Raw genomic sequence first — 113,666 nt, 5'->3', positions numbered from 1 at the left:
CCGTGCAGTTCCCGCACCGGCCGTCGCGCAGCGACCCCTACACCACTCGCACGGTGGAACCCTGGGGCGTCATCACGCACCGGGGCCGCTGGTATCTGGTGGGACACGACCGCGACCGCGACGCCACACGCACGTTCCGGCTCTCTCGCATCGGCGCCGAGGTGACCACGGTCGGACCGCCCGGCGCGGTCAAGCGACCACAGGGCGTCGACCTACGCGAAGTCGTCGAACGCGCAGTGGGCGAGTGGCCATCGGGCGGCCAGGCGCGGGTGTGGATCGCCGACGGCAAGGGCACCGCGTTGCGTCGACAGGCCGCATCGGCGACTCCGCAGACACACAACGGCCGCGCGGGCGAGGTCATCACCATCGACATCGGAATGTTCGACCGGCTGGCCCGCGAGGTCGCCAGCTACGGTCCCGACGCGGTGGCACTCGAGCCCGACTCGTTGCGTGACGACGTGGTGGCCCGGTTGACGGCGCAGGCAGGCCAACAGTGACTTGCGAGCGAGTAGCGAAGGCGGATCGCGCATGACGGCCGTATCGACGCGCCTGGTCCGGCTGCTCAACATGGTGCCGTACTTCCAGGCCAACCCGAAGATCACCTACGCAGAGGCGGCCTCCGATCTCGGCGTCAGCGTCAAGCAGTTGCGCGAAGACCTGAACCAGCTGTGGATGTGTGGGCTGCCGGGATACGGACCCGGGGACCTGATCGACTTCGAGTTCTCCGGCGACACAATCGAAGTGACGTTCACCGCCGGTATCGACCACCCGCTGCGCCTGACGTCGCCGGAGGCGACGGGCGTGCTGGTGGCCCTGCGCGCGCTGGCCGAGGTGCCCGGCATGGTGGACCCGGAGGCGGCGCGCAGCGCGATCGCGAAGATCGAGTCCGCCGCGGGCACGGTAGGCCAGGACGGTGCCGCGGTCGACGAGCCCGCGCCGATCGAGAGCGAGGCGGCCGCGGCGGTGCGGGAGGCGGTGCGCGACGGACACGCCTTGTCCATCGAGTACTACTCGGCGTCGCACGACGTGCTGACCAGCCGCATCGTCGACCCGATCCGTGTGGTGCTGGTCGGCGACCACAGCTACCTGGAGGCGTGGTGCCGCACCGCCGAGGGGGTGCGGCTGTTCCGTTTCGACCGCATCGTCGACGCGCAGGTGCTCAACGAGCCCTCGTCGCCGCCACCGCCGGCGGTGCAGGCCGAACCGGACACCTCGCTGTTCGACGCGGACCCCTCTCTGCCGTCGGCACTTCTGCTGATCGATCGGTCGGCGGCGTGGATGTTCGACTACTACCCGCTGCGGGTCAGCCGGGAACTGCCCGACGGCGCCGGTTGGGAGGCCGCGATGACCTACGCCTCCGACGACTGGATGGCCCGCTTCGTGCTCGGTTTCGGGTCGGCGGTGCGGGTGCTCGAGCCCGCTCATCTTGCCGAGAGGGTGCGGGAATCGGCGCACGCCGCGCTGCGCGCCTACGGCGCGGCGGCCGAGTGACGGTAGACTGGCCGCGACGTCTGGAGGTGACCTAAATGGGCGGTCTACAACCCTGGCACTGGGTGATCGTTATCGCCGTATTCGTGCTGCTCTTCGGTGCCAAGAAGCTCCCGGACGCGGCACGCTCGCTCGGCAAGTCGATGCGGATCTTCAAATCGGAGATCAAGGAGATGCAGGCCGATTCCAAGTCGGACACGCCGCCGGCCACTCCGATCGCCTCGGAGCGCGTTGACAACGCTGCGGGTCCCGAGACCGAGCAGCCATCGGACAAACGTCCGGCCTGAACGCCGAGAATCGATTGACCGCGGCCACGCTGCCGCGTCAGTAGGCATGCCGTGCAGACCCCAGGACTCTTCAAGAAGCTCGATCCTCGCCGACGGCGCTCGCGGGTCAACCCCGATGGCACGATGTCGCTGGTCGAGCACCTGCATGAGCTGCGCACCCGGCTGCTGATCTCGGCGGCCGCCGTCGTCCTCACCACGATCCTGGGCTTCCTCTGGTACAGCAACGGCGTGTTCGGGCTGCCCAGCCTCGGGGACTGGCTGCGCGGCCCGTACTGCGATCTGCCCGCCTCGTCGCGGGCGACGATCGCGCCCGACGACGAATGCCGTCTGCTCGCCACCGCACCCTTCGACCAGTTCATGCTGCGCCTGAAGGTCGCGCTGACCGCGGGCATCGTGCTGGCCTGCCCGGTGTGGCTGTATCAGATGTGGGCGTTCATCACGCCCGGGCTGTACAAGAAGGAGCGCCGGTTCGCGGTCGCGTTCGTCACCGTCGGCGCCACGCTGTTCGTGGCGGGCGCGGTGCTTGCCTACGTGGTGTTGGCCACCGCGCTGGGCTTTTTGCTGACCGTCGGCAGCGACGTGCAGATCACCGCGCTGTCCGGCGATCAGTACTTCGGCTTCTTGATCAACCTGCTGCTGGTGTTCGGTTTCAGCTTCGAGTTCCCGCTGCTGATCGTGATGCTCAACGCCGTTGGAGTGCTGACCTATGAGCGGCTCAAGGCGTGGCGCCGCGGGCTGATCTTCGCGCTGTTCGTGTTCGCCGCGCTGTTCACCCCGGGATCGGATCCGTTCTCGATGCTGGCACTGGCGCTCGCCCTGACCGTGCTGCTCGAGTTCGCGATTCAGATCGCGCGGCTGCACGACCGACGCAAGGCGCGTCGGGCCGCGCTCGAAGACATCTCCGACGACACGGCCGCGCCAATCGAACCCGCCGAACCCATCGAAGCGTCCAGCACTGTGCCGACGTCCGCACGACTTGTGGTCGATGACGACGCCACCTAGTGAATTGGGCTGCGAGCTGGCCCGTTTCACCGAACAGTTGACGTTTGCGCTCGACGACTTTCAACGCCGATCCTGCGAGGCACTGGAGAACGGGCACGGTGTGCTGGTGTGCGCACCCACCGGCGCGGGCAAGACGGTGGTGGGGGAGTTCGCCGTGCACCTCGCGCTGGCGGCGGGCGGAAAGTGCTTCTACACGACGCCGATCAAGGCGCTGAGCAACCAGAAGCACAACGACCTGGTGCTGCGCTACGGTCCGGAGAAGATCGGACTGCTCACCGGTGATCAGTCGGTCAACGGTGACGCCGATGTGGTGGTCATGACGACCGAGGTTCTTCGCAACATGCTCTATGCGAATTCCTCGACGCTGCAGGGTCTTTCGTATGTCGTGATGGATGAGGTTCACTTCCTGGCCGACCGCATGCGCGGCGCGGTGTGGGAAGAGGTCATCCTGCACCTGCCCGACGAGGTGCGGCTGGTGAGCCTGTCGGCGACGGTCAGCAACGCCGAGGAGTTCGGCGGCTGGATCCAGACCGTGCGCGGGGACACCGCGGTCATCGTCGACGAACACCGTCCGGTTCCGCTGTGGCAGCACGTCCTGGTCGGCAAGCGGCTGTTCGACCTGTTCGACTACCGCGCCACCCGGGCGGCCCGCGGCACCACGAAACCCAACCGGGAGCTACTCGTCGACCCGGAGTTGTTGCGGCACATCGCACATCGGCGCGAAGCGGATCGGCTGTCCGACTGGCAGCCGCGCGGTCGGGGCCGCAACCGGGGCAGGCCGACCATGTACCGGCCCCCGTCGCGACCCGAGGTGATCGCCACGCTGGACCGCGAAGAGTTGCTGCCCGCAATCACCTTCATCTTCTCGCGCGCGGGATGCGACGCCGCGGTCAAGCAGTGCCTGCGGTCGTCGCTGCGACTGACCACCGACGAGGAACGCGCCCGCATCGCCGAGGTCGTCGACCGGCGCTGCGGGGATCTGCCCGAGTCCGACCTGATCGTCCTCGACTATCACGAGTGGCGCGAAGGCCTGCTGCGCGGGCTGGCCGCCCACCACGCCGGCATGTTGCCGGTGTTCCGCCACACCGTGGAGGAGCTGTTCTCCGCCGGGCTCGTGAAGGCGGTATTCGCCACCGAGACACTGGCTTTGGGAATCAACATGCCCGCACGCACGGTGGTGCTGGAGCGGCTGGTGAAGTTCAACGGCGAACAACACGTGCCGTTGACCCCCGGTGAGTACACGCAGCTGACCGGGCGGGCGGGCCGCCGCGGCATTGACGTCGAGGGCCACGCCGTGGTGCTGTGGACCCCGGATGTCGAACCGGCAGAGGTCGCCGGGTTGGCGTCCACCCGAACGTTCCCCCTGCGCAGTTCGTTTGCGCCGTCGTACAACATGACCATCAACCTCGTCCGGCAGATGGGCCCGGCCCAGGCGCACAAACTGCTGGAGAGTTCGTTCGCGCAGTACCAGGCCGATCGCTCGGTGGTGGGGTTGCGCCGCGGTATCGAGCGCGGTGAGCGGATGCTCACCGAGATCAGCGCCGAACTGGGCGACGACGCGATCCTCGACTACGTCCGGCTGCGGATGCAGATCTCCGAACGCGAACGCGCGCAGTCGCGAGCCTCGCGACTGCAGCGCCGCAGGGCCGCCAACGAGGCGCTGGCCTCGCTGCGCCGCGGCGACATCATCACGATCACGCACGGTCGCCGCGGAGGTTTGGCCGTCGTGCTCGAACCGGCCCGCGACGACGAGGACCCGCGCCCGCTGGTGTTGACCGAACACCGCTGGGCGGGGCGGATCTCGTCGGCCGACTACGCGGGAACGTCTGCCCCGTTGGGCACCATGCGGTTGCCCAAACGCGTCGAGCACCGCAACCCGCGAGCCCGGCGCGACCTCGCCTCGGCGCTCAACTCGGCGGCCGAACGCCTCGACGTGCCGTCGAGAAAAGGCAAGCGCAGCGGGAGCGCCGCGGCCGAACGCGCCATCGACCCAGAATTGGTCGCGCTGCGCGAGCAATTGCGCGCGCAGCCGGTTCACCACCGTCCCGACCGGGAGGAGAAGGCGCGGCTGGCCGAGCGGTACCTGCGCATCGAACGCGACAACGAACAGATCCGGCAGAAGGTGGCCGCGGCGACCAACTCGCTGGCGCGCACGTTCGACCGGATCGTGGTGCTGCTGACCGAGCGCGGATTCATCAGCGGCGCCGCGGACGACCCCAAAGTGACCGACGACGGCCGCCTGCTGGCCCGCATTTACAGCGAAAGCGACCTGCTGGTGGCCGAGGCGCTGCGCACCGGCATCTGGGAGGGACTCGACGCCGCCGAGCTGGCGGGCGTCGTGTCCGCGGTGCTCTACGAAGCGCGCGGCGACACGCCGGGCGCTCGCGAGGGCTTCGACATCCCGACCGGCAGACTGCGCCGCGCCCTCAACCAGACGCAGCGGCTGTGGACCGAGTTGCGCGCCGACGAACAGCGCCACCGCATCACCGGCAGCCGCGAACCCGACGACGGGTTCGTCGCCGCGATTTTCCGGTGGGCCACCACCGGCGACCTGACCAGCGCCCTGGCCGCCTCGGATGCCACGGGCAGCGGATCACCGCTGTCGGCGGGTGATTTCGTCCGGTGGTGCCGACAGGTCCTCGACCTACTCGACCAGGTGCGCAACGCCGCACCCAGCGCCGCGTTGCGGAGCGCCGCAAAACGCGCGATAAACGACGTTCGACGCGGCGTCGTCGCTGTTGATGCGGGGTAATGTGTCGGGGGCAAGACGCCGAGGTATCCGCGGCTCGGCCGCGGGTGAACAAGGAGTGATATGAGCGGACCGCAGGGATCTGATCCGACGCAGTCGTGGCCAGGCCAGCAGCCGGAACAGCCTTCGGACCAGCCGTCCAGCGATCCATCGGCCAACCAGCCGTGGCAGCCCCAGGGCGGCGACGCGACCCAGGCGGCGCCCAGCTGGCAGCCGCCTGCCTACGACCCGTCGCAGGCCCAGCAGCAGTACCCGCAGTACCAGCAGCCGGCGTACCAGCCGCCGCAGCAGTACCCGGGTGGCGAACAGTACGGACAGCCGCCCAGCGAGTACACCCCGCAGGCGTATCAACAGCCGGGGCAGTACGGCCAGCCGCACTACGGGCAGCCATACGCGCAGCCCGGTCAGCCGGGCTACCAGCAGCAACCCGGCCAATACGGTGACCAGACCGGCCAGTACGGACAGCAACCGGGCCAGTACGGCCAGCAGCCGGGTCAGTTCGGCCAGTACCCGCAGTACGGCCAACCGGGTTCGGAGGAGGGTTCGAAGCGCTCGCTGGCCGTGATCGGCGGCGTGATCGGCCTGCTGGCGGCGGTCATCGTCGCGGTCGTGCTGGTGCTGGGCTTCTGGAAGCCGGGTTTCTTCGTCACCACCAAGCTCGACATCGACGCCGCGCAGTCCGGGGTTCAGCAGATTCTCACCGACGAGGCCAACGGATACGGCGCCACCAACGTCAAGGACGTCAAGTGCAATGACGGCCAGAATCCGACCGTCGAGAAGGGCGGCACCTTCAACTGCGAGGTCAGCATCGACGGCACCAAGCGCCAGGTGACGGTGACCTTCCAGGACGACGAGGGCACCTACGAGGTCGGCAGGCCCAAGTAACCCTGGTCGTCGCTAGCCGTCGAGCCCGTCGAGGGCCTTCTGCAGCCGCCCGATCGATGACGTGACGCCGTAGGTTTCGGCGAGTGTGACGACCTTGCGGGGATGCTCGGCGGCCAGGGGCATCGTGTCGCTCGGGGTCGACCAGTCCAGGTCGGCGTCGGTGGCCACCTTGACCACCGGGGCCGCCGCCTCGATGTAGTCGGCGGCCTTGAGCAGCTTGGTTCGGTACGCCTTGCTCATCTTCGACTTCGGGTCGTTGGCCGCGGCGAGGATGTTCTCCAGCGAGCCGTGCTGTGCCAGCAGCGTTGCGGCGGTCTTCTCCCCGATACCGGGCACGCCGGGCAGGCCGTCGCTCGGATCGCCGCGCAGCAGAGCCAGTTCGGCGTACGCCGGGCCCGCCCGATCCACCGGAATCCCGTACGTCTCGGCCACTTCCTTCGGACCCCATTTGGTGGCCTTGGCCAGGCCGCGGCCCAGGTAGAGCACCCGCACGGAGACCGGTTCGTCGCGCACCAACTGCAGCAGGTCGCGATCGCCGCTGACCACCACGACGGGATCGCGCTTCTCACGCGCGGCCAGCGTGCCCAGCACGTCGTCGGCCTCGCACTCCGCAGCGCCCGCGGTCGGGATGCCGAATGCTTCGAGGATCTCGAAGATCATGTCGACCTGCGGGGTGAGCTCGTCGGGCACCTCCTCGACGTCGGGCTCGCCCTCGGGGTTCTCCTCGAGCACGCGGTGCGCCTTGTAGGACGGAATGAGGTCGACGCGCCACTGCGGTCGCCAGTCGTCGTCGCGGCACACCACCAGCCGGCCGGGGCGCTCCCGGGTGATCACCGTGGCCATCGCGTCCAGGAAGCCACGCAGCGCGTTCACGGGGCGGCCGTCGGGCGCGGTGATCGAGTTGGGCACCCCGAAGTAGGAGCGAAACCACATGCTGGCGCCGTCGAGCAGGACGAGGGGAGCGGCCACGGTCACTGACAGTAGCGCGACCGACGAGCGCGGTCGCCACCCATCCGGGCGCGGATTAGCCTGAATCCCATGACGGCCAACCGATTCAGCACCGATGTCTACGCATCCCGGCTGCGTGCCGCCGCGTCGACCGCCGCCGATGCCGGTCTCGCGGGCCTGGTCATCACGCCGGGCTACGACCTGCGCTATCTGGTCGGTTCACGCGCGCAGACCTTTGAGCGGCTCACCGCGCTGGTGCTGCCGGCCGACGGCGAGGCGACCATCGTGGTGCCGCGGCTGGAATTGGCGGCGCTCAAGGAGTCGGCGGTGCCTGAACTCGGCTTGACGGTGCGCGACTGGGTCGACGGTGACGACCCGTATGCACTCGTGGGCGAGGCGCTCGGAGGGGCGCCGTTGAAGAGCGCCGTGACCGATTCCATGCCCGCCCTGCACCTGCTTCCTCTCGCCGAGGTCCTCGGGGCGGTGCCGGTGCTGGCCACCGACGTGCTGCGTCGGCTGCGGATGATCAAGGATCCGGCCGAGATCGACGCGCTGCGCAACGCGGGGGCGGCCATCGACCGGGTGCACGCCAGGGTGCCCGACTTCCTGGTGCCCGGCCGCACTGAAGCCGACGTCGCCGCCGATATCGCCGAAGCCATTGTCGCCGAGGGACATTCGGAGGTCGCATTCATCATCGTCGGTTCAGGGCCGCACGGTGCCGACCCGCACCACGAGTGTTCAGACCGCGAACTGCGCGCCGGTGACATCGTGGTCGTCGACATCGGCGGACCGTACGAGCCCGGCTACAACTCCGATTCCACCCGGACCTACAGCATCGGCGAACCGGATGCCGACATCGCTCGTCGCTACGCGGTGCTGCAACGCGCCCAGCGCGCCGCGGTCGATGCGGTCCGGCCCGGCGTCACCGCCGAACATGTCGACGCCGCCGCCCGCGACGTGCTGGCCGCCGAGGGCCTGGCCGACGCGTTCGTGCACCGCACCGGCCACGGCATCGGACTGTCGGTGCACGAGGAGCCCTACATCGTCGCCGGCAACACGCTGACCCTCGAGGAGGGCATGGCGTTCTCCGTCGAGCCGGGCATCTACTTTCCCGGCGAGTGGGGCGCGCGCATCGAGGACATCGTGATCGTCACCGCCGACGGCGCCGAACCGGTGAACAACCGGCCGCACGAGTTGGTGGTCGTGCCCGTCGGCTGAGCCGCGGTTTAGTCGGCGACCCGGTCCAGCAGGTCCGAGGAGCCCAGCACCCGCTCGACACGGACCTCGATCACGACGCGTTTCGGGTTGACCCGCGGCGTGCGGTAGCGCTGTGCGTAGCGCAATTCGGCGTCGCGGACGGCGTCGGGATCGGTGTTGACCTTGGCCTTGCCCTCGAGCGACAGCCACCGCGCACCGTCGACCTGGCTCAGCACCGCGACGCCTTGGCGCTCGGCGTTCACGGCCTTCTGGGACCCGCCGCTGGTGATGACGCGGGCGATGTGGGTGGTCGGATCGAAGGTGAAACCGACGGCGACGACATGCGGCGAGTTGTCCGAACGCAGGGTCGTCAGCATGGCGAGATGACGCTCGGACAAGAACGCGAGCGCGTCGGTGGTGAGCCGGGTGGTCGCCCGGCGGCTGGACTGGGCCATCGGGCTTCACCGTAGCGCAGGACATAATCGCAGCCATGACAGACACGGCTGACTCTCGTCCGCCCTTGGTCGTGGTCTTCGGCGGGCGCAGCGAGATCGGCCTCGAGGTGGCCACGCGTCTGGCGCCCGGAGCGGTGGTGCTGCTGGCGGCGCGCCGCTCCAACGAGCTGGCCACGGAGGTGTCCGCTGTCCGCGCTGCCGGCGCCGTCGCCGTGCAGGTGCGCGAGTTCGACGCCGACGACCTGGGCTCCCACGGACCGCTCGTCGACTCCATCGTCGCCGACCACGGCCCGGTCGACACCGCGGTGCTCGCCTTCGGCATCCTCGGCGATCAGGCCCTGGCGGAGAAGGACCCCGCGCACGCTGCGGCGATCGTGCACACCGACTTCGTCGCCCAGGTCAGCCTGTTGACCGTGCTGGCCGCCACGATGCGCGGCGCGGGCGCCGGGGCCATTGTCGCGTTCACGTCGGTGGCCGGCGTCCGGGTGCGACGCGCCAACTACGTCTACGGGTCCGCGAAGGCGGGGCTGGACGGGTTCTGCAGTGGGCTCGCCGACGCCCTGCACGGCTCGGGGGTGCACCTGCTCGTGGTTCGGCCGGGGTTCGTGATCGGGCGGATGACCGAGGGCATGGCACCGGCGCCGCTGTCCAGCACGCCCGGGCAGGTCGCCGACGCCACCGTGCGTGCGCTGCGGAAGGGCCGCGCCAGGGTGTGGGTGCCCGCGCCACTGGCCGTGCTGGCGGCGGCGTTCCGGATGACGCCGCGGTTCGTGTGGCGGAGGTTACCGCGGTGATCATCGTCGTCGGCATCGGCGCCGACGGAATGCCAGGACTGTCATCGGTCGCAAAGGCCGAACTCGCAAGAGCCACCGTAATTTACGGCTCGCGGCGTCAACTGGAGCTACTCGACGACACCGTCACCGCGCCGCGGCGGGAGTGGCCGTCACCGATGCTGCCCGCCCTGCGCACGCTGCTCGACGCGGCCGAGGGCGACGTGCACGTGGTGGCCAGCGGCGACCCGCTGCTGCATGGCGTCGGCAACTCGCTGATCCGGCTGTACGGCGCGCACCGGGTGACGGTGCTGCCGCACGTGTCGTCGGTGACCCTGGCCTGCTCGCGGGTGGGCTGGGCGGTGCAGGACACCGAGGTCATCAGCCTGGTGTCGGCTGACCCGCACATCGCGGTGCGCCGCGGCGGGCAGGCGGTCGTGATGTCGCGCGACCGTTCCACTCCCGCGGCGTTGGCGCGCCTGCTGACCGACACCGGCCGCGGCGATTCCGAGGTCACCGTGCTCGAGCAACTGGGCGGGCCCGCCGAGCGGCGCCGGACCGCCACAGCACGGGAATGGGCGGCGCGGCCTCCCGGTGACGTCGACGACCTCAACGTGGTCGCGGTGCGCTACCTGCCCGACGAACGGCGGCTCGGGGTGCTGCCCGACGACATGTTCGCCAACGACGGGCAGATCACCAAACAACCGGTGCGCGCGGTGACGCTGGCCGCCCTGGCACCGCGGCCCGGCGAACTGCTCTGGGACGTCGGAGCCGGATCGGGCAGCATCGCGATCGAATGGTGTCGCAGCGGGCCGGGTTGCCGCGCGGTGGCATTCGAACGCGACGAGCAACGCCGCAAACGAATCACCGATAACACCCTGGCGTTCGGTGCGCGTGTCGAGGTGCATGGCGATGCGCCCGGTTCCTTCGACTCCGTACCGGCGCCCGACGCCGTCTTAATCGGCGGCGGCATCACCCAACCCGGCCTGTTGGAGGCGTGCTTCGAGCGGTTACGGTCCGGCGGCAGGCTCGTCGCCAACGCCGTCACGGTTGAATCCGAATCTCTTGTTGCTCAGTGGTATTCACGTCACGGCGGGGAGCTACGGCGCTTCGAATACCACCGCGGCGAGCCGCTCGGCGGCTTCACCGGCTGGCGCCCGGCCATGCCGATCACCCAGTGGTCGGTGACCAAACGATGACCGTCTACTTCATCGGCGCCGGCCCCGGTGCTGCCGACCTGATCACCGTTCGGGGACAGCGACTGCTGCAGCGCTGCCCGGTCTGCCTCTATGCCGGTTCGATCATGCCCGAGGATCTGCTCGCGCTGTGTCCGCCGAACGCGCGCGTCGTCGACACCGGGCCGTTGACACTCGACCAGATCATCACCGAACTCGCCGACGCCCACGCCGCGAATCTCGATGTGGCGCGGCTGCACTCCGGCGATCCCTCGATCTACAGTGCGCTGGCCGAACAGTGCCGCCGCCTCGACGAACTCGACATCGACTACGAAATCGTGCCCGGTGTACCGGCATTCGCCGCGGCTGCGGCCGCACTGGGCCGCGAGCTCACGGTTCCCGGTGTCGCGCAGACGGTCACACTGACCCGGGTGGCCACCCTGTCGACCGCGATGCCGCCGGGGGAGGACCTGCAGACATTGTCGGCGCCGGGCGCCACACTGGTGTTGCACCTGGCGGCCGCGCAGATCGACACGATCGCAGCGGACCTTCGGGCCGGTGGTTACCGGCCCGAAACCCCATGCGCGGTGGTCGCGTTCGCGTCGTGGCCACAGCAGCAGGTGGTGCGCTGCAGGCTCGAGAATCTCGCGGAGCAGACGAAGGCGGCCGGGATCACCCGCACCGCGGTCATCGTCGTCGGCGACGTGCTAGCGGCCGAGGGGTTCGCCGACAGTTACCTGTACTCGTCAGGGCGAGTACGGCGGGGACGACACTGATGCGAATCCTGTTGTTGGGCGGCACATCGGAGGCGCGTGCGCTCGCCGCGCGGCTGCACCCCGACGTCGAGGTGATCAGCTCCCTCGCCGGACGGGTGCCCGACCCCGCGCTGCCGGTCGGCGAAGTGCGCATCGGCGGGTTCGGTGGCGTCGAGGGCCTGCGGCAGTGGCTGCGCGGCGAACAGGTCGACGCCGTCGTGGACGCCACCCACCCGTACGCGGCAACGATGACCGCCCACGCCGCCGCCGTCTGCGCCGAACTCCGGCTGCCGCACCTGGTGCTGGCGCGACCCGCCTGGCCGGCCGGCGACGCGATCGTGGTCGGTGACGATCGCGAAGCCGCGAAGGTCGTTGCTGCCGAAGGGTTTCAGCGGGTCTTTCTGACCACCGGGCGATCCGGCGCCGCGGCGTTCCGGAAAGTCGACGCGTGGTTCCTTATCCGCGCCGTCACCCCACCCGATGTCGGGGACCTGCCGTCGCGGCATCAGGTCCTGCTGTCGCGCGGGCCGTATCGCTACGACGACGAGTTGGCGCTGCTGCGTGAGCACCGCATCGACGCGCTGGTCACCAAGAACAGCGGCGGGTCGATGACGCGGCCCAAGCTGGACGCCGCCGCCGCGCTCGGGGTCGCGGTGGTGATGGTGGACCGGCCGCCGCTGCCCGCGGGGGCGACCAGCGTCGCCACGGTGGACGAGGCGGTCGAATGGGTCACGGCGATTCGGAAGGCGCCGAGGAGCGACTGACCGCAAGGCTCTTGCGCGGTTGTGCTCACTGCCTCGCAGCAGCGTGGGCACCGATCATCAGGGCTGCCAGGTCGTCGGGTTCGAGGAACGACGGTGGAGGGGGTGGCCCCCAGGCGTAGAGCCCCCGCAGGCCGTGAAGCACCTCTGGGCTCCACAGTTCGTCTTCCGGAACGGTATCCATGTCGGAGTAGTACTCCGAGAAGTTGCCCGCCGGGTCCTTGAGATACCAGAAGAAGTTCGCGCCCGCATAGTGGCGACCGAGACCCCAAATGTGGCGCTCGGGATGGCCCTCCAGCATCATCTGAGCGCCGCGGCCGACCTCGTCGATGTCGTCTACCTGCCAGCTGGTGTGATGCATGAAGTTGACCGGCGCAGCCATGACCAAGAGGTTGTGGTGTTCAACGGAGCAGCGTAGAAAGGCGGCGCTTTCTCCTATGTAGTCGCTGACCTTGAAGCCCAACCCGTCGACGAAGAACCGCATCGTCGTCTCCAGATCGACCGAACCGATCACCGCGTGGCCGAGCTTACTCGGCTGGACTCGCCCACGCCGAGCGGTGAAAGGTGCGCGGCCCCAACGGTCGATGCGTCCCGGGCCGTTGTACGCAGTAGCGGCGACGGCTGGTTCGACGACGATCCGGGGCCGGATCTCGACGGCGACCCGAGTACCGGTAACAGGTTCGAACGCCGAGCACGAGGTGGGTGAGCGCTGGACCTCGGCGCCGAAGGCGGCGATCCCCGTGGCGATGCGTGCGATGTCGTCTTCGTCATCGGCCGCAACCGTCAGCTCGACCAGTCGGCGCCTAAGCGTATGCACGATTTCGAGTTGGTCACCGCCGTTGCGGGTGGCGAACACGCCGCCTCCGCGGTAGGTGAGGCCGAACTCGGTGTAATAGGCGACGGTTTCGTCGACGTGAGGTACGCCGATAGTGGCTTTGGCCAAGCCGTGTAATGCCATGGTGCTCCTTAGAAGTCTGTCGAGTCTGCGTCGAACGCCGACGTTTCCCGATGCCCTCGTTCCAGCGAATCTGAAGACTTCTACGACGCAGCGCTCGAGAAGGTTCACAGGGGATTCCGCGGCGCCACGGTCGAGCAAGCTGGGAGCAGCAGCCGCCCCGATCCTCCGTGGTGTGCAGGCACCGACTTCTTACTTCACCGGTCGGCCTACCGATACGACGCGATGAGCTCCAAGGTCTCCAGTTCGCGGATGGCCCGGCATCCGCGGCTCAACATCGCCAGCATCATCTCATCGCCGCGCTCGGTTGACGTCGCGAACGCCGTACCGAGTGCCACGAGCAGCGGCGCCTGCACGACGCCGAGACGGTAGTCGTTCCAGCAGGTGGCGAGATCGTAATCACCGACGCCGTAACCGATCAGCGCACGGTGGTAGCGCTCGACGAGGTCACGCTCGATCTGCGCGCGCACCGTCGGTTCGAGGCTGGTCGCGGTGAAGTACGCGAGGTCGCGTGTGGGTAGCCCGATGCCGATGGTCTGCCAGTCGACCACCGTGATGCGGGTGTGGTCGGGATCGAACAACATGTTGTCGAGCCGGTAGTCGCCGTGCATGAGCGCGTAGCGGTCCGGTTCGGCCTTCAGCCAGTCGGTAACCGAAGCCATTGCTGCGGAGAGTGTTTCCTGGTCCTCGGCGCTGATCGAGGACCCGAGGCGGTCGATGACGATGTCGGCGGCCATCTTGCAGACGTCACCCATGCCCTTGGCGGCTTCGTCATCACCGGGTTTCGGCATCACGATTCCGGCCAGCTGCATCCACCGGTCGTCGCGCCAACTCGGGCCGTGTAAGCCCGCGAGCGCCTCGACGGCGAGCCGTGCCTCTACAACGCTGCACCCGGCGATCTGGTCACCCTGCACGGCCGGGGCCATGTCGGCAAGGACCAGGACGAAATCCGTTCCGTCGGGCGAGATGTCGCTGTGGAAGCAACCGGGGATCGGGATGGCCACCTGATCGGCGATCAGCGAGTAGAACTCGACCTCGGAGCGGTAACCGAGCGCCACCCGCTCGCGCACCGCATCGTCTTGGGCGGACAGCTTGATCGCGAATGTCGCGGGCAGGTCGGTGTCGCCGGCGTACGTCACCGCCGCCCGGTAGGTGGCGCCGGTCTGTCCGGTGCCGATCGCGAGCACGTCGACGGCGTCGATGTCCACGCCGAGCGCCGAGGCGAGCCAACGGGGCGTCACATCGGCAGGGCCGCGGGGGATGGTGACGACGGTGCCCTCGTCGGTCGACGGGGTCTGCTGCCCCACGGCGCCTCCCTCAGTGGTTGCGGGTGTGAGCCGAAACCGTATCGGTAAGGGCGACAGTCGTCAACGAACCCCGGCGCCCCCGTCAGCGCCGGGTCAGGCGCAGCTTCCAGGCCTCCGGCCCGCGCTCGAGGTAGTCCACCGAGATCCGGCCGGCTGTGCGGTCGTGCAGCTGGCGCAGCAGCGGCACCGGGTCGTGGGGAGCCACGAGCACCAACGCACCCCCGACCGGAACCGCGTCGAACGCGCCGAACACCGTGGCGTGCCGAATCGAGTGCGGCACCTCGCGCACGTCGAGCACGGGCTCCTCGGCGTCGGCTCCGCAACCGCAGCTGTGGCCGCCCTCGGCATGGTGATGACCGCCGATCAGTTCGTGCATTCCGTCGAGGGAGTCTGCGAGCGAGATTTCCGGGTCGGAGGCGACGATCGGCAGGATCCGGTCGTTCTCGTCGACGAGGTGGGCCTCGAACACGACCCGCAGCGCGTGCCCGGCCGCCGCGGCACGCAGGGGAGACTGTTCGGTGCGGACCTGGTCCACCAGACCGCCGATGACTCGGTGCGCGGCGATCATCGACTCGATCAGCGGCCGGGCCCGGTCGGTGTGGGCGGCGGCCGGATACAGCCGGGCCTCCTCGGCTGCGGCGTGCGGTAGCAACTCGTCGGTCAGGAATTCGGTGGCCGCGGCGCGCGCCGCTTCGAAACCGGCGCCGCGTTCGGCCGCCGTCAACATCGCCTCGGTCAGAGCCTTGAGGTGTCCGGCCAGCTCAGCGTGGTGAGTCTTCACCGTCTCGGCCGCCTCCGCGTCCGCGGGTGTGGTAGCGACGATCAGTTCGTTGACAGTCATGACGGGTCCCTTTCGGCTGTGCTGGTCCTACAGCTAGCAATTTACTACAATAATTTCCGTGGTAAATAGTGCGCCGCCTTTCGGGCCTTCTCCGGTGCCGTCCGCGACCGGTCCCGTGCCGTTGTCGGGACAGCGGTTGAGGGTGCTCGAGCACGTGCGGGCGCACGCTCCGGTACGGACTGTCGACGCGGCCGCCGAACTGGGGCTGCATCAGAACACGGTGCGCGAGCACCTGGATGCGCTCGTCGACGTCGGCCTCGTCGAGCGCGCCACCGAACCCGCCGCCGGACGTGGCCGGCCGGCGGCGCTGTACCGGCCCTCGGCGGGTGACCCCGCGTTGCGGGTCCGCGACTACGCCAGCCTCGCCACTGCGCTGGCCGGGCACATCGCCCGGACCAGCACCGAGCCCGAGCGCGACGCCCGGGCCGCCGGTGTCGAGTGGGGCCGCGAGGTGGCCGAAGAGATCGGCCGCACCACCAATGATCCGCGCCAGGCGGTCCTCGACGCGCTGGACCGGTTGGGCTTCGCTCCCGATGACGAGGGCGCCGAGCGTGGGGTGGCCCTGCGGCGCTGTCCGCTGCTCGACGCGGCCCGTCGCTACCCGAGCGTGGTCTGCCAGGTCCACCTCGGCATCGTCGAGGGGTTGCTGCACAGCGTCGATGCGCCCACCGGGCCGGGCCTGGACCTGATCCCGTTCGCCGAACCCGGCGCCTGTCGGTTGTTCCTACCCGATCCGGTGGTGAAAAACCCATGACTGAGAATCGGATTCCGCTCCGGGCGGTGTTGCTGATACCGGGAGGCTTCGCGCTGTTGGCCGGATTGGATGCCGCGCTGCTGCGTCTCGGGCTACCCGCCCCGGTGGAGACGGTCCGGCTGGCCGAGGTGCACGGCATCGTGCTCGTGCTCGGGTTCGTCGGCACCGTGATCGCGCTGGAACGCGCTGTCGCATCGGGTCGGCGGTGGTGCTATCTGGCCCCGGCGTTGTCCGGACTGGGGGCGATTCTTCTCGTCAGCCCTGCCCCGCGACCCCTCGCCGACACCGCCCTTCTGGCGGGCGCCGCGCTACTGGTCGCGGTGTATGTGCCGCTGTGGCAGCGCAGTTGGGATGCGGCGGTGCTGGTTCAAGCCGCCGGTGCGGTGTTGGCGACCGGAGCGGCGCTGCTGTGGGCGGCCGGGTTTCCCGCGTCGGACCTGCTCGGCTGGCTGGCCGGTTTCCTCATCCTGACCATCGCGGGGGAGCGCATGGAACTGGCGCGGGTGGCGCTGTCGGATACCCGCGCCGAGATGCTGCTCGGCGCGGCAACGGTCACACTCGTCATCGGGGCGGTGACGCAGTTGGTCTGGCCGACAGTCGGTTTCGCACTTCTCGGTGCGGCGGTCCTCGGGGTCGCATGCTGGCTGTTTCGATTCGACGTCGCCAGGCGAACCATCCACACGACAGGCCTCACACGGTATATGGCGGTGTGCTTGTTGGCCGGCTACGCGTGGCTATTGGTTCCCGGCATGGCGTGGTTTGTCGTCGGCGCGGTGAGCTCGGGCGGCGGATACGACGCGATCGTGCACGCGGTGATGCTCGGATTCGTGCTGTCGATGATCATGGCCCACGCACCGGTCATCTTGCCCGCGGTGCTGCGACGCCCGTTGCCGTACACCCCGGCGATGTACGGGCCGGTCATGCTGCTGCACGCATCGCTGTTGTTGCGCATAGTCATCGGTGACGTGCGCGGCGTCGAGTGGGCGGTGCAGGCAGGGGGCGTGCTCAACATCGTGGCGGTGCTCGCGTTCATCGGCGTCGCGGTCCGCGCGTCCACGCGGCAGACGATCGGGGCGCCGGTATGAACCGCTCCCAGTGGCATCTGCGGGTCGGGTCGATGGTATTCGCCTGGCTTGCAGCACTTGTCGTGATTGCACTGGTCCACAGGTCGGTGCCGATATCGACTTGGCTGCTGATCCACCTGCTCGGTCTGGGGGCGGCAGGCAACGCGATCCTCATCTGGAGCCGGCACTTCACCGATGCGCTTCTACGCCGTCCACAAGACCCGTCGAGGTCCGGGCAGGCCTGGACTCTCGCGATTTTCAACGTCGGCGCGGTCGCGGTGGTCGCAGGGATGGCCGTCTCCTTCTGGCCGGTGGTGCTGGCCGGTGGTGTCGCGGTCGCCGCCGTCGCGTTGACTCATGCCGTCACATTGGTGCGGCAACTGCGCAGCGCGCTGCCCTCGCGCTTCGGCGACACCGTGCGCTATTACGTCGCTGCGGCAGCGCTGCTTTCGGTCGGGGCCGGGCTCGGCATCGCGATGGCCAACGCGGCGCTGCCGGGCGCCCTGCACGAGCGGTTCGTCGTGGCCCACGCCGCGGTCAACCTGTTCGGGTTCATCGGTCTCACGGTGCTGGGCACATTGGTGACCCTGTGGCCGACGATGCTGCGCACCCGGATGGCGGACGGCGTCGAGGTCGCCGCCCGGCGCGGTCTGCCCCTGCTGATCGGAGGTCTGGTGGTGGCGGTGTCGGCGGCGGTGGCCGGCTCGCCGACGATGACCGCCGCGGGCGCGCTGGCCTACCTCATTTCGGCCGGCTACGTGCTGTGGCCCCACCTCGACGAGGTCCGCCGCAAGCGGCCGGGCAACTTCGCCACGCTGTCGGTGCTGTGCGGGGTGGTGTGGCTGCTGGGCTCGCTGAGCTACACCGTGGTCGCCTTCGCCACCGCACCGACATGGTCCGCACTGCTGGACCGGGCCGATCCGCTCACCGCGGCGGTGCTCGCCGGGTTCCTGGTTCAGGTTCTGCTCGGTGCGCTGTCGTACCTGACCACCATCGTCGTCGGCGGGCGCGCCGCCTCCATCGCGGCGACATTCGAACTGGAGCGCGGCGCACCGTGGCGGCTGGCTGTCGCCAACGTCGCGCTGCTGCTGTGCGTGCTGCCGACCCCGAGCCTGCTGCGGGTGGCGGCGTCGGTGTTGGTGCTGACCGCCTACGCCGCGTTCCTGCCGCTGCTGGTGCGGGCGGTGTGGCGGGCACGCAAGCTCCGCGATACGCCCTCGACGCCGGGGCCGCCGCCGTCGGGGCCGCCGGTGCGCCAGCGGCTCGGCGTCGCGGCCGCCGGGCTGGCTGTCGTGGTGTTGACGGCCGCGGCCGCGGTGGCCGCCGACCCCGCCGCGGTCGGAATCGCCGACGAGCCGCAGGTATCGGTGACCGCCACCGGACAGACCACCGAGGTCGAGGTGCATGTCGAGGGGATGCGCTACGTGCCCGACACCATCGACGTGCCCGTGGGCAACCGGCTGGTGATCACCCTCGTCAACAGCGGTTCGGACCGTCACGATCTGGTCCTGGCCAACGGGGCCAGCACCGGGCGCCTCGCGGTCGGGGAAACCGCCGTCCTCGATGCCGGGGTGATCGGCGCCGATATGGACGGCTGGTGTTCGGTGGCCGGGCACCGGCAGATGGGCATGACCATGTCGGTGCGCGCGACGGGGGCCGAGGCACACGCCGGCCACCACGACCAGGTGAGTGCGGCGTCGATCGCCGGTGACGACGTCGCGCGCAGTCTCGCGGCGACACCCGGCCCCGATTTCGTGCCGCGTGACCCCGCCTTGGCCGCCGCGACGCCCGATCACCGCGTCACCTTGGCGGTGACCGAGACGACGCGGGAGGTGTCGCCGGGAATCACGCAGCGGCAGTGGACATTCGGCGGCACGGCGCCCGGGCCGACGCTGCGGGGCAAGGTCGGCGACGTCTTCGAGGTCACCCTCGTCAACGACGGCACGATCGGGCACTCGATCGACTTCCATGCCGGGGCGCTCGCCCCGGACGTGCCGATGCGCACCATCCAACCCGGCGAACGCCTGGTCTACCGGTTCACCGCGAGCCGTGCCGGTGTGTGGATGTATCACTGCTCGACGATGCCGATGTCGGTGCACATCGCCAACGGCATGTTCGGAGCGGTGGTCATCGACCCGCCGGACCTGGCCCCTGTCGACCGCGAATACCTTCTCGTGCAGTCGGAGTACTACCTCGGCCCGCAGGGCGGCGAGGTCGACGCAGCCAAGGTCGCCGCCGACAAACCCGACCTGGTGGTGTTCAACGGCTACGCCAACCAGTACGACCACGCGCCGCTGACCGCGCGGATCGGGGAGCGAGTGCGGATCTGGGTACTCGCGGCCGGGCCGAACCGGGGCAGTTCCTTTCACGTCGTCGGCGGCCAGTTCGACACCGTGTGGTCCGAGGGTGACTACCGGCTGCGGCCGGGCCCCGGCGGCGCGCAGGCCCTCGGATTGTCAGCGGCCCAAGGCGGTTTCGTCGAGCTGAGCTTCGATCAGCCCGGGCGTTATCCGTTCGTCACCCACGCGATGGTCGACGCCGAACGCGGCGCCCACGGGATCATCCAGGTCACCGCGCAACCCGGGTAGGCCCCCAGATTCACTCCGGATACCGGCGCGGGGTGAACACCCGGTCGCCGTCATCGGTGTACCACTGGGTCTGCGAGGAGCCGACGATCAGCAGGCACCGCATGTCGACGTCGCGGGGGTCTAAGTCCGCAAGGCGCACCACTTTCACCTCCTCGCGGGGGCCGGATACGTCGCGGCCGATTACCACCGGGGTGCCGGGATCGCGGTGCTCGAGCAGTAGGTCGCGCATCGCACCGACCTGCCAGGTGCGGGTCTTGGACGCCGGGTTGTAGATGGCCAGTACCAGGTCGGTCTCGGCGGCGGCGGTCAGTCGGGCTTCGATCACGTCCCACGGCTTGAGGCGGTCCGAAAGGGAGATCACCGCGTAGTCGTGGCCCAGCGGCGCGCCGACCCGGCTGGCGACGGCCTGCGCGGCCGTCATCGCCGGGATCACCCGCACCGAAACCCCTGGCCACTGCTTGGCCTCCTCGAGCACCGCGGTCGCCATCGCGAAAACCCCCGGGTCGCCGGAGGACACGACCGCGACCGTGCGGCCCTGCTCGGCCAACGTGCACGCGAGTCGGGCGCGGGCAGGCTCGTCGGTGTTGTCGCTGGGATGCTTGCGTTGCCCGGCGCGGTTGCCCACCCGGTCGAGGTAGGGGCCGTAGCCGATGAGGTCGGTGGCCGCGGCGAGTTCACGACGGCATTGCGGGGTCATCCAGTCGGTGCTGCCCGGACCCAGTCCGACCACCGCGACGCTTCCGGTCGGCGCCTCCCGATCGCGTCGGCCCGGCAGCATGGCCAGCGAGAAGTACGGCACGGTCTCGTCGTCGACCTCGCCGGCGCTCAACACCCGCTGCTGCGGCGTGCTGGCCCGTTCGACGTAGAACGCGTCGTCCAACCGACCCGTTGCCGAGAGTGCCTCGCGCACAGCCGGGTACGACCTACCGAGTTTGAGCATCACCGCCGCGTCGGTGTCGGCGAGCCTGCGTCGAAGCTCGTCGGCGGGCAGCGTGCCCGGCAGTATCGTCAACACCTCGTCGCCCTGGACGAGGGGAGTGGCCACCGCCGCCGACGCCGCGCTGACCGACGTCACCCCCGGCACGATGACCGCATCGAACCGTTCGGTGAGCCGGGTGTGCATGTGCATGTAGGAGCTGTAGAACAGCGGGTCGCCCTCGGCGAGCAGGGCCACGTTGCGACCGGCCTCCAGGTGGGCGGCGATGCGGTCGGCGGCCTCGCGGTAGAAGTCCTCCATCGCGCCTGCGTAGCCGCCGGGGTGGTCGGTGGTCTCGGTGGTGACCGGATAGACCAGGTGCTCCTCGATCTGACTGGGCCGCAGGTACGGTTCGGCGATACCGCGCGCGATGCTGTTGCCGTGTCGTGCGCTGTGGTACGCCACGACGTCGGCCTCGCCGATCACCCGTGCGGCCTTCACGGTCACCAGTTCGGGATCACCGGGGCCCAGCCCGACACCCCAGAGCGTGCCCCTCATTCCCGTTCCGTCGCAATCGCATTCACGGCCGCGGCGGCCATCGCGCTGCCGCCGCGACGGCCCGTCACCACCAGGTAGGACATCCCGCGGGGGCGGTCGATGAGTTCCTGTTTCGATTGCGCCGAGCCGACGAAGCCGACCGGGCCGCCGAGCACCGCCGCTGGAGTCGGGGCGCCCTCGTCGAGTAGCTCCAGCAGCCGGAACAACGCGGTCGGCGCGTTGCCGATCGCCAGAACCGCGCCGTCGAGCCCCTCGGCCCACAGATCGACTGCCGCCGCGGACCTGGTGGTGCCGAGGCGCGCGGCGAGGTCGGCGGCGCGCGGGTCGGCCACCAGCGAAACCACCTCGTTGTCGGCGGGCAGCCGTGACCTGGTGATCCCCGCGGCGACCATCGACGAGTCACACAACACCGGGGCGCCGGCGTTCAGCGCGGCGTGGGTCCTGGCGACGACGTCATCGCGGTACGCGACGTGGTCGGCGACGTCGACCTGACCACAGGTATGGATCAACCTCACGACAACCCGGGCGACATCCTCGGGAAACCGCGACAGATCCGCTTCGTCGCGGATCGTCGCGAACGACTGCCGGTAGATCTCCCCGGCGTCGCGGATGTAGTCGAGCACGCGATCACCCTACGGGTGAGCGTCGCGCGTCCGGTATCCGTCTCCGGTTGCCACCAGCACCTCACCGGTGGGTGGGCTGCCGCAGGCCCGGTCGCATCCGACGAAGTGGCGGTGGCCCGCGGCCGGTTGTGTCACCGCGGCGGCGGCGTCGGCGCGGACGTCGGCCAGCGAGTGCTCGCAACCGGGGCGCCCCGTGCAGGCGCTGACCGACAGCCAGGGCGAGTTCTCGTCGAACACCAGGCCCAACGGGGCGAGCACGCGTAACGCGACGTCGGCGACGTCCTCGGTGAGGTCGAACACCAGCACCGAGCGCCACGGCGTGATCACCATCGGCGCCTCGATTGCGGCCAGAAACTCGGCCGTTCGGGCGGGCAGCACGCCCAGAGGAACCGCCGCACCCAGCGCGATGCGGCCGTCGTGCTGTTCGAGCCAACCGACGGGCGGCCGGGTGACCGCCGGCCACGTCGTACCCGGTTCCACGGACGGCAGCAGCCCGCCCAGCAGGGCGCCGGTCTCACTGAGTTCCTTGACGCGCCAGGCATTTTCGCGCGTGGCAGCGAAGCGACGGGCCACGTCGAGCATCGTCGACACCGCCGTCTGCATCGGCACCCGGACACCGGTGTCGCGCCCGGCCAGCAGCAGCGCGGCGTCGGCGGCCGCGACGTGCACGCCGACGTCGGGGGCAAGACCGGAGATGTCGCCGCGCCCGTCGTCGATGCCGAACAGGAACCGGCCGGGCAGCGTGGCCAGTTCCGGGTCGGCCTGGATGGCGTCGTCGAGCTCGGTGACGATTCCGCGGATGTCGGCGGTCACTCCCACCCGCCCCGACAGCGGTGAGGCGACGATGTTGCGCACGCGCTCGTGCGTCGGCGAGGGCAGGAGCCCGGCCGCGGCCACGGCCTCGGCGACCGCCCCGGTGTGGGTGACGCCGCGGATCTGGAGGTTGCCCCTCGACGTGAGCTCCAGCGTGCCCGCGCCGCATTCGGTGGCCGCCCGTGCCAGCGCCTCCAACTGCGGAGCGGTGATCACCCCGCCCGGCAGCCGCATCCGCGCCAACGCGCCGTCCGCCGCCTGATGCACCTGCAGCGCACCGGGGCAGGCGTCCTGGTCGCGGGTCCTGGCCACGAGTTCACGGTAGTCCGTGGGTGGCCCCCGCAAACACAGGTAGTGCCTTACGCGTGCGTGGCCTACCGCGGGCTCCTAACTTCACAAACATCCAGGTCCGAGGTGGACCGGGCGAGCACGGTGGGAGAGTCGCCATGACCGAACTGACCAGAACGAGGCGTCCGTCGACGGAACATTCCTCGACACGTCCGGCGCCGACGGCCGAACCGACGCTGATCACCGAAGAGCAGGTGCGGTTCGGCACCGCGGCCGCCCGGTTTCCGTCACCGACGTACCGGCACTGGCCCTCGGCGCTGGATGCGGTGCGCGGGCTCTGGCACCACAGCGGCCGCCAACCTGCGCGTAACCACTATCCACAGCGCTTCGCCTACCTCGAGGAAGCGTTGCTGTCTCGGGAGTGCAACCGGCTCTGATCAGCTGGCCAGCGCCGGGGCCTGCCCGCCGGAGGCTTTCACCACAAGATGTTCGGTCTCGTAGTAGTCGGAGACGAATTCGTCGCGGTATGACCGCTGTTCGGCGGTGAGTGCCGCGCCCGGCTCATCATGCAGCGAGGCGTAGTCGTACTGGTTTGTGTGCACGGCCCACAGGTTCTCGGCCAGCGCACGCAACGGCGCGGGCAGACGGTCGTAGGCGGCCTCCGTGGATGCCCATGTCGTCGTGCCGCCGTACGGGGGCAGGGTGATGGCGCGCAGGATGGACGCTTTCGGGATCCGGTCGACGAACGTCACGTCGGTGCTGGCGCTGAGGTCGACGCCCTCGATCCGGGCGCCGATGTGTGCGCCGAGCTTGACCACCCGCAACGAAAGCGGCACGTGGTGACCTCCAGACGATGGATGAAACGTGGTGAACACCTTCGCCTCAGCACCGTGTGACGACGACCGTTCGACTCAGCGCGAATCGAACAGGGCTGGGTTTCGGCTCGATCAAGATCGGGTAGCTCACCGCCGTGAGGGCACTGTGGGACTACATATGGGCCCACCAGGCGCAATTGGCGTTCGACTCCTACCAGCACGTCAGCGCGGTCGTCCAAAGTGTGCTCATCGCGACGATCGCCGGCGTGGTGATCGGTGTGCTGACCTACCGCAACCCGGTCGCCGCCAACCTCGCCACCTCGACATCCAGCGTGATCATGACCGTCCCGGCGTTCGCGCTGCTCGGCCTGCTGATTCCGTTGTTCGGGCTCGGCGTGGTTCCCAGCATCACGGCGCTGGTGCTGTATTCACTGCTTCCGATCGTGCGCAACACGATCGTCGGGCTCACCGCGGTGGACCCCGCGCTGACCGACGCGGCGCGGGGCATCGGGATGAGCAGGCTCGACACCCTGGCCCGAGTGGAACTGCGGCTGGTGTGGCCGTCGATCCTGTCGGCCATGCGGATCAGCACTCAGATGTCGATGGGCGTGCTGGCGATCGCCGCATACGTCAAAGGACCGGGGCTGGGGAACCTGATCTTCACCGGGTTGGCGCGGGTGGGCAGCCCGACGGCCGTCCCGATGGCGCTCGCCGGCACGCTGCTCATCGTCATCCTCGCGCTCGCGCTGGATGCGGTGCTCGTCCTGATCGGCCGCCTCACCACGTCGAAAGGCATTCGATGACAGGGCAACTCATACCGGACGACATGGCCTCGAACGGCAGCACCGGGGTGCGCATCGTGCTCGACCACGTCTCCAAGGTCTATCCCGGCTCCGACCGCCCTGCGGTGGACGACGTGTCGCTCGAGATCCCCGCAGGCGAGATCGTCGTGTTCGTTGGCCCGTCGGGATGCGGGAAGACCACGATGATGCGGATGATCAACCGGTTGTCGGAGCCGACGTCGGGCACGATCATGATCGGCGACAAGGATGCGATGTCGATCCGCGCGACCGAACTTCGCCGCTCGATCGGCTACTCCATCCAGCAGGCCGGGCTGTTCCCGCATATGACGATTCGCCAGAACGTGGGTCTGGTGCCCGGGTTGCTGCGCTGGGACCGCAAATGCATCGCCGAGCGGGTCGACGAACTGCTCGACATGGTGGGGCTGGAGCCGAGCCAGTACGCCGACAGGTATCCACGCCAACTGTCCGGTGGGCAGCAGCAACGTGTGGGGGTCGCGCGCGCGTTGGCCGCCGACCCTCCGGTTTTGCTGATGGACGAACCCTTCGGCGCGGTCGACCCGATCACTCGCAGCACGCTGCAGGACGAACTGCTGCGGTTGCAGGGCGAACTACGCAAGACCATCGTTTTCGTCACCCATGACTTCGGTGAGGCGGTCAAGCTCGGCGACCGGATCACCGTACTGGGCAACCAGTCCAAGGTGCTGCAGTACGACACTCCGCAGAACATCCTGGCCAACCCCGCCGACGACACCGTGGCCGGCTTCGTCGGCTCCGGCGCCTCGTTGCGCCAGCTGGGGTTGACGCGGATCAAGGACGTCGAGCTGCGGCCGCATCCCTCGGTACGCCAGACGGATTTGATCGATGACGTGCGAAAGACGCTGGCGGGCAGCGAGTTTGACTGGGTCGTTGTGCTCGATGGCCGCGACCGGCCGGTCAGCTGGATCCGGGGCGCCAAGCTCGCGCACGCCACGACGTTGGCCGATGTCGTCGAACCGCTCGATGTCGTCAGCACACATTCCACGCTCGAGGACGCGCTCGAGGCAATCCTCGCCGACCAGCACGCGTCGGCGGTGGTGGTCGGTGCGGGCAGCCGGTACGAGGGTGTCGTCACCCTGGACACGCTGATCAACACGATCACCTGGCTGCGGGTGTCGGCGGAGGCCGACACGGACGGACAGCCATGACCGCGGTCGCGGATTCCGCTCAGTCGTCGGGTGCCAGTTCGGGTGAGCGCATACGACTGCTCATCCAGCCGGTCCTGGTGCTCATCATCGCTGCCGCCGTGATCTTCTGGGCGTTCAACCGCGACCTGACCGCCACCCAGCAGGAGAACATCAACCCCGGCAACATCGCCACACTGATCTGGCAGCACCTGTTGATCACCGTGGCGGTTACCGCGATCGTGCTCGCCATCGGCGTTCCGCTTGGGGTGCTGGTCACCCGCCCCGGGGCGAAACTGTTGCGCCCGTTGTTCATGGGCGTCGCCAACATCGGCCAGGCGGCGCCGGCCATCGGGCTGCTCGTGCTGCTGTTCCTCTGGTCGGGTAGGACCGGGTTCTGGATCGGCGTCCTTCCGATCGCGCTGTACTCACTGCTGCCCGTGCTGGCCAGCACCATCCTCGGCATCAATCAGGTGGACCGGTCGCTGGTGGATGCGGGACTGGGACAGGGCATGTCGCGACGTTCGGTGCTGACGCGGGTCGAGATGCCGCTGGCGATCCCGTACATCCTGGCCGGACTGCGCACGTCGTTGGTGCTCGCCGTGGGAACCGCGACACTGAGCTTCCTCGTCAACGCCGGCGGTCTGGGCATCCTGATCGACACCGGATACAAATTGCAGGACAACGTGACCCTGATCCTCGGCAGCGTGCTCGCGGTCTGCCTCGCCCTGCTGGTCGACTGGATGGGCGGATTGGCCGAGTTCTACCTCAATCCCAAGGGCCTTCGATGATCCGCTGCTCGATCGCCGCGCTGGCCTGCCTGCTGCTCGCCGGGTGCGGGCTGGGAGCGGGCAGCACCGTGCCGCTCAAGGTAGGCCCCGGCTCCATCCAGCCCGTCGCCGCACTCGAAGGAGTGCAAATCACGGTGGGCTCAAAGGAATACACCGAACAGGTGATCCTCGGATACATCCTGGAGTTCGCGTTGACCGCCGCCGGTGCCGACGTGCGTGACCTCACCGGCATCGTAGGCTCACGCAGCACCCGGGAAGCCCAGTTGTCGGGTCAGGTCGACGTCGCCTACGAGTTCACCGGCAACGCATGGATCAACTACCTGGGCCACGAGAAGCCGATTCCCGACAGCCGCAGACAGTTCGAGGCCGTCCGCGACGAGGACCTGGCCCGCAACGACATGGTGTGGTTGCCGCCCGCACCGATGGATGATACCTACGCGCTGGCGGCCAGCAGGGCAGTCGTCGAGCGGACCGGTGTGCGCACGCTTTCGCAGTACGCCGAGTTGGTCAAGCGCGATCCGGCGGCTGCGCGTACGTGCGTGGACACCGAGTTCCGGGCCCGCCAGGACGGCTTTCCCGGAATGGCGGCGGCCTATGGGTTCGATCCGGCGCGGGCGCAGACGCCGGTACTGCAGGTCGGGATCATCTATCAGGCCACAGCGGACGGCACGCAGTGCGACTTCGGCGAAGTGTTCACCACCGACGGCCGCATCTCCGCGCTCGACCTCGTGGTACTCGTCGACGACAAGCAGTTCTTCGCCCACTACAACCCGTCGGTGACCATGAAACGTGCCTTCTACGAAGCACATCCGCAGATCGCGGAGGTCACGGCGCCGGTGACGGCCGCTCTGACCAACGAGGCGATCATGGAGATGAACAAGCAGGTCGACGTGGAGGGCCGCGACCCGAGCCAGGTCGCGCGGGACTGGATGGTGGCCGAAGGTTTCGTCACCGTGCCGTAGCCCCGATTGCCACGACAACCACGCTGGTCAGGCGTACCCTTCCGGTAGCCGGAGGGGGTTCGATGGCAGAGAAACGCACAGTGCGTATCGCGATCGTCGGCGCAGGCATGTCGGGCATCTGCATGGCGGCCAGGCTGCAGGACGCGGGCATCGACACCTTCACGATCTTCGAGCAGGCCGACGAAGTCGGTGGCACCTGGCGCGACAACACCTATCCCGGACTCCACTGCGACGTGCCCTCGCGCTTCTACTCGTATTCGTTCCGGTCCAATCCCGAATGGACGCGGTTGCTGCCGCCGGGTGGCGAGGTGCAGTCCTACTTCATGCAGGTCGCCACCGAGCGCGACATTCGAACCCACATCAGATTCGGCACAGCGGTGACATCGGCGGAGTTCCGCGACGGCACGTGGTGGGTCAGCACCACCGGCGGCACAGAAGCGTTCGACATCGTCATCACCGCCACCGGAATCCTGCGCGTGCCACGCTATCCGAACATTCCCGGCCTGGACACTTTTGGGGGCCCGATGTTTCACTCATCGCGCTGGGACCACTCGGTGTCCTTGCAGGACAAGCGGATCGGGCTGATCGGGACGGGCTCGACCGGTGTCCAGATCACCGCTGAGCTCGGCGGGAACGTCCGCGGTCTGACGATCTTCCAACGCACCGCGCAATGGGTCTTCCCGTTCCCGAACCCGCGCTACTCACCGATCACCAAGGCAGCACTTCGACGCTTCCCGGCGATGAGCCGCCTCGGCTACCGCTTCTGGCAGGCCGTGTACGAGAACTTCTTCGCCAAGGCCATGGTTTCGCCGGGATTCCGTCGCCGACTGGTGTCGGCGATGTGCCGGTGGAATCTCAACCTCTCGGTGCGCGACCCAGAACTGCGGAGCAAACTGACACCGAACTACCAGGCGATGTGCAAGCGCATCATCGCGGCCGGCCACTACTACCAATCCGTTCAGAAGCCGGGCGTCGACGTCGTCGTCGATCCGATCGACCACGTCGAGCCCAAAGGTGTCGTCACTGCGGACGGGACACTGCACGAGGTGGATCTGCTCGTCGTCGCCACCGGCTTCGACGCCCACGCCTACGTGCGTCCGATGGAGATCATCGGCGAGCACGGAGTGTCACTCAACGAAGCCTGGGCAGACGGGCCGCAGGCCTACCGGTCGGTCGCGGTGCCGGGATTCCCGAACCTGTTCATGCTGATGGGCCCGCACTCTCCGATAGGACAACAGTCGTTGGTGATCATCGCCGAGAACCAGGCCGACTACGCGATGTGGTGGATCGAACGCATCCGCAACGGCGACATCGTCGCCGCGGCCCCGACGGACGTCGCCACCAAGGATTACAACGAGGAGATGAAAGCCGCTATGCCGCAGACGGTTTGGACCACCGGCTGCAACAGCTGGTATCTCGACAAGAATGGTCTACCGGAACTGTTCCCCTGGGAACCCGTTCGGCATCGCCGGCTGCTGGCTTCGCCGGTGCTGTCGGACTTCACCGTCCACACCGCTCAAAAGTGACGATCGTCACACTAGAGCCTCTAGTGATCCGTGCCACACAAGTTGGCCGCAAAAACCCGCTGACGTCGTAAGTTCCAGATTACTGCACGCGTGTGCAGTAAGCGTCAGGAAGGAACGACGATGTTCGAACTCATCGTGTTCGGTGCTCTTCTGGTCGTACTGATCGCCGCCCTCGGACTGCCGTATCCGCAGAGCACGTATGGCCGCTGGAACCGCCGCTAGACACCTCACCCTTTTTGCGCGAGCGTGCGAGTCTGCAGACGACACGCCGCGAAGATTCAGCACGTTCCGCACGCTCGCGCCCGCCGACGGGTGCGTGGAGTGCGCACATCACGCGGCGTGTCGTCGACAGACCCGCACGCTCGCGGAAAACGGGGGTGAGCGTGTGGGGTAGGAATGGGGGGTGCCGGAACCTGCTGTACTACTGCTGTCCACCTCTGACACCGACCTCATCACCGCCCGGTCCAGCGGCGCCAATTACCGGTGGGCCAACCCGTCCCGGCTGGTCGACGGTGAACTCGGCGAACTGCTGAGCGGCGTGGGCGTCGTGGTGGTGCGGATTCTCGGCGGCTACCGCGCCTGGCAGGACGGCATCGATGAGGTGGTGGCCAACGGCGTACCCACCGTCGTGGTCAGCGGCGAACAGTCGCCCGACGCGGAGTTGATGGGTCACTCGACCACGCCCGCGGGGGTCGCGCTGCAGGCACACGTCTATCTCGCTCAGGGCGGTGTGGCGAACCTGCGTCACCTGCACGCATTCCTGTGCGACACCCTGCTGATGACCGGCTTCGGGTTCTCACCGCCCGAGAGCACACCGCTGTGGGGCGTGGTGCCCCGCGACGGCGGCGGCGACGGACCCACGGTCGCCGTGCTCTATTACCGCGCGCAACATCTCGCCGGCAACACCGCCTACGTCGAGGCGCTGTGCGACGCGATCGAGGGCGCCGGTGGCCGTGCGCTGCCGGTGTTCTGCGCTTCGCTGCGCACCGCCGACGCGGACCTGCTCGAACTGCTCGGGTCGGCCGACGCGCTGATCACGACGGTGCTGGCGGCAGGTGGCGCCACCCCGTCGAGCGTGTCAGCCGGCGGCACGGATGACGCATGGAACGTCGCGCACCTCGCGGCGCTGGACGTTCCGATCCTGCAGGGGCTGTGCCTGACGAGCCCACGGGCGCAGTGGCAGAACAACGACGACGGGCTCTCACCGCTGGACGTCGCTACCCAGGTCGCCGTGCCGGAGTTCGACGGGCGCATCATCACGGTGCCGTTCTCGTTCAAGGAGATCGACGACGAGGGCCTCACCTCGTACGTGCCCGATCGTGAACGGTGCGCCCGGGTCGCCGGGCTGGCCGTCCGCCATGCGCGGTTGCGTGCAATCCCCGTGCAGGACAAGCGGATCGCGGTGGTGTTCTCCGCCTACCCGACCAAGCACGCCCGCATCGGCAACGCCGTCGGGCTCGACACGCCGGCCAGCGCGATCGCGCTGCTGCGCGCGATGCGCGAGCACGGCTACCGGATCGGCGACGGTGACGGCGATCTCGACACCATCATCGCCTCCGGTGACGGCGACGCACTCATCCACAATCTGATCGAACGCGGCGGCCAGGACCACGACTGGCTTACCGAAGGCCAAGTCGAGGGGAACCCGATCCGGGTGTCGGCCAAGGAGTATCGCGACTGGTTCGCCACGCTGCCTGCCGAGCTCACCGACGCGATCGTCGAGCACTGGGGTCCGCCGCCAGGAGAGATGTTCGTCGACCGCAGCGCCGACCCCGACGGTGAGATCGTCATCGCGGCACTGCAGGCGGGCAACGTCGTGCTGATGGTGCAGCCGCCGCGCGGTTTCGGTGAGAACCCGGTCGCGATCTATCACGATCCGGATCTGCCGCCGAGCCACCACTATCTGGCCGCGTATCGGTGGATCGAGTCGGTGTTCGGCGCCGATGCGGTGGTGCACCTCGGCAAGCACGGCAACCTGGAGTGGCTGCCGGGTAAGACGCTGGGCATGTCGGCGGCCTGTGGATCCGATGCCGCGCTGGGCAGCCTGCCGCTGATCTACCCGTTCCTGGTCAACGATCCCGGTGAGGGCACCCAGGCCAAGCGTCGCGCCCACGCCACGCTCGTCGACCATCTGATCCCACCCATGGCGCGCGCCGAAACCTACGGTGACATCGCGCGTCTGGAACAGCTGCTCGACGAGCACGCCAACGTGTCGGCGCTCGACCCCGGCAAGCTGCCCGCGATCCGTCAGCAGATCTGGACGCTGATGCGCGCCGCGAAGATGGACCACGATCTCGGTCTCGAGGAAAGACCCGAAGAGGACTCGTTCGACGACATGCTGCTGCACGTCGACGGCTGGCTCTGCGAGATCAAAGATGTCCAGATCCGCGACGGGTTGCACATCCTCGGCCAAACACCAAGCGGCGAAGACGAACTGGACCTGGTGCTCGCGGTGCTGCGGGCGCGCCAACTCTTCGGCGGCGAGCAGACGGTGCCGGGCCTTCGCCAAGCGCTCGGCCTCGCCGAGGACGGCAACGACGAACGCACCGCCGTCGACGCCGCCGAAGCACAAGCCCGGAAGCTGGTCGCTGCGCTGCAGGATTCGGGGTGGAACGCCGAGGTGGTCGACACGCTGACCGACAACGCCGACGTCGCCGCGGTGCTCCGGTTCGCCGCCACCGAAGTGGTGCCGCGGCTCGCGGGCACGGCCGAGGAGATCACCCAGATCCTTCGCGCACTCGACGGTCGCTTCATCGCCGCAGGCCCGTCGGGATCGCCGCTGCGGGGGCTGGTCAACGTGCTGCCCACCGGGCGGAACTTCTACTCGGTCGACCCCAAGGCGGTGCCGTCACGACTGGCCTGGGAAACCGGTGTGGCGATGGCCGATTCGCTGCTGGATCGGTACCGCCAGGACTACGGCGGCTGGCCGCGCTCGGTCGGCCTGTCGGTGTGGGGCACATCGGCGATGCGCACCTCCGGTGACGACATCGCGGAGGTGCTCGCCCTGCTGGGGGTGCGCCCCGTGTGGGACGAGGCGTCGCGGCGAGTCGTCGATCTCGAACCGATCGCGCTGGCCGATCTCGGACGGCCTCGTATCGACGTCACCGTGCGCATTTCCGGTTTCTTCCGGGACGCCTTCCCACACGTCGTCACGATGCTCGACGACGCCGTGGCGCTCGTCGCCGGCCTCGACGAACCGGCCGAGGACAACTACGTCCGCGCGCACGCCCAGGCCGACCTGACCGAGCATGGCGACGAGCGTCGCTCCACCACTAGGATTTTCGGCTCGAAGCCGGGCACATACGGTGCCGGGCTGCTGCAGCTGATCGACAGCCGCAACTGGCGCGACGACGCCGACCTCGCCGAGGTGTACACGGCGTGGGGCGGATTCGCCTACGGCCGCGGATTAGACGGAGCCGCCGCCAGTGATGATATGAGCCGGCAGTACCGCCGAATCGCGGTGGCGGCCAAGAACACCGACACCCGCGAACACGACATCGCCGACTCCGACGACTACTTCCAGTACCACGGCGGCATGATCGCCACCGTTCGTGCACTGACCGGTAAGGACCCCGCCGCCTACATCGGCGACAACACCCGCCCCGATGCCGTGCGAACCCGCACCCTGTCCGAAGAGACCACCCGGGTGTTCCGCGCCCGCGTGGTCAACCCGCGTTGGATCAACGCGATGCGCAGGCACGGTTACAAGGGTGCGTTCGAGATGGCCGCCACGGTCGACTACCTGTTCGGTTACGACGCCACGGCAGGCGTGATGGCCGACTGGATGTATGAGCGGCTGTCGGCGGAATACGTGCTCGACGACGAGAACCGCAAGTTCATGACCGAGTCCAATCCGTGGGCCCTGCACGGTATGGCCGAACGGTTGCTGGAGGCCGCCGACCGCGGAATGTGGGCGGCCCCGGAGCAGGCGACGCTCGACGGTTTGCGCAAGGTGCTGCTCGAGACCGAAGGCGACTTGGAGGGCTAGGTTGGGGAGGTGTCTGCCACCTTCGCCGATGTCGCCAAGTCCGAGTACATCCTGCTGACCACGTTCACCAAGGACGGCAGGCCCAAGCCGACACCGATCTGGGCGGTGCCCGAGGGTGACGGGCTGATCGCCATCACGCAGGAGTCCTCGTGGAAGGTCAAGCGGATCCGCAACACCCCGCGGGTGACCATCGCGCCGTGCGACATGCGCGGCAACCCCAAGGGGGAGGCGGTCGAAGCCGTCGCCGCGGTTCTCGACAAGTCCGCCAACGGCGCGACTTACGACGCGATCGGCAAGCGCTATGGTCTGCTGGGCAAGACGTTCAACGTTTTCTCCAAGCTGCGCGGGGGAATGAAGAACAACGTGACCATCGAGATCAAGCCGGGTTGACCGTGGCCGACACCTTCGACGACGTCGCCCGCTCGAAGTACATCCTGCTGACCACGTTCACCAAGGACGGCAGACCCAAGCCCACCCCGATCTGGGGTGCCCCCGAGGACGACAAACTGCTCGTCATCACCGATGACGGGTCGTGGAAGACCAAGCGCATCAACAACACCCCGCGGGTGACGATCCAGAAGTCCACGGCGCTGGGCAAGCCGAAGGGCGACCCGGTCGAAGCCGTCGCCCGGGTGCTGCCCAAACAGGAGACCCGCCGCGTCTTCGACAAGGTCACCCGGCGCTACTGGTGGCATGCGTGGTGGTGGATCCCGCAGGCGCTCATCCGCGGTGGCATCGACAAGATCCACATCGGCATCGAGATCAAGCCCGCGGTCAACCCCGCGGGGTAGCCGTCAGGTGCTCGCCGAAGAACGCGAACACCCGCGCCCAGGCGTCGCTGGCCGCCGCCTCGTTGTAGCCGAAACCGGTGATCCGCAACAGCGGCTGCCCCGGCAACTTGTTCGCGAAGCTGTGCCCGGCATCCGGATACGCCTTGATGTCGGCCGGAATCTGCTTGTCCGCAACCACTTTTCGTAACCGGTCCGCCGCTCCGATGCCGATCGGGTCGCGGCGACCGAAGCTGGCGACGATCGGGCACGCCCCGATCAACGTCTCGTCGAGTCGGCGGGGCAGCGGGGTGCCGTAGAACGGCGCGGACGCGCCGAACCCCTTCGGCGACATCACCAGCGCGAACTGCCCACCCATGCAGAACCCGGCGATGCCGACGGCGCCCGTGCACTCGGAAAGGCCCTGCACATGGTCGCGGGCGGCGAGGATGTCGTCGAGCGCGCGACCCCGCTTGCTGAGCAGTTCGCGAAACACCCGGGTGATGCATCTGGCCCGGCCACCGCGCGAGTACAGGTCGGGGGTGATGGCGATGTAGCCCGCCTCGGCGATGCGCGCCGATATCGCCGCGTTGTCCGGTCCGTAGCCGATCGCGTCGTGCACGACCACGATCGCCGGCCACGGGCCCTCGCCGGCCGGCGTCGAGAGCAGCGCGTCGATGGGACCGCCCGGCGTATCGATCTTGATCGTGGCCACACCGCCAATCTACGGAACCCTCGCGGCCGTCCGGACGTTTACCACGTATGGCGATGCGGCTGTTTGTCCTCTATGTGGTCATCGAAACCGCGGTCGTGGTGGCTCTGGTGTCGACGATCGGCATCGGCTGGACGCTACTGCTGCTGCTCACGACGTTCGTGCTGGGTTTCGCGCTGGCCGGATCGCAGATCAGGCGTCACGTCGGCAGGTTGCGCGCGGGCCTGACCCCGGCGACCCTGCACGGCACCGCCGCCGACAGCGTCCTGGTCGCGCTCGGCACGGTGCTCGTCGCGATCCCCGGGCTGGCCAGTTCGGTGGCGGGGGCGCTGCTCCTGCTGCCACCGACGCGGGCCGCGGGACGCCCGCTGCTGACCGCGCTCGCCGCCCGCCGGGCGCCGCTGATCACCGCGGGAATGGCCGGGTGGGGAGCGGCTACCAAGCGGAACGACTACATCGACGGTGAGGTCGTCGACGTGGTCGACGTCGAACCGCCCGCCGTGGAGCGCCCGCGTCCGCCCGCCGACGGGCTGTGAGAACCTCCCCTAGGTGACGACCCTTCTGCTCAACGGGCGGGTGCACAGCCCCGCCATGCCCGACGCCACGGCGCTGGCCGTGCGCGACGGTGTGATCGCATGGTTGGGCAGCGACGACGTCGGCCGTAGCCAGTTTCCCGACGCGCGGGTCATCGACCTCGACGGTGCCTTCGTCGCACCCGCCTTCGTCGACTGTCACATCCATCTCACCGCCACCGGGCTCACGTTCTCCGGGCTCGACCTGCGCCCCGCCGCCTCACTACAGCACTGCCTGCAATTGCTCGCAGACCACGCCCGCCGCCACCCCGAGGGCCCGATCTGGGCCCACGGCTGGGATGAATCGGCCTGGCCGCAGCACACCCCGCCCAGCGTCGACGACATCGACGCCGTCGTGGGGGACCGGCCGGTCTACCTCGCCAGGGTCGACGTGCACTCGGCCGCGGCCTCCACTGCGCTGCGCGCGCGGTGCCCGGGCCTGGCCAATGCGACCGGATACGACCCGCAGCGGCCGCTGACCAGCGACGCTCACCACCTGGTCCGCGCCGCCGCCCGGGCGGGTCTGACCGCCCGACAGCGTGCCGACGCGCGCACCGCCGCGCTCGACGCAGTGGCAGCGCACGGCATCGTCGCGGTGCACGAATGCGCGGGCCCCGACATCGGCGGCCTCGACGACTGGGACGAGATCCGCGTCCTCGACCACGGCGTCGAGGTCGTCGGCTACTGGGGCGAAGCGGTCGCCACGGCCGACGAGGCACGCGCACTGATCGACCGCACCGGCGCCCGCGGCCTGGCGGGTGACCTCTTCGTCGACGGGGCACTGGGCTCGCGCACCGCGTGGCTGCAGCAGCCCTACGCCGACGCGCCCGGCTGTGTCGGGAACACCTACCTCGACCCCGGCGCCATCGCGGCCCACCTGCAGGCGTGCACGGAGGCGGGCATCGCGGCCGGCTTCCACGTGATCGGCGACGCCGCCGTCACCGCGGTCGTCGACGCGTTCGAGTCCGTCGTCGCGTCCTCGGGCGCCCCCGCGGTCGCCCGGTGCGGGCACCGACTCGAACATCTGGAGATGGTCACCTCAGAACAGGCGCGCAAGCTCGGCGCCTGGGGCGTGCTCGCCAGCATGCAACCGAATTTCGATGCGCTCTGGGGCGGCGACACCGGCATGTACGCCCAGCGTCTCGGGGCGCAGCGAGCCAGATCGCTGAACCCGTTCGCGCTGTTAGCATCCCAAGGCGTGCCCCTCGCGTTCGGCTCGGACAGCCCGGTTACCGGGATCGACCCCTGGGCGACGCTGCGCGCGGCGGCGCGACACCATACGCCGGGCAGTGCACTCTCGGCGCGCGCGGCGTTCGCAGCACTCACCCGAGGTGCGTGGCGCGCCGCAGGTGTGCGAGACGGGTTGGCGGGCACCCTCGTTCCCGGTGCACCGGCGTCGTACGCGATCTGGGAGGCCGACGAATTCGAGGTGAGCGCGCCTGCCGACGCGGTGCAACGGTGGTCCACCGACCGGCGGTCGCGGGTACCGCCGCTGCCGCGACTCGGCGCCCCGTCACCTCGCTGTCGGCAGACGGTCCATCGAGGTGTCGTCATATATGGCTGAAACTCTCTCGAGGACAAGGCGATTCGGCCAGGGCCTGGTGGACCGGCTGCCGCAGCTGGGCGTGGCGATCGTCGCCGGGGTACTTCTGTGTCTGAGCTTTCCGCCCTTTGGATGGTGGTATCTGGGCTTCCTCGCGTTCGCACTGCTGGCGTGGGTGCTGACACGCGAGACCACCACGGTGCTCGGCGGATTCGGCTACGGGTTCCTGTTCGGGGCCGCGTTCTACCTGCCGCTGCTGCCGTGGGTCGGGGCGTTCGTCGGCCCCTTCCCGTGGATCGGACTGTCGCTCGCCGAGGCGGTGTTCCCTGCGCTGTTCGGCGCGGCCGCGGTGGTGGTTCGCCGGCTGCCGGGCTGGCCGTTGTGGTTCGCCGGGTTGTGGGCCGCGCAGGAGTGGCTCAAGTCGACGGTGCCGTTCGGCGGATTCCCCTGGGGCGTCGTCGCGTACGGCCAGACGGAGAGCCCGCTGCGCTCGATCGCCCAACTCGGAGGGGCGCCGCTGCTGTCTTTCGCGGTGGTGCTCGTCGGGTTCAGCTTGGCGGCAATGGTATTCGAGGTGATCCAGTGGTGGCGTCGCGACGACGCGCAGACCACACCACCGGCCGTGGTGGTGCCCGGCCTGTGTATCAGCGCCGTGCTGCTGGCCACCGCGCTGACGTGGCCGCACGTACGCCAGTCCGGCCTCGGCGCCGGTGACGAGCACTCGGTCACCGTCGCCGTCGTCCAAGGCAATGTGCCCCGGCTCGGATTGGATTTCAACGCCCAGCGTCGCGCCGTGCTCGACAACCACGTCCGCGAGACGTTGCGGCTGGCCGAGGACGTGAGGGCGGGCCGCGCGCCGCGGCCGATGTTCGTCGTCTGGCCCGAAAACTCCTCCGACATCGATCCACTGGCCAATCCCGACGCTCACGAGCTGATCTCGTCGGCCGCCGCGGCCATCGACGCACCGATCCTCGTCGGCGCGGTGGTCGAGGCTCCCGGCGCCACGGCCGAGGAGCCGACCACGACGAACTCGGTGATCGTGTGGAACCCGGAGAGCGGACCCGGCGAGCGCCACGACAAGCAGATCGTGCAGCCGTTCGGCGAGTACCTGCCGTGGCGCGGGTTCTTCCGCAACTTCTCCGAGTACGCCGACCGCGCCGGCTACTTCGTACCCGGTGACGGAACGGGCGTCGTGCACCCGGCCGGCGTGCCGGTCGGGGTGGCCACCTGCTGGGAGGTGATCTTCGACCGTGCGCCGCGCGAGTCGGTGCGCAATGGCGCGCAACTGCTGGTCGTGCCCTCCAACAACGCGACGTTCACCGAGTCGATGAGCGAACAGCAACTCGCTTTCGCCCGGCTGCGTGCTGTCGAACACGACCGCTACGTCGTCGTGGCGGGGACGACGGGGATCAGCGCGATCATCTCGCCGGACGGCCGTGAGCTGGCTCGCACCGCGTTCTACGAACCGGCCTACCTCGACTCCGCCGTACGGCTGAAATCCCAGCTCACGGCCGCGACACGGTTCGGACCGCTGGTGGAGGGGCTGCTTATCGCCCTCGGCGTAGGCAGCCTGATCGTCGCGATGCTGCACAATGAAGGCTTTGTGCGTCGCCGCGTCGGCGGCCGCACCACAGACAGAGGAGCCACATGACGACGGGCCGGGACCCGGGGGAGCGACCCAGCCAGCGCACGCTGGTCATCATCCCCACGTACAACGAGCGGGAGAACCTTCCGCTGATCGTCGAGCGCGTCCAGAAGGCGCAGCCCGACGTCCACATCCTGATCGTCGACGACGGCAGCCCCGACGGCACCGGCAGGCTCGCCGACGAACTCGCCCTCGCGGACGCCGACCGCATCCACGTCATGCACCGCAATGCCAAGGGGGGCCTGGGCGCGGCGTACCTGGCCGGGTTCGCCTGGGGGCTGAGCCGCGAGTACTCGGTGCTGGTCGAGATGGACGCCGACGGCAGTCACCCGCCCGAGCAGCTGTACCGGTTGCTCGACGCCATCGACGGAGGCGCCGACCTGGTCATCGGCTCGCGCTACGTGCCCGGAGGGGAGGTCCGCAACTGGCCCCGGCGGCGCCTGCTGCTGTCGCGTACCGCCAACGGTTACTCGCGCATCCTGCTCGGCGTCGACATCCACGACATCACCGCCGGCTACCGCGCCTACCGCCGCGAAGCGCTGGAGAAGATCGACCTGAGCGCGGTCGACTCGAAGGGTTACTGCTTCCAGATCGACCTGACCTGGCGCACGATCAACAACGGGTTCGTCGTCGTGGAGGTGCCGATCACCTTCACCGAACGCGAGTTCGGTCAGTCCAAGATGAGTGGATCCAACATCCGCGAGGCCCTGTTCAAGGTCGCGGAGTGGGGTCTGCGCGGCCGCATCGATCGCGGCCGTGGCGCCCGAGTCACGCGCTAACCCTCACCACCCGCGCTACCCCTCACATTCCGCGAGCGACCGCTCACATTCCGCGAGCGACCGCGTTTGCACCGCGACACGCCGTGCTTTCGTGGCACGGAGCGGTCGCTCGTCGAGGGCAGGGTCAGCCGCGGCGGCGGGCCTTGATGATGTCGAGGCGCTCCTTGAGCAGCTCTTCGAGCTCTTCGATCGACCGGCGCTCGAGCAGCATGTCCCAGTGCGTGCGCGGCGGCTTGGTCTTCTTCGGCTCGGGGGCGTCACCCTCGATCAGGGTGCCTTCCATGCCGTTGCGGCACAGCCAGGTGTGCGGGATCTCGGCGTCGTCGGCGAAGGGAACGTCGAACTCTTCACCGTTGTCGGTGCGGTACCGCGCGACCTGACGCGGCGCCAAGTCGTGGTTGCGGTCGGTCTCGTAGCTCACGGCTCCGAGGCGACTTCCCCTCAAGACGCGATCAGCCATCGTCAAACACTCCTCGATCAGCGCGTAATTGTCCGAATCATCAACGCCGCAGCATGCTGTGAAGTTCCCGACTCGACCCACCATGATACCGGGAAACCGATGACCGTCGGTTTACAGTCTGGCCTGTGACTTCCGGGATCAAAAGGCGCCTCCGCCCTGCGGCCTGCCGCTGGTGCGGTCGTGAGGTCGGCGACGCGGGGCTGGGCAGACGGCGACAGTACTGCAGGCAGTCGTGCCGCCAGCGCGCGTACGAGCAGCGCAGCGTGATCAAGGGCACGTCGCTGGCTCCCGACGCCGTCGTCCTCACCCCGGACGAGGCCGCCGAGCTGTCCGACCGCATCTACCAGGTCAGATGCGCGGCCGAGGACGTCGCCACCGCGGTCGAGGAAGGCGCCGACACCGTCGAACTGCGCCAACTGTGCGACGCGCTGATGACGGCGGCCAAGGCCGCCGACGGCTGGCGCTGACGCGCCCGGGCTTTCCGGTATTTCGCTGCGTCGTTGAACCAGAAGGGGTGCTGACTCGTCGTCTCGATGACCAGTCAGTTCCGCCCGATAGGACCACCATGACCAGGAAGAGATGGACCCGCGTTCTGTTCGTGGGTATCAGCGCGACGCTCGCGTTCGCCACCCTGACCGCATGCTCGGGCGGCTCGTCTTCGGAGTCGACGACCACGGCGCGGGCCCAGCCGTTTCCGCAGTCGGCGCGCTACGTCGCGGACATGAAATCGCCGGACGGCAAGCCGATGACCATCGGTATCTCCGTTGACGGCGGCGAGCTCGCCGCGTACGCCTGCAACGGCAGCGATGACGAAGCCTGGTTCTTCGGCAACCACGCCGACGGCAAGATCGATCTCACGTCGAGGTTCCGCGACACGCTGACCGCGCAGTTCGACGGCGCGGACGTCGAAGGAGACCTGACCATGAACGGGGTCACCTACGAATTCACCGCGGCACCGGTGTCCGGTGAGGCCGGCGTCTATACAGCCGACCTCGACGGCGTACGAGCGGCCTGGGTGGTCCGCGAGGACGGCTCGGCCGTCGGCGTGCAGCTCAACGGGTTCAGCGGCACGCTCGACCAAGCCGATATCCAACAGCTCAACGACGCCCAGTTCCGCGCCGAGGTCCGCAACAAACGCCAGCTGCAGCAGGCCCAGCAGATCACCCGCCTGTCGAACAGGGCGATGAGCTCCAGGATCAACGGCGCGGACGTGACCCCGACCCCCGTCACGGGTGCGTTCCGGTTGAGCTGACAACACGATTCCACGGCCCGTCGGTGTGCCCGATCACGCGGCGGTCTCGTGTATTTCGTTCACCCAGAATCAAAGCCTTCAGGCCCGGCTCTGCCGTCCGTAGCGTCAGACCACGTGACCGCCCCACCCGATCTCACCGCGCCCAACGCGCCGAGCACGGCCGTACCGGCCGCGAATCGCACTCGGCGCCAACACAAGTGGGCGGCTTTTCGGTTGGCGTCGCCGGCGGTCCTGCTGGTGCTGTGGCAGCTTCTCAGCGCGGTCGGCGTGATTTCCCAGGACGTGCTGCCCGCCCCGTCGCTGATCCTCGAGGCGGGCGTGGAGCTGGTCCGTAACGGCCAACTCGCCGACGCGCTGAGCGTTTCGGGAATCCGGGTGGTCGAGGGCCTGGTCCTCGGCGGCGTTCTCGGTGTCGCGGCCGGCACGGCCGTCGGCCTGTCGCGGTGGGTGGAGGCCGGTATTGATCCGCCCATGCAGATGGTCAGGGCGCTGCCCCATCTCGGCCTGATCCCGTTGTTCATCCTGTGGTTCGGCATCGGCGAACTGCCCAAGGTGCTGCTGGTCGCGTTGGGTGTCAGTTTTCCGCTGTACCTGAATACGTTCTCGGCTATCCGCCAGGTCGACCCGAAACTTTTCGAAACCGCTCAGGTGCTGGGCTTTTCATTCTGGCAACGGTTCTGGCGCATCATCGTGCCGAGCGCGGCGCCCCAGGTGCTCGTCGGGTTCCGGCAGTCGTTGGCGATCGCATGGCTGACGTTGATCGTCGCCGAGCAGATCAACGCCGACAGCGGGATCGGCTTCCTGATCAACAACGCGCGCGATTTCCTGCGCATCGACATCATCATCTTCGGCCTGATCGTGTACGCGTTGCTCGGTATCGGTACCGACGCGATCGTCCGCGGTCTCGAACGACGCGCATTGAGGTACCGCTCATGACATTGGCCACCGCACGGGAACTCCGCACCGCGGCCGAGCTGCGGCACGTCGACAAGTGGTACGGCGAGCACCACGTGCTCGTCGACGTGTCGATGAGGATCGGCAGCGGCGAGATCGTCGCGCTGATCGGCCGCAGCGGATCCGGTAAGTCGACCGTGCTGCGGGTGCTCGCCGGCCTGTCGACCGAACACAGCGGGCAGCGTGTCGTGTCTGGCCCGCCCGCACTGGCCTTTCAGGAGCCGCGGCTGTTTCCGTGGCGGGACGTGCGCACGAATGTCGAGTACGGGCTCACTCGCAGCGGGTTGCGCAAGGATCAGGCCCGGTTACGCGCCGAGCGGGCGCTTGCCGACGTCGGGCTCGCCGACCGTGCCGACGCATGGCCGCTGACGCTCTCCGGCGGTCAGGCACAGCGGGTTTCGCTCGCTCGTGCACTGGTGGCCGAACCCGATTTGCTACTGCTCGACGAGCCGTTCGGCGCGTTGGACGCGTTGACGCGGCTGAGCATGCGTGAACTGCTGCTCGACCTCTGGCGCGAGCACGGGTTCGGCGTGCTGTTGGTCACGCACGACGTCGACGAGGCCGTCGCGCTCGCCGATCGCGTGCTCGTGCTCGACGACGGCCGCGTCACCCACACGCTCGATATCGCCGACCCACGCACCTCGATCGGCGCGGAGAACCACCGTGCCGAACTGCTCGCCCAGCTCGGCGTACACAGCTGAAACCGTAAGCAACCGAAGGGATTCGTCATGTCCAGGGTCATCGCCGTACTCGCGCTCATCGGCCTGTTGGTGAGCGGATGCGTGTCACGGCAGGACAGCCCGAGCGCACAGGAGGCACCGGCCACCGTGGCGTTGTCCGACCTCGCCGGACTCACGCTCAACGTGGGCGACCAGAAGGGCGGCACCGAGGCGCTGCTGCGCGCATCGGGCGGCCTTGACGGCCTGCCGTACAAGATCAGCTTCTCCACGTTCACATCCGGTCCGCCCCAGATCGAGGCCGCCACCGCCGGAAAGATCGATTTCGCGATCACCGGCAACACACCGCCGATCTTCGGTGCCGCTTCCAACGCGAAGGTCAAGGTGGTGTCGGCATACGACGGCGGCGGATACGGGGATCAGATCCTGGTGCACGCCGACGCATCCATCCAACGCGTGGCGGATCTGCGGGCCAAGAGCATCGCGGTTGCCAAAGGCAGTTCGGCACATGGTCATACGCTGGTTCAACTCGACCGCGCCGGATTGAGCGTGGCCGACGTGAAACTGGTGTTCCTGCAACCCGCCGACGCGCTGTCGGCGTTCACCCAGCGTCGCGTCGACGTGTGGGCCGTATGGGATCCCTACACCGCGCAGGCCGAGACCGATCTCGCGGTGCGCAGCATCGCCACCGCGACCGGTGTCACCAACGGCGCAGGCTTCGGTGTTGCTTCCGACGCCGCACTGGCCGACCCGAAACGCAATACCGCACTGAGTGATCTGCTGCAGCGCTACGCCAACGCCGTCCGGTGGGCCGACGACAACCGCGAGCGGTGGGCGAAACGCTACGGCGAGGAAGTCGGTCTCGATCCCGCGGTCGCCGCACTCGCCCAGGGGCGCAGCCTGCGGTTGCCCACCGACCTGTCCGAAGAACTGATCGCGTCCGAGCAGGAGATGGCCGACCTGTTCGCCGAGTGCGAACAGATCGCGGCGGCACCGGATTTCGCGCGCTGGGTCGACCGCCGCTATACCGACGTGCTCAAACCTCTCTACCTCACTCGCGATTAGGAGCGACATGTCCACGGGAAGGTTCTTCTGGTTCCTGCCCACGAGCGGTGACGGCCGCTCCATCGTCGGTTCCTCGCACGCGTCGTCACAGCAGACCGTGCCCGCCAATTACCGTCCGCCGACGCGGCGCTACCTCGCCGAGGTGGCCCGCGCCGCCGACCGCCTGGGCTACGAAGGGGTGCTCACCCCGACCGGAACCTGGTGTGAGGACGCGTGGTTGAGCGCATCCGCCCTGTTGGCGGAGACCGAGCGGCTGAAGTTCCTCGTCGCGTTCCGGCCGGGGCTGACGCCGCCCACACTCGCCGCGCAGCAGGCCGCGACGCTGCAGCGGTTCTCCGAGGGGCGTGTGCTGCTCAACATCGTCAGTGGGGGTGACGATGTCGAACAGCGCCGGTTCGGGGATTGGCTCGACCACGACCAGCGCTACGCGCGGACGGGGGAGTTCCTCCACATCGTCGACGCCATCTGGCGTCAGGAATCGCTTGACTTCGAGGGCGATTACTACAAGGTCGCCGACGCCCGGGTGTCGGAGCCGCCGGATCCGCTGCCGCAGATCTACTTCGGCGGATCGTCACCGGCCGCGCTGCCGATCGCCGCGAAGTACGTCGACGTCTACCTAACGTGGGGCGAGCCCCCGCAGGACGCCGCCACGAAGATCGCGCGAGTCCGTGAACTCGCTGAACAACGCGGCCGCACCGTGCGGTTCGGCATCCGGCTGCACACCATCAGCCGCGACACCTCGGCGGCCGCCTGGGCGGTCGCGAACGACATGCTGTCAGGACTGCGCACCGACCAGATCGCCAAAGCCACTGCGCTGCACACTCGGTCGCAATCCGAAGGGCAGCGGCGGATGACCGCACTGCACGGCGGTCGGACCGACCAGCTCGAGATCTACCCGAACCTGTGGGCCGGTGTCGGCTTGGTGCGAGGCGGCGCGGGCACGGCGCTCGTCGGCAGCCATGAGGAGGTCGCCAATCTGATCTGTGAGTATTACTCACTCGGCTTCGACGAGTTCATCCTGTCGGGCTACCCGCACCTGGAAGAGGCCTACTGGTTCGCCGAAGGCGTGTTGCCGCTGCTGAAGCGCAAGGGCGTCGCCTAGCGCGGGTGGTCAGCAGCTGAACTTCTCGCCGGTTTGCGGGGGCGCGGCGACCGACTGCAGGCAGCCGAAGGGTTCGATGCCTGCATCGCTGAACTTGACCGCGGATTGGTAGGCGTGGTTGACACAGAAGAGTCCGACGGTGTCGGTGCGGCAGCGGTAGTCCCCGAACGACAGCACCAGGCCGTACGGAAGCTCGGGCCCCTCGCCGGCGGTGAACCGGCCGGGGTCTCCGTGCACGGAGCCGACGGTCACGCTGTTGCCGTCGTAGTCGACCCAGCCGCCCTTCCACTCGCCGTAGGCGTCATCCGGCCGCGGCGGCGGGTCGACCAGGTCCACCAGGCAGGCCAACGCACCGTCGGCGTACTGGCTGTCGGTCATACAGCTGGTCTTGCCCGACGGCGTGGTGAACGCGACGTCCTCCCCGAGGTCGGTCGTCTGGCCCTCACGCGTGGCCACGTGGTACTGGCCGGCGTCAGCGGGTTCACCGGCTTCGACCCAGGCGACCACGTCGCCGATCGGCGCGCCGGGGGCCGGTGGAGCGGTCGGCTTCGGTTTGGTCGTGGTCGTGGTGGGCGAACTCGCCGACGGCGCCGGCGGGATCGGTTCGATCCGTTCAGCCTGTCCGCCCGTCGTCGTCGAACACCCCGCTACCAGCACAGACGCGATCAGCACAGCCATTCGCATACCGGCCAGGCTAGCGGGCCGACACGCAATCCCTGGCCAGGCGCGGCGGGAGGCCCTGCTTGAAAGGTCATTGCTAACGTCGGGTGATGCACGAACACACCGTCCGCGCGACCATCGCCTCCGGCACCATCGAGGGGTTCACCCGCGACGGTGTGCACCGTTGGCGTGGCATCCCCTACGCGCGCCCGCCGGTGGGTCCGCTGCGCCTGCGCGCGCCCCAGCCGGTGCAGCCGTGGCGCGGCGTGCGCTATTGCCACGGATACGGCAACTGCGCCCCGCAGCAACGCATGTACACGATGCTGGCGCCGGGCAAGTACCAACCGATGAGCGAAGACTGCCTGACCCTGAACGTGGTGAGCCCGAAGAAGCAGTCGGACTCCGCGCTGCCGGTCATGGTCTTCATCCACGGCGGCGGCTACTTCATGGGGACGTCGGCCACGCCGATCTATGACGGTGCGGCGCTGGCCCGCAAGGGATGTGTGTACGTATCGGTCAACTACCGCCTGGGCGCGCTGGGGTGTCTGGACCTCTCGTCGCTGTCGAACCAGGACATCACGATCGACGACAACCTGTATCTGCGCGACCTGGTGATGGCCCTGCGCTGGGTACGCGAGAACATCGCGGTGTTCGGCGGCGATCCCGACAATGTGACGATCTTCGGTGAGAGCGCCGGAGCGCACGCCGTGGCCACGCTGCTCGCAGTGCCCGCGGCGAAAGGCCTTTTCGCCAAGGCGATCTCGGAGAGCCCGGCGGCAGGCATGGTGCGCACCCCGGAGGTGGCCGCACAGTACGCGACGCGGTTCGCCGCGATGCTGGGCGCGGGGGAGGACGACGGCGCCGACGCGGTGATGGCGGCGCGGCCGGCCGAACTGGTGGACGCGTTCGAAGAGCTGATCAAACAAGGCCAGCGCGAGATGCTCGGCGCCTTCGCGGCCGGTCCCACGAGCGGAACCGGTTACCTGCCAGAGGATCCGGTGGAGGCGATGCGCAGCGGTAAGGGACACCGGCTTCCGCTCATCGTCGGAACCAATGCCGAAGAGGCCAACCTCTTCGGTCGCTTCCTCAAGCTGCTGCCCATGTCCGAGCCGATGATCGAGCGGCTGCTCGCCGAGGCCGAACCCGAAGAGCGCGAACGCATCACCGCCGCGTACCCCGGCTATCCGAACCAGAAGGCATGCGTCCAATTCGGCAGCGATTTCGCCTTCGGTTCGGCCGCCTGGCAGATCGCCGAGGCTCACAGCCGCCATGCGCCGACCTACCTCTACCGCTACGATTACGCTCCGCGGCCGCTGCGCTGGTCGGGACTCGGCGCCACGCACGCCACCGAACTGTTGGCGGTGTTTGACGTCTACCGCACCGGGTTCGGTCGTCTGCTGACCGCCGTCGGTGACCGCCGAACAGCCTTGCGAGTCAGCGACGACGTCCAACGCCGCTGGCACGAGTTCGCCCGCACCGGCGTTCCCGGCCCCGACTGGCCCACCTACACCGGCGCGGACCGCGCCGTGCAAGTGTTCGATCAGCGCTCGCGCATCGAGTTCGACCCGCACGCCGCCCGCAGGGAGGCATGGGCGAACTTCTCGCTAGTCTCGCGTTAACGGCGGCCCCTAGCCGCCAGTGTTCACACAGAGGAGAAAAGTGCCCACCATCGATGTCGTCGAGCGCCCCGCGGAACTGAACGCCGAGTGGCTGACGTCGGCGATCGGTTCACCTGTTGCGGACTTTTCCTACGAGCGCATCGGGACCGGCCAGATGAGCGAGTGTTACCGCGTCGCGTTGACGTATGCGGGTGAGGACACCGGCCCCGCGACCGTGGTGCTCAAGGTGGCCGCGACCGACTCGGTCAGCAGGCAGACCGGTTTGGCGCTGGGCCTGTATGAACGCGAGGTGCGGTTCTACACCGACATCGCGCCGCGGATCGGGGGACCGGTGGCGCCGTGCTTCTCTTCGGCGTTCAACGCCGAAACCGGCGCCTTCCATCTGCTGCTCGGCGACGCGGGACCCGCGACCGTCGGCGACGAGATCCGCGGCGCCTCAGCTGAGCAGGCCATGCTGGCGCTGTCCGAGCTCGGCCGGTTGCACGGACCGCTGCTCTGCGATCCCGCCGTCGCGAGCGCCGAGTGGCTCAACCGAGAGGCGCCGGTCAACCAGGCGCTGATCGCCGGCTTGTACGCGGGCTTCGCCGAGCGGTACGCCGACCAGATCGCGCCCGCGCACCGCGACGTGTGCGAGCGACTGATCGCGAGCTTCGACGAGTATCTGGCCGCCGAATCCGCGCCCGATCGGGTCATGGGGCTCGTGCACGGCGACTACCGCCTCGACAACATGCTGTTCGGGCAGCCGGGCGCGGATCGTCCTTTGACGGTGGTGGATTGGCAGACGGTCACGTGGGGACCGGCGATGACGGACGTCGCGTACTTCATGGGCTGTGCGCTTCCTGTCGAGGTGCGCCGCGAGCACTACGACGCGCTGCTTTCCGCATACCACTCCGCGCTCGGTCCGAATCCTCCGATCACCCTCCACGACGTGCGCGACGGGGTGCGTAGGCAGACTTTCTTCGGCGTGATGATGGCGATCATTTCGTCGATGCTCGTCGAGCGGACCGAGCGCGGCGACTCGATGTTCATGACGATGCTGGCTCGCCATTGCGAGCATGTGCTCGACGTCGACGCGCTGAGTGCGCTGCCAGAACCGACTGCGCCAGAACCGCTTGCGCCCACCGCCGAGGATGATGGCGAACACCCGCCCGGTGACGAGCCGCTGTGGAATGAGAGCTGGTACTTCGACTTCGTCGACCCGCAGCAGGAGATCGGCGGGTGGGTGCGTCTCGGGCTGTACCCGAACATCGAGACGTCCTGGATCAACGGCCTGGTGTGTGGTCCGGACATCCCGACCTACGCGCTGCTCGACTTCGAGGGCACCGATGCGATCGAACTGACGCTGACCCCGACCGAACCGCTCAAGACCTTCCGCGTCACGATGCGTGGCCGCGGCCAGGCGTACGACGATCCGGCCGCACTGTTACGCAACGAATCCGGCCGCCCGGTCGACGTGTCGATGGAACTCGAGTGGACCACCACCGGCACTCCGTATCTGTACCGGGTGACACCGCGATACGAGATTCCGTGCTCGGTGTCGGGCACGGTGTCCGTCGACGGTCGCGAGTTCACGTTCACTGACGTGCCGGGCCAGCGCGACCACTCCTGGGGTGTGCGTGACTGGTGGGCGATGGACTGGGTGTGGAGCGCACTGCACCTCGACGACGGCACCCACCTGCACGGTGTCGACATCCGTATCCCCGGCGCCCCGCCGCTCGGAATCGGTTATGTGCAACCACCCGGCGAACCGCTCATCGAACTGCAGACCGTTTCGGCGCGAGAGACGTTCGCCGACAACGCGTTACCGGTGGAGACGACGCTGACCCTCGCGCCCGGCGACGTCACAGTCACAGCAAAGGTGCGCGCCCATGCTCCCGTGCTGCTGACCTCCCCCGACGGCCGGATCAGCCACTTCCCGCGCGCATGGGCGACGATCACGACCGCCGACGGCCGCAAGGGCGTTGGCTGGCTGGAGTGGAACCGCAACCAGCCGTAGCAACTCGCCTCTGTTGTGCGAGCGTGCGGGTCTGCACACGACACGCCGCGAAAATTCAGCGTGTCGTGCACGCTCGCACCGCAGCGAGCGTGCGCTACCGCGGGGCGTACATGATCAGGCCGACCCCGGCCAGACAGATCAGCGCACCCGTGACATCCCACCGGTCGGGACGGAAACCGTCGGCGACCATGCCCCACGCGAGTGAACCGGCGATGAAGACCCCGCCGTACGCCGCCAGAACCCGACCGAAATGGGCGTCGGGCTGAAACGCTGCGACGAAGCCGTAAGCGCCGAGCGCCATCACCCCCGCCCCGATCCACCACCAACCGCGATGCTCACGCACGCCCTGCCACACCAGCCACGCGCCGCCGATCTCCAGCAGCGCGGCGAGGACGAACAGCATCACCGATTTGAGCACCATCACGACACTCAGCGTGCCGTGAGCGTGCGCAAAATGCTGACGCACCGCGGCGTGTCGTGTGCAGACTCGCACGCTCGCGGCACAAGCGGCTAGGGGAGGTGGGCGCTGTCGTCGTCGAGGTCGTCGCGGTTCAGGCCCATCGGCGTCGCGGCGGGGAGGTCACCGCCTGCGACGACCTTGCGGGTGATCGGGGTCAGCGTGCGGAACAACATCTCGATCTCGTCGTCACTCAATGCGTCGAGCACCGGCAACGCCAACCGGTCGGTGCCGTCCTCGATCTGCTGCTTGAGATCGCGGCCGGCGTCGGTGAGCTCGTCACCGTCGATCAGCCCCCGCTCGGCGAGCCGGTCCCGGTACAGGGCCCACTGTTCGTCGTCGTAGTCACGGCTGCGCATGATCATCTCCTTGGGCACGCGCCCTGCAACGGCGTGCAGGATGTTGCTCTCGCGACCGGAGATCCCGTGACTGATGAGCAACGCGATGTGACCATCGCCGCGTTGTTCGCGCAGCAACGTGGCGGCGTGCCAGAGCTTGGCCAGCGGTTCGTCCGGCCACGGCAGGGCCGCGTTGGCGGCGAACAGGCATCGACCGTCGAGCGCGGCGTTGCGGGCGGCCTTGGCCAGCAAGTCGGCCGCTGTCGCCGCGTCGTCACCCTGTCCGACGCCGTAGCGCTCGAGCGCCTCCACCGCGGACTCCTGTCGCACGCGCAGCGCGTCGGCCGGGGCAGCGACTTCCCATGCCGCCGGAAGGGCCTTGGCCACCCGTTGCGGCGCGAAGTTGTAGAACGCCGCGGTCACCACCTCGGGCGCCACCACGCCCAGCGGTGCCGATCTGGCCGCGAAGTAGCCCATCCAGAATCCCTTGTAGCCAAGGCCGTCGAGGGCGGCACGAGCTTCCGGGGCGAAGTAGGTGACGGCGTGCACGGGTTCGAGTCGATCGAAGAATCGGCGCGCCAACGATGGTTGCCTGTCCACGTCGGCAGTTAACCACTGACCTCGATCCCGGCTGGCCGCGGCCCGATCAAGACGGGTCAATGCCCCGAGTCGTCCCGGCCACCGCCGAACTGGTCTCGTCGATGATCGCCCGCATGGCGTGTTCGGCTGCCGCCTCGTCGCGCATCCTGATCGCGCGCGCCACCTCGTCGTGCAGGTTGATCGCGGCCGGGTTCGGTGTCGAGGGCATCATCCCGTGGTGCGTCCGCCCGGCGAGCACCTCGGCGACCACGCCGTCGAGCGCGCGGAACATCTCGTTGCCGCTGGCTTCCAACATGGTCCGGTGGAACAGTTTGTCGGCCTCCAGATAAGCCTCGAGGTCACCCGCGCGGCCGTGTACGACCATGTCCGAAACGGCCGCCGCCATGATGCGGCACTGGTCCGGGTCGGCTCGACGCGCTGCGAGCGCCGCCGCCGCCGGCTCGAAACCGCGGCGTAGCTCGGAAAGCGAGAGGAGTTGGGCGGCGCGGTCGCCAGCATCCAGGCGCCAGCGAATCAGCCTGGGGTCGAAGACGTTCCACTTCTCTGCGGGCTGAACCGTGATGCCCACCCGTCGTCGCGACTCCACCATGCCCATCGATTCGAGCACCCGGATCGCCTCGCGCGCCACGCTGCGCGATACCCCGTGACGCGCGCTGACCCCGTCGAGGGTCAACACCTGCCCGGGGGGATACTCACCGGAGACGATCGCGGTGCCCAGCGCCTTGAGAAGATTGCCATGCAGTGCGCCGACGATTGATTGAGACGCCACGCATACATCTTTTCATAGGATCACCAAACCCACTTAAAGACATATCAATATGTGACGCTATTGCAATCGTATGCCTATTACGGCATGCTGTGTGATGCCAAACACAACTGGGTAGGTGGAGGGAATGACATCTCCGATCGTTGTCATGGGCGTCTCGGGCTCGGGCAAGTCGACGGTGGGTGCCGCGCTTGCGCAGCGTCTGCGCGTACCGTTCGCCGACGCGGACGACTTTCATCCGCCTGCCAATATCGCGAAGATGACGGCCGGTGAGGCGCTCAACGACGACGACCGCTATCCGTGGCTCGAAGCGATCGGGGAGTGGTTGGCCGAACGGTGCGAAACGGGCGGGGTGATGAGCTGCTCTGCGCTCAAGCGCAAGTACCGCGATCAATTGCGGCTTCACTGCCCTGAGATGGCACTGCTGCATCTGGTCGGAACCCCCGAGGTCATCGGCAGGCGGCAGGCCAGCCGTCCCGGTCACTTCATGCCGGCATCGCTGCTGGTTTCGCAATTCGAGACTCTCGAACCGCTGGGATCCGATGAGCACGGTGTTGACATCGACGTCGACCAGAGCATCGATGCCATCATCGACAGCTACGTTTCGACAACGGGTTCGACCGACCGGTAAGCGCGTGACCGACACACCGGATGAGCCAAAGACATTGCCAGTAAAGCACTTTGATTATTCACCGATAAGTGAAATCGCACGGCACTGACAGTTCGGAGGCCTGATGGAAGCAATCGATCCCGCCTACGGAGCGACGACGCTCCTGTTGATTGCGGCGGGCGCGGTGGCGCTGCTGCTGTTTTTGATCATGAAGGTCAAGCTGCACGCCTTCGTATCGCTGGTGCTCGTCAGCGTGCTCACGGCGCTGGCCGCGGGCATCCCGGTGGGCGACGTTCCCGACGCCATCAGCTACGGCTTCTCGAACACCCTTGGCTCGGTGGCCCTGCTCGTCGGCTTCGGCGTCATGCTCGGCCGGCTGCTCGAAGTCACCGGCGGCGCCCAGGTTCTCGCCGATACGCTCATCGCCCGGTTCGGTGAGAAGCGGGCGCCGTTGGCGCTCGGTGTGGCCGCGCTTCTGTTCGGATTCCCGATCTTCTTCGACGCCGGTCTCGTCGTGTTCCTTCCCATCATCATGACCGTCGCCCGTCGGTTCGGAGGGTCGCTGCTGCTCTACGGTCTCCCCGCTGCAGGTGCGTTCGCCGGCATGCACGCCCTAGTACCGCCTCACCCGGGGCCGGTGGCGGCGGCCGAGGCACTCGGCGCGAGCATCGGTGTGACGCTTCTGGTCGGCGCTCCGGTCGCCATACTCTCCTGGTACATCGGCGTGTTGCTGGTCTCGCGGGTGATCGGGCGCCGGGTACACGTCGACGTTCCGACGGCGTTATTCGGCGAGATGAATGGCGGATCAACGACTTCGGACCGCGACGGGGTCGGCGACGCCGCCGACCGAGCCGCCGCAGGAGTGGCCACCGCGGCCCGGACAGCTCCGTCCTTCGCCTCGGTGCTCGGCATTCTGCTCCTACCGTTCGTGTTGATCTCGTTCAACACCGTTCTCGACACCTTGGTGACCGCCGGGACTCTGGAAGAGAACGCCACGTGGGTCCGGTACCTCATGCTGCTCGGCAACACCAGCGTCGCGCTGCTGATCACGGTGATCGTCGCGGCCGTGGTGTTGGGTCTGCGGCGGGGTCGGTCGATGGACGAGGTCAGCGCCCTCTACGACAAGGCGCTCGGGCCCATCTGCTCGGTCATCTTGATCACCGGGGCCGGCGGCATGTTCGGCGGCGTGCTGCGGTTGAGCGGCATCGGCAGCGCGCTGAGTGACTCTCTGTCGGGTCTGGGGATATCGCTGATCGTTCAGGCCTTCATCATCGCGACGCTGCTGCGGGTGGCCCAGGGATCGGCGACGGTTGCGCTGACGACGACGGCCGGGCTGATCAGCGCCGCAGCGGCCGAGGCGAGCCTGAGCAGTCTCCACCTCACCCTGCTGGTCATCGCGATCGCCGCGGGAGCCACCGTCCTCTCACACGTCAACGACTCCGGCTTCTGGCTGGTCAGCCGCTTCTTCGGGATGGACGTGAAGACCACGCTGAAGACGTGGACGGTCATGGAGACCACGCTCGGCCTTACCGCATTCGGCTTCAGCCTCGTTGTGTGGCTGGTGATCTGACCCCCGGACCCAAGTCGGGGTCAACGGCGTCGGCCGGTCCGACGGTCAGCCCTTGACGACCTGCGTTCCGCCCGCGAGTTCGTCGTGCTTGCCCTGCTTGGTCGGGCTGCCGCTGATGGTCACAGCGATGACGATGATCGCGATGACGCCGAGCAGTCCGCCGACGAACGGGATGATCGGGAGCAGCGTCCACGAGTTGCGAATGGCCGCCTGAGCGGCGGTCGGCTTGGCTGCCCCGCCGGGGCCGCGAACGGTCAGGCCGAGCAACTTCTTGCCCGGAGTCGAGCCCGTACCCGCTTCGAAGGCGAGGAAGTAGACGAACATCAGGCCGCCGGTGAAGAAACCGGTGACCATGATGTTGGAGGCGGAGTCGGTGGCGAAGGCCAACAGCCAACTCACGATTCCGACGAGGATGCCGTCGATGAACCGCGCGAGCCAACGCAGAAGCAGGCCGCCCGGCCGACCGCCGCCCGCGGGGTAGCCGCCGCCGTACTGTCCAGGCTGGGGTCCGAGATTTCCGCTAGTCATCCGAGTCAATGTACCGGCGACCCCGACCGATCAGGGGCGCTTTCCGATCGCTCGGTGGAAACCTCAGCGAAGCTTGCGCTGCTGGCGCTTGGCCTCTTTGCGTGCCTGCTTGCGGGCCGTCTCGGCCTGTTTGCGTGCCGTGTCGGCTTGCTTGCGGGCCGTCTCGGCCAACTCCGTCGCACGTTCGCGCGCCGTCTCGGCCAGTTCGGGCGCGCGGTCGCGGGCGACGTCGGCCCACTCCGAGCTGCGTTCCCGCGCGACGTCGGCGAGTACCGATCCGCGCTTGCGCGCCACCTCAGCGAGTTCGGGCGCGCGGTCGCGGGCGACGTCGGCCAGTTCGGCACCCCGTTTGCGGGCCCGTTCGGCGAGTTCGGGTCCGCGTTCGCGGGCGACCTCGGCCAGTTCGGCGCCGCGCTCGCGGGCGACGTGGGCGAACTCGCGGCCGCGTTCGGCGCCGACCTGCAGGCCGTGACCGACCTTGTCGGCCAACGCGCTGTCGGCGAGAGTGCCACCGGCCGCCGCCCCGACGGGCAACGCCGTGCTGACCGCTTCGGACACCTTGTGGGCCGCCCGTCGACCGCGCCAACCGATCGAGGGTTTGCCCTCGGTGTCGACCGCGGCGATGATCAGCCCACCGATCAAGCTCACGTCGGTGATGAACGCACGCCGTTCTTCGGCCTTGCGTTCGGGGTCTGTCTCACTCCAGAACGTATGTCCGCCAAGGCTGCCCGGTACCACGCTCAGTGCGAGCGCGGCAGAGGCGAGCCGGGGTAGTTTGCCGGTGGCCAGCAGCAGGCCACCGCCGATCTGGACGGCGGCCGTGGCGCGGGCGACGGTCTCGGCGTTGGTCGGAACGTTGGTGCCGACCGGGTCCGGCAGTTTGCTCAGACCCTCCAGCGTCGGGCGTGCGGCGTCGGCCGCGGGTTTCGGGCTGCGTAGGGCCTCGACGCCTCTGGCGATGAAGGCTGCTGACAGCATCGGGCGCGCGATACGTCGAATCAACATGCGCGAGGTGTTCCCAGGCGAACGGGGACGCAAACGTCGTTACGAGGCATCGCGGGGAGTGCGGTGTCGCAGCGGCACGAGATACCAGAACACGATGAGCGCGACCAGCACGCCGCCCCCGGCGATCCATGCCGCCACCCGGTCGGCGACGGCGTCGAAGATGATGGTCGCCACGCCGGCGAGCGCGAAGCCGAGGAGCAGCGTGCCGGTGATGGCGAAGGAGTGCGCCGTCGACACCAACGTCCGCATGCGGTGCCGACGGAACAACAGCCGGTGCATACTCACCGGAGCGATCAGCAGGACCGTCGCCCCGATCGAGCAGGCCACCGTCACCAGGTAGACGGTCCGCATGACACCGTCGAGATCGGAGAAGTGGTCGGTGAACGGCAAGATCAGCAGGAAGCCCGTGAGCAGCTGGACACCCGTCTGAGCCACCCGTAGCTCCTGCAGCAAGCTGGACCAATTGCGGTCCAGCCGTTGGGCTTCCGTCTCGTCGCGGTGGTAACCGTCAGGCCCTGCCAGGTCGGGGCGCTCCGAGTGCACACCTGATTCTGGCAGCCGGCGCCGCGGTTGGTCGATCGAACCGCGGTTTGTGGCCGGCGCTGCCGGAGTAGGTTGGCGAAGGTGGCGCTCGTCGCGGGAATAGATTCATCCACTCAGTCCTGCAAGGTGATCGTCTGTGATGCCGAGACCGGGTCGGTGGTCCGGTCGGGTTCGGCCCCGCACCCGGACGGCACCGAGGTCGATCCCCAGTCGTGGTGGTCGGCTTTGCAGGCCGCTGTCTCGGCGGCGGGCGGGTTGGACGACGTGGCGGCGATCTCGGTGGGGGCGCAGCAGCACGGAATGATCTGCCTGGACGACGACGGGCGGATAGTGCGAGATGCGCTGCTGTGGAACGATGTTCGGTCGAGCGCGGCCGCCGTCGACCTGGTTGATGAGCTGGGCGGCCCGCAGGAGTGGGCCGCGCGTGTGGGCGTGGTGCCGGTCGCGTCGATCACCGCGACGAAGCTGCGCTGGCTTGCCGATGATGAACCCACCCACGCGGAGGCGACCGCGGCGGTGTGTCTTCCACACGATTGGCTCACCTGGCGGCTCAGCGGGTCTTCCGACCTCGGCGACCTCCGCACGGACCGCAGCGACGCCAGCGGTACGGGGTACTTCTCGTCGGCGACCGGCCACTACGACATCGACCTACTCGAGATGGCCATGCGCGGGAGGAGACCACTCGTCCCGCCGGTGCTCGGACCGTCCGCACCGGCCGGGCACTCGACGACGGGCGCGCTGTTGGGCCCGGGCGCGGGCGACAACGCGGCAGCGGCGCTCGGGCTGAGCGCCGGGCAAAGCGATTGCGTCGTGTCGTTGGGAACCTCCGGGGTGGTCAGCGCCGTCGGAACGGTCGCACCTCGGGATCCGGAGGGCATCGTCGCCGGTTTCGCGGACGCCACCGGAAACCAGTTGCCGTTGGTGTGCACCCTCAACGGTGCTCCCGTGCTCGCGGCCGTTGCCAGGATGTTGGCCGTAGAGTTCGACGAACTCGACGGCCTGGCGCTGTCGGCGCGGGCCGGCGCAGACGGGCTCACGCTGGTGCCGTACCTGGAGGGGGAGCGATCACCGAACCTGCCCGCCGCCGCCGGGGCCCTGCACGGCGTGACCACGCGAAACCTCCTGCCCGCCAATGTCGCCCGGGCCGCTGTCGAGGGGTTGTTGTGCTCGATGGCGTACTGCATCGACAAGATCAGGGCGCACGGTGTTCAAGTGCAGCGCATCATGTTGACGGGCGGAGGGGCGCGTTCGGAGGCGGTGCGACAGATCGCGCCAGCGATTCTGGGGACGGCCGTACAGGTGCCCGTACCCGCGGAGTACGTGGCGCTCGGTGCGGCCAGGCAGGCCGCCTGGACCTTGTCGCAGGCGGACGCGGCGCCGACGTGGACGCTTGGTGACACCGCGACCTACCGTGCGGATCCCACACCGTCGGTGCTCGACCAGTATCGAGCAGCGCAGCCGCTTACGTTGGGGCAGTGAACTTTCGATGGGACCGGCTGGCTGACGGGGTGTTTCACACCCGGCTGCCGTTCCTCGATGTCACCGTCGGGTTGGTCGTCGGGCGTGACGGCGGCATGCTGATCGATACGGGCAGCACGCTGACCGAGGGGCGCGCCATCAGCGCCGACGTCACCGAACTCGCCGAACATCAGGTGCGGCATTTACTTCTGACGCACAAACACTTCGATCACGTCCTCGGATCTGGCGTGTTCGTCGGTGCGCAGGTGTACTGCGCACCGCCGGTGGCCGAAACCATGACCACCAGCAAGGACCATCTGCGCGCCGACGCGTTACGGCACGGCGCCGACGGTGACGAGGTGGACGCGGCGATCGGCGCCCTGCGTGAACCCGACCAACAGGTGTGGGAGGCCGTCGTCGACCTCGGCGGACCGACGGTATCGATCAGCCACCCCGGTCGCGGGCACACCGACCACGACCTGATCGCGGCGGTGACGGATCTGAGCCAACCGGTGCTGTTCTGCGGTGACCTCGTCGAGGAGTCCGGGGATCCGTGTGTCGATGAGGATTCCGACCTCGACGCCTGGCCGGCGACGCTCGACCGGTTACTGGCGATCGGAGGCGAGGAGGCGATCTACGTCCCTGGTCACGGCGCCGCCGTCGACGCGCGCTTCATCCGTCGACAACGCGAATGGCTGGCCGACAGAAACCGGTGATGGCTCGAATGCCTGACACAGCGAGGCGTCACGGAACTCGCGGATGGATGAAGACACCGTCGGCTTCGACGGTGACGCCGTCGGCGTCGGCGATATGCCCGACGGCGAACGTCTTCGCACCCTCGATCCGTTCGACCCAGGCCTGCGCGCGCAGCGGGTGCCCGAGCCGGGTCCCGCGCCGGTAGCGCGTGGTCAGCGTGCCCGTCACCGCCGGCTTGCCCGGTTTGTGCGCCGTGGCGCCGAGCACGTGGTCGAGCAACATCGCGCAGACTCCACCGTGGACATGTCCCGGGGGACCCTCGAATGCGGCGCCGAGCGTGAATTCGGCCCAGACTCGGCCGTCGGTGTCGTGGTGGACCACCAGCGGCGGAGCGGACGGGTTGCGCACCCCGATGACGACGTTGCCCCAGACCATCGCCTCGCCGTCGCGGGTGTGTTGCAGACCGAACGAGTCGCCAAGCAGAGATGTACTGAGTTCGTCACTAGCGCAATCGATCCGGTTCTTCACCGCTTCGACGGTCGCTGCATCCGCTGTGGTGCGGATCGTGACGTCGACGAGTCGGCGCACCGCTTGCGCCAAGGGTTCGTACACGGCACGCAGATCGTCGAGTTCGGAGCCGGCCATGGGTTCAGGGTGGGTATACCTCACCGCCTCCGCAAGGCGGTATCCCGGCCAGTGGTGCGTTGGACGAGCGGTTCGAGCTGCCGTTGTTAGGCTGACCGAATGGCGAAAAGCACGTCCGACGCGAAGCCGAATCTGGCTGCGACCAGTTGGGCGTTGCTGGGCATGCTGTCGTACGAACACGAACTGTCGGGCTATGACATCCGCAAGTGGATCGAATGGAGCATGCGGTTCTTCTACGGGAGCCCCGCCTACAGCCAGATCTACTCAGAGCTGAAAAAGCTGGAGCGGGTGGGACTGCTGTCATCGCGCGTCGAGAGCACCGGTGGCACCCGCAACCGTCGGCTGTACAGGATCACCCCGGCCGGACTCGAGGCGGTGCGGAAGTGGGCCAACGAATCTCCGGTCGATCCGCCGGTGCTCAAGCACAACCCGTTGCTGCGCGTGACGTTCGGACATCTCACCGATCCGGCAAGGCTCAAGGAGATTCTGCAGGAGCACGTCGCCTACGCCGATGACATGCAGCGCAAGGCCGCCAAGGACGCCAAGTGGGCAGGCGTGGAGCCGTCATGGGCGTATGCGAAGGTCGCCTTGCAGTGGGCCGAGAGGTATTACGCCGCCGAACGCGAACTCGCGTTGAAGATGCTCAAAGAACTGGACGAGGCCGAAGCCGTCTTCGCCGACGCCGGAATCGAACCGGGCACCCAGATTCCCTGGCCCGCAACCGAATACTGGTACGAGATCGAAAAGAAGGCCGAGGCCGACGACTGATCGGTCACCGGTCGGCGGCGTCCGCGGCGGCGATGTAGCCGTACACCAGACCCTGCGCGATCGTCGCGCCCGCTCCGGGATAGGTGGCACCGAACGCGTTGGCGGCGGTGTTGCCGATCGCATACAACCCGTCGATCGTGCCGCCGTCCTCTCGTAGCACCCGGGCGCGGTCGTCGACGCGCAAGCCGCCACACGTGCCGAGATCGCTCAGCACCATCTTGACGGCGTAGAAGGGTCCGCGATCCAGTGGGCGCAAGTTGGGGTTCGGCGTGACCGTCGGGTCGCCGTAGTAGCGGTCGTAGGCGCTTGCCCCGCGCAGGAAGTCCGGGTCGACACCCGCGCCTGCGTTTTCGTTGAAGCGCTGGACGGTCGAGGTGAGGGCCGACCCGTCGAGGTTCATCTTGGGTGCGAGTTCGGCGATCGATTCGGCGCGGTGCGCGATGCCGGCGTCATACCAGCGCTTGGGTATCGCCATCCGTGGGAACAACTCGGCGGCAAAGACATAGCTGTTGCGATAGCCCTGATCGAACACGATCCACATCGATTCGACCGGATTGCCCGCACGTTCACGCTCGAGGAGCCGCTGTCCGAACGTCATGTAGTCGGTCGCCTCGTTGACGAACCGACTTCCGGTCTGGTCGACGATGATCGATCCGGGAAGCGACCGCTCCGCCAGCATCACCTTGGGCTCTGCACCGGGCAGTGCGGCGACGGCGGGGAACCACCACGCCTGATCCATCAGATCGGTTGCAGCGCCGACGTCCTGGGCGAGGCGGATGGCATCGCCGGTGTTCGTTTCGGCCCCGAGGCTGGCATGCTCGCCGAGAAATTCCGATTGGAATTTCCACCGCATGTCCATCTGGTGGTCGAAACCACCCGCCGCGAGCACGACACCGCGGCGCGCGGACACGGTGACGTTCGCGCCCGCATGGCTCAGCACCACGCCGCTCACCCGATCGCCGTCGGCGACGAGCCGGAGCAGCGTGGTGTCGGTCCAAACGGGGATGCCCGCGCGCAAGACACCGGCGAAAAGACCGGCGGCCAGCGCCTGACCCCCGGCGACGTAACGCCGCTTGAGCAGCAGACCACCCACACCCTGGCCGAGGCGCTTGGCGATGACCGGCAGACCCTTTCGCGGCATCCGCGACATCAAGTTCAGCCATCGATAATCGGCGCCGGTGGTGGGGATCGGAACCTTGGCCTCCATCACGCCGGGCCGCAGGCGCGGTCGGTACCGGCCCAGAATCGCCGAATCGAGGGGACGGCATTCGCACGTGCGGCCGACGGCGGTGCCGCCGGGCGCCTCGGGGTGGTAGTCCGAGTACTCCTTCGCCCAGAACAGCCGCATCGGCGTTGTACGCCGCAGAAGCTCGACGGTTGCGCCGATGTGGGCTACGAATGCGTCCGAGCGCTGGGAGGACGCGGTCCCGTCGACCACGGCGTCGAGATAGGTCTTGGCCCGCTCCGCGGTGTCGGCGCCGCCGTCGCCGTTGATCACCGTGCTGGCAGGCAGCCACAACGCCCCGCCGGACCTGGCGGTGGAACCTCCGACATAGGTCGATTTCTCGACGATGAGCACGGACAGGCCGCGCTCATGAGCGGCAAGGGCTGCCGCCATACCGGTGCCGGAACCGACCACCACCAGATCGACGGTCGTATCGGTTACGGGCAGGCCCTCCGGGATCGTCGCCGCGTGCGCGCTGTTCACAAGCCATCAACGTAGAGCGGATGGCAGCGGGCCGGTATCGATGTCCTGATGAGCGGAACAGAACCGTGAACAGGGCCGGTGGGGCTGCTAGAACAGCGGTATGACGATGGACACCGACATCGAGGTCCGCCAGATCGAGGCCGAGGCCGCGCCGTCGCGGTTCGCCCGAGGCTGGCACTGCCTAGGTCTGGTCAGAGAGTTCGGTGACGGTAAGCCGCACCAGGTCTACGCATTCGGCAAGAAGCTGGTGGTGTTCCGCGGCGGCGACGGCCGCCTCAACGTCCTCGACGGGTACTGCCGCCACATGGGCGGCGACCTGAGCCAGGGCGAGGTCAAGGGCGACGAGATCGCGTGCCCGTTCCACGACTGGCGCTGGGGCGGTGACGGTCGGTGCAAGAAGGTGCCCTACAGCAAGCGAGTGCCGCGGCTGGCCCGCACCGCGACCTGGACCACGCTCGAACAGGACGGCATGCTGTTCATCTGGAACGACCCGGAGGGCAACCCCCCGCCGCCGGAGGTCACGATCCCGCGCATCGAGGGCGCCACAAGCGACGAGTGGACCGACTGGCACTGGTATACGACCGTGGTCAACACGAACTGCCGCGAGATCATCGACAACGTCGTCGACATGGCCCACTTCTTCTACATCCACGGCTCGCTGCCGACGCACTTCAAGAACATTTTCGAAGGCCATGTCGCGACCCAGTACATGAACAGCGCGGGCCGGCCCGATCTCGGCGAGCCGGGGCCGACGCAGATGCTCGGAACCACCTCGGTCGCATCGTATTTCGGGCCGTCCTTCATGATTGACGACCTGACGTATCACTACACCGACGTCGATCACAAGACGGTGCTGATCAACTGTCACTATCCGATCGACCAGAACTCCTTCGTGCTGCAGTACGGGATCATCGTCAAGAAGTCCGAGAACCTGCCCGAGGACCTCGCGATGCAAACGGCGATCGGTCTCGGCGACTTCGTGAAGATGGGTTTCGAGCAGGACGTCGCCATCTGGAAGAACAAGGCGCGCATCGACAATCCGCTCCTGTGCGAGGAGGACGGGCCCGTCTACCAACTGCGTCGTTGGTACGAGCAGTTCTACGTCGACGTCGCCGACGTGACGCCGGACATGGTGGACCGCTTCGAATACGAGATCGACACCACCCGGCCGCGCGAGGAATGGATGAAGATCGTCGAGGCCAATATCGCCGCACGGGACGCCGTCACGAGCGCGGGATGAGCGTCCGCCAGGACAACCGACTCGCCGACGCGCCGATGACCTCGGTGATGTGCCGACTCTGCGCGGCAACCGTTTTGGTGCGCAAGAGCACCTGGCAGCAGACCAGCGTGCAGTGGGACGCCGAGGCCGCCCGAAAGTGCCACCAGCGCCGCGACGCCGAGGCCATCCACGCGCACGACGGTAGGCCGTTCCTGGTCTGCTTCGAACTGCGGGATTCGATCGAGGAGGCGGCGCGCCGCGGGGCGTTGCCGATCGTCGACGAAGCAGTGTGATTTCGGTGCGCTACCGATCGCTGAGCGACTGATAGCGCACCGAAACCGCCCCTAGGTCAGCTGGAACTCCGACAGGGGAGCTTCCTTCGGGTACTCCGCCGGCCCGCCGAGGTCGTAGACCGCGTTCAGCGCCGCGATGAACTCCGGATCGTGCAGAGGCTCGCTCGGCACGTCGAGCTTGATGCCCTTGGAGTGCACATCGTCGACGAGCATGTCGATCGCCTTGTCGATGGTCAGATCGTCGCTGCCGTCCATGTTCTTCTTGAGCTCGTCGAAGTCGGTGAACACCTCCGCCGACCAGTGCACCAGGAACCGCAGTTCGTCGGTGTGGTGGCGGGCGATCACGTCGTCGCCGTTCTTCAGCAGCCAGAAGTCGCGGTCCGACGGATCCCCGGTGAACACCGTGTCGAACGCCAGTCCCGCGGGGGTCTGTTGATCGAGCGGCCCGTTGGCCTCGCCGCGGTGCACCATCATCTCGTTCTGCACGAGCACACCGCGGTTGTAGACCGGCGGCAGCAGGCGTTTCGGCGGCTTGAGAGGGCCCTCGGGCCAGTAGGTGAAACCGCTGCCCTCGTCGAGCGAGAACCACGTGATGACCTGAGCCATCTTGATGAGGTAGTCGCGGAACAGCCCGGACTTGCCCATGACGCTGGTCAGCCAGGTGGGAGCGTTCTCGTGGCGCACGCCGCGGAAGCTGGGGGAGTCCAGGTGGCCGGGATCGCGGTTGGCGCAGGGGCCGTTGATGTTGAACAGCATCATCTCGGGCTTGGCGTAGTCGGCGTTCCAGTAGCTCTTGGCGTACTCGACGAAGCGCTGGTTGTAGAAGCAGTCGTGCAGCTCGGGATAGAGCACCGTGCCGTAGTTGGCCAGATAACCGCGGAACGTCGCGGTGAGGAACAGGTCCAGCGAGGGGGTGAAGCCCTCGGGGAACAACCCGCTCATGGTGGCCATCAGTTCTTCGGCCGACGCGAAGTGCTGGGCGATGATCAGCTTCCACGGCCCCTGGGTGCGCACCACGTCGAGGAGGCGCTCCCGCTGGTCGTCGGTATAGAGGTTGTCGATCTCGCGGGGCGGTGAAGCGGGCCGCAGGACGTCGGACAACTCCATCCGCTGCTCTTGGGTGAGCATGTTCTCTCCTACTCTCGAGGTCGGCATCTCATGCCGGTCGCTTGGCCAATTCTGGTGTTGTGGCCCGCAAGTGGCCGCGTGCCTGTCCGGTCATCGGGACATCTGTTTTCCGCTCGATCAGAAGGGCAGCGGATGGGCGAACTTCGCGCGTAGCAGTGCGCCGATCTCGGCAACCGCCAGTCGCCCACGGGCCGTCGCCTCTGAACGCATCAGGAACCCGTGGTAGATGCCGGGGTAGCGGGTGACCGTCGTCTGTACTCCCGCGTCGCGCAACCGGTCCGCGTAGCGCTCGCCCCAGTCGCGGATCGGATCGGCTTCGGCGGTGACGACGATGGCCTGCGGCAGGTCCGACAGATCTTGTGCGCGTGCGGGAATCGTGTACGGGCGCTCCGGACCGTCGGCCAGCTCGTGCATGTATTCGATGTCGACGACGCTAAGCATCGGCGCCTCGGGCATGGCTCGGATCGACGGGGCCCCGAGATCCTTGTCAACGCCCGGATACATCAGGATCTGGGCGAACAGGGCCGGCCCACCGCGGTCACGGGCGGCCAATGCGACGCCGGCCGCCAGTGTGCCCCCCGCGCTGTCGCCGGCCACCGCGACGCGGGTGCTGTCAATGCGGAGGTCATCGGCGTGTTCGGCGACCCAACGGGTCGCGGCGTAGGCGTCGTCGAACTGGGCCGGGGGTGCCGCTTCGGGGGCCAGGTGGTAGTCGACGGACACCACAGTGGCGTGGGAGTGGTGGGCGAGGTTGCGCGCCAACGGTTCGAACGAATGGTTCGAGCCCAGGACCATCCCGCCGCCGTGAAAGTAGACGACCGCGGGGGCGCCGCTTTCGGTCGACGGTCGGTAGATGCGCAGGGGGATCTCCCCGACGGGTCCCTCGATGATCCGATCCTCGACATCGGCCATCTCCGGCATTTCGGGCAGCGGCGCGGATTCCAAAGCGTCACGCACCGCGTCGAGTCCACGCTCCCGCATCGGCGCCACGTCCCCGAACTGCGCAACCCGCGCCGCGGCGTCGGGATCCAGGCAGTAGTGCGTCACAGGCGATCTCGATCACTCGAGACCGACCGTAGCGTGTCCGACGCGTGCGCCCCTGCGCGCCGTCCGCTGAAAATGCAGTCCGCGATGGACAACCCGCTGACATAGCTGTTGGAGCAGATACCGACCGCATTGCGACCCGCGGCGTAGAGGCCGGCCACGGTTCCACCGTCACGATGGGCGACTTCGCCGGTGTGTTCATCGACGATGAGGCCGCCGAGTGTCAGCCCGGGGATCGGGTAGAACATCGACGAGTCCGCAGAGATGTTGATCGAGTAGAACGGCGGGGTTGTCAGCGGGGGACACAGATCCGGCTCTTTGTGCGCGGGGTCGCCCGCGCCGCCGGCAATGCCGCGGTTGTACTCCTCGACAGTGCGGCGCAGACCCGTCGGATCGATCCCGTTCTTGCGCGCGATCTCCTCCACCGTCGACGCCTTGCGGTGTCCGACCGTCAACAGGTACATCAATTGCAGGCGCTGGAAGAGCTGTGTCTGCGTTCGAATCTGGGTCTTTACTTTCCTCCAGGTCGGGGCGTCGTAGATGGCCCAGCCCGCGCCGCCGAACTCGCGCATCATCACATTGCCGTGCGTCGCGCCGTAGAGGTCTTCATTGGCGATGCGTCGGCCGTCCCGGCCCACGGTGAGACCTTCGAGAAATGCGCTCGGTGGCGACAGAAAACGCCAGGCCGTGATGTTGCCCATCTTGTCGGTCATGCCGCCGGCCTCGACTCCCAGCGCGATACCTGAGCCGTCGTCGCCGGGGGTGCCGAGCGGCGAGATCTTCATGAACTCCGGAGCGTGTTCGGCCATCCACTCACGGTTGTGAATGAAACCGCCGGCGGCCAGTATCACTGACCGTGCGGATGCCTCGCCGTCCACGGCGGCGTCGGACCACAGCGTCTCGGCGCGCTCGACCACGCCCTTGACCAGGCCGGGCAGCCAGGTGCCTGCCTTTCCGGTGAGCTTGGTCAGAACGCGGTGCTTGCGCGCGTCGGGATGGTTCGTCGGCATCGCGCGGTACCGGACCCCGCGGATCCGCCCGTGGTCATCGGCGATGAGTTGATGCACTCGGCACAACGGAATGAATTCGACGCCTTTGGCTTTCGCCGAACGGCGCAGGTTCTCGAACAGCACCTTGCCCGAGCTCATACCCGGAGCCACCACGCGGTGCCCGCGCGGCACGGGCCGCGTGTGCCGCGCGTAGGGATGGGCCTTCTCGTTGCCGGAGTAGTAGAGGTAGAAATCGTCGGTCGGATACGACGTCTTGTATGAGGACACGGGACCGCCGCGGAACCCGACCCCTTGACTCTTGAGCCACTCGATCAGATCCGGGCTCTGTTCGCAGAACCTCCGAAGGGTTTCACTGCTGACCGCGTCGCCGACCTCCTGTTCGAGATACGCCCGCATGTCCGCGACGCTGTCGTCGTATCCGCCGGCCCGCTGTTCGGCCGTACCCGCGCCCGCGTAGACGATCCCGCCCGACAAGGCAGTCGCGCCGCCGCCATACCCCCGATCCAGCACCAGGACGCGCGCTCCGCGATCGGCAGCCTCGATCGCGGCGGCGGCGCCGGCAGCACCGAACCCGACAACGATGACGTCGTACTCGGTTTCAGCTGCCATGTTCAGCCTCACAGAACCGACTTGATCTGCTTGGCGACCAACCGGGTAGCGCGCTTCGCCGACAGCCGGGCCAAGATGTCGAGGGCCAATGCGTCCGTGCCGATCAGGACTCGGAAGCGGTCACGGGCGATTCCGTCGACAATCTTCTTGCCTGCGGCTTCGGCGGTGGCAGAACGAACCTTCTTGTCACCGGCGTCGAGCATCGCCACCCCGGAGTTCCCCGTCAGGTTGGTGTCGATGTTGCCCGGAAACACCGTCACCACATGGACATTGGTGTCGCACAGTTCGGCGTAGAGACCCTCGCTGAACTGCTTCACCGCCCCTTTACTCGCGCTGTAGAGCGTTTGGCTGGCGAACGGCAACAGCGCGGAGAGACTCGACATGTTGGTGATGTTCGCCTCCGGCCGCGTCAGCAGGGACGGCAGGAAGGCGCGGCACATCCGCACTGTGGCATCGAAGTTGACGGCCATGATGCGGTCGGTCTCATCTGGGGAGAGCTCGGAAAAGGGGGCGAATCGGTGGATGACGCCGGCGATGTTGACCAGTCCGTCGATCTGTCCGTGCGCCTTCGCCACCGCATCGGGTAGTGCGGCGACCGCCTCGTCGTCGGTGAGGTCGAGAACATGCGTGGACATCGGGATGCCGGTGATGCTCGCGAGTTCCGCCGTACCAGCCAGGCCGACCGAGTCACGGTCGACCGCAGCAATGCGTGCGCCGCGGCGGGCGAGTCCAAGCGCGACTTGCCTGCCCATACCATTGCCGGCGCCGGTCACCACGAACACCTTGTCGGCGATCTGCACGTCGACCTTCCTTCAATCGAATTCCGTCAATGCCGAGTGGGGTCGAACCGCCGCTTGGCGCGCAGGGCCGGCGCCCGGCGCGACGCCAGGACTTCGGCGCGCTCCGCCATGGCGTTGCCGACGTAATCGGGTTGGGTGAGCAGATAGAACTCGCCGGCCGCGGCCTGTTCGAAGACCACTCGCGCCGCTTCGACCGGATCCATTGCCTCGGCCTTGATGTCGAGCATTGCGGTCCGCTGCGCTTCGGCGGCCCCGACGTCGCCGTCGTCGACGCCGCCGGCGGCCTCGAAGATGTTCGACTTCACGGCGCCCGGCAGCACAGCCTGCACGTGGATCCGGTCGGCGTGGCCGGCCAATTCGACCTCCAGTCGCAGGCATTCGGTCAGCGCCAGCACCGCATGCTTGCTCACGATGTAGGGCGCCTGCAGCGGTACGACGGCGACGCCGCCGATCGACGACAGGTTCCACACCCACGACGGGGAGTCCGCGGCGATCATGCGCGGCAGGAACGCGCGGACGCCGTAGAACACGCCGCTGACATTGATGTCCACCAGCCGGTCCCAATTGGCGACGGGGGTGTCCCACAGATATCCGAACTGCTCGACACCGGCGTTGTTGACCAGCAGCCGGACCGGGCCGATCTCCGAGTACACCTGTGCGGCAAGGCCTTCGAGCGCCTCGGGATCACGCACATCGCACACCAGGTCCACCGAGCCCGCGAGCTCGCCGCGAAGCGCCGCGATCGCCGAGGCGTCGATGTCGACCAGTACGACGGTCATGCCCAGCGCGGCGGCATGGCGTGCCAGCCCCGCGCCTATCCCGTTGCCGGCGCCGGTGATGACCGCGACACCACCGCCGAACGTCGCGCGTGCGTCCACGCGTTACGAGGCGGTCGAGGCGGTGGCGGTCTTGGCGGCGTGCTCGGAGAACGTGACGGAGTCCTCGGCGTCGAGGATCACGGTCATCGACGTGAACACCAGGCCGTCGCCGGCGCGGCGGATGCCGACGTCGACCACGCCGCTGGAGACGTCGAACGGGACGTTGTTCGTCACCTGGTTCACGTACAGGTAGAAGCGCGCGGTGGTGACGTCCCCGTCGACGCCGGTGCGGAAGACGTTGGTGGCGTGGTGGCGCAGCGGGTAGGGATTCTCGTTGCGGTGCTGGGTCAACCACGCCAAGGTCTCGTCCTTACCGTGCAACTCGGCGGCCAGCAGCTCCTCGAACGGGCAGTTCCCGGAATCGGACCGGCTCAGGTATTCCATCTCGTCGCCGAGCCGGGCCCCGAGTTCGGCGAAATGACCCTGGTCGTAGTGGTACCAGAAGGCGGCGATGAACTCCTGGACCTCGGACAGCGTGATCTCGTTGCTCATGGGTGCGAGTCAACCGTCGCCGACCGGGACGTGGCGCGGTGATGCCCGGTCAGTGGAACACCGCGCGGGCGGGCGGCCGGATCAGTCGACGATCAGGCTCCACACGTCCGCTCCGGCGGCCAGGGTCGCGTCGGTGACCCGTTCGTCCCAATAGCGCACCGACCCGAATTCGGATCGCCATGCGAGCGCGGCCCGGGTGAACTCGTGCAACCGGTGCTCGAGGGTGGTACCGATCGCGCCGTGCACCTGGTGGGCGTTGCGCACCACGACCGACGTGGCATGACCGACGCAGGAGCGTGCCGCCGCGACGCGGAAGGCGAGGTTGCCCGTCGACCAACCGTTCGTGACGGCCGTCGTCAGCGCACCCTCGGTGGCCGCCCGCGCCAACGCCGCTTCGGCGGCGGAGTCGGCGATCAGGTGCTGGACGGCCTGGAAGCGGGACAGGGGCCGGCCGAACTGGATTCGCGACGCGGCGTGTTCGACCGACGACAGCACGATCCGGTCAAGCGCCGCGCACACCTGGATCGCCCGCACCAGCGCGGCTTTGTGCCACAGTTCGGCCACCAGATCGGAGGTCACCGGGACACTGTCGAGCGCGGCGACGTCGGCCTCGACGGAGTCGCGGGGTTCACCGATCGCGTTGCTGCCGGCCGTGATCGAGAGTGCGGCGGCGTCGATGTCGGCGACGCGATGGCCGTCGCCATCGCGCCAGACGACGACCACCCGGTCACTGGCCGCGGCCCAGGGGACACCTTCGGCAGTTCCGTCCTCGCCGAGCAGGCACACGGTGCGCACCGCGTCGTCGCCGCCCATTCCATTCGCCTCGAGCAGCCAGCAGGCCAGTAGGTCGTGTTCGGCCAACGGTGTTCGCACCGCGTTGCGGGCGGCGGCCGCCAGCAGTTCGGCGGCTTCGAACCAGCCCGCTCCGCTGCCGCCCGACTCCTCGGCGCCGGTCAGTCGGACCAGGCCCAGTTCGTCGAGGCGCCGCCACAACTCCGTGTCCCGTTCGACCGTCTTCGCGGGCGGGTGGGCGTCGCGGTACTCGGCGAAGACCGCGTCCATCATCTCGACCAGTGCTGGATCGACGGTCATCGCAGCCCCAATCCTCGCGCGATCACGCCGCGCAACACCTCGTTGGTGCCGCCGCGCAGCGTGAAGCCGGGACGCTGATCCACGGCTCGCGAAACCAGTTCGGCAAGGTCGGGATTCGTGGTCGCGTCGGTCAGCGTGTCGGCGAGGTCGGCGATGTCGCCCTCGGTGGTGGTGCCGAGCACCTTGACCACCGCCGCGGGAACATCGGCGGGCTCGCGCCTCTCCAGTGCGCCCGCGACGGCGGCCGACATCTGGTGCAGTCCGGCGGTTCGGGCGATAAGGCGGCCGAGTCCGGCGTCCCGCGAAAGCTCCTGTGCGGCCATCTTTTCGCCGCACATCCGTAACAGCACGAAGGTGGACAGGAACCGTTCGGGTCCGCTGCGCTCGAAGGCCAGCTCCGAGGTGACCTGGCGCCAGCCCGCACCGATCTCACCGAACACCATGTCGTCGGGGACGAAGGTGCCGTCGAGGATCACTTCGTTGAAGTGGTGTGCGCCGTTCATCGAGACGACGGGGCGGATGTGCACACCCGGTCCGCGTAGGTCGACGATGAACTGACTCAACCCGGCGTGGCGGTTGTCCGGATCGACCGGGGCCGTGCGGGCCAACGCGATGAACGCATGCGCGTAGTGCGCCCCCGACGTCCACACCTTCGTCCCCGACAGCGACCAACCGCCGTCCACCTGGACCGCCTTCGTGCGCACGCTCGCGAGATCGGAGCCGGAATCGGGTTCGCTCATGCCGATGCCGAAGAAGCACTCACCGCGCACGATCCGCGAAAGGAACTCCCCCTTCTGTAATTCCGTGCCGTACTTGAGCAACGACGGCACGATCTGCCGGTCGGCGATCCAGTGCGCCGCCACCGGTGCGCCCGCGGCGAGCAATTCCTCGGTCACCGCGAACCGTTCGACGAAGGAGCGTCCGTGTCCGCCGTACTCGACCGGGACCGTCATCCCGAGATAGCCCTGTGCGGCAAGCGCTTTGGTGAAGTCTTCGTCCCATCCCGTCAGCCACGCGTCGACCGACGGCGTGAAAGCACCCGCGGCACGCTGCTCGGCGAGGAACTCTCGTACCTCGGCTCGCAGGGCCGCGGTCGCAGCAGCGTCGACGGCCGCCGGGGGAACCAGGCGGGGGAGCGTCACGGAGCGGTCCGCCATCGGCTGATGCGCTGTTCGTGTTCCGGGTCGCGGTGGGCCAGCGGCTGCATGGCCGCGGCCATGGCCAGCGTGGAGTCCAGCGAGCCGGCCCGCGATTCCTGCAGCAGACGTTTGGCCATCCGCAGCGCGTGAGCGGGGTTCTTCGTGATCCGCTCGGCCAAGGCGAGCGCCTCCGTGAGCAGGTCGTCGTGCGGCACCACGCGGGTGACCATGCCCCACTCCAGGGCGGTGGCCGCATCGATGCGGTCGCCGGTGAACGTCATCTCGGCGGCGCGCTCGTAACCGATCGCCCTGGGCAGGAACCAGGTGCCGCCGTCGCCCGGGATGATGCCGATCTGCACGAAGCTCTCGGCGAACGACGCCCGCTCGGAGGCCACGCGGATGTCGCACATCATGGCGAGGTCGCAGCCCGCTCCCACGGCGGGACCGTTGACCGCGGCGATCAGCGGGACCTCCAGGCGGCCGAGTGCGCGGGGAATGCGCTGGATCCCGTCGACGTAGGCACGCCGCTGATCGAGGGCGTCGAGGCCGAACATCCCGGTGCGGTCGGCCATCTCCTTGACGTTGCCGCCCGCGGAGAAGATCTTGCCCGCGCCCGTCAGGATCACCGCGCGCACGTCGAGGTCCGCGTTGGCGGCGTCGACGGCGGCCTCGAACGCCGAGATGAAGCCCTTGTCGGTGATCGCGTTGCCGACCTCGGGCAGGTCGATGGTCCACGTCTGTGTCGCACCGTGAGCGGCGATGTTCAGCGGTGTGCTCATGACGGCAACTGTAGGGACTTGGTCTGCAGGAATTCCTCGAACCCCGCGCGGCCGAGTTCCCGGCCGACGCCGGACTTCTTGTAGCCGCCGAACGGCGCGACGGGGTTGTACACGCCGCCGTTGACGTCGAGCTGTCCGGTCTGCACGCGCTTTGCGAAAGATATGGCGGTGTCGAGGTCGGGACCCCACACTGCGCCCGCGAGCCCGTAGGGCGTGCCGTTGGCGATGCGTAGGGCGTCGTCTTCGTCCCGGAACGGGATCACCGCGAGCACCGGCCCGAACACTTCCTCCTGACCCAGCTCGGAGTCGGGGTCGACGTCGGCGAACACGGTCGGGGCGACGTAGTAGCCGGTGTCGCGGACCGATTCGGATCCGCCCGTGAGCAGGCGGGCGCCGTCGCGGCGCGCGCGGTCGATGAACCCACGCACGGACTCGAACTGCGCGGCGGAAGCCAGGGGGCCGATCCGGGTGTCGGGGTCGGACGGGTCGCCGACGGTGTACTTGGCGGCGGCGGCCTTGATCAGTTCGAGGGCCTCGTCGTAGCGCGAGCACGGCACCAGCATCCGGGTCCACGCCATGCAGGTCTGCCCGCCGTTGAGGAACGCATTGCCCACACCGACCTTCACCGCGGTGGTGAGGTCGGCGCCGTCGAGGATGACGTTGGCGGACTTGCCCCCGAGTTCGAGGGCGACCTTCTTCACCGAGCCGGCGGCGAGCTCGGCGACCCGGCGACCGACGGCGGTCGAGCCGGTGAACGACACCACGTCGACGTCGGGATGCGACGCGATGCGCTCACCCACCACGGATCCGCGCCCCGACACCAGGTTCACCACACCGTCGGGAAGTCCGGCCTCCTCGACCGCTTCGATGAACTCGAACACCGACAGCGGTGCCTCGTTGCTCGGCTTGAGGACGACGGTGCAGCCCGCGGCGATGGCGGGCAGCACCTTGGCCACCACCTGATAGAGCGGATAGTTCCACGGGGTGATGGCGCCGACGACGCCGTACGGCTCGCGCAGCACCAACGAGTTGCCCACGCGCTCTTCGAATTCGAAGGACTCGAGGACGTCGGCGAAACCGCGTGCCACCGCCAGTGGCACCTTGGTCTGAACCCCCTGCGCCACACGCAGCGGCGCGCCCATCTCCCGGCTGATGGTCTCGGCGATGTCGGGCAGCCGCTTCTCCATCGCGGCGATCACCCGGGCCAGCCGGTCACTGCGCTCGGCGCGGGTGATCAGCGGATCGAAGGCTCGGCGGGCGGCGGCCACGGCCGCGTCCACGTCGGCGACCGATCCGTTGGGCACACAGCCGATCACCTTCTCGGTGGCGGGGTGGACGACGTCGATCACGTCGGCCGCCGACGGTGTCATCCACTGCCCGTCGATGAACAGCGTCTTGCGGGTGTAGTCGTGCATGGATCTCCTTGGGATCAGGGAATGATGCTGGCGCGGACGTCGCGCTTGTGCTCGGCGGCGGCGAACGCCTCGTTGATGTCGTCGAGCGGATACTGCGCTGCAGCCAACCGGTGCAGGGGGAGGGCGTCCTGGTGTTGTTCGAGGAAGGTCAGCGCCCGCGACAGTACGGGCGGTTCGTACAGCGAGACCCCGACCATCGTCTTGTTGGCGAAAACGAAACGTGACGGGTCGAATTCGAAGGTCTTGCCGATGTTGATGTTTCCGATCTCGACGTAACGGCCGAACTGGCCCAGCATCTTGAGCCCCTCGTCGATGGCGGACGGGTGGCCGACCACCTCGACCACGACGTCGGCGCCGTAACCGTCGGTCAGGTCGCGGATGATCTTCGCGCGGTCCTTCACCGTGGCGGCCGTGTTGATGTCGATCACCGCGTCGGCGCCGAAGGCGGTTGCCAGCTCGAGCCGTTCGGCCACCCCGTCGATGGCGATGACCCGACCGGCGCCGCGGGCCTTGGCGACCGCGACCGCGTACAGCCCCAGTGCGCCGGCGCCCTGCACGACGACGGTCTCGCCGAGTTGCTGGTCAACGCGCTCGAGGCCGTACATCACCTGGGACAGCGCACAGTTGGCGCCCGACGCGATGTCGTCGCTGACCCGGTCGGGCACGGTATACACGACCGCCCCGGCGGGCAGCAGGAAGTAGTCGGCGTAGCCGCCGACGAAGTAGGGCGGCGCGTCGGCGCGTCCGAGCATGGCCATCGCGAGGTTCAGGCACGCGTTGCGCCTGCCCGCCAGGCAGTTTCGGCACCGGTGGCAGGAAAAGAAGTAGGGGAACACCACCCGGCTGCCCTTCGCCAGCGGTGCTCCGTTCGAGTCCGCTGTGACCCCGTCACCGAGTTCGGATACCGCGCCGACCATTTCGTGACCGAGCACCGTCGGAAGTTGTCCACCCAGGCCGCGGGTGGCGAAGGTGCCGTGCCACGCGTGTAGGTCCGATCCGCAGATGTTGGTCCTGGTGACCTTGATCAGGATCTCGCCGGGGCCGACCTCGGCCAGGTTCACGGTCTCGATCTCGAATGGCTTTCCGGGCGCGTCGAAGCGCGCGATACGTCCTGTGAACAACAGACAGTTCCCTTCGGTGGCTCAGCGGCTCAGCGGTTCGGCCGCGAAGCGTTCGCGCAGTTGACGTTTCAGCAGCTTGCCGCTCGGATTCTTCGGCAGTGCGTCGACGAAGTGGACGTGCTTGGGGGTCTTGAACCCGGCCAGATGCTGCCGGCAATGCGCGATCAGGTCATCCTCGGTCAGGTTGGCGCCCTCGCGGGACACCACCGCGGCGACCACGGTCTCGACCCACGTCGGATGGGGAAGGCCGAAGACGGCGACCTCCTGAACCCCGTTGTGCCGGTAGAGGACTTCCTCGACCTCGCGGCTGGCAACGTTCTCGCCACCCGTCTTGATCATGTCCTTCTTGCGGTCGACCACGTGTAGCAGGCCGTGTTCGTCGTAGTAACCGAGATCGCCGGAGTGGAACCAACCGCCGCGGAACGCCTCCGCCGTCTTGGCCGGGTCGTCGAGATAGCCGAGCATCAGATGGGGGCTGCGGTGGGCGATCTCACCCACCACGCCGGGGGCGACCGGGGCGTCGTCCTCGTCGAGGATCGTCGTCTCGACGTTGACCACCGGGCGTCCCGCCGAACCGGCGTGGGTGTCCTGCTCGTCGGGTCCGAGCGCGGACGCCAGCGGTGCCAACTCGGTCTGGCCGTAGAAGTTCCACAACCTGAGGTTCGGCAGCCGGTCGCGGATCTCGGCGAGGATCTCGATCGGCATCGCCGAAGCGCCGTAGTAGCCCTTGCGCAGGCTCGACAGATCGACCTCGTCGAACACCGGACAACGCAACAGGCTGATCCAGACCGTCGGAGGCGCGAAGTAGTTGGTCACCCCGTAGCGGGCGATCGTGCGCAGCACCGTTTCGGGATCGGGCCCGGGCAGGATGATGCTGGTCGCACCGAGATAGATGTCGGTGGCCAGGAAGTTGTCCAGCTGCGCGCAGTGATACAGCGGCAGCGAATGGATTTCGACGTCGTCGCCGGCCATCGAACCGGCGACGATGGTGCTGACGTACTGCCACATCAGGCTGCGGCTCGTGTGCATCGCGCCCTTGGGCCGCGACTCCGTGCCGCTGGTGTACATCAACCGCACCAGCTGGTCGTCGTCGATGCGGGGATTCGGCGAGGGGGCCGCGGTGGACAGCCACTGCGCGAAGTCGTCCCAGCCCGGCGGAACGCTCTGTCCGGTCCGGACGATCGCGGCCCTGGTGCGAACCGCTCCGTCGATGCGCATGGCGTCCTGCGCGACGCCTGTCAGCTCGGCTTCGACGATGAAGCCCTCTGCCTTGCTGTGGCCGAGGATGTAGGCGATCTCCTCGGCCGTCAGCATGAAGTTGACCGGCACCAACACCACCGCTGCGCGGGCGGTGGCGAAGGCGAGCACCGCATACTGCCAACAGTTGCGCGCCAGCAGCGCCACCCGGTCACCGGGACGGAAGCCGTTGTCCTGCAACGCCGCCGCGGCCCGGTCCACGAGCTGGTCGAACTCGGCGAACGTCAACACCGTGTCGCCATCGATGATCGCGGTCTTGTCGGGTTGCCTGCGGGCCGAGCGGCGTGGGATGTCGCCCAGAGTGTGGCTGCGTGCCTGCTCGACCACCGCATCCAGATCCATGGCGGGCAGCGTAAGCATGTCTGGCGTGGGGCGAGGACCGATGTCCCGCTCAGTAGGCAGGGCACTGCCCGGTCGGCCGTGCTGCGCCGATACTTGTGCCCGTGACTGCAGACGCTCGAGCAATACCGTCGCCGCACGCCGCGGACGTCGACCGCGATGAACTGAGGGCGAACCTCGCTCAGGCGGACCCCGGCGTCCTGGTCGCGGTGCTGGCGCAGCTGACGGGTGACCCGTCGGTGCTCGACCGGTTCGGGCCCAAGATCACGCACATCCCCGATCCGCCCGAGCGCGCAGGCGTCACCGACGCCGACACCATGGCGGCGCTTGTCGATGCGGTCGTCTCGGCGCTGTCCTCGCCGCGGGCCGAAGGGGCGATGGCCGCCGACGATATCGATCTGTTCACCCGCGCGCTGCCGGTGGCGCTCGGCTCCGACGTCGACGACGAGTTCGTTCCGCTCCTGCTCGAGCAGGGCGGTTTTCACCTCTCCCAGCCGACGTTGCCGCGCACCGTGCCGATCCCGCCGACGACGAATGTCGCGATCGTCGGCGCGGGCATCGCGGGCATCATCACCGCGCTGGCCGCAGCCGACGCCGGGGTGCGGTATCAGATCTTCGACCGCAACGACGAGGTCGGCGGCACCTGGTTGACGACGAAGTATCCCGGTATCGGTGTCGACACGCCGTCGGCGTACTACTCGCTGTCGCGGGAGGTCAACCCCGACTGGTCGAGCTACTACCCGCAGGGCGCGGAATACCAGAACTACCTGGTGTCGCTCGCCGACAGGCACGGACTGCGTGAGCACACCCGGTTCGGCACCGAGGTCGAGGCGCTGTGGTGGGACGACGCGCGAAACCAGTGGCAGATCCACGCGGTCGACCGCGACGGGAACCGCGACGTCAGCTACGCCCGAGTGGTCGTCACCGCCGCCGGCTATCTCAACCGGCCACGGTTTCCCGATGTTGCCGGCCGAGAATCGTTCGAGGGCACCAGTATTCACTCGGCGCTGTGGGATCCTTCGCTGGACCTCACCGGTAAGCGGGTCGCCGTTATCGGCGCGGGATGCACGGCCGTACAGATCGTCGACGCGTGTGTGGACGAGGTCGAACACCTGACCGTTTTCCAACGGCAACCGCACTGGGTGGCTCCGCGAAAGCGGTTGTCCGACGATGTCCCCGAATTCCGGCGGTTCCTCGGACGGCACGTGCCGTATTACGCGAACTGGCACCGGCTGAAGTCCTATTGGGCGACGGCCGACAACAACTATCCCGTCATCCTGCGCGACCCCGAGTGGGCGAAGGACCATTTGTCGATCTCGCAAGCCAACGACGTCCTGCTGCAGATGTGCTTGGAGTACATCAACGAGACGTTCGGCGAGGGATCGGAATTGGCGAAGAAGGTCACCCCCGACTTCGCGCCGTACGGTAAGCGCATCATTCGCGACCCGGGCGGCTACTACGCAGCGCTGACGCGGGAGCACGTCGACATGGAGGCGAGCGAACCGGCCGCCGTCAACGCCGCAGGCATCGTCACAGAAGACGGGCGGCAGATCGATCTCGACGTGATCATCTACGCCACCGGCTATCACCTCGACTTCCTGTCCACGGTCGACATCCGCGGTCGCGACGGCAGGACACTGCGCGAGGAGTGGGGCGACAGTCCCCGCGCGTACCGCGGCGGCACGGTGCCGGGCTTCCCGAACCTGTTCATCACCTCGGCGCCCAACTACAGCCCGGGCCACGGTGCGGGCGCCAACTTCTCGATGGAGGTGCTCGCGCACTACATCGTTGAGTGTCTGCAACTGCTCGCGCTGCGCGATGCCGACACCATCGAGGTGACGCGGGAGGCCTACGACGATTACGTCGCGCAGATCGACGAGGCGATGTCGCGGACGGTGTGGTGCCACACCCCGAACGCGCACACCTACTACCGTTCGGCATCCGGTCGCGTGGTCGTCGCGACGCCGTACCGCCTGGTCGACATCTGGCACCAGCATCGCGCGCCCGTCGAAGAACACTTCGTGATCCGATGACCGGCCTGCTCGCAGGCAAGACGGCGCTGGTCACCGGCAGTAGCCGAGGCATCGGACGCGCTGTGGCGCAACGCCTTTCCGCCGAGGGCGCGACTGTGGTGGTCACCGCGCGATCGTTCGAGCCGTCGGCGTCGATACGCGGCGGTGCGGCGACGGCCCTGCCGGGGACGATCGCCGAGACCGTCGAGCTGATCGAGGGGGCGGGCGGCACCGCGATCGGCATCGCCGCCGACCTCGAAGACCCCGACCAACGGGGCGGGTTGGTCGACGAGGTGGTCGAACGCGCGGGTGGGCTGGACATTCTCGTCAACAACGCGGGTTTCGCCGATTATGCCTGCGTCGAGGACATGGGCCTGGACACCTTCGACCGCACCGTCGAGCACTATCTGCGCACGCCGTTCGTGCTGACCAAGGCCGCCGTGCCCCACATGCGGGAACGGGGTGCAGGCTGGATCGTCAACATCGGGTCGGTGACGGGCGTCGCCCCGGTGCGGCCGTACCGCGAGTACAACAAGTCGTCGGGTGACGTCGTCTATGCTTCCTGCAAGGCGGCCCTGCACCGTTTCACGCAGGGGGTGGCTGCCGAGTTGGTCGACGCGAACATCGCGGTGAACTGTGTCGGTCCTTCCACTGCCATCCGCACTCCCGGTGCGGCACAACTCATCCCGGACAGCTTCCCCACCGAACCGGTGGAGTACCTCGCCGAGACCGTACTCTCGATGTGTCACCGGCCTGCCGCCGAGCGCACCGGCCTGGTCGCGTTCAGCCTGCACTATCCGTGGTCGCAGGGACTGACCGTGCACTCTCTCGATGGCGTCACCGAGTTGCCGCCCTTGGAGCCTCCCGCGACGGCCAACCCAAACATCCTGCCGGCCGGTCTTTAGCGCGATTTCTGCGGGAGGGTCGCGGATCGCGCGATTTCACAGCCCTGCTGCAGAACTCGACGCATAAGCCGCCAGGTCACTCCATGCTGCAGAAGCTGTGGCAGACCCGGTCGCGGACGATCACGTCGGGACACTCGGGGTCGAACCACCGGTCGACGTACGCCCAGTGAATCGGATGCATGAGGTACGGACCGGTCAGACCGTCGAGGTCGCGGAACTCCTGCTCGAAGACGTGGGTCCACGGTGAGGCGCCGACGGCCGAGTCGACGCGACTGAGTTGCCAAGTGCCGATCGAGGTGACGTAGCGGGGGAGCAGCCGCAGATCGTCCTCGAACCGCGCCACCGTGGCGTCGTCGGTGTCCGGTTGCACGCGAAGCAGCAGCGTCCGGTACACAGTGGCCGAGACGTCGCGGGCAACGCTCGCGTCGCCGGTGTAGGTGGCGCCGTTGACGCGGTTGACCTCGGGACAGTCGAACACCGCATCGAAAGACGTTGCCGCCGAGGACCACTCGTTGGCTTCGCGGAACCGCAGGTGCACGAGGATATCGCCGCCGTTGCGCACGCCCGGCAGCGTCGGCTGCACCAGGGCGTGGGCCGCGCCGCTGACCGCCGCGGCTCCGCGCAGCTCCTTCAGCAGACGCTCGCGTCCCGCTTCGGCGGCGTCGATCAGGCGGATGACGCTATACATCGCACAATCCGTCGACATCGCCCGCGGCGGCGGCAACGTTACGGGTGCGCTCGACAACCAGGTCGGCCACGCCATCCCACCACGGCCCGAGTGTGGCGTCAGGCCTGCCCTTCCACGTCATCTCCCACCACGCCTGGGGACTCGGCAGCGACCACGTCACGGTGATCACGTTGGACCGGTCGTCGAACCATATCGGCGGGCTGACGAGCACGTCGCGAAGCGTCATGCCACGATCCCGCGCACCCGGCGCGTACTCGGTCAGGTACGTGTCGACGAATCGCCGTGCGCATCCCGGCCGGGTGACGACCCGGTCGATGACGAACACCTCACCGTCGGCCATGATCCGCACACTAGGGCGACGGCGATCGTGGTGAGGATGACGCTCCCGGCCATCGGGATGACACCGTTGACCGCGACCGTTCCGCGGAGCACGGTGGGCCGATGACCGTTGAGACGCTGGAGCCGTTCGCGCCGGCCCGGCTCGGTCCCGTGAAGCTGCGCAACCGGGTCATCAAGGCCGCGACGTCGGAGGGCCGCTCGCCGGACGGCTTGGTCACCGACGACCTGATCGACTTCCACGTCGCGTTCGCCAAGGGCGGCGTGGGAATGACGACGGTGGCGTACTGCTGCGTCTCCAAGGAGGGCGCCAGCGCGCCTGGTCAGATCGTGATGAGCCCGGCGGCGCTGCCCGGACTGCGCAGGCTCACCGACGCGGTGCACGCGGCAGGCGCGGCGATCTCGGCGCAGCTCGGCCACGCCGGTGTCGTCGCTCCGAAGAAGTTGACCGGGGTCACCGCGGTCGCCCCGAGCCGCTTCGTCAACCCCACCTCCTTCGCCTACTGTCGCGAGATCACGCGCGACGAGATCCGCGCGGTGATCGAACAATTCGCGGCGGCGGCGCAGGTGGCCATCGACGCCGGCTTCGACGCCGTTGAATTGCACTTCGGCCATCTCTACCTACCGAGTTCGTTCCTCAGCGCGCGGATCAACCGGCGCAAGGACCAGTACGGCGGTTCCATTGACAACCGGTCGCGGTTGGTCCGCGAAATCGCGACCCGGGTCAAAGACGTCGTGAAGGACCAGATCGCCGTCATCGCCAAACTCGACATGGACGACGGTCTGCCCGGCAGCATCTGGATCGACGAGGCCCTGCGGACCGCGCAGCTGCTCGACGCCGACTCCACGCTGGACGCCATCGAACTCACTCAGGGGTCATCGGTCCACAAACCGATGTACCTGTTCCGGGGCGACGTTCCGGTCAAGGAATTCGCCGAGGTGATGCCCTCCGCGCTGCGGCCTGGCGTACGCCTGGCGGGCAAGCGGGTCATGGGCAGTTATCCGTACCGCGATCTCTACATGCTCGACGCGGCGCGGCAGTTCGTGCACGTCATCGGCAACACCAAACTGATTCTGCTGGGCGGCATCACGAACTACGACCACCTCCAGACCGGGCTGCGCGAGGGCTTCGACTTCATGGCGATGGGCAGAGCGCTGCTCCGCGAACCCGACCTGGTGAACGCGATGACCGCCGATCACGACACCCGTAGCCGCTGCAACCACAACAACAAATGCATGGTCACGGTGTTCGGCCGGACACACTGCGTGCTCGACCCACACCAGCGCTACGGGCCGGTCACCAAGGCCTAGTAGCAAGCCTCACAACAACTTCGCGAGCTCTTGGCTGGCCTGACGCCGCGCCTGGTGGGCGATGTCGAGCATCGGCATCGTCATGAATCCGTGGATCCCGCCGTCGAACGTGCACCGCGCCACGGTGACACCGGCGTTTTCCAACGCATCGGCATACGCGATACCCTCGTCGCGCAGCGGATCGTGACCGGCGATCACCACCACCGCCGGCGGCAGTCCGTCGAGGTGCGCCTGCAGCGGCGACGCATACGGGTGGATGCGGTCGACGGGGGAGGGCACGTACTGGTCCCAGTACCACTGCAACGCGGGACGCGGGTTGTAGAAACCCTTGCCGTACAAGCGGTATGACTCGGTTTCGAAGTCCGCGGCGATCATCGGGTAGATCAGCAATTGGGCGGACAGTGCAGGCCCACCGCGGTCGCGTGCCATCAGCGTGGTGACCGCCGCGAGGTTGCCGCCTGCGCTGTCGCCCGCGACCCCCAGTCGGTCCGGGTCGCCACCGAGTTCCGCGGCGTGCTCGGCCGCCCAGCACGTCGCGGCGTACACATCCTCCGCGGCGGCGGGCCAAGGATGCGCGGGCGCGAGCCGGTAGTCGACCGAGATCACCACCGCGGTGAGGAGATTAGCCAGGTTGCGGCACAGCCCGTCATGGCTGTCGAGGTCGCAGAACACGAACCCTCCGCCGTGGGCGTACACCACCACCGGCAGCGCGACATCCGACGCCGGTCGGTAGATCCGAACCGGGACATCGTCTGCAACGGTGACGTCGTCGACCGACTCGACGGCCTCGGGCTGTGCGGGAGGCACGAAGCGCGATCGGATCGTCTCTCGTGCCTGCGCGCCGGTCATGGTGTGCACCGGCGGGAAGCCGGTGTCCAGCGCCTCGATCAGGTCGGCGATCTGCGGATCGAGCGTCACGCGTACTGCAGCACCGGTTCGCGGGGGGCCGTGGGCCGCGGAGCGGGCATGTTCCGCAGCGGCCGGGCCTGCTGCAGCGTCGGCGCCACCCGCCGCGGGCCGTCCTCGGCGTTTCGCCACACCGCCATGGCCGTCATCCGCACCGGCGCGACGAGACGCTGGTCGAACATCATGCGGTTCATCGGGCCGCACACCGACACGGCCGCCACGGCCTCGCCCTGACCGCCGATCGGCGCTGCGACACAACCGAATCCGGTTAGGGCCTCTTCACGGTCGAACGCGATGCCATGCGAGCGCGCTTTGGCGAGTTCGGCGCGCAGATGGGCGGGCGATGCGATGGAGTACTTGGTGCGCCGGCTCGTCAGGTCGATGGCGTCGTAGTCCAGGTCACCCACGGACGCCAGCATCGCCTTACCCAAGGCCGAACAGTGAGCGGGGTGACGCCCTCCGACGCGGCTGGGTATGGCTGCGCCCAACCCGCCACCGACCTTCTCCAGGTACACGACGTCGGTGCCGTCGAGGACGGCCAGGTGCACGACGAGGCCGGTGGCGCGGTGCAGATCGTGCAGCAGAGGCACCGCGGCGCGGTGCAGGCGGTCCTGGTGCACTGCGAGCGAACCCAACTCGACCAGCCGCATGCCCAACTCGTAGTCGCGCCCGTTGCGTCGTAGCCAGCGCAGCTGGACGAGACGCTCCAGCATGCGGTGTGCCGACGAGCGGGGGAGCCCGGTGCGGCGAACGATCTGCGCGAGTGTCAGTCGGCCCGGGCCGTCGAAGGCGTCAAGAACCAGCGATACGCGGTCGAGGACGGCGCTGGGTGTTTCGACAGTCGTTGTCATGTGGCCTCCGAAGAGTGACCTGCGACAGGCAGGCGGTATTTCTAATAGGAATATGCCTATTTGTAGCACGTCGCTGTGCGGGGTGTCACACGATCGACGCAATTTACTTTCGATCACGTCAACGACCTGCGGCGTCGGGCCTCGAGTCGGCGTGTCTCTCACGGGTTGATCCCACGCACCGGGTGCGTGGGATCAACCCGCTTAGGGCGAAACGGCGTCGCTCTGCGGGTCGATCAGGATCTTGGCGTGCGCTTCGGCCGTGCCCAGGACCTCGAAGGCGCGGGCCACGCCGCCCAGGCCCACCGTGCCCGTGGCGAGTGCGGAGGCGTCCACCTTGCCGTCGGCGAGCAGGTGCAGCGTGTCGCGGAACTCCAGCGGCGTGTAGCCGAACACGAACCGCAGGTCGATGTCCTTGCCGTTCGCCACCGCAGGACGGAAGTGGTCGGTGCCCATACACACGCCGACCACGACGACCCGCGACTGCACGGGCGCCGCCCGCACGATGCCGTCGATGATCCCGGGCACGCCGACGCATTCAAAGACCACCGGCCGCTTCGGCGACGCTGCGCCCACCTTGTCGGCGATCCGGTACAGATGCGACCAGCCGGGCACGCGGCGCAGCTTCTCCATCGAGCCGACGGCGAGTTCGAACAGCTGCTGCGCCTCGGTGATGGTCCGGGACTCGCCGGCGGCCGTGTAGGGAGAGTCGACGGCGGGATCGACGACGACATCGGCCCCGCAGCGCGACGCCATCTCGCGACGGGTCGCGGAGAAGTCGCTCGCCACGATGGTCTGCACGCCGAGCGATCTGAGATGGCAGATCACCGCGAGACCGACCGGGCCACAACCGATCACGATCGCGACGTCTCGCTTGCCAATCTGGCTGCGGCGCACGGCATGCAGCGCCACCGCCATTGGTTCGGTCAGCGCGGCGATGTCGAGGTCGAGCCCGTTGGGGACGACGAAGCTCATCGAGGCTTCGGCGAGGACGTGCTCGGCGTACGCGCCGGGCGCCAGCGGCGACAGCCCGGTCATGTGCACGCCGCCTGCCGCCCGAACCATGGGAAACGACACCACGGGAGCTCCGGCCCTGAACTCCTTGGGCGCACCGGGGCCGCGCTCGGCCACTTCGCCGACGAACTCGTGGCCCAACACGACCGGCGTGTCCTGGCGCATGAAGTCCGGATAACCGACTTCATCCATCACGTCGGTCAACTCGTCGGCGTGGTCCTTGGCGTGTAGGTCGGATCCACAGATACCGCAGCGACGCACCTCGAGCACCAACTGCCCGCGGGAGGGTGCGGGGGACGGGAGGTCGACGACGGACAGGGTGCCACGTTCACAGCTGACGGCCTTCATGCGTCCATCGTGTACCACGCGGACGAGGGTCGGGAACTAGGCGGCCGCCGCGCTGCGTCCCGCCCGTCGGCCGTAGAAACTGCCGTCGCCCAACGAGATCCCGCTCGCGTAACCCCATGCGGCCAGGCCCGCGGTGCAGCGGCCCGCGGCGAACAGACCGGGGATGGGCTCGCCGCTGACGTGCAGAACCTCCGCGTCGAGCGACGTCAGGAGCCCGCCAAGGGTGAATCCGCCGGTGCTCTCGCGCAGGTCGATCGCGCCAACCGGCGTGCCGATCGGTCGCAACCACTGCGGCTTTTTGTGCAGCAGCGGATCCTCGCCCGCGGCGGCGCCGGCGTTGTAGGCGGAGACGGTCGCCTGAAGCGATCCCGTCGGCAGACCCATCTCGGATTCGAGTTCGGCGACGGTCTCGCACACCCAGGTCGGTGGGCGAAGCATCAGCTGCGGCGACAGCGAGGCCATCGCCTCCTCCTGGGACTTCTCGTCGATGATCAGGAACGCCGTGTTGTCCTGGTGATACAAGGTCAGCTGCCCGACCCTGCCGGGATAGGTGTCCTCGGCGACGTAGCGCTGACCGCGGCCGTTGACGAGGATGCTCCGCACCAGCTGCTGCGGATCGATGAAGATGGCCACCTCGGTAGCGTCCATGTGGGCGAGGTCGGCGCCCAGTGCCTGCGCCATCCGGATCGCCTGACCGTCGTGCTGCTCGATGGCGGCGGCGGGTCGGCCGGCGATGCGCGGCGCGTACTGAGCGACCATGGCCTCGTTGTAGGCGAAGCTGCCCATCGCCAGCACCACTCCGCGACGCGCCCGCACGGCGATCTCTTCGCCGTACCGGCGCGCGTACACACCGACCACCCGGCCGTCGGACTCGACGACCAACCGTTGCACACGAACGTCGTAGATCGCCCGCGCCCCGGCCGCGGTGGCCGTCTCCACGAGCGGCTTCATCAGCATGTAGCCGGCGCTCGCCTCGCCCTGCTTCTTGTTCGACATCTGCGGGACGTGTCCGCGCGGCGCGGGCGTCGCAATCGTGTTGAACGGGTAGGAGTTCTCCCCGCCGCTGTACATCAGCCCCTGATCGCCCATCGGCTCCCAGCCGGGCTCGCCGAAGAACTCCGGCTTGAACTGAACGCCGCAGCCGACGAGCCAGTCGAAATGCTCGAGGCTGCCGTCGCAGTAGTCGGCGATGCGCTTCTCGTCGGCCCCCGGTCCCATAGCGACGTTGAGGTACGCCGCCATGTTCGCGACGGAGTCGTCGAAACCACAAGCCTTTTGGATGGGTGTTCCGCCGCCCAGGTAGATGAACCCGCCGGCCATCGACGCCGCGCCGCCCCACGAACCGGTGCGTTCGAGGACCAGGGCGTCAGCACCGGCGCGTGCGGCTTCCACCGCCGCGGCCGCCCCGGCGATGCCGAAGCCGGCGATGACGACGTCGGCCTCCTCGTCCCACTGCGCGATGTCGGCCGCGGAGAGGGGAGTGATATCGCCGCTCACGGGCGCATCGCCGCAGGCAGGTCGGACACCCACTCGTGGCCCCAGTAGCTGTCGGCGGTGATTTCCTCTGCGGTGTAATACGTTTCGTCCACCCGCATACCGTCGGTGCCGAACTCGATGTCCCAGTCGCCGGGCGCGCGCACATAGAACGACACCATCTTGTCGTTGGTGTGCCTGCCCAGCGTGGAGGACAGCTGGAAACCGTCCTTGTTCACCCGGTCGAGAGCCTGCCCGACCGCATCGAGGCTGTCGACCTCCACCATCAGGTGGATCAGGCCCGGGTCACGCAACGTCATCGCGGGACAGATCGCCAGGCTGTGATGGCGCGCGTTGATCCCGAGGAACCGCACCCGCAGCGGCCCGAACTCCGGCGGCGTCGGAACGCGAAACGCGCCGCGCGACTTGAATCCCAGGACCTCGGTGTAGAACTGAAACAGGCCGGGCACGTCGAGGGCCGGCAGCACGACGTGACCCAACCCCTGATCGCCGGTGACGAACCGGGCGCCGTACGGCGTCACCACCGGGCTGTGGTCGAGCACCGCGCCGTGGAAGACCTCGGTGGAGGTCCCCGCGGGATCGTCGAACGCGATCACCTCCTCGACGCGACGAGCGTCGGCCTCCTCGAGAGAAAGTTCCTTGACCGCCACGCCTGCGCCGTCGAGGGCCGCCTTCACGCGCGTCAACGCCGCATGGTCGCGGACCTCCCACCCGACGGTGACGATCTTGTCGACGTCGCCGGGCACCACGATGATGCGCGCGGCACGTTCGTCCATCCGCAGATACAGCGCATCGTCCTCGGGGCCGGAGCCCTCTGCGAAGCCGAGCACCTTGAACGCGAAGTGGCGCCAGCGGTCGATGTCGGTGGTCTGAACCTTGACGTATCCGAGGCTCTTGAGATCGCTCATAGTGCCCTTTCTAGATCATCGCCCGCAGCGGACCCTGCGGATCCACGCCGAGCGAGCTCAGCGCCGACGCGTGAAACACCGTGCCGGGCACGTGGATCGCGTGCAGCTGGCCGACGTGCACGTCGCGCCAGTACCGCTGCAGCGGCTTGTCCATGCGCGCGGCGTTGCCGCCCGAGCGGGCGAAGATCTCGTCGACGGCGGACACCGCGCGCCACACCGCGCGGATCTGGGTGCGACGGCCGGCGGCCCGGTCCTCGAAGCTGACCTCCTTTCCCGCGGCGACCATGTCGTAGATGCGGTCGGCGTTGGCCAGCAGTTCCTGGCGTGCGGCGTTGATGTCGGCGGCCGCCTCGCCGATCGCGTACATGACGTACGGGTCGTCCTTGATCGCAACGCCACTGGAGTTCACGCGCTCACGCTGGTAGTCCAGGTGCGCGGCCAGCGCGCCCTCGGCGATGCCGATCGTGGCGGCGGAGATGCCGAGCGGGAACATCGTCGACCACGGCATCAGGTACAGCGGCTCGGTCATGCCTGCCTCGCGCTGCGCGGTGCCGTCCATCACCTTCATCGCGTCCATCGTCCGGTACTCCGGCACGAAGGCATCCTTGACGATGACGTCCTTGGAACCGGTGCCGCGCAGTCCGACCACGTCCCACGAGTCCTCGACGATCTCGTAGTCCGGTCGCGGAAGAATCATGTGCAGCATCTGCGGTGGCATCAGCGGTTTGCCCTCCGCATCGCCGATCATCGCGCCGAGGATGATCCAGTCGCACGCGTCGGTTCCCGAGCTGAACTGCCAGCGCCCGTTGAAGATGTAGCCGCCGTCGACGGGCTTGGCCACACCCTGCGGCGCGTACGGCGAAGCCATCCAGGTGTCGATGTCGTCGGCCCACACCTCCTCGCCGACGCGAGGATCGGCGTAGGCGAGCTGATAGGGGTGCACGCCAACCACGCCGTTGATCCAGCCGGCCGCGGGGTCCAGCGCGGCGGTGGCCATCACGGTCTCGGCGAATTCGCGCGGGTGGGCCTCGTAGCCGCCGTGCTTCTTGGGCTGCAGCAGGCGGATGGACCCGGCAGCCTTCATCGACTTGACCGTGGCGTCGGTCAACCGTCCGATGTTTTCGGCCTCGACGCCCTGATCCTTGAACTGCTCGGCCATTTGCATCACCCGGTCGAGTACGCGCTCACTCATGCTGATGTCCTCACTATCGGCTGCACTTGATGGTCTACCGCACCAGACGCGCGAACGGGATCAAATCCCGGTCAGCGGGCGGCGTTTCCGGCTCAGTACTCGACGTGCAGATCGTCGCTGACCGGTCGGGCCTGACAACCGAGGATCAGGCCCTCGGCCAGGTCGTCGGGCTCGAGGATTTCGCAGGTGGCCATGTGGACCTCGCCGGAGACCACGGTCGCGACGCATGAGCCGCAGTGACCCTCCCGGCACGAGTGCGGAGGATCGATACCGGCGTCGAGCATCGCGTCGACCAGTGTCCTGTCGCGCGGCCAGCGGAGGTGGTGCCGGCTACCGTCCAGTTCGACGCAAACGGTGGCATCGACCCGCGTTCCGCAGGCGTCGGTCTGTGACATGCGCTGATCTTCACCGTCCGCGGTATTCGGGTCGACCGGTCCTTCCAATGGGCGGAACGGTCCCCGCTCTTTCGCCCGGTCATCGGGAAACTCCGGCGGTGGCGGGTCCACGACGACCTACCGTGGCTGCGTGGGTATCTCCGAGGAGCGGTCAAGCGTGGACGCGGTGGTGGTCGGCGCCGGCTTCGCCGGGTTGTACGCGTTGCACCGGCTGCGGTCGCAGGGCCTGTCGGTGCGCGTGTTCGAGGCGGCGCCGGAGATCGGGGGGACCTGGTACTACAACCGCTACCCGGGAGCGCGCTGCGACGTCGAGAGCGTCGACTACTGCTACTCGTTCGATCCGCAGCTCGAGCAGGAATGGGACTGGTCGGAGAAGTACGCGACGCAGGCCGAGATCCTGCGCTACCTGAACTGGGTCGCCGACAGACTGAACCTGCGCGACGGCATCACGTTCAACACCCGGGTCACCTCGGCCGTGGTCGACGAGGACAACCTGCGTTGGACGGTGTCGACTGACACGGGTGAGGTCGTCATCGCGCGGTTTTGCGTGATGGCGACCGGTCCGCTGTCGGCGGCGTTGACGCCGGACTTTCCGGGCCTGGACGGTTACGCGGGGGAGCTGTACCACACGGCGCACTGGCCGCACGAGTCCGTCGACTTCACCGGCAAGCGGGTCGCGGTGATCGGGACGGGTTCGTCGGGCATCCAGTCCATACCGGTGATCGCCGAACAGGCCGATCGGCTCTACGTTTTCCAACGGACGCCGAATTACAGTGTGCCCGCGGGCAATCGGCCGTTGACCGACGAGGACCGCGCCCAGGTCAAGGCGACCTACGCCGAACGCCGCCGACTGTCATGGCGCAGCGGCGGCGGCTCACCGCACATCGCCCATCCGAAGCTGACGATGGAGGCCACGCCCGAGGAGCGCCGCGACGCGTTCGAGAAGCGCTGGGAACTCGGGGGTGTGCTGTTCTCGAAGACGTTCAGCGATCAGATGATCGATATGGCCGCCAACGAGGAAGCGCGCAAGTTTTACGAAGAGAAGATTCGTGCGGTGATCGACGACCCCGAAGTCGCCGAGCTTCTCATCCCGAACGACCATCCCATCGGGACGAAACGAATCTGCACCGACACCAACTACTTTCAAACCTTCAACCAACCGCACGTGAGCCTGGTCAGCGTGCGTAAGACACCGATCGTGTCGATCGATGCCGACGGCATCAACACCACCGACGCCCATTACGACGTCGACGTTATCGTGCTCGCCACCGGGTTCGACGCGATGACCGGTGCGCTGGCCAAGATCGACATCGTCGGCCGCGGCGCGCAGAGGCTGCGCGACGACTGGGCGGATGGTCCGCGCACCTACCTCGGGCTGGGCGTCGACGGCTTCCCCAACCTGTTCCTCGTCTCGGGGCCAGGTGCGCCCGCGGTGCTCGCCAACATGGTGCTGCACGCCGAGGCGAACGTGAACTGGATTGCCGACGCCATCTCCTATCTCGACGGGCACGGCTACACCGCGATCGAAGCCACCGACGAGGCCGTCGACAACTGGATCGCCGAGTGCAACCGGCGCGCGGAGGCGACGCTGTTCCCGAGGGCCAACTCCTGGTACATGGGCGCCAACGTGCCGGGTAAACCACGCGGATTCATGTTGTTCATCGGCGGTTTCGGCGCTTACCTGGATATCTGTACCGAGGTGGCCGCGGCGGGTTACAAGGGTTTCCGGCTGCTGGCGGCGTCCTGACGTGCTGCGTTGGGACAAGTTCAATCCGACCCCGATAGGACGACGACATGGTTGATGTGAGTAGGTACGGACCGTGGGCGGTAATCGCCGGGGGGTCAGAGGGGGTCGGCGCGGAATTTGCGTGGCTGCTCGCGAAGTCCGGGATCAACCTGGTGCTGATCGCGCGCAAGCCCGGCCCGCTCGAAGAGACCGCGCAGCGCTGCCGAGCCCTCGGCGTGGACGTGCGGAACCTGTCGGTCGATCTCCTCGACCCGCAAGCGGTCGCGCGTATCACCGAAGCGACCGCCGACCTCGAGGTTGGGCTGCTGATCTACAACGCCGGAGCCAGCACCTGCAACGAACCTTTCCTCGACGCTGATCTCGGTGACTTCCAGAACGTCATCGATCTCAACGTCACGCGCATGCTCGGCCTGGTACAGCACTATGGACGGTCGATGGTGGATCGGCGCCGTGGAGGGATCCTGATCGTCGGGTCGCTCTCGGGATACATGGGGGCATGGCGCCATACCATCTACGCGGGCGCCAAGGCGTTCTCGCGAGTATTCGCCGAGAGCCTGTGGTTGGAACTGCGAGAACACGACGTCGATGTTCTCGAGTTGGTGCTGGGGGTGACGCGAACCCCGGCGATGGCCCGGGTGGGATTGAACTTCGATGCGCCGGGGATTCTCGTCAACGAGCCGGCCGAGGTGGCCGCCGAAGGTCTCGCGCGACTTTCTGACGGTCCAGTTTGGGTGGCCGGCGGGAACGCTGCGCGAGCTGAGGCCAACAGTGCCCCCGATCGCGCTCGGGTTGTACTCGAGTCACACGAGATGATCAAAGCATTGACCGCGGGTGCACACTGACTGTGCGGCTTGGGCTCTCGACGCCCGTCGTCGTGCAAGTCCCCGGCGTCGCGGCGCCGTGGGAAGCCGACGCAGGCATCGATGACCTGGCGATGATCGCCACCGCCGCCGACCGGCTCGGTTTCGACTACCTCACCTGTTCCGAACATGTGGCGATCCCGTCCGCCGATGCCGCCACCCGCGGCGCGGTGTACTGGGACCCGTTGGCCACTCTCGGATATCTGGCTGCACACACCCAACGGATTCGGCTGGCTACCTCGGTGCTCGTCCTCGGCTACCACCACCCGTTGGAAATCGCCAAGCGCTACGGCACGCTTGACGTGGTCACCGGTGGCCGTCTTGTGCTCGGCGTGGGAATCGGCTCCCTGACAGAGGAATTCGCGTTGATCGGCGCCGCATGGGAACACCGCGCCGCACGCGCGGACGATGCGATTCGCGCGCTGCGCGCCTCACTGTCCACCTCGACGCCGCAGTATCACGGGCAGTTCTACGACTACCAAGGCGTTACGGTGCTGCCGCACACTCAGCAACGACGAGTACCGATCTGGGTGGGTGGTCGCAGCATGGGCTCTCTGCGCCGAGCCGTTGAGCTTGCCGACGGTTGGATGCCTTTCGGGCTGACATACGACGCGGTCCGCGACATGCTCACCAAGGTGCAGTTGTCCGAGGGGTTCGAGGTGCTGCTACCGACGTCGGTCGACCCCGAATCCGACCCGAAGCGTACGCGGTCGCTCTTGTCGAAGTTGCGCGACGCCGGAGCTACCGCGATCACGTGCACGGTCCGGTCGGCCAGCGCGCGACACTATTGTGACCAGTTGGCACGACTGCGCGACTTGGAGGACAGCACGTGACCGATCCGGAAATTCTGGCGCGCTTGCAGCGGCTCGAAGACGAGCACGCAATTGCGAAAATCATCGCTTCCTACGGCCCCTCTGTCGATGCCGGTAATGCCGACAATGCCTCGAAGCTATGGGCTCTCGACGGCACCTACGATGTCGAGGGCTGGCAGATGAACGGTCGACGGGATGTGCGCGCGATGGTGAAGTCACGCTCACACCAGGAGCTGGTCGCCCGCGGCTGTTGCCATTTTCTCGGCCCCGCAGTGGTGTCCGTCAACGGCGACTCCGCCGTCGCGGTGTGTGAATCGCTGGTGCTGCTGCGAGACAGCGACGATGAGAAGGCATATCGCGTCTGGCGGGCAACAGCGAACCACTTCGCGCTCGCGCGAGTCGCAGGGGAATGGCAGATCACCAGCCGCACCAGCCGGGTGCTCGACGGACACCCGTACGCCCATGCGGTGCTCGACGCGGGCCTGGCCGGTGAACCTGCCCCGGCCGCGCCAATCGCCGCCGACACAGAGGATCTCGCATGAGGCCAACGCTTTCGTACCGTTGACAGCTCAACTCAATGTGATGACGACCTTGTCCGCCATACCCGGGGTGGCCACACAGCGCAGAGCCTCCTCGAAATCGTTGAAGTCAAACGTGTGACTGATGATCACGCGGTACTTCTCCCAGTTCTCGACGATGTCCTTGGTCACCTCGAAGATCTCATCCGGGTAGCCCATCGACCCGACAATGGTCAGCTCGTTGCTCATGACGTTCATCATGTCCACGCTGACGGGTTCTTTGTGAACGGCGACGACACCGAGCTTGGAGCCGCGTTGCGCCACGGCCATGACCGAGTCGATCACCGCGGGCACCCCCGCGGCGTCGAGGAAGATGTTCGTGCCCGCCCTATCGGGCCACATCGAATCACCGGGGCCGTGCAGCTCGATCAGCCGGGCGGACAGGTCCTCGGCTGCGGAGTTGATGACGGCGTCAGCGCCGACCTTCAACGCCTTGTCCAGACGATCTGGCAGAATATCCACCACCACAACGTGTTTCACACCCCGCGACTTGAGTGTGATGGTGGCGCCCAGACCGATCGGGCCCGCTCCGAAGATCACCACCTGGTCGCCGCGCCGCGGCGCCACCTGGTTGACGGCGTGTTGCGCCACCGCCATGGGCTCGTTGAGGGCCGCGACCTCATACGGGATGTGATGGGGGATGACATCCAGGCTGTGGCCGCGGACCGCATCCTTGATCAGCAGATAGTCGGCCAGCGCACCGGTGGACCCGCCGTTGCCGATGATGTCGTCGGGAACGGCCATCGGGTTGATTACGACGCGGTCGCCGGCGTTGATATCGCGCACATTGGCGCCGACCTCGACCACCTCGCCAGCCGGTTCGTGGCCGATCGGCATACTGCCCTGTCGCGGCGGCAGGCCGCCCATCGAGATGTAGAGGCTGTCGGACCCGCAGATGCCGCATGCCCGAATCCTGACCAGCACATCGTCTGGTCCGACCGAAGGCTGTGGCACCTCACGGATCTCGGTCTTTGCGGGAGCGGTGATGATGGCTGCTCGCATTTGTGCGTGTTCCCTCCTGTCGGTGTCGTCGGCCGTTCAGAGCACGCTGTAGCCGCCGTCGACGACGACCGCCGACCCGGTGCTATAGGACGCACTGGCGCTGCACAGGTACAGGATCGGGCTCGCGATTTCTTCCGGCCGGGCGAACCGGCCGAGTGGGATGTGATCGATCTGTTCCTGTTTGAGCTCTGGGACATAGTCCATTGGCGCGGTCATGCGGGTGGCAACGACTCCGGGGACGACGGCGTTGATTCGGATACCGTCTGATGCCCATCGGACCGCGAGGTTGCGAGTCAGAGAGAGCAGGCCCGCTTTTGCCGAGCCGTATCCGGGTACGACCGGTACTGCACGTATCGCGGCCATCGAGCCCAGCATCACCACACTTGCGCCTCCGTCGGCCTTCGACGCCTTGAGCGCGCCGTGGAGCCGTTCGGTAAATCGGAACGGTGCCAACAGGTTGAGCTCGACCGACGCGGTGAAACCTTCCACGGTGGCTTCGTCGAGCCCGCCGGGAAAGTTGGCGCCGGCGTTGTTGACGAGAATGTCGAGCGCTGTGAACGATTCGGCAAGCGCATCGAGGTCGGCGGCGTCGGTCAGGGTCAGCTGCCGGTACTCCAGTCCCGACAGATCGACGTCGTAGTCCTCGGGTCGGGCTCGAGTGCCGGTGACGGTCACTCGGGCTCCGCTGTCGCGCAGGAGCGACGCCGTGGCGTGGCCGATGCCGCTCGTGCCTCCGGTGACCAGCGCCGTCGCGCCCGTGAAGTCGAACGACACACGGCCGGTCATGACAGCGCCGCGATCGACCTACGCAGCCAGGCCGATTCCCAGAAATTGGTACTGGCGTGCAGGAGAGCGTCGTGCGCGGTGATCAACAAGTGCTTGGCCTCCGTGTCGTCGGGTTCGGCTCGGCTGACGATCTCGGCCAGCCGGATCGCGCGGACGGGTTCGCCGGCGTCAAAAAGGGCACGCGCGCGCCCGAGAACCGCTGCGGTACCGGCGAGTTCGAGGAGGTCGGCCTCGGCCCGGTCCGGATCCTCGGCATAGAGTTCGGTGGTGGATCGGTGATGGAACCAGCCGGCGTAGTTCTCCCAGATCGCGCGGACGTTCCACCGCACCATCCCGTAGCCCTGACCGACCTCGAGTTCCGTGGGAAGCTCCACCTCGCGCATCAGCGTGTGCACATCCTTGCCGGCGTTCATGCCGTCGACCGTCTTGTCGTGGATATAGGTCACCGCGTCGCGCAGGCGGGTCAGTTCCCACTCGATGCGGTCCTTCCCGACGATGGGACCGAAGTGCCCGGTCAGCAGTGTGTGCGGACCAAGGGCGCGGACCCGGTCGATGGATTCGACGACGGTCAGTGCGTCGCGGTAGCGATCACCGCGCATGGTGACCAAATTCGGGATGTGCCCGAACAGGGCGCCGAACACATTGCCGCACAGGCATACACCTTCGTTGGACAGCCACACTACGAGGCTGTCGGTGGTTTCACCACCGGGCGTGGCGTATAGCTCCAGGCGGCGACCGCCGAGTTCGATGACGAGTTCGTCGTCGAACGTGAGCGTGGGAACCGGCACACTCTGGGGCGGAACCGTGCCGAACCGCGCGGTTGTGCGATCGATGGTGTCCATCACCTTCTCGACCCACGCGAAGCCGGAGTTCTGCGCGCGAAACGGCGCCAGCAGTTCGTTGTCGCGCCGCCACGTCTCCCAGTTCGCTTGTGCGACGATCTCGCTGGCAGGGTCGGCGACGGTATCGAGGCCGCCGACGTGGTCGACGTGTCCCTGCGTGAGGATGACGTAGCGGACCGGCGAGTTGTCGACCGCGTCGTAGTTGGCGCGGTGCACCGGACCCTCGAAGCCCATGCCCGTGTTGAGCACGATGCGGCCTTCGTCGGTCGTCAGCATGTACGAGTTCGACAGTCCTGGCGACAGCCAGATCCCCGGACTGACCTCTTCGGCGGGCGCACCCGCGCCGACGATGTCGTCGGCTCCCGGCCGGCTCCGGTAGATCGGCTCGTAGGCGGTCATGCTTCTGGCCGCACCTCGAAACGGTCGAAGTAGAACCCAAAGCGCGAACGGACCTCGTCAGGCGACCGTCCGAAATGACCCTCGAGGTCGTACCGCAGCAGCCCGTGCTTGCCGCGCGGGTTGTCGTCCAGGTAACCGCGAAACGCCGCTCGCGTGTCTGACGTCAACGGCGTTTTGTTGGCGGCATAGATCTGCTCGAGGATCGCCATCTCGTTGCCGTTGAGCTGATGGAAGGAGATGTCCATGCTCTGCTCAGGGCCGACCAGCCCGCGGTCGCGCACGCATGCCCGCAACAGGCGCTCGATCCGGTCGATCCAGTACTCCACGAGGCCTTCGGGCTCAATCGCGTTGCGGCGCACGCGGTCTCCGTAGGCGAGCATCGTGACGGCCGACTGGATCACGGCGACGGGATCACGGTGGGTGAAAGCGACCGTGGCGTCGGGGAAGGTGCGGATCAGGGGCCCGAGTTGCTCGCAGTGCTGGGGCGACTTGAGCACCCACTGCCGAGGACCGCGCAGGAACGTCAACGCCTTGAGGATCGTCCGTAGGTAGCCGTAGTGCTGGTCCTGATCCAGAGTGAGATAGAAGTCGCGCCACCGCGGCACCCGGGCGTGCCATTCCAGCACGTAGCTGGCGAAGTCGAGGTCGAGGAGTTCGACCTCCTCCTCGATCGCCTGTGGGAACCGGTCGTGCATCGCCTGGACCAGTGGAGTCATCACCGTCGCGGACTCGTGTTCGGCAACGCTGCGGGCGAACCGCGGATCCACGCCGTTGACGTCGGGACCCTCACCGCGCAGCGGGAACGGCTCCTGGCTCTCCCAATACGGCAGCGCGCGCCGCCGGGTGTCCGCCGCGATGAGGTTCACCAGATGCGTTGTCCCCGAACGGGGGAGGCCCACGACGATGATGGGGCGCTCGATTTCGATGTCGTGGATCTCGGGATATCGGCGGAGCAGATCGGTCAGCAGCAGTCGCTGAGACAGCAGCCGCACGATCCGGTTGTGCAGGATCAGGCGGTTGAGATTGGTGTTGCCGGCGTCGGCATCGGCGGCGGCGGCATACACCTCGAGCCGTAGCCGAAAGTCGTTGTGCCCGAAATCTTCCAGCCCGGTCTTCTCGATCGCCTCATCGAGTAGCGTTTCGGGATCGAGGTCCACGGTCAGCCCGTCGAGATAGCCGAGGATCTCACGCTGCTCGTGGCTGAGCACCGGGGCCGTGAGGTCGTCGATGGGCACTGCAACGCCCGGCATCAGGCCTCCGTATAGCGGGTAACGAGTATTCGACGTAAGCTGCCGAATATATGAACGCCAAGGTAGGACGCTCGTCGCGTGCGGGTCAAGACCCCTCTCCACCGACCCGACGTGTCATCGATGTGGTCGAGCTACTGGCGCGTCCGTCCGCGAGGCCCTGGACATTGGCCGAAATATGCCGTGAGCTGGGCATCAGTCGATCGACCGGGCACGCCATCCTGGCCACCTTGTCCGCGGGCGGCTGGGTGCGGCGTGACCCGCTCAGTGGGAAATTCTGCCTTGGCAGCGAGTTTCCTCGCATGCCCACCGTCAACGCGCCAGCGTCGGACGCACTACGCGACCCACTATGGGAACTGTGTTCAACGCTGGGGATGGCGGCATGTATCTCCGAGGTGCGCGACGGCCAGATCGCCGTCATCGAAACGGCCGCTCCAAACGGCGGCCGCTCCCAGGTACAGGCCGGGCAGCGGTTGCCCTTCGTCGCGCCGTTCGGCCGGGAGTTCGTCGCGTGGGCGCCCGCTGCCGCACGCCAGGACTGGATGACGGCCGCAGGTCCGGTCAACGACGTCTACCGCGCGCGGATGCCCAAGGTGCTCGACGAGATCTGCCGGCGGGGGTACGGGATCGAACGGCTCAGCAGTCCTCTGCTGAAAGTCTTCGCGGCGCTTCTGGCTGTGCAAGACGGCGGCGCACCGGACCCCGTGGCGGTACGCCTGGCCGGCGCCGTTGCCGACCTGACGGTCGTCGACTTCCTTCCCGATGAATTGCCTCAGATCGACCAGTGCGAGCTCGCGACCATCTCCGCGCCGATCTTCGATCCCGAAGGCAATGTCGTGCTGACAGTTTCAGCGCAGCCCTACTGCCGACTCACCCTCGAACGGGTCCGCGTCATCGGCGAGCATGTGCTCGACTTTGCAGAGCGCGCCGATACTCTTGTCGCGCAGCAGGTCTCGATGCCGGATCGAGTGACCGGTGCGTCGTGACGCGTCGTCTGAGAGGCCGTCCTCCCGCTCAGTGGGCGCATCCGGTCGTCCCGCGAGTCCGCACTCTAAGGTCCGTTCCGTAGGTCACATCTACGGCTCTCCTTTACTGGGGGCCGAACGGAGGCCCTAGCGCATGGCCGGTGCACAATTCGTCTACGACCCGTCCACTTCTAAGTTCCAGGACGAGATCTGGGATGTGTACCGCACGATGCGAGACCACCATCCGGTCTACCGCGACCCGGACGGCCAGTTCTACGCGTTCACCCGGTTCGCCGATGTCTGGGCCGCGGCGGCCGACCACCAGACTTTCTCCAGCCGCGTATCCGAGGCAAACGATCTACTTCCCCAACTCATCTTCATCGATCCGCCACGACATGGCGCTCTTCGCAGACTGGTGTCGCGGGCCTTCACCGCGCGGTGCGTCGCAGCGATGGAGGACGAAATCAAGAAGTGCGTCGGAGCTCTGCTCGACGACATCGCGGCCAAGGATGTCTGCGAATTTCAGCACGACTACGCGGCTGTCATTCCCAGCGTGGCAGTGGGCGGGATGATCGGCCTCGACGAGCGGTATCTCGCACCCATGCGCACTTGGACCGAGGCGTTCATCGGTTTGGACACCGACAAAGCCCTCGAGGCCGCGATGAACATCTATGCGATGTTCGCCGAATTGCTCGAGGAGCGCCGTCGCCACCCGCGCGAAGACCTGATGACCGCACTTCTTGACGCGGAGATCGACGGCGAGAGGCTCAGCGACCAGGAGCTACTGGGATTCTGCCTGCTGTTGGTCCTCGGCGGTAATGACACGACGGCCAGCGTCATCGGTTCGGGTCTCCTTCTTCTCCTGAACCACCCTGAACAGCTCGACCTGGTGCGCAACGACCCCTCGCTGTGGCCGTCGGCCATCGAGGAGATGATCCGTATAGAGGCGCCCACCAGGCCCTGCCTCGAACCGCCACGCGCGATGTGGAGCTCCACGGCGTCCAGATCCCCGCTGGATCGCGCGTCATGTTGGTTTGGGGCGCAGCCAATCACGATGATCGTGAGTTTCCGGATCCGGAACGCTTCGATGTGACGCGACGTGTTAAGCGACATGCCTCATTCGGTCATGGCCCACATTTCTGCATGGGCTCCGGGCTCGCTCGAATGGAGGCCCGCTTGGCCTTCGCCGAATGGTTTGAGCGCTTCCCAGAATGCGAACTCGCCGGTGAGCCGGAGAGAATCACGTCTGCCTGGGCGCGAGCGTTCCACTCGATACCACTCCGGTTGGGTTAACCGGTCACCGACGGCTCAAGAACGCGAGCACCACGCTCTCGAACGCAGCCTTGGCCTCGATCATCGCCCAGTGCCCGCAGTTCGGGAACACGTGCAGTTCGGCGTTGGGAATGGTGCGCATCGGGATCAGCGCCATGTCCAGCGGGCTGACCCGGTCGTCACGCCCCCACGTCAACAGCGTGGGTGCGGCGACCTTGTGCATCTGCGCCCACGGCAGCGGCGCATCGCTGCCGCGCATGAACGCCATCATCTGCGTGAAGGCCTTCTTGCCGTACATGCGCCGGGCGGACTCCAGCGTCTCCGGATCGGTCGCCAACTGCCAGCGTTCCTCGATCAGTTGTTCGGTGACGAGCGACTGGTCGTACACCATCGAGTTGAGCCAGTCGACCAACCGCTGACGGGTGGGGTCCTCGGTGAACTCCTGGAGCAGCCGAATCCCCTCACTCGGGCCGGGACTGAAGATGTTGGTGCCGATGCCGCCGATCGTGACCAGCCGGCCGATGCGGTCCGGGTTGCTGATTGCGAAGTTGATCCCCACGCCGCCGCCCATCGAGTTGCCGACGATGTTGACGCGATCGATGCCCAGCGCGTCGAGGAAGGGGACGACAGCGCCCTGCGCCGTGATCATCGGATGGCCGCCGAAGTCGTCGCTGACCCCGAAACCCGGGAATTCCAGGATCAGGCAACGGAAATGCTCGGCGAAGGTGGGCAGCACACCGCGGAAGTTGCGCCAGCCGGTGACGCCGGGCCCGGAGCCGTGAAGAAAGAGCAGAACGGGACCGTCACCGACGTCGTAGTAGCGCAGCACACCGGAGGGGGTGGGTGTCTCACGGAGGTCGCTCTCGACGCGGGCGATGAAGGCTGCGGTGTCGGTCACGCCCCATAGCTTGCCACGCGCATATCCGACCGCAGGTGGTTGTTCCGTTCATCGGGCGTCCCGGTAAGCGGGACGCTCACTGTGCCGCTGAGCGATTGACTGCGACGCTGCCGATCGAGAGACGGGCCGTCGACGTGCCCGCGCGTAAGCAGGAGGCCCGATGTCGCCGGCGATCCCGTCAGGTGTTTCGCGATGACGTCGCTGACCGGAGTCGTGGGGTAATGGCAACCGACGCACCGGAGCGGTGGTCTGCGGGTCTGCCGCCGTTGCGGAATCTGGCTGGGCCGATGCAGGCGGTCGGGGCGTTGTTTGCGATGTCGGCTGATGCGGTGCGGTTTGTGTTTCGTCGGCCGTTTCAGTGGCGGGAGTTTTTGGAGCAGTGTTGGTTTATTGCTCGGGTGTCGTTGGCGCCGACGTTGTTGGTGGCGATTCCGTTCACGGTGCTGGTGTCGTTCACGTTGAACATCTTGTTGCGGGAGTTGGGTGCCGCTGATCTGTCGGGTGCGGGTGCGGCGTTTGGTGCGGTGACCCAGGTGGGCCCGATCGTGACGGTGTTGATCGTGGCCGGTGCCGGTGCGACGGCGATGTGTGCCGATCTTGGGTCGCGCACGATCCGCGAGGAGATCGATGCGATGGAGGTGCTGGGCATCAACCCGGTCCAGCGCTTGGTGACCCCGCGCATGTTGGCCTCGGGGTTGGTCGCACTGCTGCTCAACAGCCTGGTGGTGATCATCGGAATCCTGGGTGGTTACACGTTTTCGGTGTTCATCCAGGATGTGAACCCGGGCGCGTTCGCGGCTGGGATCACGCTGTTGACCGGGGTGCCCGAGGTGATCATTTCGTGTGTGAAGGCGGCGTTGTTTGGTCTGATCGCCGGGCTGGTGGCGTGTTTTCGCGGGTTGACGATCACCGGTGGTGGCGCCAAGGCGGTCGGTAACGCGGTCAACGAGACGGTGGTGTATGCGTTCATGGCGTTGTTCGTGATCAACGTGGTCGTGACCGCGATCGGCATCCAAATGACGACGGGTTAGCGGCTCTCGATGGGCACCGCAACGATTTTGCGCACGACGTATCCGCGCTTGAGCCGTCAGGCCAAGCGACCGGTGGACTTTTTGGGTCGCATCGGCGATCACATGTTGTTTTATCTGCGTGCTCTGGCGGGGGTGCCGCACGCGTCGGTGCATTTCCGTAAGGAGATCGTGCGGTTGATCGCCGAGATCTCCATGGGCGCGGGGACATTGGCGATGATCGGCGGCACGGTCGCGATCGTGGGGTTCTTGACGCTGGCTGCCGGTGGCACGTTGGCGGTGCAGGGGTATTCGTCGTTGGGCGACATCGGTATCGAGGCGCTGACCGGGTTTTTGGCGGCGTTCATCAACGTGCGGATCGCGGCCCCGACGGTGGCCGGGATCGGGTTGGCGGCCACGTTCGGGGCCGGGGTGACCGCGCAGCTGGGTGCGATGCGTATTAATGAGGAGATCGATGCGTTGGAGTCGATGGCGATCCGGCCGGTGGAGTATCTGGTGTCCACGCGCATTGTGGCCGGCATGGTGGCGATCACCCCGCTGTACTCGATTGCGGTGATTCTGTCGTTTGTGGCGTCGCAGTTCACCACGGTGGTGTTGTTCGGTCAGTCCGGGGGGCTGTATGACCACTATTTCGACACGTTTTTGAATCCGATCGATTTGTTGTGGTCGTTTCTGCAGGCGGTGTTGATGGCGATCACGATTTTGTTGATTCACACCTACTTCGGCTACTTCGCCTCCGGCGGGCCCTCGGGTGTGGGCGTTGCCGTCGGTAACGCGGTGCGCACCTCGCTGGTGATCGTCGTGTCGGTCACCCTGCTGGTATCCCTGTCCATCTACGGTTCCAACGGCAACTTCAACCTGTCGGGATAGTGGCACGTTGACGAACAAGCAGCAGACGTCGGTGCCCGCTGAGCCGCGCGAATTTGCAAGACCGGTGGCGGGACTCGTGGCAATCATCGCGATCGCCGCGGTCGTCGCTCTTGCCGTCGCGCTCTTCCGCGGCGACTTCACCAGGACCGAACCGGTCACCGTCATCACCGACCGCGCCGGCCTGGTGATGAACCCCGACGCCAGGGTCAAGCTGCACGGCGCTCAGGTGGGCACTGTCCACTCGGTCGAGCCCCTTCCCGACGGCCGAGCCGCGATCCACCTCGCCATGGATCCCTCGTCAATGGAACTGATCCCGGCTAACGTGCGCGTCGACATCGCGTCGTCGACGGTGTTCGGCGCCAAATCCGTTGCGCTCGTTCCGCCTCCGGACCCCTCGCCGCAGGCGCTGCGTGCCGGCCAGATCCTTGACGCCGATCACGTCACCGTCGAGATCAACACCATCTTCGAACAAATCGTGTCGGTGCTGAACCGCATCGAACCCGCCAAACTCAACGAGACGCTCGGGTCGCTGGCATCGGGCCTGAGCGGACGCGGCGAGAAATTCGGGCAGACGCTGTCCGATCTGGACACGATGCTCGAGAAGATCGATCCCAGTCTGGGGAATCTGAGTCACGACATCGCGGTCTTGCCAGAGGTTCTCGAGGCCTACGCCGACGCCAGCCCAGACCTGCTGGCCATCGTCGACAACGCCACCGGTATCAGCGACACGATCGTCGACAAACAGCAGGACCTCGACACCCTGTTGCTCAGCACGATCGGGTTGGCCGACATCGGCGACGAAGTGCTCGCCGGCAACCGCAAGGCGATCACCGACGTCTTCGACCTCCTCGTGCCGACGACCGACCTGACCAACCAGTACCACCCAGCGCTGAATTGCGTTCTGGCAGGTATGGTCCCGCTGGCCACCGCTGCACCCTCGCCGGTGCCCGGGGTGCTGCTGCTCGACTCCTTCGTGTTGGGCTCCGAACGCTACCGCTATCCGCAGAACCTGCCCAAGGTCGCGGCCAAGGGCGGGCCCCAGTGCGCGGGACTGCCCGACGTCGGCTACGAAACCCGGGCGCCCTACGTCGTCAGCGACATCGACGCCAGCCGCGCGCAGTACGGCAACCAGGGCATCCTGCTGAACTCCGATGCGCTCAAGCAGGCGCTGTTCGGCCCGATCGACGGTCCGCCCCGCAACTCCTCGCAGATCGGACAACCGGGATGAGCGGCGTGGGAACAGCGATCAAACTGGGCATTTTCGGCGCGGTGATGCTGCTGCTCACCGCCGCGCTGTTCGCAATCTTCGGCCAGTACCGCACCGGGTCCGCGCACGACTACTCCGCGGTGTTCACCGACGTCTCCGACCTCAAACCCGGGGATTCGGTGCGGGTTTCGGGTATCCGCGTCGGCACCGTCCACGACGTCTCCCTGCAACCGGACAACACCGTCGTGGTCACCTTCGACGCCTCCTCCGACATCGTGCTCACCTCAGGAACCAAAGCCGCGGTGCGCTACCTCAACCTCGTCGGGGATCGCTACCTCGAACTCCTCGACGGGCCCGGCTCGACGAAAGTCGCCGGACCCGGCTCACAGATCCCCGCCGACCGCACCGAGCCGGCCCTGGATCTCGACCTCCTTCTCGGCGGGCTGAAGCCCGTGATCCGCGGCCTGAACCCCGACGACGTCAACGCTTTGACCCGCTCCTTGATCCAGATCCTGCAGGGCCAGGGCGGGAACCTCGAATCGCTGTTCGCCAAGACCGCATCCTTCTCCAACTCGATCGCCGACAACGGCGAGACCGTGCGGAACCTGATCGACAACCTCAACGCGGTGCTGGCCACCATCGCCAAGGACGGGAACAAGTTCTCCGGGGCGGTGGACCGCCTCGAGAAGTTGATCACCGGCCTGGCCGCCGATCGTGATCCGATCGGAGAGGCGATCACCGCACTGGATAGCGGGACCGCTTCTCTCGCCGATCTGATGACCCAGGCCCGGCCGCCGCTGGCCGGCAGCGTCGACCAGCTCAACCGCGTCGCTCCGCTGCTCGAGAAGGACATACCGCTTCTCGACATCTCCCTACAGAAGGCGCCGCAGAACTACAAGAAGCTTGTGCGTCTCGGCGCGTACGGCAGCTTCCTGAACCAGTACCTGTGCGGAATATCGGTCAGGGTCACCGACCTCCAGGGCCGCACCGCGCACTTTCCCTGGATCCTGCAGAACAACGGACGATGCGGGGAGCCCTGATGCTGAAATACCGTGCCTCACCGCTGATTCGAGCCGGATTCATCGGCGTTGTTCTCATCGTCCTGATCATCGCCGTGGGGCTGCAACCCGAGCGGCTGTGGTCGTGGGCCACCGCCGTCAGGTATCAGGCGATGTTCACCGAGGCCGGCGGTCTGACGCCCGGCAACGACGTGAAGGTCTCGGGTATGACGGTCGGCTCGGTGTCCGATGTATCCCTGGATAAGGGCAAAGCCCTCGTGACGTTCACCGTCGACGGCAAGGTCCGCTTCGGATCGCAGACCACGGCGCACATCCGCACCGGCACGCTGCTGGGGGAGCGCACCCTGGCCCTGGAACCGGCCGGCGATGACCGGGTCAAGCCGCTGTACGTCATCCCTGTGTCGAGGACCTCTTCGCCGTACTCCCTGACCGAGGCGGTCAGCGAGTTCACCGCCAACACAGCCGACACCGACACCGCATCGATCAATCGGGCCCTCGACACGCTCTCCGACACGATCGACCGGATCGCGCCGCAACTCGGGCCGACCTTCGACGGGCTGAGCCGGCTGTCGCGCTCACTGAACGGACGCGACGAGTCGCTGGGCCGGCTGCTCAAGAGTGCCGCCGACGTCACGGGCGTGCTGTCCGAGCGCAGCGAGCAGCTGAACACCTTGATCCTCAACGCCAACGACCTGATGGGTGTTCTCGAGACCCGCCGGTACGCCATCGTCAGCCTGCTCGCCAACACCTCGGTGGTCGCCCGCCAGTTGACGGGTCTGGTGCACGACAACGAACAGGAACTGGCGCCGACGCTGCAGAAGCTCAACGCGGCCTACGACATGCTCGAGCGCAACCGCGACAACATCGCCAAGGCACTCTCGGGACTGGCGAAATATCAAGTCACCCAGGGCGAGGCCGTCAACAACGGGTTCTACTACAACGCGTTTGTCGGCAACCTGCTGCCCGCACAGTCGCTGCAACCGTTCCTCGACTATGCGCTGGGCTATCGCCGCGGCGTGAACGCCGGACAGCCGCCGGACAACGCGGGACCCCGGGCCGAATTCCCCTTCCCCTACAACGGTATTCCGGGAGGGTCACGATGATCGGCCGAAAACCGCTGTCGACCGCGCTGCTGGTGGTTCTGGTGGGCCTGCTCGTCGGCGGAACCGTCGCGGTGATCCGCCAGTCGTTCTTCGGCGCCAGAACCATCACCGCGTACTTCGCCTCCGCCACAGCGATCTATCCCGGCGACGAGGTGCGCGTCGCCGGGGTGCGGGTCGGCACGATCGAAGCGATCGAGCCCGACGGAGGCCAGGCCCGCATTCGGCTATCCGTCGACCGTGACGTGCCGATCCCCGCCGACGCCAAAGCGGTGATCGTCGCGCAGAATCTGGTGTCCGCGCGTTACATTCAGCTTGCGCCCGCCTACGAGACCAGCGGCCCGACGCTTCCCGACAACGCCGTCATCGGCGTCGACCGGACCGCGGTGCCCGTCGAGTGGGACGAGGTCAAGGACCAACTGACACGGCTCGCGACGGATCTCGGCCCCAGCGGCAACATCTCGACGACGTCGATCAGCCGGTTCATCGACAGCGCGGCCAACGCCATGACCGGAAACGGCGACAAACTCCGCGAAACCATCACGCAGCTGGCGCAGGTCGGCCGGATACTCGCTGACGGCAGCGGTGACATCGTCGACGTCGTCGTGAACCTCCAGACCTTCGTCAACGCCCTCCGCGACAGCAACGCCCAGATCGTGCAGTTCCAGGACCGCCTCGCCACGGTGAGCAGCGTGATCGATTCGAGCAAGTCCGATCTCGACGCCGCCCTCACGTACCTCGCCGAAGCCGTCGGCGAAGTGCAGCGGTTCATCGCGGGCAGCAGAGACCAGACCGCCGAACAGATCCAGAGGCTCGGCGCCGTCACACAGAATCTCGCCGACAATCGGTTGGCCCTGGAGAACGTGCTCCACGTCGCGCCCAACGCCATCGGCAACGGATACAACATCTACAACCCCGACACCGGCACCATGATCGGCGGCTTCGCGTTGGCGAACTTCGCCAACCCGGTGCAGTTGGTGTGCTCGTCGATCGCCGCGGTGAAGAACGCCACGGCGCCCGAGGCGTCCAAAGCGTGCGCGGAATACCTCGGTCCCGCACTGCGATTGCTCAATTTCAACTATCTGCCGATGCCGTTCAACGCCTACCTGCAGAAGTCGCCGAGCCCAGGCAACCTGATCTATTCGGATCCAGCGCTCGCGCCCGGGGGAGCCGGCGGCGCTCCGGTGGCTCCGGAGGCCGCGCCGGCGGTGTCGGCGTACACCGGCGCCGGTGACGTGCCGCCGCCGGCGGGATGGGCCACTCCGGCCGGCCCACCCGGCGCCTACGCTCCGCATGGACTGCCGGCCGCACCGCAACCCGCGCTTTTCCCGGGTGCGCCGATTCCGCCCGGTCCACCGCCGACGGCCTCGCACCCGACGACCCTCGAGGACATGTTGCTGCCCGCCGAGGCACCGGCACCGCCGGCGACCCCGATGGGGCCATCATGACGCGCACCCGTTCTATCCGCCGGCTGGTCGTCATGGCATGTTGCCTCACCCTCGCAGTGACCGGGTGCACGTTCGAAGGCGTGAACTCGCTGCCGCTCCCGGGCACGGTGGGCCGGGGTGAGGGCGCTGCGGTGTACCACGTCCAGGTCGCCAATGTCGGCTCTCTGGAACCCAATTCACCGGTCATGCTCGGCGACGTCGTCGTCGGCAGCATCGGCAAGATGAAGGTGACGAACTGGCACGCCGACATCGAGGTGTCGGTGCGGCCCGAGGTCGTGATACCCGCGAATGCCGTGGCGACCGTGGGGCAGACCAGCCTGCTCGGATCGATGCACCTGGCGCTGGACCCACCGCTGGGCCAGTCGCCCAACGGCGCACTGGAACCCGGGTCGACCATCGGACTCGACAGGTCGTCTACGTACCCGTCCACCGAACAAACCCTGTCCTCACTGTCGGTCGTGGTCAACGGGGGCGGCCTCGGGCAGATGGGGGACATCGTCAGGGAGTTCAACGCCGCGCTGAGCGGACGCGAAGACCAGATCAGAGACCTGCTGGCCCGCCTGAACGATTTCATCGGGATGCTCGACACCCAACGCGACGACATCAACGCCTCGATCACCGCGATGGACCGGATGTCGGGCGCGTTCGCCGCCGAACGCGACGTCATCACCAATGCACTGCAACGCATTCCACCCGCTCTCGATGTCCTGATCAAGGAACGGCCGCGCATAACCGAGGCGCTGGAGCGCCTGGGACGGTTCAGCGACACGGCCACCGGGCTGATCAACGACACGAAAGACGACATCGTGCGCAACCTCGCCAACCTCGAACCGACCTTGCGCGCGCTCGCCGACGTGGGCCCGAACCTGGGCACCGTCCTGGCCTATGCGCCGACGTTCCCCTACACGCAGAGCTTCATCGACCGTGCGATCCGCGGCGACTACATGAACCAGTTCATCACTTTCGACTTCACCATTCCGCGACTCAAGCGGGGGCTGTTCCTCGGCACCCGCTGGGGGCAGGAGGGCGCGCCGATGGTGCCCGCGCCGGGCGATCCCTGGTATTTGACCTACACCCTGGACCCGCTGAACGCGCCGATCACGCCGGCGCCCACCGAGGTCGCCGAGCCCCCGCCGCTGGTCGAAAGCGTTGACGGCTCAGATGATTCCCACGGAGTCGTCGTCGACCACGGATCTGGCCTCGCGGCCGACGGCGCGGCGGACGCCGGGGGAGGCGGCAACTGATGTTGACGCGCTTCGTCCGCAATCAGCTCATCATCTTCACCATCGCCTCGGTGATCGGCATCGCGCTGATGGTGTTCGGCTACATGCAGGTGCCGACGCTGCTGGGCATCGGCCGCATCACGGTGCAGCTCGAACTGCCCGGCGCCGGAGGCCTTTACCGGTTCTCCAACGTGACCTATCGCGGTGTCCAGATGGGCAAGGTCCTCGACGTGCGCGCCACCCGCGAGGGCGCCGTCGCGACGCTATCGTTGACCACCTCACCGAAGGTTCCCGCCGACACCCGGGCCGCCGTGCGCAGCGTGTCCGCGGTCGGCGAACAATACGTCGACCTGGTACCCGATGACACGAACGGACCGTTCCTGCAAGACGGCTCGGTGATCCCCCGAGAGAAGACTTCAATACCGCAAGCCGTCGGCCCCATGCTCGATCAGGTCAGCGCCCTGATCGACAGCATTCCGAAGGACAAGATCAGCGGTCTGCTCGACGAGTCGTTCAAGGCTCTGGACGGGGCCGGATACGACTTCGGTTCGCTGATGGACTCGTCGGCGAAGATCGTCGGCGACGGCAACGCAATCGCCGACAAGACGCGAGCGTTGATCGACGACAGCCGTCCGCTGCTCGACGGTCAGGCGCAATCGGCCGACGCCATCCGCAGCTGGGCTCGCAGCGTCGCGGGCATCACCGGTCAACTCGAGGCCGATGACGCGCAGATGCGCACGATCCTCGAGACCGGTCCCGGCGCGGCAAACGAGGCCTCGCGTTTGTTCAACGATGTCAAGGCCACGTTGCCCGTGCTGTTGGCCAACCTGACATCGGTCGGCGAGGTCGGCGTGACGTATCACGCTGCGCTGGAACAACTTCTGGTGCTGTTCCCGCCGTATGTGGCGGCTACGCAGACCGTCGGTGTGGCGCGCAACAATCCCACGGGCATGGCGCTGGGGGATTTCACGCTGGTGATCAGCGACCCGCCCGCGTGCACGGTCGGGTTCTTGCCGCCGAACCAATGGCGCTCACCGGAGGACGAGACGATCGTCGACACACCCGACGGTTTGTACTGCAAGCTGCCGCAAGATTCACCTATCGGGGTGCGCGGAGCCCGCAACTACCCGTGCCTCGCGCAACCGGGCAAGCGCGCACCGACCGCCGAGATGTGCCGCAGTGACAAGCCGTTCGAGCCGCTGGCAATGCGTCAACACCCGCTGGGTCCGTATCCGATCGATCCCGGCCTGATCGCCCAGGGTGTCCCACCCGACGACCGGGTCGACTTCGAAGAGCGGATCTACGGTCCGGTGCAGGGAACGCCGATGCCGCCCGCCCAACCAGGCGAAGGGGTGCCGCCACGGCCCGGAGGTCCAGGTCCCGCCGCGGCCCCGAGTTCCTCGAGTTCCGGTGGCGGGCCGTCCGTCGCCTTCGCCCCCTACGACCCGCAGACGGGTCAGTACGCGACGCCCGACGGGCAGGTGTTCCGGCAAGCCGATCTGGTGGCGCCCGCCGGTGCGCGGAAGTGGCAAGACCTCCTGGTCCCGGGTGGGTGATTCGGTCAGCCGTTGTTCTTGACGAGCTTGAACGGCATGGTGATGAAGACCGGTTTGCTGACGCCGCACGCGCCGCTGGGGCCGGTGGTCTGGTCTTCACCCGCCAGTGTGGTCGACGCGGGGTCGGTCATGCTGCCGTCCTCGTTGACGGGGACGAACCGGAACACCTGGAGACCGGGGGCCGCCGTGCCGTCGGGACACGGAATCCAGTCCTGGACGGTGTGCTTGACGTACCAGACGCCACCCGTCTTGTAGATCGGCGCTGTCCAGCCGAAGTCGCTGACGACCGTGCCCGTGCACTCGGTCGGATAGCTGCACGTCGTGGTGATGGTCCAGGTGCTGCGCAGGCTGGCCTCGTCGCGGAACACCTCGTTGGTCTTGGCGTATTCGCCGTTCGAGGTGGCGGTGTAGCGGCCGTTAAGGCCCCACTCGTTGTCGGTGGCCTGGGCGCCGCCGGCCAACCCGATGCCCGTCACGGCCACGGCGACGACACCTGCCGCGACACCGGGCATTCGCATCGCCGTCTCCTTCACCGATCGTGACGAACGATCAACCTAGGCCGGTTCCGGCGCGCATGACGATCCGCGTCCGCTCAGTGGAACAGGTGATCCCGCTCAGCGGCACCACCGCCGTCGATCGTCGTCGCTATGACGTATCAAGGAACCGTGCCTGTCCGACGCCGTTCCGTGGCCTCCGCATTGGCCGGTGTGACGCTGGTCGTCGCGGCGTTGTTCGCCCCCGGTACCGCACGCGCCGAGACCGCCTACGGTAACTTCCATCTGATGATCGACGGGCGCTACGACTTCCACACGTGGCTCTGGGCGATCTCGCGCTGCCCCGGCGACTGCTTACACGTTCAGGCGATACCGCAACCCATCGCGAAGGCGTTCGCCTACCACGGCGATGCGCACCTCGCCGATGGCCGGTACACCTTGACTGTGGACGTCCCGGACGGACTGCGGTGCGGCAACGTCTACTACGGTCCGGTGATCCCGACCCGCGACGTTTATTCGTGGGATGCGGTGACCCGGTCGGGCACGCTCGAATCGTCGTTCGCGACCGGCTGTGACGGTGCGCCGGGCGGGACCTTCACCTATCCGTTCAGCCTCGCCCGCCTGTAGCAGAGCCACGGCTGGCTGCCGAACGAAATACCGTGGACGCGACCGCTCCACATCCCGTTCAATGCAGGAATGGTGAGCCGTACCCGCAGCGGGGTGCTGATGGCGGTTGCGGCGATGCTGTCCGTGCAGACCGGCGCGGCGGTCGCGGTGACGCTGATCGACGATATCGGCGCCGAAGGCGCGGCCTGGCTGCGGCTGGCATGGGCAGGTGTGCTGATGCTCGTCATCGTGCGGCCGCGACCAAGCGCGTTCACCTGGGCGACTTTTCGGATGTGCGTGCTGCTCGGGGTCGTCACTGCCGCCATCACGTTGTTGTTCATGGCGGCGCTCGCCCGCATTCCCTTGGGCACTGCCAGCGCGATCGAGTTCCTCGGTCCCTTGGCCGTCGCGGTCGCGCACGGCAGCGGACGCGGCCGCCTGGTGTGGCCCGGTCTGGCCGCGATCGGAGTCGTGCTGCTCACGCAGCCCTGGGCGGGTGAGGTCGATCCGGTCGGCGTCCTTTACGCGCTGGCGTCAGCGGCCTGCTGGGCGGCTTACATCCTGTTGACCCAGCGGGTCGGTGACGAGGTGGTGGGCTTGTCCGGGTTGGCGGTGTCGATGCCGGTCGCTGGTTTGGTGGCGACGCTCGCCGTCGGCCATCTGGTGCTGCCGCGGTTGTCGGTCGACATCCTCTTGATCGGGATCGGCCTGGCGATCCTGCTGCCGGTCGTGCCGTTCGCGTTGGAACTCCTGGCGTTGCGCAGACTCACGACCGCGGCGTTCGGCACCCTGATGGCCCTCGAACCCGGCTTCGCGATGGCCATCGGCCTCATCATCCTGCACCAGGTGCCCGCTCTGCTCGGCGTGCTCGGCATGTGCTTCGTGGTGGCCGCCGGTATGGGAGCTGCGCGCACCGGCGCCCGTACACCGCCGGTTCCCGTCGAGGTGGCTTGAGTTGGACGTCGAGTTCTGCGGGAGGGTCGTGATTCCGCGGAATTTACAGCCCTAGTGCAGAATTCGACGCTGCCAGGTGCCGCAAGTCCCGCTAGACATCGATCCGCTTGCGCCGGTACAGGGTTCCCGCTGCCAGCAGGATCAGGCTGATTACCAGGATCGCCGTGGCGAGGACGTTGATCTGCGGCGGCACCGCGGCCTTCACCGCGGCATTGACATACAGCGGGTACGTCACCGTCGAACCGCTGACGAAGTAGGTGATGATGAAGTCATCGAGCGACAACGCGAACGACAGCATCCCGGCGGCGACGATGCCGGGAACGATCAACGGAAGCGTCACGCGGAAGAAGGTGCGCGTCGGGCTGGCGCCGAGGTCCATCGACGCGTCCTCGAGCGTCCAGTCGAAACCGCGCACCCGCGCGCGCACGGTCATCGCGATGAAGCTGACCTCGAACGCGATGTGCGCCAACACGATCGTCGTATAACCGGTCGCCCAACCCAGGTCGAGGAACAACACCAGCAGGGCGGCGCCCATGACCACCTCGGGCGCCGTCAGCGGCAGGACGAGGAAGGTGTCGACCGCGCGCTGACCCCGCCACCGTTGCCGCACAAGGGCTATCGCCACCAGCGAGCCCAGCACCAATGCAACCGCGGTGGAGACCGCGGCGACGTTGATGCTCAGCTTCAGCGCCTCGGTCAGAGCGGGGTACTTGAAGGGATCGGCCCAGTTGTCCAGGGTGAAACCCTGCCAGGTGTAGTTGAACTTGCCCTTCGGATCGTTGAACGAGAACAGCACGATCACGAAGATGGGCAGGAACAGGTACAGCAGCACGAGTCCCGCTACGGCCCGCAGCAGCCAATCGCCCCACCGCGGCGAGCCCCTAACCCGGCCGCCAGGAGCGGGATTCGTCGCCGCTTCCATCGCCCGGACGGTCATACGAGTTCCTCCGTCCCCAATGCCCGGGTGTAGAGCAGGACACCGACAAGGATGATGCCCATCAGCACCATGCTCAGCGCCGCCGCTGCCGGGTAGTCCTTGACGACCAGGAACTGCTGCTGAATCACGTTGCCGATCATCGTCGTTTGGGTGCTGCCCAGATACTCGGCGTTGATGAAGTCACCCGCGGCCGGGATGAAGACGAGCAGGCTGCCGGCCAGCAGTCCGGGAAGCGACAGCGGCAGGATGACTTTGGTGAAGCTGCGGGTGTTCGACGAGTACAGGTCTTTGGAGGCCTCGATGAGTCGGGGATCGATCTTCTCCAAGCTGACGTACAGAGGCAGGATCATGAAGATGATCCAGTTGTAGGTGAGGCCCCCGATGACGGCCCAACTCGTCGACAACAGCCGCCCGTCGGCGGGCAGCAGCCCGATCGCGTCCAGCGCACCGACTACCCAACCGTTATCGGCCAGAATGGTTTTCCACGCGATGGTGCGGATCAGGAATGTCACGAAGAACGGCAGGATCACCAGGCCGAGGATGAGGTTCTTGAAACGTCCGGCCTTGAAGGCGATCACATACGCCAAGGGGAACGAGAGCAGCACGCACAGCACCGTCGCGGTAGTCGCGTAGCCGAACGACCGCAGTATCTGCTCCTGATACTTGCTGAACGCCTCGGCGTAGTTCCCGAAGTCCCATGAGAACGTCAGTGTCGGAAGGAAAATCGAGCCGCTGGCCTTCGACAGAGACATCCGCGCCAGGGAGATGAACGGAATGACGAAGAACACCGCCAAGTACGCCAACGCCGGCAGGATCATCAGATACGGTGCGAGCCTACTGCGCTGTCGGCCGCTACTGGCGACTCCCGCCATCTATCAACCGCCGGTGACTTCGGCGTACATCGTGGCGTACTGCTGCTTCTGCTCATCCTCGAGCGGAGCCCAGGCCTTGATCCGGTCGAGGGTGGATCGCGGGGGATTGATCAGCTGGTTCTTGCCCAGGTTCGGGTCGATCCGGTCGAGTTCTGCCGTCATGTCCGAGAGCACCGGAACGAACTGCGTGAAGGCGATGAGTTTGGCGTAGTTGGCCCGGTCGTAGACGAAGTCGATCCACGCCTCGGCGGCCTTCTGGTTCTGCGTGGTGTAGGGGATGACCATGGTGTCGAGGAAGTCGGTGCCACCGGTCTCCGGTACCATGAACTGCAGGTCGGGGTTGTCGGCCTGTAGCTGCACCACATCGCCCGAATAGGCTTGTGCGACCACGACATTGCCCGCAGCCAGGTCGTCGGCGTAGTCGTTGCCGGTGAACCGGCGAATCTGGCCCCGGTCGTTCTGCTCGCGGACGAGGTTCACCGCATTCTGCACCGCTTCGGTGTTGGGCGATGCGGGGTCTCCGCCCTGGGACTGCATGATCATGCCCAGACCGTCCTGGAAGTCGGAAAGCATACTGACGCGGCCCTTGAACGCCGGATCCCACAGATCGTCGATCGTGGTGATGTCGCGTCCGGTGGCGGCGCGGTTGTAAGCCAGGCCGACCATGCCCGTCATGTAGGGCGCGCTCCATTTGCGGCCCGGGTCCATCTGCGCGTCGAGCAGGTCGGGTCGCAGGTTCTTCTTGTTCGGGATGCCGTCTTCGCTGAAGTCGTTGACCCAGTTGAGCTTCCGAATCTGCGAGGCCATGAAGGCGGTGGGCACGACGAGATCGGTACCGATGTCCTGCTTGCGCGACAACGGCTCCTTGACCTTGGCGAACCACTCCTCGTTGTCGTTGAAGTCTTCCTTGTAGTCGACGGTGATACCCGAGCCCTGCTGGAAGGCGGCGATGAACCCCTCGGCCATGTACAGCGGCCAGTTCGAGATCCGCAGCGTGCCGCTCGCCGGTCCGCCTTCCTGTGTGGTGGTGCCGGAAGTCCCGCTGTCTGATCCGCACGCCGCCAGGAACGACGGGCCGAGCACCACGGCGGCGGCCGCAGCGGCGCCTCCACCGATGAAGCGGCGGCGCGACGTGCGGTTGGCGGCGAAGCGGGCGAGGCGGGGATCCATCTCGTAGGGCATGGGGCGGCTGTGCCTTTCGTCGGAGGGAGGGGAGGGGCCGACAACTTCCGAGTCGCCGCTCGGGGCGGTGC

General features: G+C 67.5%; 111 protein-coding genes and 2 pseudogenes (1 of these 113 running past the window's edge). 63 read left to right on the top strand and 50 right to left on the bottom strand.

The genetic code is table 11. The annotated features are described in order from the left end of the window. The 6 genes in view from CEX87_RS06925 to CEX87_RS06900 are tightly spaced (at most 60 nt apart) and all read left to right on the top strand, a layout consistent with a single transcriptional unit that may run on beyond the window. Positions 1 to 497 carry the 3' portion of a helix-turn-helix transcriptional regulator gene (locus tag CEX87_RS06925; protein ID WP_068199995.1) on the top strand. It extends 493 nt beyond the left edge of the window, so only the last 497 of its 990 coding nucleotides appear in the window; its start codon lies beyond the left edge, outside the window; the stop codon is at positions 495 to 497. A 31-nt stretch (positions 498 to 528) separates the two neighbouring features. Next, on the top strand, positions 529 to 1,491 hold the full coding sequence (locus CEX87_RS06920) for a helix-turn-helix transcriptional regulator (RefSeq protein WP_068199992.1): 963 nt from the start codon (positions 529 to 531) through the stop codon (positions 1,489 to 1,491). 35 nt (positions 1,492 to 1,526) lie between these two features. After that, entirely contained in the window at positions 1,527 to 1,775 is a 249-nt protein-coding gene (gene tatA, locus CEX87_RS06915) for a Sec-independent protein translocase subunit TatA (RefSeq protein WP_064393934.1), read from the top strand. 51 nt (positions 1,776 to 1,826) lie between these two features. After that, positions 1,827 to 2,777: a twin-arginine translocase subunit TatC gene (gene tatC / locus CEX87_RS06910; RefSeq protein ID WP_064418271.1), complete on the top strand. Its 951-nt coding sequence runs from the start codon at positions 1,827 to 1,829 to the stop codon at positions 2,775 to 2,777. Then, entirely contained in the window at positions 2,761 to 5,529 is a 2,769-nt protein-coding gene (locus CEX87_RS06905) for a DEAD/DEAH box helicase (protein WP_068199985.1), read from the top strand. Before tatC ends, CEX87_RS06905 begins: the two co-directional genes overlap by 17 nt. 60 nt (positions 5,530 to 5,589) lie before the next feature. After that, on the top strand, positions 5,590 to 6,411 hold the full coding sequence (locus CEX87_RS06900) for a DUF4333 domain-containing protein (RefSeq protein WP_064418269.1): 822 nt from the start codon (positions 5,590 to 5,592) through the stop codon (positions 6,409 to 6,411). Between the two features lie 12 nt (positions 6,412 to 6,423). Here CEX87_RS06900 and CEX87_RS06895 read toward each other — a convergent pair whose 3' ends face one another. Next, entirely contained in the window at positions 6,424 to 7,380 is a 957-nt protein-coding gene (locus tag CEX87_RS06895) for a 5'-3' exonuclease (protein ID WP_068200140.1), read from the bottom strand. A gap of 69 nt (positions 7,381 to 7,449) precedes the next feature. Here CEX87_RS06895 and CEX87_RS06890 point away from each other — a divergent pair, with 69 nt between their 5' ends. Further along, positions 7,450 to 8,577 (top strand): M24 family metallopeptidase, encoded by a 1,128-nt coding sequence (locus tag CEX87_RS06890; protein WP_068199981.1) that lies wholly within the window; start codon positions 7,450 to 7,452, stop codon positions 8,575 to 8,577. 8 nt (positions 8,578 to 8,585) lie between these two features. Here CEX87_RS06890 and CEX87_RS06885 read toward each other — a convergent pair whose 3' ends face one another. Then, entirely contained in the window at positions 8,586 to 9,011 is a 426-nt protein-coding gene (locus CEX87_RS06885) for a F420-dependent biliverdin reductase (RefSeq protein WP_064393929.1), read from the bottom strand. Positions 9,012 to 9,046: 35 nt separating this feature from the next. On the opposite strand from CEX87_RS06885, the gene CEX87_RS06880 reads away from it, so the two are divergent. From CEX87_RS06880 to CEX87_RS06865, 4 genes are read left to right on the top strand one after another with little or no spacing between them, the layout of a single operon-like run. After that, the gene (locus CEX87_RS06880; protein ID WP_068199975.1) at positions 9,047 to 9,805 is read left to right on the top strand and encodes an SDR family NAD(P)-dependent oxidoreductase; all 759 of its coding nucleotides are present in this window, start codon (positions 9,047 to 9,049) and stop codon (positions 9,803 to 9,805) included. Further along, the gene (locus tag CEX87_RS06875) at positions 9,802 to 10,980 is read left to right on the top strand and encodes a bifunctional cobalt-precorrin-7 (C(5))-methyltransferase/cobalt-precorrin-6B (C(15))-methyltransferase (RefSeq protein ID WP_068200138.1); all 1,179 of its coding nucleotides are present in this window, start codon (positions 9,802 to 9,804) and stop codon (positions 10,978 to 10,980) included. Before CEX87_RS06880 ends, CEX87_RS06875 begins: the two co-directional genes overlap by 4 nt. Next, positions 10,977 to 11,732: a precorrin-4 C(11)-methyltransferase gene (gene cobM / locus CEX87_RS06870; RefSeq protein ID WP_064418408.1), complete on the top strand. Its 756-nt coding sequence runs from the start codon at positions 10,977 to 10,979 to the stop codon at positions 11,730 to 11,732. The genes CEX87_RS06875 and cobM overlap by 4 nt, the downstream gene beginning before the upstream one ends. Then, a complete protein-coding gene (locus CEX87_RS06865) occupies positions 11,732 to 12,475 on the top strand; it encodes a cobalt-precorrin-6A reductase (RefSeq protein WP_068199974.1) in 744 nt (247 codons plus the stop codon). Before cobM ends, CEX87_RS06865 begins: the two co-directional genes overlap by 1 nt. A gap of 25 nt (positions 12,476 to 12,500) precedes the next feature. Here CEX87_RS06865 and CEX87_RS06860 read toward each other — a convergent pair whose 3' ends face one another. The 3 genes from CEX87_RS06860 to CEX87_RS06850 all read right to left on the bottom strand — a co-directional run bounded on the left by CEX87_RS06860 (position 12,501) and on the right by CEX87_RS06850 (position 15,575). After that, complete coding sequence (locus CEX87_RS06860) at positions 12,501 to 13,430, bottom strand: VOC family protein (protein WP_068199967.1); 930 nt, start codon at positions 13,428 to 13,430, stop codon at positions 12,501 to 12,503. Between the two features lie 206 nt (positions 13,431 to 13,636). After that, entirely contained in the window at positions 13,637 to 14,734 is a 1,098-nt protein-coding gene (locus CEX87_RS06855) for a phosphotransferase family protein (RefSeq protein WP_082694871.1), read from the bottom strand. A gap of 82 nt (positions 14,735 to 14,816) precedes the next feature. Further along, positions 14,817 to 15,575: a DUF2249 domain-containing protein gene (locus CEX87_RS06850; protein WP_064393925.1), complete on the bottom strand. Its 759-nt coding sequence runs from the start codon at positions 15,573 to 15,575 to the stop codon at positions 14,817 to 14,819. A 58-nt stretch (positions 15,576 to 15,633) separates the two neighbouring features. Here CEX87_RS06850 and CEX87_RS06845 point away from each other — a divergent pair, with 58 nt between their 5' ends. The 3 genes from CEX87_RS06845 to CEX87_RS06835 are packed head-to-tail and all read left to right on the top strand — an operon-like array spanning position 15,634 to position 19,981. Next, positions 15,634 to 16,329 carry a helix-turn-helix transcriptional regulator gene (locus tag CEX87_RS06845; RefSeq protein ID WP_064425614.1) on the top strand — a complete coding sequence of 232 codons (696 nt, stop codon included), beginning with the start codon at positions 15,634 to 15,636 and terminating at the stop codon, positions 16,327 to 16,329. Beyond that, a complete protein-coding gene (locus tag CEX87_RS06840; RefSeq protein WP_068199966.1) occupies positions 16,326 to 17,414 on the top strand; it encodes a hypothetical protein in 1,089 nt (362 codons plus the stop codon). The genes CEX87_RS06845 and CEX87_RS06840 overlap by 4 nt, the downstream gene beginning before the upstream one ends. Next, positions 17,411 to 19,981, top strand: coding sequence for a multicopper oxidase domain-containing protein (locus tag CEX87_RS06835; protein ID WP_068199965.1), 2,571 nt, complete (start codon positions 17,411 to 17,413; stop codon positions 19,979 to 19,981). Before CEX87_RS06840 ends, CEX87_RS06835 begins: the two co-directional genes overlap by 4 nt. A gap of 10 nt (positions 19,982 to 19,991) precedes the next feature. Here CEX87_RS06835 and CEX87_RS06830 read toward each other — a convergent pair whose 3' ends face one another. The 3 genes from CEX87_RS06830 to cobG are packed head-to-tail and all read right to left on the bottom strand — an operon-like array spanning position 19,992 to position 23,203. Then, positions 19,992 to 21,455: a precorrin-2 C(20)-methyltransferase gene (locus tag CEX87_RS06830; protein ID WP_064393921.1), complete on the bottom strand. Its 1,464-nt coding sequence runs from the start codon at positions 21,453 to 21,455 to the stop codon at positions 19,992 to 19,994. Beyond that, positions 21,452 to 22,078, bottom strand: a complete 627-nt coding sequence (locus CEX87_RS06825; RefSeq protein WP_064393920.1) for a precorrin-8X methylmutase — start codon at positions 22,076 to 22,078, stop codon at positions 21,452 to 21,454. The genes CEX87_RS06830 and CEX87_RS06825 overlap by 4 nt, the downstream gene beginning before the upstream one ends. 9 nt (positions 22,079 to 22,087) lie before the next feature. Further along, on the bottom strand, positions 22,088 to 23,203 hold the full coding sequence (gene cobG, locus CEX87_RS06820) for a precorrin-3B synthase (RefSeq protein ID WP_068199962.1): 1,116 nt from the start codon (positions 23,201 to 23,203) through the stop codon (positions 22,088 to 22,090). Between the two features lie 134 nt (positions 23,204 to 23,337). On the opposite strand from cobG, the gene CEX87_RS06815 reads away from it, so the two are divergent. Beyond that, positions 23,338 to 23,616: a hypothetical protein gene (locus CEX87_RS06815; RefSeq protein ID WP_064393918.1), complete on the top strand. Its 279-nt coding sequence runs from the start codon at positions 23,338 to 23,340 to the stop codon at positions 23,614 to 23,616. Positions 23,617 to 23,652: 36 nt separating this feature from the next. On the opposite strand, the pseudogene CEX87_RS06810 reads toward CEX87_RS06815, so the two are convergent. After that, a pseudogene (locus CEX87_RS06810) lies at positions 23,653 to 23,997 on the bottom strand (TauD/TfdA dioxygenase family protein); the annotation flags it as partial. Between the two features lie 152 nt (positions 23,998 to 24,149). Between CEX87_RS06810 and CEX87_RS06805 the strand changes: the two are divergent. The 8 genes from CEX87_RS06805 to CEX87_RS06770 all read left to right on the top strand — a co-directional run bounded on the left by CEX87_RS06805 (position 24,150) and on the right by CEX87_RS06770 (position 34,015). Next, complete coding sequence (locus CEX87_RS06805) at positions 24,150 to 24,797, top strand: ABC transporter permease (RefSeq protein ID WP_064425607.1); 648 nt, start codon at positions 24,150 to 24,152, stop codon at positions 24,795 to 24,797. Next, positions 24,794 to 25,981, top strand: a complete 1,188-nt coding sequence (locus CEX87_RS06800) for an ABC transporter ATP-binding protein (protein WP_068199958.1) — start codon at positions 24,794 to 24,796, stop codon at positions 25,979 to 25,981. The genes CEX87_RS06805 and CEX87_RS06800 overlap by 4 nt, the downstream gene beginning before the upstream one ends. Then, on the top strand, positions 25,978 to 26,748 hold the full coding sequence (locus CEX87_RS06795; RefSeq protein WP_064393914.1) for an ABC transporter permease: 771 nt from the start codon (positions 25,978 to 25,980) through the stop codon (positions 26,746 to 26,748). The genes CEX87_RS06800 and CEX87_RS06795 overlap by 4 nt, the downstream gene beginning before the upstream one ends. Beyond that, positions 26,745 to 27,710: a glycine betaine ABC transporter substrate-binding protein gene (locus CEX87_RS06790; RefSeq protein WP_094286526.1), complete on the top strand. Its 966-nt coding sequence runs from the start codon at positions 26,745 to 26,747 to the stop codon at positions 27,708 to 27,710. Before CEX87_RS06795 ends, CEX87_RS06790 begins: the two co-directional genes overlap by 4 nt. Positions 27,711 to 27,772: 62 nt before the next feature. After that, positions 27,773 to 29,236: a flavin-containing monooxygenase gene (locus CEX87_RS06785; RefSeq protein WP_068199957.1), complete on the top strand. Its 1,464-nt coding sequence runs from the start codon at positions 27,773 to 27,775 to the stop codon at positions 29,234 to 29,236. A gap of 403 nt (positions 29,237 to 29,639) precedes the next feature. Next, positions 29,640 to 33,224 carry a cobaltochelatase subunit CobN gene (gene cobN, locus CEX87_RS06780; protein WP_068199956.1) on the top strand — a complete coding sequence of 1,195 codons (3,585 nt, stop codon included), beginning with the start codon at positions 29,640 to 29,642 and terminating at the stop codon, positions 33,222 to 33,224. Between the two features lie 9 nt (positions 33,225 to 33,233). Beyond that, on the top strand, positions 33,234 to 33,614 hold the full coding sequence (locus CEX87_RS06775) for a PPOX class F420-dependent oxidoreductase (protein WP_064393910.1): 381 nt from the start codon (positions 33,234 to 33,236) through the stop codon (positions 33,612 to 33,614). A 2-nt stretch (positions 33,615 to 33,616) separates the two neighbouring features. Further along, the gene (locus tag CEX87_RS06770) at positions 33,617 to 34,015 is read left to right on the top strand and encodes a PPOX class F420-dependent oxidoreductase (protein ID WP_064393909.1); all 399 of its coding nucleotides are present in this window, start codon (positions 33,617 to 33,619) and stop codon (positions 34,013 to 34,015) included. Here CEX87_RS06770 and CEX87_RS06765 read toward each other — a convergent pair. Continuing rightward, positions 33,999 to 34,706, bottom strand: coding sequence for a dienelactone hydrolase family protein (locus CEX87_RS06765; RefSeq protein ID WP_068199954.1), 708 nt, complete (start codon positions 34,704 to 34,706; stop codon positions 33,999 to 34,001). The genes CEX87_RS06770 and CEX87_RS06765 overlap by 17 nt on opposite strands. 47 nt (positions 34,707 to 34,753) lie before the next feature. On the opposite strand from CEX87_RS06765, the gene CEX87_RS06760 reads away from it, so the two are divergent. The 4 genes from CEX87_RS06760 to CEX87_RS27955 are packed head-to-tail and all read left to right on the top strand — an operon-like array spanning position 34,754 to position 39,242. Beyond that, the gene (locus CEX87_RS06760) at positions 34,754 to 35,239 is read left to right on the top strand and encodes an FxsA family protein (RefSeq protein ID WP_064393907.1); all 486 of its coding nucleotides are present in this window, start codon (positions 34,754 to 34,756) and stop codon (positions 35,237 to 35,239) included. A gap of 13 nt (positions 35,240 to 35,252) precedes the next feature. Beyond that, on the top strand, positions 35,253 to 36,839 hold the full coding sequence (locus CEX87_RS06755) for an amidohydrolase (RefSeq protein WP_068199952.1): 1,587 nt from the start codon (positions 35,253 to 35,255) through the stop codon (positions 36,837 to 36,839). After that, complete coding sequence (lnt, locus tag CEX87_RS06750; RefSeq protein WP_068199950.1) at positions 36,832 to 38,469, top strand: apolipoprotein N-acyltransferase; 1,638 nt, start codon at positions 36,832 to 36,834, stop codon at positions 38,467 to 38,469. The genes CEX87_RS06755 and lnt overlap by 8 nt, the downstream gene beginning before the upstream one ends. Next, positions 38,466 to 39,242: a polyprenol monophosphomannose synthase gene (locus tag CEX87_RS27955; RefSeq protein ID WP_064425597.1), complete on the top strand. Its 777-nt coding sequence runs from the start codon at positions 38,466 to 38,468 to the stop codon at positions 39,240 to 39,242. The genes lnt and CEX87_RS27955 overlap by 4 nt, the downstream gene beginning before the upstream one ends. Positions 39,243 to 39,366: 124 nt before the next feature. Here CEX87_RS27955 and CEX87_RS06740 read toward each other — a convergent pair whose 3' ends face one another. Then, complete coding sequence (locus CEX87_RS06740; protein ID WP_064350208.1) at positions 39,367 to 39,702, bottom strand: RNA polymerase-binding protein RbpA; 336 nt, start codon at positions 39,700 to 39,702, stop codon at positions 39,367 to 39,369. 125 nt (positions 39,703 to 39,827) lie between these two features. Here CEX87_RS06740 and CEX87_RS06735 point away from each other — a divergent pair, with 125 nt between their 5' ends. From CEX87_RS06735 to CEX87_RS06710, 6 genes are all read left to right on the top strand, one after another. Further along, a complete protein-coding gene (locus CEX87_RS06735; RefSeq protein ID WP_066808658.1) occupies positions 39,828 to 40,169 on the top strand; it encodes a hypothetical protein in 342 nt (113 codons plus the stop codon). A gap of 98 nt (positions 40,170 to 40,267) precedes the next feature. After that, on the top strand, positions 40,268 to 40,954 hold the full coding sequence (locus CEX87_RS06730) for a hypothetical protein (RefSeq protein WP_068199947.1): 687 nt from the start codon (positions 40,268 to 40,270) through the stop codon (positions 40,952 to 40,954). A gap of 213 nt (positions 40,955 to 41,167) precedes the next feature. Next, positions 41,168 to 41,890 (top strand): ABC transporter permease, encoded by a 723-nt coding sequence (locus CEX87_RS06725; RefSeq protein ID WP_231984692.1) that lies wholly within the window; start codon positions 41,168 to 41,170, stop codon positions 41,888 to 41,890. After that, the gene (locus CEX87_RS06720) at positions 41,887 to 42,609 is read left to right on the top strand and encodes an ABC transporter ATP-binding protein (RefSeq protein WP_064393901.1); all 723 of its coding nucleotides are present in this window, start codon (positions 41,887 to 41,889) and stop codon (positions 42,607 to 42,609) included. Before CEX87_RS06725 ends, CEX87_RS06720 begins: the two co-directional genes overlap by 4 nt. A gap of 27 nt (positions 42,610 to 42,636) precedes the next feature. Next, the gene (locus CEX87_RS06715; protein WP_068199941.1) at positions 42,637 to 43,650 is read left to right on the top strand and encodes an ABC transporter substrate-binding protein; all 1,014 of its coding nucleotides are present in this window, start codon (positions 42,637 to 42,639) and stop codon (positions 43,648 to 43,650) included. Positions 43,651 to 43,657: 7 nt separating this feature from the next. Further along, a complete protein-coding gene (locus tag CEX87_RS06710; protein ID WP_068199940.1) occupies positions 43,658 to 44,752 on the top strand; it encodes an LLM class flavin-dependent oxidoreductase in 1,095 nt (364 codons plus the stop codon). A 9-nt stretch (positions 44,753 to 44,761) separates the two neighbouring features. On the opposite strand, the gene CEX87_RS06705 is transcribed toward CEX87_RS06710, so the two are convergent. Beyond that, the gene (locus CEX87_RS06705; RefSeq protein WP_064393898.1) at positions 44,762 to 45,436 is read right to left on the bottom strand and encodes a hypothetical protein; all 675 of its coding nucleotides are present in this window, start codon (positions 45,434 to 45,436) and stop codon (positions 44,762 to 44,764) included. 86 nt (positions 45,437 to 45,522) lie between these two features. Between CEX87_RS06705 and CEX87_RS06700 the strand changes: the two genes are divergently transcribed. Together CEX87_RS06700 and CEX87_RS06695 are read left to right on the top strand one after the other, a co-directional pair. Beyond that, positions 45,523 to 47,031 carry a carboxylesterase/lipase family protein gene (locus CEX87_RS06700; RefSeq protein WP_068199939.1) on the top strand — a complete coding sequence of 503 codons (1,509 nt, stop codon included), beginning with the start codon at positions 45,523 to 45,525 and terminating at the stop codon, positions 47,029 to 47,031. Between the two features lie 40 nt (positions 47,032 to 47,071). Continuing rightward, positions 47,072 to 49,027 carry a DUF7064 domain-containing protein gene (locus tag CEX87_RS06695; protein WP_068199938.1) on the top strand — a complete coding sequence of 652 codons (1,956 nt, stop codon included), beginning with the start codon at positions 47,072 to 47,074 and terminating at the stop codon, positions 49,025 to 49,027. Positions 49,028 to 49,121: 94 nt separating this feature from the next. Here CEX87_RS06695 and CEX87_RS06690 read toward each other — a convergent pair whose 3' ends face one another. The 3 genes from CEX87_RS06690 to CEX87_RS06680 form a co-directional block, all read right to left on the bottom strand. Continuing rightward, complete coding sequence (locus tag CEX87_RS06690) at positions 49,122 to 49,448, bottom strand: YnfA family protein (RefSeq protein ID WP_064393895.1); 327 nt, start codon at positions 49,446 to 49,448, stop codon at positions 49,122 to 49,124. 89 nt (positions 49,449 to 49,537) lie between these two features. Next, a complete protein-coding gene (locus CEX87_RS06685) occupies positions 49,538 to 50,422 on the bottom strand; it encodes an SCO6745 family protein (protein WP_064393894.1) in 885 nt (294 codons plus the stop codon). 46 nt (positions 50,423 to 50,468) lie between these two features. Further along, positions 50,469 to 51,191, bottom strand: a complete 723-nt coding sequence (locus tag CEX87_RS06680; RefSeq protein WP_068199931.1) for a FadR/GntR family transcriptional regulator — start codon at positions 51,189 to 51,191, stop codon at positions 50,469 to 50,471. A 124-nt stretch (positions 51,192 to 51,315) separates the two neighbouring features. Between CEX87_RS06680 and CEX87_RS06675 the strand changes: the two genes are divergently transcribed. Both CEX87_RS06675 and CEX87_RS06670 read left to right on the top strand, forming a co-directional pair. Then, positions 51,316 to 51,819: a gluconokinase gene (locus tag CEX87_RS06675; RefSeq protein WP_068199929.1), complete on the top strand. Its 504-nt coding sequence runs from the start codon at positions 51,316 to 51,318 to the stop codon at positions 51,817 to 51,819. 103 nt (positions 51,820 to 51,922) lie between these two features. Further along, entirely contained in the window at positions 51,923 to 53,368 is a 1,446-nt protein-coding gene (locus CEX87_RS06670) for a GntP family permease (protein ID WP_094286522.1), read from the top strand. Positions 53,369 to 53,413: 45 nt separating this feature from the next. On the opposite strand, the gene CEX87_RS06665 is transcribed toward CEX87_RS06670, so the two are convergent. The 3 genes from CEX87_RS06665 to CEX87_RS06655 form a co-directional block, all read right to left on the bottom strand. After that, a complete protein-coding gene (locus CEX87_RS06665) occupies positions 53,414 to 53,896 on the bottom strand; it encodes an RDD family protein (protein ID WP_064393890.1) in 483 nt (160 codons plus the stop codon). Between the two features lie 63 nt (positions 53,897 to 53,959). Continuing rightward, on the bottom strand, positions 53,960 to 54,901 hold the full coding sequence (locus tag CEX87_RS06660; RefSeq protein WP_064393889.1) for a DoxX family protein: 942 nt from the start codon (positions 54,899 to 54,901) through the stop codon (positions 53,960 to 53,962). Between the two features lie 39 nt (positions 54,902 to 54,940). Then, the gene (locus CEX87_RS06655; protein WP_198957170.1) at positions 54,941 to 55,444 is read right to left on the bottom strand and encodes a DUF6328 family protein; all 504 of its coding nucleotides are present in this window, start codon (positions 55,442 to 55,444) and stop codon (positions 54,941 to 54,943) included. Between the two features lie 81 nt (positions 55,445 to 55,525). On the opposite strand from CEX87_RS06655, the gene CEX87_RS06650 reads away from it, so the two are divergent. Both CEX87_RS06650 and CEX87_RS06645 read left to right on the top strand, forming a co-directional pair. After that, the gene (locus tag CEX87_RS06650; protein ID WP_094286587.1) at positions 55,526 to 56,923 is read left to right on the top strand and encodes a xylulokinase; all 1,398 of its coding nucleotides are present in this window, start codon (positions 55,526 to 55,528) and stop codon (positions 56,921 to 56,923) included. After that, positions 56,920 to 57,618, top strand: coding sequence for an MBL fold metallo-hydrolase (locus tag CEX87_RS06645; RefSeq protein ID WP_094286520.1), 699 nt, complete (start codon positions 56,920 to 56,922; stop codon positions 57,616 to 57,618). Before CEX87_RS06650 ends, CEX87_RS06645 begins: the two co-directional genes overlap by 4 nt. 28 nt (positions 57,619 to 57,646) lie before the next feature. Here CEX87_RS06645 and CEX87_RS06640 read toward each other — a convergent pair whose 3' ends face one another. Beyond that, positions 57,647 to 58,243: a PaaI family thioesterase gene (locus CEX87_RS06640; RefSeq protein WP_094286519.1), complete on the bottom strand. Its 597-nt coding sequence runs from the start codon at positions 58,241 to 58,243 to the stop codon at positions 57,647 to 57,649. Positions 58,244 to 58,342: 99 nt separating this feature from the next. Between CEX87_RS06640 and CEX87_RS06635 the strand changes: the two genes are divergently transcribed. Next, the gene (locus tag CEX87_RS06635; RefSeq protein WP_094286517.1) at positions 58,343 to 59,011 is read left to right on the top strand and encodes a PadR family transcriptional regulator; all 669 of its coding nucleotides are present in this window, start codon (positions 58,343 to 58,345) and stop codon (positions 59,009 to 59,011) included. Between the two features lie 4 nt (positions 59,012 to 59,015). Here CEX87_RS06635 and CEX87_RS06630 read toward each other — a convergent pair whose 3' ends face one another. Continuing rightward, positions 59,016 to 60,719, bottom strand: a complete 1,704-nt coding sequence (locus CEX87_RS06630; RefSeq protein WP_094286515.1) for a 3-ketosteroid-delta-1-dehydrogenase — start codon at positions 60,717 to 60,719, stop codon at positions 59,016 to 59,018. 100 nt (positions 60,720 to 60,819) lie between these two features. On the opposite strand from CEX87_RS06630, the gene CEX87_RS06625 reads away from it, so the two are divergent. Further along, positions 60,820 to 61,959 (top strand): Rieske 2Fe-2S domain-containing protein, encoded by a 1,140-nt coding sequence (locus CEX87_RS06625; protein ID WP_064393883.1) that lies wholly within the window; start codon positions 60,820 to 60,822, stop codon positions 61,957 to 61,959. Beyond that, entirely contained in the window at positions 61,956 to 62,231 is a 276-nt protein-coding gene (locus tag CEX87_RS06620; protein WP_064393882.1) for a hypothetical protein, read from the top strand. The genes CEX87_RS06625 and CEX87_RS06620 overlap by 4 nt, the downstream gene beginning before the upstream one ends. Positions 62,232 to 62,282: 51 nt before the next feature. Here the strand turns inward: CEX87_RS06620 and CEX87_RS06615 are convergent, their stop codons facing one another. From CEX87_RS06615 to CEX87_RS06560, 12 genes are all read right to left on the bottom strand, one after another. Further along, a complete protein-coding gene (locus tag CEX87_RS06615; RefSeq protein ID WP_064393881.1) occupies positions 62,283 to 63,359 on the bottom strand; it encodes a hypothetical protein in 1,077 nt (358 codons plus the stop codon). 117 nt (positions 63,360 to 63,476) lie between these two features. Then, a complete protein-coding gene (locus CEX87_RS06610) occupies positions 63,477 to 64,406 on the bottom strand; it encodes an alpha/beta hydrolase (RefSeq protein WP_064393880.1) in 930 nt (309 codons plus the stop codon). Beyond that, positions 64,403 to 66,022 (bottom strand): FAD-binding protein, encoded by a 1,620-nt coding sequence (locus CEX87_RS06605; RefSeq protein WP_064394175.1) that lies wholly within the window; start codon positions 66,020 to 66,022, stop codon positions 64,403 to 64,405. The genes CEX87_RS06610 and CEX87_RS06605 overlap by 4 nt, the downstream gene beginning before the upstream one ends. Positions 66,023 to 66,030: 8 nt before the next feature. Continuing rightward, a complete protein-coding gene (locus CEX87_RS06600) occupies positions 66,031 to 66,822 on the bottom strand; it encodes an SDR family NAD(P)-dependent oxidoreductase (RefSeq protein WP_064393879.1) in 792 nt (263 codons plus the stop codon). A 26-nt stretch (positions 66,823 to 66,848) separates the two neighbouring features. Next, on the bottom strand, positions 66,849 to 67,700 hold the full coding sequence (locus CEX87_RS06595) for an SDR family oxidoreductase (protein ID WP_064393878.1): 852 nt from the start codon (positions 67,698 to 67,700) through the stop codon (positions 66,849 to 66,851). Positions 67,701 to 67,703: 3 nt separating this feature from the next. Beyond that, positions 67,704 to 68,192, bottom strand: coding sequence for a nuclear transport factor 2 family protein (locus CEX87_RS06590; RefSeq protein WP_064393877.1), 489 nt, complete (start codon positions 68,190 to 68,192; stop codon positions 67,704 to 67,706). A gap of 81 nt (positions 68,193 to 68,273) precedes the next feature. Beyond that, complete coding sequence (locus tag CEX87_RS06585) at positions 68,274 to 69,284, bottom strand: acyl-CoA dehydrogenase family protein (RefSeq protein ID WP_233151305.1); 1,011 nt, start codon at positions 69,282 to 69,284, stop codon at positions 68,274 to 68,276. Further along, the gene (locus CEX87_RS06580) at positions 69,281 to 70,426 is read right to left on the bottom strand and encodes an acyl-CoA dehydrogenase family protein (protein WP_198957169.1); all 1,146 of its coding nucleotides are present in this window, start codon (positions 70,424 to 70,426) and stop codon (positions 69,281 to 69,283) included. Before CEX87_RS06580 ends, CEX87_RS06585 begins: the two co-directional genes overlap by 4 nt. Continuing rightward, the gene (locus CEX87_RS06575) at positions 70,423 to 71,202 is read right to left on the bottom strand and encodes a crotonase/enoyl-CoA hydratase family protein (protein WP_064393874.1); all 780 of its coding nucleotides are present in this window, start codon (positions 71,200 to 71,202) and stop codon (positions 70,423 to 70,425) included. Before CEX87_RS06575 ends, CEX87_RS06580 begins: the two co-directional genes overlap by 4 nt. Then, positions 71,199 to 72,617 carry an aldehyde dehydrogenase family protein gene (locus tag CEX87_RS06570; protein WP_064393873.1) on the bottom strand — a complete coding sequence of 473 codons (1,419 nt, stop codon included), beginning with the start codon at positions 72,615 to 72,617 and terminating at the stop codon, positions 71,199 to 71,201. Before CEX87_RS06570 ends, CEX87_RS06575 begins: the two co-directional genes overlap by 4 nt. Before the next feature lie 14 nt (positions 72,618 to 72,631). Then, positions 72,632 to 73,738, bottom strand: coding sequence for a zinc-binding dehydrogenase (locus tag CEX87_RS06565; RefSeq protein ID WP_064393872.1), 1,107 nt, complete (start codon positions 73,736 to 73,738; stop codon positions 72,632 to 72,634). A gap of 21 nt (positions 73,739 to 73,759) precedes the next feature. Further along, entirely contained in the window at positions 73,760 to 75,337 is a 1,578-nt protein-coding gene (locus tag CEX87_RS06560; protein WP_416171889.1) for an acyl-CoA synthetase, read from the bottom strand. Positions 75,338 to 75,438: 101 nt separating this feature from the next. Here CEX87_RS06560 and CEX87_RS06555 point away from each other — a divergent pair, with 101 nt between their 5' ends. Together CEX87_RS06555 and CEX87_RS06550 are read left to right on the top strand one after the other, a co-directional pair. Continuing rightward, positions 75,439 to 77,367, top strand: coding sequence for a flavin-containing monooxygenase (locus tag CEX87_RS06555; protein ID WP_064394174.1), 1,929 nt, complete (start codon positions 75,439 to 75,441; stop codon positions 77,365 to 77,367). Continuing rightward, positions 77,364 to 78,251, top strand: a complete 888-nt coding sequence (locus tag CEX87_RS06550; protein WP_094286513.1) for an SDR family NAD(P)-dependent oxidoreductase — start codon at positions 77,364 to 77,366, stop codon at positions 78,249 to 78,251. Before CEX87_RS06555 ends, CEX87_RS06550 begins: the two co-directional genes overlap by 4 nt. Before the next feature lie 76 nt (positions 78,252 to 78,327). Here CEX87_RS06550 and CEX87_RS06545 read toward each other — a convergent pair whose 3' ends face one another. Beyond that, on the bottom strand, positions 78,328 to 78,939 hold the full coding sequence (locus CEX87_RS06545) for a Dabb family protein (protein WP_094286511.1): 612 nt from the start codon (positions 78,937 to 78,939) through the stop codon (positions 78,328 to 78,330). After that, positions 78,932 to 79,279 (bottom strand): hypothetical protein, encoded by a 348-nt coding sequence (locus tag CEX87_RS06540; RefSeq protein WP_094286581.1) that lies wholly within the window; start codon positions 79,277 to 79,279, stop codon positions 78,932 to 78,934. The genes CEX87_RS06545 and CEX87_RS06540 overlap by 8 nt, the downstream gene beginning before the upstream one ends. Before the next feature lie 101 nt (positions 79,280 to 79,380). On the opposite strand from CEX87_RS06540, the gene CEX87_RS06535 reads away from it, so the two are divergent. Further along, positions 79,381 to 80,586, top strand: coding sequence for an NADH:flavin oxidoreductase (locus CEX87_RS06535; protein WP_094286509.1), 1,206 nt, complete (start codon positions 79,381 to 79,383; stop codon positions 80,584 to 80,586). 9 nt (positions 80,587 to 80,595) lie between these two features. Here the strand turns inward: CEX87_RS06535 and CEX87_RS06530 are convergent, their stop codons facing one another. The 7 genes from CEX87_RS06530 to CEX87_RS06500 all read right to left on the bottom strand — a co-directional run bounded on the left by CEX87_RS06530 (position 80,596) and on the right by CEX87_RS06500 (position 87,691). Further along, positions 80,596 to 81,504, bottom strand: coding sequence for an alpha/beta hydrolase (locus CEX87_RS06530; RefSeq protein WP_094286507.1), 909 nt, complete (start codon positions 81,502 to 81,504; stop codon positions 80,596 to 80,598). Further along, the gene (locus CEX87_RS06525; RefSeq protein ID WP_094286505.1) at positions 81,501 to 82,343 is read right to left on the bottom strand and encodes an IclR family transcriptional regulator; all 843 of its coding nucleotides are present in this window, start codon (positions 82,341 to 82,343) and stop codon (positions 81,501 to 81,503) included. The genes CEX87_RS06530 and CEX87_RS06525 overlap by 4 nt, the downstream gene beginning before the upstream one ends. Before the next feature lie 201 nt (positions 82,344 to 82,544). Beyond that, positions 82,545 to 83,702 carry a zinc-binding dehydrogenase gene (locus tag CEX87_RS06520; RefSeq protein ID WP_094286503.1) on the bottom strand — a complete coding sequence of 386 codons (1,158 nt, stop codon included), beginning with the start codon at positions 83,700 to 83,702 and terminating at the stop codon, positions 82,545 to 82,547. A gap of 36 nt (positions 83,703 to 83,738) precedes the next feature. Next, positions 83,739 to 85,199 carry an FAD-dependent oxidoreductase gene (locus CEX87_RS06515; RefSeq protein ID WP_094286501.1) on the bottom strand — a complete coding sequence of 487 codons (1,461 nt, stop codon included), beginning with the start codon at positions 85,197 to 85,199 and terminating at the stop codon, positions 83,739 to 83,741. After that, positions 85,196 to 86,104: a biphenyl-2,3-diol 1,2-dioxygenase gene (bphC, locus tag CEX87_RS06510; RefSeq protein ID WP_094286499.1), complete on the bottom strand. Its 909-nt coding sequence runs from the start codon at positions 86,102 to 86,104 to the stop codon at positions 85,196 to 85,198. The genes CEX87_RS06515 and bphC overlap by 4 nt, the downstream gene beginning before the upstream one ends. Before the next feature lie 10 nt (positions 86,105 to 86,114). Further along, positions 86,115 to 87,296 carry an acyl-CoA dehydrogenase family protein gene (locus CEX87_RS06505; protein WP_094286497.1) on the bottom strand — a complete coding sequence of 394 codons (1,182 nt, stop codon included), beginning with the start codon at positions 87,294 to 87,296 and terminating at the stop codon, positions 86,115 to 86,117. 92 nt (positions 87,297 to 87,388) lie between these two features. After that, positions 87,389 to 87,691 carry a 2Fe-2S iron-sulfur cluster-binding protein gene (locus CEX87_RS06500; RefSeq protein WP_094286579.1) on the bottom strand — a complete coding sequence of 101 codons (303 nt, stop codon included), beginning with the start codon at positions 87,689 to 87,691 and terminating at the stop codon, positions 87,389 to 87,391. 130 nt (positions 87,692 to 87,821) lie between these two features. Between CEX87_RS06500 and CEX87_RS06495 the strand changes: the two genes are divergently transcribed. The 4 genes from CEX87_RS06495 to CEX87_RS06480 are packed head-to-tail and all read left to right on the top strand — an operon-like array spanning position 87,822 to position 91,652. Beyond that, positions 87,822 to 89,438, top strand: coding sequence for a flavin-containing monooxygenase (locus CEX87_RS06495; RefSeq protein WP_094286495.1), 1,617 nt, complete (start codon positions 87,822 to 87,824; stop codon positions 89,436 to 89,438). Positions 89,439 to 89,485: 47 nt separating this feature from the next. After that, positions 89,486 to 90,280 carry an SDR family NAD(P)-dependent oxidoreductase gene (locus tag CEX87_RS06490; protein ID WP_094286493.1) on the top strand — a complete coding sequence of 265 codons (795 nt, stop codon included), beginning with the start codon at positions 89,486 to 89,488 and terminating at the stop codon, positions 90,278 to 90,280. A 2-nt stretch (positions 90,281 to 90,282) separates the two neighbouring features. Beyond that, positions 90,283 to 91,131, top strand: coding sequence for a TIGR03619 family F420-dependent LLM class oxidoreductase (locus CEX87_RS06485; protein WP_064393859.1), 849 nt, complete (start codon positions 90,283 to 90,285; stop codon positions 91,129 to 91,131). Further along, complete coding sequence (locus CEX87_RS06480; protein WP_094286491.1) at positions 91,128 to 91,652, top strand: nuclear transport factor 2 family protein; 525 nt, start codon at positions 91,128 to 91,130, stop codon at positions 91,650 to 91,652. The genes CEX87_RS06485 and CEX87_RS06480 overlap by 4 nt, the downstream gene beginning before the upstream one ends. A 27-nt stretch (positions 91,653 to 91,679) precedes the next feature. Here CEX87_RS06480 and CEX87_RS06475 read toward each other — a convergent pair whose 3' ends face one another. From CEX87_RS06475 to CEX87_RS06460, 4 genes are read right to left on the bottom strand one after another with little or no spacing between them, the layout of a single operon-like run. Then, entirely contained in the window at positions 91,680 to 92,690 is a 1,011-nt protein-coding gene (locus CEX87_RS06475; protein ID WP_094286489.1) for a zinc-dependent alcohol dehydrogenase, read from the bottom strand. A gap of 36 nt (positions 92,691 to 92,726) precedes the next feature. Then, on the bottom strand, positions 92,727 to 93,476 hold the full coding sequence (locus tag CEX87_RS06470; protein ID WP_094286487.1) for an SDR family NAD(P)-dependent oxidoreductase: 750 nt from the start codon (positions 93,474 to 93,476) through the stop codon (positions 92,727 to 92,729). After that, complete coding sequence (locus tag CEX87_RS06465) at positions 93,473 to 94,717, bottom strand: alkyl sulfatase dimerization domain-containing protein (RefSeq protein WP_094286485.1); 1,245 nt, start codon at positions 94,715 to 94,717, stop codon at positions 93,473 to 93,475. Before CEX87_RS06465 ends, CEX87_RS06470 begins: the two co-directional genes overlap by 4 nt. Continuing rightward, positions 94,714 to 95,967, bottom strand: a complete 1,254-nt coding sequence (locus tag CEX87_RS06460; RefSeq protein ID WP_094286483.1) for a sulfotransferase family protein — start codon at positions 95,965 to 95,967, stop codon at positions 94,714 to 94,716. Before CEX87_RS06460 ends, CEX87_RS06465 begins: the two co-directional genes overlap by 4 nt. 50 nt (positions 95,968 to 96,017) lie before the next feature. Between CEX87_RS06460 and CEX87_RS27950 the strand changes: the two are divergent. From CEX87_RS27950 to CEX87_RS27945, 4 genes and pseudogenes are all read left to right on the top strand, one after another. Continuing rightward, a pseudogene (locus CEX87_RS27950) lies at positions 96,018 to 96,215 on the top strand (helix-turn-helix domain-containing protein); the annotation flags it as partial. A gap of 51 nt (positions 96,216 to 96,266) precedes the next feature. Continuing rightward, positions 96,267 to 96,950, top strand: a complete 684-nt coding sequence (locus CEX87_RS06455; protein WP_233151304.1) for an IclR family transcriptional regulator — start codon at positions 96,267 to 96,269, stop codon at positions 96,948 to 96,950. Positions 96,951 to 97,083: 133 nt separating this feature from the next. Further along, positions 97,084 to 98,022: a cytochrome P450 gene (locus CEX87_RS27065; protein ID WP_142301073.1), complete on the top strand. Its 939-nt coding sequence runs from the start codon at positions 97,084 to 97,086 to the stop codon at positions 98,020 to 98,022. Then, the gene (locus tag CEX87_RS27945) at positions 97,914 to 98,222 is read left to right on the top strand and encodes a cytochrome P450 (protein ID WP_158220758.1); all 309 of its coding nucleotides are present in this window, start codon (positions 97,914 to 97,916) and stop codon (positions 98,220 to 98,222) included. Before CEX87_RS27065 ends, CEX87_RS27945 begins: the two co-directional genes overlap by 109 nt. 4 nt (positions 98,223 to 98,226) lie before the next feature. On the opposite strand, the gene CEX87_RS06445 is transcribed toward CEX87_RS27945, so the two are convergent. Then, positions 98,227 to 99,099 carry an alpha/beta fold hydrolase gene (locus CEX87_RS06445; protein WP_198957168.1) on the bottom strand — a complete coding sequence of 291 codons (873 nt, stop codon included), beginning with the start codon at positions 99,097 to 99,099 and terminating at the stop codon, positions 98,227 to 98,229. 221 nt (positions 99,100 to 99,320) lie between these two features. On the opposite strand from CEX87_RS06445, the gene CEX87_RS06440 reads away from it, so the two are divergent. The 8 genes from CEX87_RS06440 to CEX87_RS06405 are packed head-to-tail and all read left to right on the top strand — an operon-like array spanning position 99,321 to position 108,550. Beyond that, positions 99,321 to 100,130 (top strand): MlaE family ABC transporter permease, encoded by an 810-nt coding sequence (locus CEX87_RS06440; protein WP_094286477.1) that lies wholly within the window; start codon positions 99,321 to 99,323, stop codon positions 100,128 to 100,130. 9 nt (positions 100,131 to 100,139) lie between these two features. After that, positions 100,140 to 100,997: an MlaE family ABC transporter permease gene (locus CEX87_RS06435; protein ID WP_094286475.1), complete on the top strand. Its 858-nt coding sequence runs from the start codon at positions 100,140 to 100,142 to the stop codon at positions 100,995 to 100,997. Positions 100,998 to 101,004: 7 nt separating this feature from the next. Next, on the top strand, positions 101,005 to 102,225 hold the full coding sequence (locus CEX87_RS06430; RefSeq protein WP_233151303.1) for an MCE family protein: 1,221 nt from the start codon (positions 101,005 to 101,007) through the stop codon (positions 102,223 to 102,225). Then, positions 102,222 to 103,244, top strand: coding sequence for an MCE family protein (locus CEX87_RS06425; RefSeq protein WP_094286473.1), 1,023 nt, complete (start codon positions 102,222 to 102,224; stop codon positions 103,242 to 103,244). Before CEX87_RS06430 ends, CEX87_RS06425 begins: the two co-directional genes overlap by 4 nt. Then, entirely contained in the window at positions 103,244 to 104,326 is a 1,083-nt protein-coding gene (locus CEX87_RS06420) for an MCE family protein (RefSeq protein WP_094286471.1), read from the top strand. The genes CEX87_RS06425 and CEX87_RS06420 overlap by 1 nt, the downstream gene beginning before the upstream one ends. Continuing rightward, positions 104,323 to 105,771 (top strand): MCE family protein, encoded by a 1,449-nt coding sequence (locus tag CEX87_RS06415; protein ID WP_094286469.1) that lies wholly within the window; start codon positions 104,323 to 104,325, stop codon positions 105,769 to 105,771. The genes CEX87_RS06420 and CEX87_RS06415 overlap by 4 nt, the downstream gene beginning before the upstream one ends. Next, entirely contained in the window at positions 105,768 to 107,015 is a 1,248-nt protein-coding gene (locus CEX87_RS06410; RefSeq protein WP_094286467.1) for an MCE family protein, read from the top strand. Before CEX87_RS06415 ends, CEX87_RS06410 begins: the two co-directional genes overlap by 4 nt. Continuing rightward, a complete protein-coding gene (locus CEX87_RS06405; RefSeq protein WP_094286465.1) occupies positions 107,015 to 108,550 on the top strand; it encodes an MCE family protein in 1,536 nt (511 codons plus the stop codon). The genes CEX87_RS06410 and CEX87_RS06405 overlap by 1 nt, the downstream gene beginning before the upstream one ends. Before the next feature lie 5 nt (positions 108,551 to 108,555). Here CEX87_RS06405 and CEX87_RS06400 read toward each other — a convergent pair whose 3' ends face one another. Then, positions 108,556 to 109,068: an Rv2253/PknI dimerization domain-containing protein gene (locus CEX87_RS06400; RefSeq protein WP_198957167.1), complete on the bottom strand. Its 513-nt coding sequence runs from the start codon at positions 109,066 to 109,068 to the stop codon at positions 108,556 to 108,558. Positions 109,069 to 109,236: 168 nt separating this feature from the next. On the opposite strand from CEX87_RS06400, the gene CEX87_RS06395 reads away from it, so the two are divergent. Together CEX87_RS06395 and CEX87_RS06390 are read left to right on the top strand one after the other, a co-directional pair. Continuing rightward, positions 109,237 to 109,671: a hypothetical protein gene (locus tag CEX87_RS06395; RefSeq protein WP_416171891.1), complete on the top strand. Its 435-nt coding sequence runs from the start codon at positions 109,237 to 109,239 to the stop codon at positions 109,669 to 109,671. Between the two features lie 69 nt (positions 109,672 to 109,740). After that, a complete protein-coding gene (locus CEX87_RS06390) occupies positions 109,741 to 110,604 on the top strand; it encodes an EamA family transporter (RefSeq protein ID WP_094286463.1) in 864 nt (287 codons plus the stop codon). 91 nt (positions 110,605 to 110,695) lie between these two features. Here CEX87_RS06390 and CEX87_RS06385 read toward each other — a convergent pair whose 3' ends face one another. From CEX87_RS06385 to CEX87_RS06375, 3 genes are read right to left on the bottom strand one after another with little or no spacing between them, the layout of a single operon-like run. Further along, positions 110,696 to 111,541, bottom strand: coding sequence for an ABC transporter permease (locus CEX87_RS06385; protein ID WP_094286461.1), 846 nt, complete (start codon positions 111,539 to 111,541; stop codon positions 110,696 to 110,698). Next, the gene (locus CEX87_RS06380; protein ID WP_066808682.1) at positions 111,538 to 112,413 is read right to left on the bottom strand and encodes an ABC transporter permease; all 876 of its coding nucleotides are present in this window, start codon (positions 112,411 to 112,413) and stop codon (positions 111,538 to 111,540) included. Before CEX87_RS06380 ends, CEX87_RS06385 begins: the two co-directional genes overlap by 4 nt. Positions 112,414 to 112,416: 3 nt before the next feature. Then, positions 112,417 to 113,595, bottom strand: a complete 1,179-nt coding sequence (locus CEX87_RS06375; RefSeq protein WP_066808685.1) for a polyamine ABC transporter substrate-binding protein — start codon at positions 113,593 to 113,595, stop codon at positions 112,417 to 112,419. Between the last annotated feature and the right edge of the window lie 71 nt (positions 113,596 to 113,666).

The organism is Mycobacterium lehmannii (genome assembly GCF_002245535.1).
In the GTDB taxonomy this organism is placed as follows: domain Bacteria; phylum Actinomycetota; class Actinomycetes; order Mycobacteriales; family Mycobacteriaceae; genus Mycobacterium; species Mycobacterium lehmannii.
The sequence above is the reverse complement of the archived record's forward strand: the minus strand, read 5'-3'. Positions and strand labels throughout refer to the sequence as shown.

Coding starts and splice junctions, on each gene's coding strand:
- CEX87_RS06700 (WP_068199939.1), top strand. CDS start 45,523: ATGCACGAACACACCGTCCGCGCGACCATCGCCTCCGGCACCATCGAG.
- CEX87_RS06570 (WP_064393873.1), bottom strand. CDS start 72,617: ATGCACGACTACACCCGCAAGACGCTGTTCATCGACGGGCAGTGGATG.
- CEX87_RS06575 (WP_064393874.1), bottom strand. CDS start 71,202: ATGAGCACACCGCTGAACATCGCCGCTCACGGTGCGACACAGACGTGG.
- CEX87_RS06540 (WP_094286581.1), bottom strand. CDS start 79,279: ATGGCCGACGGTGAGGTGTTCGTCATCGACCGGGTCGTCACCCGGCCG.
- CEX87_RS06660 (WP_064393889.1), bottom strand. CDS start 54,901: ATGTTGATTCGACGTATCGCGCGCCCGATGCTGTCAGCAGCCTTCATC.
- CEX87_RS06455 (WP_233151304.1), top strand. CDS start 96,267: ATGCCCACCGTCAACGCGCCAGCGTCGGACGCACTACGCGACCCACTA.
- CEX87_RS06710 (WP_068199940.1), top strand. CDS start 43,658: ATGTCCACGGGAAGGTTCTTCTGGTTCCTGCCCACGAGCGGTGACGGC.
- lnt (WP_068199950.1), top strand. CDS start 36,832: ATGGCTGAAACTCTCTCGAGGACAAGGCGATTCGGCCAGGGCCTGGTG.
- CEX87_RS06690 (WP_064393895.1), bottom strand. CDS start 49,448: ATGGTGCTCAAATCGGTGATGCTGTTCGTCCTCGCCGCGCTGCTGGAG.
- CEX87_RS06860 (WP_068199967.1), bottom strand. CDS start 13,430: ATGGCATTACACGGCTTGGCCAAAGCCACTATCGGCGTACCTCACGTC.
- CEX87_RS06730 (WP_068199947.1), top strand. CDS start 40,268: ATGACCAGGAAGAGATGGACCCGCGTTCTGTTCGTGGGTATCAGCGCG.
- CEX87_RS06490 (WP_094286493.1), top strand. CDS start 89,486: ATGGTTGATGTGAGTAGGTACGGACCGTGGGCGGTAATCGCCGGGGGG.
- CEX87_RS06715 (WP_068199941.1), top strand. CDS start 42,637: ATGTCCAGGGTCATCGCCGTACTCGCGCTCATCGGCCTGTTGGTGAGC.
- CEX87_RS06460 (WP_094286483.1), bottom strand. CDS start 95,967: ATGCCGGGCGTTGCAGTGCCCATCGACGACCTCACGGCCCCGGTGCTC.
- CEX87_RS06465 (WP_094286485.1), bottom strand. CDS start 94,717: ATGACCGCCTACGAGCCGATCTACCGGAGCCGGCCGGGAGCCGACGAC.
- CEX87_RS06605 (WP_064394175.1), bottom strand. CDS start 66,022: ATGGCAGCTGAAACCGAGTACGACGTCATCGTTGTCGGGTTCGGTGCT.
- CEX87_RS06905 (WP_068199985.1), top strand. CDS start 2,761: ATGACGACGCCACCTAGTGAATTGGGCTGCGAGCTGGCCCGTTTCACC.
- CEX87_RS06585 (WP_233151305.1), bottom strand. CDS start 69,284: ATGACCGTCGATCCAGCACTGGTCGAGATGATGGACGCGGTCTTCGCC.
- CEX87_RS06420 (WP_094286471.1), top strand. CDS start 103,244: ATGCTGAAATACCGTGCCTCACCGCTGATTCGAGCCGGATTCATCGGC.
- CEX87_RS06850 (WP_064393925.1), bottom strand. CDS start 15,575: ATGACTGTCAACGAACTGATCGTCGCTACCACACCCGCGGACGCGGAG.
- CEX87_RS06410 (WP_094286467.1), top strand. CDS start 105,768: ATGACGCGCACCCGTTCTATCCGCCGGCTGGTCGTCATGGCATGTTGC.
- CEX87_RS06615 (WP_064393881.1), bottom strand. CDS start 63,359: ATGCTCACCCAAGAGCAGCGGATGGAGTTGTCCGACGTCCTGCGGCCC.
- CEX87_RS06800 (WP_068199958.1), top strand. CDS start 24,794: ATGACAGGGCAACTCATACCGGACGACATGGCCTCGAACGGCAGCACC.
- CEX87_RS06785 (WP_068199957.1), top strand. CDS start 27,773: ATGGCAGAGAAACGCACAGTGCGTATCGCGATCGTCGGCGCAGGCATG.
- CEX87_RS06560 (WP_416171889.1), bottom strand. CDS start 75,337: ATGGATCTGGATGCGGTGGTCGAGCAGGCACGCAGCCACACTCTGGGC.
- CEX87_RS06705 (WP_064393898.1), bottom strand. CDS start 45,436: ATGCGAATGGCTGTGCTGATCGCGTCTGTGCTGGTAGCGGGGTGTTCG.
- tatA (WP_064393934.1), top strand. CDS start 1,527: ATGGGCGGTCTACAACCCTGGCACTGGGTGATCGTTATCGCCGTATTC.
- CEX87_RS06675 (WP_068199929.1), top strand. CDS start 51,316: ATGACATCTCCGATCGTTGTCATGGGCGTCTCGGGCTCGGGCAAGTCG.
- CEX87_RS06500 (WP_094286579.1), bottom strand. CDS start 87,691: ATGTCACAGACCGACGCCTGCGGAACGCGGGTCGATGCCACCGTTTGC.
- CEX87_RS27065 (WP_142301073.1), top strand. CDS start 97,084: ATGGCCGGTGCACAATTCGTCTACGACCCGTCCACTTCTAAGTTCCAG.
- CEX87_RS06470 (WP_094286487.1), bottom strand. CDS start 93,476: ATGACCGGCCGTGTGTCGTTCGACTTCACGGGCGCGACGGCGCTGGTC.
- CEX87_RS06920 (WP_068199992.1), top strand. CDS start 529: ATGACGGCCGTATCGACGCGCCTGGTCCGGCTGCTCAACATGGTGCCG.
- CEX87_RS06425 (WP_094286473.1), top strand. CDS start 102,222: ATGAGCGGCGTGGGAACAGCGATCAAACTGGGCATTTTCGGCGCGGTG.
- CEX87_RS06830 (WP_064393921.1), bottom strand. CDS start 21,455: ATGAGGGGCACGCTCTGGGGTGTCGGGCTGGGCCCCGGTGATCCCGAA.
- CEX87_RS06505 (WP_094286497.1), bottom strand. CDS start 87,296: ATGAGTGAGCGCGTACTCGACCGGGTGATGCAAATGGCCGAGCAGTTC.
- CEX87_RS06385 (WP_094286461.1), bottom strand. CDS start 111,541: ATGACCGTCCGGGCGATGGAAGCGGCGACGAATCCCGCTCCTGGCGGC.
- CEX87_RS06900 (WP_064418269.1), top strand. CDS start 5,590: ATGAGCGGACCGCAGGGATCTGATCCGACGCAGTCGTGGCCAGGCCAG.
- CEX87_RS06400 (WP_198957167.1), bottom strand. CDS start 109,068: ATGCGAATGCCCGGTGTCGCGGCAGGTGTCGTCGCCGTGGCCGTGACG.
- CEX87_RS06435 (WP_094286475.1), top strand. CDS start 100,140: ATGGGCACCGCAACGATTTTGCGCACGACGTATCCGCGCTTGAGCCGT.
- CEX87_RS06665 (WP_064393890.1), bottom strand. CDS start 53,896: ATGACTAGCGGAAATCTCGGACCCCAGCCTGGACAGTACGGCGGCGGC.
- CEX87_RS06790 (WP_094286526.1), top strand. CDS start 26,745: ATGATCCGCTGCTCGATCGCCGCGCTGGCCTGCCTGCTGCTCGCCGGG.
- CEX87_RS06440 (WP_094286477.1), top strand. CDS start 99,321: ATGGCAACCGACGCACCGGAGCGGTGGTCTGCGGGTCTGCCGCCGTTG.
- CEX87_RS06375 (WP_066808685.1), bottom strand. CDS start 113,595: ATGCCCTACGAGATGGATCCCCGCCTCGCCCGCTTCGCCGCCAACCGC.
- CEX87_RS06390 (WP_094286463.1), top strand. CDS start 109,741: ATGGTGAGCCGTACCCGCAGCGGGGTGCTGATGGCGGTTGCGGCGATG.
- CEX87_RS06880 (WP_068199975.1), top strand. CDS start 9,047: ATGACAGACACGGCTGACTCTCGTCCGCCCTTGGTCGTGGTCTTCGGC.
- CEX87_RS06475 (WP_094286489.1), bottom strand. CDS start 92,690: ATGCGAGCAGCCATCATCACCGCTCCCGCAAAGACCGAGATCCGTGAG.
- bphC (WP_094286499.1), bottom strand. CDS start 86,104: ATGAGCGATCTCAAGAGCCTCGGATACGTCAAGGTTCAGACCACCGAC.
- CEX87_RS06525 (WP_094286505.1), bottom strand. CDS start 82,343: ATGACAACGACTGTCGAAACACCCAGCGCCGTCCTCGACCGCGTATCG.
- CEX87_RS06550 (WP_094286513.1), top strand. CDS start 77,364: ATGACCGGCCTGCTCGCAGGCAAGACGGCGCTGGTCACCGGCAGTAGC.
- CEX87_RS06840 (WP_068199966.1), top strand. CDS start 16,326: ATGACTGAGAATCGGATTCCGCTCCGGGCGGTGTTGCTGATACCGGGA.
- CEX87_RS06620 (WP_064393882.1), top strand. CDS start 61,956: ATGAGCGTCCGCCAGGACAACCGACTCGCCGACGCGCCGATGACCTCG.
- CEX87_RS06520 (WP_094286503.1), bottom strand. CDS start 83,702: ATGAAGGCCGTCAGCTGTGAACGTGGCACCCTGTCCGTCGTCGACCTC.
- CEX87_RS06865 (WP_068199974.1), top strand. CDS start 11,732: ATGCGAATCCTGTTGTTGGGCGGCACATCGGAGGCGCGTGCGCTCGCC.
- CEX87_RS06885 (WP_064393929.1), bottom strand. CDS start 9,011: ATGGCCCAGTCCAGCCGCCGGGCGACCACCCGGCTCACCACCGACGCG.
- CEX87_RS27955 (WP_064425597.1), top strand. CDS start 38,466: ATGACGACGGGCCGGGACCCGGGGGAGCGACCCAGCCAGCGCACGCTG.
- CEX87_RS06590 (WP_064393877.1), bottom strand. CDS start 68,192: ATGAGCAACGAGATCACGCTGTCCGAGGTCCAGGAGTTCATCGCCGCC.
- CEX87_RS06670 (WP_094286522.1), top strand. CDS start 51,923: ATGGAAGCAATCGATCCCGCCTACGGAGCGACGACGCTCCTGTTGATT.
- CEX87_RS06795 (WP_064393914.1), top strand. CDS start 25,978: ATGACCGCGGTCGCGGATTCCGCTCAGTCGTCGGGTGCCAGTTCGGGT.
- cobM (WP_064418408.1), top strand. CDS start 10,977: ATGACCGTCTACTTCATCGGCGCCGGCCCCGGTGCTGCCGACCTGATC.
- CEX87_RS06760 (WP_064393907.1), top strand. CDS start 34,754: ATGGCGATGCGGCTGTTTGTCCTCTATGTGGTCATCGAAACCGCGGTC.
- CEX87_RS06625 (WP_064393883.1), top strand. CDS start 60,820: ATGACGATGGACACCGACATCGAGGTCCGCCAGATCGAGGCCGAGGCC.
- CEX87_RS06635 (WP_094286517.1), top strand. CDS start 58,343: ATGGCGAAAAGCACGTCCGACGCGAAGCCGAATCTGGCTGCGACCAGT.
- CEX87_RS06815 (WP_064393918.1), top strand. CDS start 23,338: ATGACCGAACTGACCAGAACGAGGCGTCCGTCGACGGAACATTCCTCG.
- CEX87_RS06405 (WP_094286465.1), top strand. CDS start 107,015: ATGTTGACGCGCTTCGTCCGCAATCAGCTCATCATCTTCACCATCGCC.
- CEX87_RS06535 (WP_094286509.1), top strand. CDS start 79,381: ATGACCGTTGAGACGCTGGAGCCGTTCGCGCCGGCCCGGCTCGGTCCC.
- CEX87_RS06380 (WP_066808682.1), bottom strand. CDS start 112,413: ATGGCGGGAGTCGCCAGTAGCGGCCGACAGCGCAGTAGGCTCGCACCG.
- CEX87_RS06890 (WP_068199981.1), top strand. CDS start 7,450: ATGACGGCCAACCGATTCAGCACCGATGTCTACGCATCCCGGCTGCGT.
- CEX87_RS06640 (WP_094286519.1), bottom strand. CDS start 58,243: ATGGCCGGCTCCGAACTCGACGATCTGCGTGCCGTGTACGAACCCTTG.
- CEX87_RS06835 (WP_068199965.1), top strand. CDS start 17,411: ATGAACCGCTCCCAGTGGCATCTGCGGGTCGGGTCGATGGTATTCGCC.
- CEX87_RS06720 (WP_064393901.1), top strand. CDS start 41,887: ATGACATTGGCCACCGCACGGGAACTCCGCACCGCGGCCGAGCTGCGG.
- CEX87_RS06740 (WP_064350208.1), bottom strand. CDS start 39,702: ATGGCTGATCGCGTCTTGAGGGGAAGTCGCCTCGGAGCCGTGAGCTAC.
- CEX87_RS06415 (WP_094286469.1), top strand. CDS start 104,323: ATGATCGGCCGAAAACCGCTGTCGACCGCGCTGCTGGTGGTTCTGGTG.
- CEX87_RS06545 (WP_094286511.1), bottom strand. CDS start 78,939: ATGTATAGCGTCATCCGCCTGATCGACGCCGCCGAAGCGGGACGCGAG.